This window comes from Cohnella hongkongensis, from assembly GCF_042654645.1.
Classification (GTDB): Bacteria; Bacillota; Bacilli; order Paenibacillales; family Paenibacillaceae; genus Cohnella; species Cohnella hongkongensis.
Window position 1 is genome coordinate 1 of the sequence record NZ_JBHSEP010000018.1, and the last position, 115,343, is coordinate 115,343.

The window sequence follows — 115,343 nt, forward strand, 5'->3', positions numbered from 1 at the left end:
AAGTCCAAGAAAGGCCGGTTCCAAGCATCGCTCCTCTGTCGGTTGCTAACTTTTTGAAAAAGTAAGTGGTTAGGTGTGTTTGAGTTGCTCAAATTTCAGAAAAAATTTCTTGACATAGTACGCTGAATCACCAAGCAAAAACGCCTTCGGCATCCTCTAGACGCAGAATCGATTCAGATAAGGATAGCTAATTTTATCCTTTCTGAGTCACGAAGCAAAAGGACATATGTCCCATTAAAAATTCCGAATGTTTATGATCCAGGTCTTAAAAATAAAGTATAATTTATTTAATCCTGTGAATGATTGGAGCGATCGCGATATGAGCGAGAAGAAGGAAAAAACCAAACGTCATCTCGTCAAAGAATATCCCGAAAGCCATTCTTACGAAGCCGACTCGATTTATCCTCCGGGCACTGAGCTCCATTTCATCGAAGAACGATACGAAATCATCGACGGAATCCGATACGATTGCTCGCCTTCCCCGACGCTGAAGCATCAGCTTCTCGTCACCCAGATTTGGCATGAACTGCAAAGAACCTGCCATTCAACAGGGACGGTCGTCGTCGCCCCAATGGACGTGCACTTCGACGAGAACAATATCGTTCAACCGGACCTGACTTACGTGTCAAACGAAAACGCCTCGATTCTCAAAACGAGAATCGAGGGAGTTCCCGATCTGCTGATCGAAATTTTGTCTCCAAGCACAGGAGAGCATGACAAAGTTCGGAAAAAGGCTCTCTACGAGCGCTTCGGCGTTCCCGAATATTGGATCGTCGACATCCACCACCGGATGATCGACCAATTCTCGCTTCGCGACGGAGCTTATGCGCTGGAGCGAACTTACAGCTCCGCAGGCGCGGTGCTGTCCGAAAGATTCCCTTGCATGGCCGTTCAACCGGGCAAGCTCTTCTCGGTTTTGGATAAGTACGAGTAAGGAAAGCCGAACTTATCGATCATAGATTTGCACATTCGAAGAAAGCGCCTCGGAGCCCGCATCCGACCAATCGGATACCAGCCATCCGCCGTTCTCGTACTGCAGCCGGTAAATCGTCGTATGCGCGCCAGCGACCGGCTCCGGCCTCAGATCGAACGCCCCGTAGTAATACGCCTCCTCGTATTCGACCCGGGCAAGAACGGACACCGTGTATTCCGACGCGCCCAGTTGGTCGATCCGGAGGCTGTCCCGGTCGAAGGTCGCACTCCGCAGCTCTCCGGTATAGTGCTCATCCCCGGCGACCATATCGGCGAAATGACCGGCGAGATCGGCCCGGCGATCCGGATGAACGCTTCGGAGCCGCTGCGCGTCGCGTTCCCGGAAAGCCTCGTACCAGCTGGCGACGAACGCATGCGCGGCATCGAGAATTTGCTCCTTCGCCTCGCTCGTCAGAACGGAAAGCTCGAACTCCTGCTTCGTGCCGTCTATCGGTCTCTCTTCGCTTTGCGTCGTCCCCCAGGGGTAATCGACCTCAAGGCGAATCGTGTTCGAGCCGTCGACGGCGATCGGTCCGATCCGCTGCCCGCCGTCGACCGTCAGTCCGATGTCTTCCCCGTTTATAATGATACGGGCGAAGCTGTTGTTCGCGAAGATGTCGACGTACTCCCCCTTCAACGGCACCTCCACCGGCTGGACGGAGCCCCCGAGCGGGAACAGCTTGGCTCTCACCTCATTTTCCAGGGTCGTATACTTGCCCGCATATATCGCCTTCACCGTATACTCTCCCGGAAGCAGCGGCCCCAACTCGAGCCGGGAGCCGTCGACCCCGGCGATTCCCGCGTCCTCTCCGTTCAGAAGAATTCGCGCCCCGCCGAAATTCGTGTTCACCGGAACCTTGTAACTCCGAAGCTTCAGCTCGTAGTCGTCGTAGAAGAGCCACCGCTTCTTCTCCTTCTTGTGCGCGTAGACGAACGCAGACCCTCCGTCGCTCGCGAACGATTGCGCTGCGCCGTCCTCCAACTGCGAGATTTCCGTCTTCAACCTCGAAAGCACGGCGCGAAGCGCCTCTTCGTCCGTCCGGAGGAATTCGACGATCCCTTCCGCCGAGGCGCGGTCGACTTCCCGCCCGTCTTCGGACGCGGCGAGCAGCTTCAGCAGCTTGTCCGGCTGCCTTTTCTCGACCGAGCTCTCGAAGCGCTCGATCAGTCTCTGTCCGTCCGCCAAATAGCCGCCCAGAAAATAGAGTCCGACGGCCGCCAGCACGACGAATGCCGCAGCTCCTATCGTGATTTTCTTGTTCTTGGATGTCATTCGCTCACCTAATCTCCGTCATTCTGAGCACCTTGCCGTCACCCGTGCAGAGATAGAGCTCACCCGCTGAATCCAGGCCGAACGAGGTAACGTTTTCTTCGGATTGCAGCAGCGTCCGATGCTCCGCAGTGCCGTCTGCCCGCTCCCGCAGCGCCCATATCGTGCCCATGCCGTAATCGGCGTAGACATACCAGCCCTTCAAATCCTCGAGCTCGTCCCCTCTGTATACGTAGCCTCCCGTTACCGACACCCCGTCATCGCGGCCGTATGCCAGCAGCGGTTCTATCAGCTCTTCCTTCTCGCAGCCGCTCTTGGGATTGAAGCACTCCTCTCCCTCCATCAGGCGCCAGCCGTAGTTGCCGCCGCGCTCGATGAGGTTGATCTCCTCGAAGCGGTTCTGGCCGACGTCCGCCGCCCACAGCTTGCCGGTCTCTTCGTCGAAGCTGAACCGCCAAGGATTGCGAAGTCCGTAAGCATAGATTTCCGGACGTCCACCCTCCAGAAACGGATTGTCCTCCGGGATCGCATACTTTCTTCCTTCCGCCTCTTCTCTCACGTCTATCCGCAATATTTTCCCAAGCAGACTGTCGAGATTTTGGCCGTGGTTTTGCGGATCGCCGCCGCTGCCCCCGTCGCCGGTCGCGATATACAGATAGCCGTCCGGCCCGAATGCAAGCTGTCCCCCGTTATGATTGGAGTAGGGCTGCTCGAACGTCAGCAGCACCTGTTCGCTGTCCGGATCCAGCCTCTCCGGGTCGTTCGGATACGCGGTATAGCGCGCGATGACCGTATGCGTCTCTGTCGTGTAATTGACGTAGGCGTCGTTCGGACGCTGAGGATCGAAGGCCAGCCCCAACAGTCCCTGCTCCCCGCCCTTGTCGAATACGCGGTCCCGAATGTCCAGCACGACGTCGGCCGGCCGGTCCGGGCTTTGCGGGCTTTTGCCGACGATTCTCCCCGGCTGCTCGATGATGTACACGGCTTCCGGGTAACCCTCTCGACGCTCCAGCCCTACGGGCTTGTCGAACGTCTCGTTCCCGAAGGCCGGTTCAAGCCGAATGCCTTCCGTTTCGCCCGTCTCGACAGCGGCGGGCGGCTCCTTGACAGACGGCTCTTCGCCTGCCGGCGCCCGGCAGCCGATCAACACGGACGTCGCCAGCAGCGCAGCCAGCATACTGCCTGTCCATTTCATAAGCTCCTCTCCTTCCAGCTTTTGTTCTTATTTTAGATAATAGCATAAAAAAGACGAGAGACCGACCGCCGAGGTTTTCTCGCCCTTATCCTTACAGATGATCTGCCGCCTGCGCGTCAAAAATAACAGGCCAACTGCCCGTTCTTAAGTCGGTGAATGCGTCAGAACCGTCATTTCCAGCAACATCCGCTAAGCGCTGCCCAGCTCGATCCGCCAGATCCTTAAGGGGTTGTCCCCCGAATGCTCACTCATTCGCCTTGCGAAGACCATTCCATTGGTTGTGTTCTCATGCGTGTTAATGGGTCAGTCGTAGAAGAAAAGCGAAACCTCTTCCACGCCGAAGCTTATACTTTCTATGATCTTTAATAAAAGACGACCCGTCTTCGATGACGAAGACGAGTCGTCTTTAGCTTGCCAGCTTCCGATTGCGCGCTTATCCACGCGGAGCCGGCAGCCCCCCCACGTTGTCAGGTTAAGCAAACGGTCAACAAGCGGCCTTGCAGGAATCGTCCCAGTTGTCGGCGGAGAGCCCCGACGGTCATCGCGAACAAGGCCAACTCGTGCCAATCCACGCCAACCTATGCCAGCTCGCGCCAACCACCACGCCAACCCCCGCCAGTCCGGACCAAACTACGCACTCCGCTAACCCCCGCCAGTCCAGGCCAACACACGCCAACCCGCGAGCCCCCGCCAGCCCACTAACGTAACGGTTGCCAGCGCCGCTAATTGTGCCATTTTCGCAACATGGAGATTGTAACGGTTGCAGTCGCCGCTATTTCACCTGAAAACGTGCCGATTCGCTCGATAACCCCAAAATAAGCGCGGTGGCAACCGTTAGCTTTTCCTTTTTCGGGAAAACGATCGATTAAGCGCCACTGCAACCGTTAGACGTTGCCGGCAGGTTGCGCGCCTTCGATCGCATACTATCGGTCGCATACCATCGACCGTATGCCGTCGATCGTATACGACAACGGCTTATCCTGACAACATTGGGCAGCCCCCCTTATCCGCTGTAGGCAAACACGCCGCATTCGATCAAATCTCTAGCGTTCTTGCCGACGAATACTTTGAAGTCGCCAGGCTCCGCTTCATAACGCTTATTGGCCGTGAAATACGCGAGCATTTCAGGCTTGATTTCAAATTCGACGGAAGCGGTCTCGCCAGGTGCCAGACGAATTTTTTTGAAGCCCTTCAGCTCAAGCAGCGGCCTAGATGCGCTGCCCCACAAATCGCGCACATACATCTGAACGATTTCCTCTCCGGAATAGCCGCCGGTATTCGATACGGCGACCGTCGCCTTCACCGAGCCGCCGGGCGCGAGCGTATCGCCGGCCAAACCGGCGTCCGAATACGCAAATTCGGTGTAGCTTAGCCCGTAACCGAACGGGTAGAACGGGGCGTTCGGCACGTCGAGATATTTGGAGAGGAAGCGGAAATCGTTGTCCTCCTGCCCTTTCGGCCGGCCGGTGTTCAGACAGTTGTAATACACTGGCACTTGCCCGACGGTATACGGGAAGCTCATCGTCAGCTTCGCCGAAGGATTCGCGTCCCCGAACAGCAAGTCGGCCACCGCGTTTCCTCCTTCGGTTCCGGGGAACCAGGCTTCCAGAATCGCGGGAACGCGCTCGTTGTACCATTTCAGCTCCAACGGGCGTCCATTAAACAGAACGAGAACGGTTGGCTTGCCCAGCTTCAGCACTTCCTCCGCCAGCTTCTGCTGCACGCCCGGCAAATTCAAGTACGCGCGGCTTCCCGCCTCCCCGCTCATATGGTCCTCTTCGCCCAGGGCGAGAATAACGACCTCCGCCGAGGCGGCCGCCTCCAGCGCGGCCGCAAAGCCCGATACGTCCTCCGAAGAATAGTCGCAGCCGGCCGCCGCCTTAACGTCCGCTTCTTTTCCCAGCTTATTCAGAAGTCCTTGCTTGACGGTTACCGCTTCCTCCGGTCTTCCCAGGCCGCTCCATGCTCCCAATATACGGCCGTTGTCGGCGAACGGTCCGACGACCGCAATCGACCGGACGCTCTTCTTCAGCGGCAGCACGCCGTCGTTCTTTAACAATACCATCGACTTCTGCGCGGCCTCTCTCGCGAGCCGTCGATATTCCGGCTTTAGATGCGCCTGCTTTTCGCGCTCGATATTGATGTAGCGGAATGGATCGTCGAACAGGCCGAGCTTGAACTTCAACGTCAGGATGCGGCTGACCGCTTCATCGATCAACGCCTCATCCACTGCGCCCTGCTCTACCAATCGCTCGAGGTGGCTCATATATTCCGTCGAAATCATTTCGATATCGAGACCGGCTTCGACTCCTTGTCTGGCTGCGTCTTCGCCGTCTTTCGCGCTCATATGGAAAATCGTTTCCCATAGCGAGGTATAGTCGGAAATGACCACGCCCTCGAATTCCCACTCTTCTCTCAGAACCTTCCGCAGCAGGAAGGGGTTCGTAGTGGCCGGAATTCCGTCGTAGACGTTGAAGGACGTCATGACCATCTCGGCGCCCGCGTCGATCGCCGCTTTGTAAGCGGGCAAATGATAATTCCGCAGAGCGGCTTCCGATAGATCGACCGTATTGTAATCCCGTCCGCCCTCTGCCGCGCCGTAGGCCGCAAAGTGCTTCACGCAGGCGGCCACCGTGTCGAGCGCGCGCAAGTCGTCCCCTTGGAAGCCTCTTACGGTAGCGGCAGCCATCAGCCCGTTCAAATATGGGTCTTCACCCGGACTTTCCATGACTCTTCCCCATCTCGGATCGCGGACGAGATCGGCCATCGGCGCGAACGTCACGTTAATCCCCGAGGCCGCGCCCTCCGCGGCGGCGACTCGCGAAGCCGCTTCGACGAGCTCCGGCTCCCAGCTGGACGCTAAGCCAAGCGGCATCGGAAATACGGTGCGGAAGCCGTGAATAATGTCGAACATGAACAGCAAAGGGATTTGCAGCCGGTTATGCTCAAGGAACTGCTTCTGCAGCTGGTAGGCCGTTTCCGCGTCGGTCGAGCTCAGGATGGAGCCTACGTTCGCAATCAGCTCCTTGCTGAGCGTGCGCTCGGATACCGGTCCGGTTACCGGGGTCGAAACCTCCAGCTTCGAGTTGAAGGATCTCAGAACCGTACCCGGGTCGGTTTGGAACATTTGACCGATTTTTTCGGAAAGCGTCATTCGGGACAAAAGCTCGTTCACTTTTGTCGGGATGGATGATTCTGTGCGGTACATGGTGACATTCCCTCCTAGGGTGCGAATTGTAGCGTAAAGCGATCGTTGACTTTGGCGTGCTGGCGCGACACGATCGTCATTGTGCCGCCTTTCTTCTCGGCCGTGAAGCTGTCGCTCGGAATCACTTCGCGATCCGTCTCGAGCACGATCACATCCTCGGGCTGCGTCAGCCGAAATTCGATCCGGCCGTTGTCGACTTTAGCGATTTCCGCCGTCGAATACACAATCTTCACATCGCCGATGATCACGTTAAGCGGCAGCATAACCCCGTCCTTGCTTTGTAGCAGAAGCTTGCGTCCGTCGAACAAGGCTTTGCCTCCGTCCATGACGCGTAAGTCTTTATCAAAACCGTCCAAATTCAACAGATGGATGAATCGCTCTCCTTCCTTCGTAGCCGTCGAGGTCATAAAGATGCCATGGGATTTGCAATCATGCGTGAGTCTCGCCTTCGCTCCGAGCCCTTCCAGCGCCGTTCTGAACAAATCGATATCGCACCGGTACGAGTGGCCGAATACGATCGCGCGGCCTTCCCCGACCTTCGCATCGAATGCGGTCGCCTCTCCGCTGCCGTACACGCGCATGATCGGCTTCTGTTGGCCGCAGTCGAACGTCTGGGCGGCGTGCGCGCGAACTTCCGGGCGCGGCGCTGCCCAGCCTTCGGCCACGATCGACAGGCGGTAGCGTTCGGAATCCCGAAGCCATCCGAGCGGCTTCACGCCCAACGCGTCCGTCAGAATCGTACACGGCTTTCCTTCCATGTCGAAGCCGGGCAGTTCGCCGTATACGAGCAGCCTGCCTCCCGCATGCAAGTAGTCGGCCAGCTTCTGTTGGATCGATCCGTGCATATAACGCGCGGACGGCAAGGCGAGCACCGGCGTGACTAAAGGATCGAGCGGCTTATTCTGAATATCGGCCGAGCCGAACCGATAACCGGCGAGCAGCATGGCGCGGCCCATAATCTCCCATGCGCCGTAAGCCCGGTTCCGCTCGATATTCCGATAGATCGCCTTCACCCTTTCGCTGCCCGGATATTGATATTCGGTCATATAATAATCCGGAATGAACGCGAAGCTGACGTCGTCGCGCTCCTCGTTCATACGCGCGAGCTTATCCGCCGCGGCCATAATCGTCCTGTTCACGCGCGCCATTCTCGGGAACGTATAATTGAGTTCGCCCTCCGGGCTGATCGGCGCCGCAAAGCCGTGCCGTTCGCCGGTAAACGCGATCCGGTCGTTCCCGTCCCCCACCGGCGTCTCCAGCCGATAATTATAACCGCCGGCCAGCAAATAATAATTAAGCAGCCGATTGCCTTGCGCGACGCACATCCGGGCTTTGAAATCGGCGGCCGAAGGATCGGTGCGCCCTCCGTAGGTTTCGCCGAAGTTGCCGTCGCCGCAGTTGAATTCGACGGAGGTCAACGGCTGATCCGGCGTGTGCACGGCTTCCATAAAGCCGTTGATGATATACAGATCCTGGAACGTCTCCATCGTCAAGTCTCCGAAATAAATATCGGAGCCCGACAAATATCCGGGCGCTTGCGTATACGATTCATAGAGCTGGCTGATCCCGATCGGATACGTGAAGCCGCGGCCGCCGCTCGTTCCGTGAATGTTCACGACGAAAGGCACGTCCTTCACGCCGAACTCCTCGGCATATGACCGCAGAATGGCAACGTAGCGGGCAAACCGGTTGCGCATATAATAGCCCAGATCGTTCGCGAGCTCCGGCGCGTACGCTTCTTGCGGAGAGCGAATGCCGATCTTGCGCGCCTCGGCGTCGTCCAGCGAGAACGGATAACGGGCCGACAGCCGTTCCTCGGAATATCGTTCCTTCAGCCAAGCGGCAAAATCGCCCAGCACATGGTCCGTAAGGTCCGGACAGTTGCTAACCCAAGAGAGCATGCCGATCTCGTTGTCCAATTGAACCGCGATAATGTTGCCCCCGTTAGTATAGAGCCGCGGCGCAACAACTCCCATGACGGCGCGGTACCAATTTCTGCTGGCCTCCAGAAATCCGGGCGCAAGGTAATCGACGGTTTTGGTCGGCGCCGGACTACCGTCCCAGCCTGCCGGAACGATATCCGGATATGTTGTATACACCCAGTACGGCAGACCCTCGTTCTTCATCTCCGCCATAATGAACGGGCCGGGCCTGACGAAGAAGTACAAGCCGTTATCGCGGCATAGATCGATAAAGCGAACGAGATTCAGCTCCGGGCGCGTGCGGCCGTCGAAATCGAATTCGCCTTCCTCGGGCTCATGGCAGAGCCACGGCACATAGCTGGCCGCCGCATTGCAGCCCGCCTCCTTCAGCTTATCGATTCGGTCCTGCCAATCCTCCGGCTTGAGCCGGAAATAATGAATTTCTCCGCACAGGAGAATCTGCGGCTTGCCGTCGATCAGAATCTGCTTCTCTTTGATTTCGATCATCGTTCCAACCGCTCCGTAAAAAAGGACATTCCGCGTTTGAACGCCGTCATGCCGTACAGCATGGAGCTCCAATCGATGACGGTCACCTTCCCGGGATACCAGCGGCCCTTTCCTTCCAGGTGCCACCAGGAGTAACGATGCAAGCCGTATCGATAAGCTGCGCGATATTTCGCTTCCTCCTCCGGGTCCTGCGGATTCGCGTACGCATCGTAAGGAATGTGCAATCGATACATCGCGTACAGATCGTGAATGCCCGCAGGGTATACGGGCAGAAACCCGGCCACGATATAGGCGGATGCGACGTTGCCCGGCGAATCGTTGATTTTGTCGGCATGGTAGGTGTTGTAAAGACCGTCGTTGGCGCCTGCTCCGTATCCCCATACGTAAGAAGGGACGTCGTCAAGCTCCTTCCATTTCAACCGGTCGGCCTTGCAAGCGTTCGCGTAGTACCGGTTGTAGATTTCGCTCTTGGCATACTCCGGCACCAAATAATAAGGGAACTGATGCACGAACGAGGACAGAAACGCCAGCTCCGTGCCGGACGTATTCGTATCCGTCAGAACCGGGATTTCCAAGTATTTTTTTTGCGGCAGCTGCTCGATTTTGCCTTCCGCAAACGTATTGTCCCACAGCTCGCGAATGTCCGGATGCTCCGGCCGGGCGAGCTTGGCCAGATGGGCGGCCAGCACATATTCGTTATAGGCGGGCAGCGGCGCGACGCCTTGGCCGTCCTTGACGATCATGTTAATCGCGCCTGTAATCTTGTCGGCGATGATGACGCTCCAATCCATCTGGTTCAGCAGTTCATGCGCCATCGCGTCGATCTCCGGCGCCGTTTCCTTGAAATGCCGCCCCGCGAACAAAGCTCCGGCGACCAATAAAGACGTATCGATCGTGGAAATTTCGGAGCCCAGATTCTCGCCCGTCTCCATATCGATGAAGTGCGCGAAGAACCCCGTCGCAGCGTCCCTCGCCGGGCGACAGCCCTCAACATGGCCGAGAGCGGCATTCAGCGTCAGCTTCGCCTTCTCGGCCGCTTGCTCGTCCCACCCTTCGTAATCCGCGACGCACAGCCCGATCAGACCGACACCGGTTGCCGCCACCGAGCAGCGAGACTCCGGGTTGGCCCCGAAGCTGAAATAAGCGTCGCCGTACAAGCCGGTGCGCGGATGGCGGCATGCGTCGATCAACCGGTAGGCGTCCTCGTGCTGGCGGTCTACAAATGCTTTCACCTTCTCCGCGAGCTGGTCGTATACATTCGTCGTTATAATCTTCATGCGGCTTCCCTCTCCATTCGCTATTCAATATAGTTATTTTCTTTAAATTGCAGAACCTTCAGCCCCTTCTTCACATAGGGCACATCCATAAAGAGGTTCCAGACGGACTCGTCCCGATAATTGCTTGCCATCAGCAAGGTAATGCCTTTGTCGATGCCGATATAGTCGGGACCGACCCAATCGGCGTCCAGATTAAACGCGTCCTTGAGACCATATTCGCCGCTCAGATCGGGAACGGTAACGTAATATTTCAGCGCCTCCAAAGATGGCTCCGGCGTAAACACGATCGAGCCCAGCGCCCCTGCCGGCGGGACGGTGCCGTCTATCCGATGCGCTTTGTCGTCATAGCCGGAAGGCGGCGAACCGAACAAGCCGTTGTAGCCTGTCGGCGAATCCGATGCGGTAAAGCCCCATGAGCGTTCCCCGACCCCTTTAAATACCGCGCTCTGATCGATGGCGAACTGCCGGCTCGCTTCGGAAGCGATGACCGAGTTGCGGAACCAGTCGATCCCGTCCCGGTCGATCCAATCGCGGAAGTCGATCCAGGCATGGGAGAACTGGTAGGTGAACAAGGAACCGAACCAGGAATGGATGAACGGCTCGGAATCCTTGTAGGCTGCCTGACGACGCGCGAATCCGTCGTAAACGTCGATCGGATACGTCGGAGAACCGGCCGCCAATACGTAGAGCAGCAGCTGCTCCGCATAGAAATCCCAATGCCCTTCAAACCCCTTCTCCGGGTAGTACGCCATATAAAATTGATTCCGCTCCCGATCGACGAACCATGGCCAATCGACACGCTCGAATAACTGCTCACTCTTCTCTCGGACGTCTCCGCCGAAGTATTGTCCGACCGTCAATACCCCGCCCAACAGCAAACCCGTGTCGATGCTGGAGATCTCGCTGTCCCACTCTCTTTTGCCGGTATCGATATGGACGAAATGATAGAAAAAACCGCGCTCATGATCCATGCGAAGAAGCGTATCCAGCGTTCGGTCGGCTCTCTCGTAGCCTTCTTCGCGGCTGATCCAGCCGTTCTCGACGCCGATCGGAATCGCCGTAAGGGCGAATCCGGTAGCCGCCGTACTGGCGATCGTCGGGTTGCCGGGGTATCGGTCGCGGGTAAGGCCGTATCCCGCAGAGCCCTCCATATGGTTCGATTGCTCCCACAAATAATCGAAGGAGGCTTTGGCCTCCAAATCCAACTCATCCGGACGCTTCTCCGAGCAACCCGCCGCCGTTAGCAGCAGCACCGACAACACTACGCTGACCAACCGTCTATTGCTTCTCAAAGCACGGCTCCTCCCTACTCCCCGGTGATGCCGGAGCGTTCCACGCTTTCCACGAACCAACGCTGCGTAAAGAAATAAACGATTAACAAAGGGATAATATTCAACAAGGTGCCGGCCATATTGATCGCTTCATTCAGGCTTCGCCCCGTCTGCGCGTTCGGATCGACCGGGAACAGCTTCTGGTACGTGACGGCGAAGTTTTGCAGTTCAAGCGGAAGCGTCGTCAGTCGATCTCCCAAGTAAAGGGCCGCGAGCAGCGTCTCGTTCCAGTACCACACCATCGAGAACAGGAAGGAGATGATGAAAGCAGGCACGGCCATCGGCACGCAGATGACCGCGAAAATGCGATAAGCGCCGGCCCCGTCGATCTGCGCCGCTTCCTCCAGCGCCTTCGGAATCGTCCTGAAAAACTGGAAGAAGATCAGGATGAACAGGCCGCTCTTGAGTCCTTGGCCGAATGCCGCCGGAATGAGATAAGAGAAAATGCTGCCGATCAACCCAAGGTCCTTAAACATCAAGAACTGCGGAATCATCGTAATTTGCGGCGGAATAATAAAGGTCGCCAGCACGAGCGCAAACAAGACCGGTTTCCCCGGAATGCGAAAGCGAGCGAACCCGTATCCGATGACCGCAGCAGACAAGGTCTGGACGAGCGCGGGGAGGAACGAAGCAAGAACGTTCTGCCCTAGCGTATTCAGGAAATCCATGACCTCGGCCGCTCTGGCAAAGTTGTCTCTATAAAATCCGGACGGAATGTACGTGATTAACGGGTTAATCAAATCCTCCGTATTCATAAAGCTGTAGGTGATCATGTAAAACAGCGGGTACAAGTAGACGAAACCGATCAGAGTCAGCAAGAAATACACGATGAGCTTGATGACGATGCCTTCGCCGTTAAATCCCCACAGCAGCCGTTTCGACTTATCGATCGCGGTGCGATTGACGAACCTTTTCATGCTCTCTCACTTCCTATCGATTGGTTGCCCGCTGTCTGGTTGCCAGCACGAGGATCGCCAAGAGCGCCAGCATGACCAGGAAATAAATCCACGCCAAGGCTGCGGAATAGCCCATCCCGTACTTCGGATCGTACATCGCGCTTTGAATGAGAATAATGATCGGATTCAATGAAAATATCGACTGCATAATGACGGTATAGACGATATTGACGAGAATCATCGGGTTCAGCGCCGGCAGCGTCAGCTTCCAGAACGCTTCCCACCGGGAAGCGCCGTCGATGCTCGCCGCTTCGTACATCGAAGCGTCCAGCTTCTGCAAGCCTGCCAGGAAGATCAGCATTTGCACGCCCGAAAACCATAAAATCGTAATGAACGACGACAGAAGAAACGTAATCAGGTCCGCCAGCAGCGTCGGCAGCGTTTCATGAAGCCGGCTCATCTCTATGATGTCCTGAATCCCCGGCAGCGTCGTGGCGCCTTGATCCATCAACTGTTTAATGACGGGGCCGCTCGTAATAATGACCGGCAGAAAGTAAATCGTTCGGAAGATGCCCTTGCCGCGAAACTTCATGTTCAGCAGAAGCGCTACGATTAAGGCGAATACGACGATGATCGGCACCATCGCGATCGTTTCGAGCGCGTAGCTGACGACCTGATCGCCGAACTGAACGTCCATGAACAGCGCGTTCCGGTAATTCTCCCAACCGATAAAAGTCGTCTTAATGCCATCGGCCGTAATCTTCACATCGCTAAAGCTGAACAGAAGGGTGCGAATCAAAGGATAGCAAGTGAAGATCAAGAAGCCGACGATCCAAATCCAAATGAACGATAAGCCGACAAGCGCCTCTCTAAGCCGATAGCTCAATTTCATGACCGGCCTCCTTGAACGAAGAACGCTTGCGCCGCAACCCGGTTCCCATCCACAGTAACTTCGCTCGCGTTGTAATTGATATAGATGACTGCGCCGTTCGAGTAACGGTTCCGGAATACGCCTTCCTGCACTTCCTCGCGTTTCTCGAATGCGGCGTTCGCCACCGGCCGCAGCGCATCCGCGATCGTCTGGTAATCGTTCACGATTTGATCCTTCCAGATGGCATATTGCGACGTATAAATCCAGGAAGAGCCCGTATCCTGCAGCTTGATCGGATCTTCATCGGTTACGATGTAGGAAGGGTAGCTGCCGTAATCGATCATGTTCAGCAGCGCCTCTTGCGGGTTCGAGTTGAAATTGGCCGCTTGCGCGTAATAATCGACATGTCCTTTCAGCACAAGCTGCAAGAACGGCACCTGTTCCGTCTCCAGCAAGAAGCTGGAGGAGGTCGTCGGCAAATCCAGAATTCGGTCGGCGTACTTCCATAAATATTGGTTGGGCCTGTAGAGCGCGACGCTGTCGACTTCGTCATGAGCCAGCATCGATCGATACGTATCGATCGATTGGCTGCGCGTCGATGCGGACTTCTCATAGGCGGAAAACAAGCTGCGGCCGATCGAATCGATCGCGAGATTCGCCTTTCCGTTGCTCTTGAATGCGGAAACTTCATGCTCGAACAGCTTCCGGGAAGCTGCCGGCTGCAGCACATACGAATCATCGTAGATCGAGATAAGCTGCTTGGCGATCGATTGGGCAACGTCGGCCTTCCCGTATCCGCCGGCCGCCCGATCGACCGTTACGTAGTCGGTATAGAAATAAACGGGAATGCCCAGGTCCTCGTATTTCTGCACGAATGCGCGCCAATCGCCGGCGTTGCCGACCTTCTTTTCATAAGGAAGGTGCGTCGGCGACGAACCGGTCGCGCCGCCCTCCGTGTAGCCGCGGACGACGACCGCCATGCGATCCGCTCCATTCCCCCGCAGGTCGTCCAGCATATGCTCCATCTCTTGCAGCGTGGCCATCGGAATCACTTCGCGCCCGATCATTTTCTTCTGACGATCCGCCGCCAGAAACTCGATGCGGAGCGGAAGCGATTGCGCGTCTTCCGGTTTTCGAGCCGGCAGCTCTCCCCGCTCAACCAGCTCGCTCTGCAGCCGGACGGCCATTCCCGAATAATCCGCCTGCGGCCCGGCAAGAAGCATCACTTTAAGCGAGGCGTCGAAAGAATTTCTCTCTTTTTGATTCAGGGTCATGCCTTTGCCTTTCTTGTCCAAAGGCTGGAAGTATTCTTGCCTGTAAATCCATTTGGCGGTCGTCCAGTGATAAGCTGTGGTCACGCCGCTCGGGTACGCTCGTATTTCTGCATAAGGCGCTCCGCCCGTTATCCAGGAGACAAACGCATTTTTGCCTTCTTGATGGGCGATGCCGAACGCCGGCACGTAGATTTGCTCCGGATCGTTCGCCAGCGTATCCCTGAACTGAAGGCCGCCCTTGATCCCGAGATCGTCGCCGTACACTCTTCCGATATACGGCTGAGTGGCGATCGTCCGCTCGCTCAAGCTGATCAGCGCGCCAGAGCCGTCAGGGATAAGCATATAGCCTTTCTCCTTCTGAACGCCCTTCGTCCCGCCGAAGTAAGGATACAAGTAGAGGGATTGCAGCGAATGGCCCTCGTCGGTCTCCTCGATGGAAGCGTGCGGAACGATGAATTCCACCGCATCCTCCGTCAGCTTGACGTCCAGCCGGAGCGAGATTCCGAGCTTCTCATACCGTACAGCCGCCGAGAAGCCGTCCGCTGCGTTCTCGAACGCAATTCGGGCCTGCTCTCCGGTGACGGGAGCCATTCTGACTTTGTGCTTGGCATCCCTGTATTCCACAGTCAGTCCGGATTCGAAAAACGCTTGCCACGTTTGATTCAGCTGGTCATCCTTCTCGTCCAGCGTGCCGTCCCAGACATACCCGTTCTCTTTGTTCTCGACTTTGATGCCCAGCGTTGCCCTGTTGACGTATAGCGCCAAGCGGTCATTCTCCGCCGCTTTCTCATAGGAAGAGAGGAGATTCGCGGCTGCGTTCCCGCTCGCTTCAGGGACATCCGTGTCGGGCGCTCTTTGTTCCGCCCATGCCGCTATAGCGAGCAAACCAGCCAACAACAGCAACGAGAACGACAATGCGGCGATGCGTTTCGCTTTGTTAAGCACGGTTTCTCAACTCCTGAACGATCGTTTGAACAAATTCAACTTCCTGATTAAACAGCAGCACGAGCAGAAACAGCACCAGTGCGGCCAGCACGATGGCGAAAATCGTCAAAAACAAATTTCGCACGGTTTGCCCGAACGTGTAATCGTGAAGCTCCTTCACCATGATGCACACGAGAAGAATCGACCAGCCTTGAACGAAGAGCATCGCATAATCGTAAACGAATTTCTCGTTAAACGTCAGCACGTTGCTGACCAGCGCGATCGGAAGCGCAAAAACGAGGTAAGGCGATAGCGCGTAAATCGTACCGATGTACACTTCGGACAATCGTCCTTCGCCATCGCTGATCGTGCTCACCATGTAGTTCATGACGACCCAGAACAAGAGCGGCACAGCCGCGGTCAATACAATCGGCAGCCATTCCATTTGGTCGGGATCTCCGCTCGCAAACAAATACCCCTTGGCATACACCAGGATCACTTGGAGCAGCAGCAGCCACGCATAGAGAATCGTTGCCGAGCGCACGGTCGCCCGTTTGTTGTCCTTCAGCTCCTGAACGGCGTCGATCGGGTGCTTGAGGAAATGAAACAGGAAGCCAAGCTCCCGCATCAGCGGAATTCGCGCGATCGCGCGTCCGAGGCGTACGAACGGCTGCAATAAACGGAACCGCCGATGAAGCCGCCGGAGCGCATAACCCAACGCGAAGCAGGCTAGGACGACATACACGACAACATTCATATTGCGCTGAAGCCAATCGTTGCGGATTTTCCAGAACGCGTCGGAATAGCCGCTCTTGTCCTCCGCCATCTTGAAGCTTTCCAGCGCTTCGCCGTTCCTGTTCTGCTTAAAATAAGATTGAGCCAGAGATTGATACGATAGAATAAAGAAGCTGTTCATCTTGAGGATCTCTTGCCAGATTCCCTCGCTCTGTACGTATAAGCCTTGCTTATAGTGATCGACCCCTTCGAACACCTTGGCCGCGAACGGAGTAATCCGATAGCGGTTGATCACATTGCGCTCCCGATCCGCTACGAAGATCGTCTGACCGGAATCGACCACATCGATCGCCGAGGCGTTTTTCAGAAGTCCCGCGCGTTCGTACAAGTCGTCCGATCCGCCGAACAGAAACAACAGATTGCCGAAGCTGTCGTAGACGGCGATGATCCCCTCGGCGTCCAAGGCGAAGATGTTGCCGCCCGCATCGACGTCGATATCGATCAACGTGCGGCTGGTCCACGATTGGGTAGACAAAATGTTATCGCCAACGATATTCATCTTCTTGATGTCTCTAATCCCATTCGTCACGGTGTAGAGAAGCCCTTGCTGATCCAGCACGAGGCTGGTCGGGGACGGCGGCGTCGATCGGAACAGCTGTCCCCTCTGATCTTCCGTAAAAATGAGCCGTTGGAGGAGCATCTTGAACGACAGGTTCGTTTCATTCGCGCCAACGTAGCCTAGAAATCCCCCGTCCTTGTTCAACTGCACGACGCCGTTAATCGAACCTTCGCTAATGACGTAGAGGTTGCCGCGTTTGTCTACCGCGACCTTTCTCGGCGCAAAATCGTTCTTTTTCCCGTAGATCGGCTCTTCCGGACGGCCCAATTGCTTGACGAGCGTTCCTTGCCGGTCAAATACGACAATTTGCTTGAGCCCGTAATCCGCGACGTAGATAAGCTGGTCGGGAGCGACATAAACGCCGGACGGATTCGACAATACTCCTTCTCCGATCCACTTCGGAGGATTCTGGCCGTCGTACTCCGCAATCCTCGCATTCCCCGCATCGGCAATGTACAGCAATCCGGTCGGTTCGTCATAGAAGATATCTGCCGGTTGATTCACGTCAATGCGGATCAATCCGTCCGGTTCATAGGCATTCTGCGTCCCGACCAGCATTCCGCCCGGCCCCTGCGTCAATGTCGCGTAGGGTGAGTTCGCCATCGCTTCCGCCGCGTTTTGCACGAGAAGACAGCCGCCCAATAAGACAAGCAACAGCCATTTGCCAATCGCCCTCTTTGTCATCTGCATCACCCTTATTTCAGCCCGGAATGAGCCATCGTGTTCATCACCCGGCTTTGCATAAAGATAAAGATCAGCAGGTTCGGGATAAACATAATCAGCGCGGCTGCCGCCGAAATCCCTTGACCTGCGACTTCGTTATTGTTGGCCGTAAAGGTCGACATATAATAAGCGAAGTTTTTCAGGTTTTCGTCATTGACGTACAGCGTGGCGGGCTCCGTGCTGTTCCAGCTAAGCTGGAACGACAAAATCGCGATCGTGGCGATCGCCGGCATCGTCATCGGAATGACAATTTTCCGGAAGACCGTCCAGTCGCCGGCCCCGTCCATCTGCGCGGCCTCGATCAGCTCGTTCGGGATTTGATCGATAAACTGCTTCAACAGGAAGAGGCCGACCGGCATCGCCAAGAGCGGAAGTATGTTCACCCAGAAGCTGTCGATCAATCCCAGCTCGACCACGAGAAAGTATCTCGGAATGGAGACGGCGACCGGCACGAACATGAGCGCAAGCGTATTGATCGAAAACAGCAAGTTCTTCAGCTTAAACTTTTTCTTCGAAAAGGCGTAGCCAGCAGCCGCGCTGACCAGAATCGTCGCCACCACCGTCGCAAGGGTAATGACGACTCCGTTGAAAATATAACGGCTGACCGGAATGCCGGACACCGTAAAGGTAGACAGCAGGAAACGAAAGTTGTCCAGTGTCGGTTCTTGGGCGAAAAATCTCGGTGGAAAAGCAAACAGCTCCTCCATCGGTTTGACGGCATGGGAAAATATAAAAATGATCGGCAAAATCATAAACAACGAGAGGGGCGCCAGAATCAGGTAGAACTTCAACTGGCTGATGTGAAATCGGCTCGGATTCATCTTCGTGCCTTGAAATGAAGCCATACGCGTTCCCTCCTACTCTTTCTCGGCGAACAGTTTCCATACGAATTTCGAGCAAATCCAAATCATGCCCAGAAGCACAACCGAAATCGCCGAAGCATAGCCCATCTCATAGCGGATAAAGCCGTAATCCTCGATATGGTTGACGATCAGCTGGCCGGCATAAGACGGCGTCGGGTTCGTGCCCGACAGCTCCACTCCGATGATCCCCGCTTGAAAAGTCGAAACGACGGCCATGACGGCGCCGAATAGCATCTGCGGCTTCATGGACGGAATCGTAATATGGATAATTTCCTGAAAGCGGTTCTTGATTCCGTCGATATAGCCCGCTTCGTACATTTCCGAGTTGATGTTGAGCACCCCGGCGAGCATGGCCAGAAATCCGATGCCCATGCTGCTCCAGATCGTGACGACCATCATGATCGGCAGCAAATAGTCCGGCGACTGAAGCCATTGAATCGGCTGCGTGATGAAGCCGTTGCGCAGCAGCAAGCTGTTCATATAGCCCGTCGGATCGCCGCTGAAGAGCGTCTTCCAAACGACGGTCATCGCAACCCCTGCCGTAAGGGACGGCGAATAGATCAGCAGGGCAAGAATTGTTCTCGGTCCCTTCTGAATTTGCGCCAAAATCCAGGCGAGCAGGAAAGAAAGAAGATACGCGATCGGCCCGACCAGCAACGAGAATTTCAGCGTATTGGGCAGCACGTACTGCATAAAGACGCTGTCGCTCATAAACAAGTCGGTATAATTTTTCAGTCCCGTAAACTTCGGGAGCTGAATGGCATTAAAGCTCGTAAAGGAGAGCCCGATCGCTACGGCTACGGGAACGACGATAAAAGTAAAGAAGAGCGCGAGATAAGGAGCGAGGAAGAGGTACGCAGACCCTTCCTTTCTCATCCATTCCTTTAACTTAGTTCCCATCTCTTCCTTTCACCCAGCTTTCTACATCCTCGATTGTTGTGACGCGATACGGAGCGACAACTTCGCCCTGCCTCATGTAACCGAACTCTTCCATCTTCCTTATCGTTTCCTTGTTGATCTCGTTGACGGCTTCCTCTACCGTGGAGCGGATATTTTCGCCGTCGAATACGACCTTGGTCCAAATATTGCTCAGTTCGCGTTCGATCATATAGGAGCTCGGCGTCTTCGGCACCTCTCTCAGCCACTCCCATTGCTCGAGAATGACTTGCTTGTCTTCTTCCGGCCAAAATTGCTGCTTGAAGGCTTCATGGTTGGCGGTATTCCACAAGTATTCCTTGCCGTACAGCGTCTGCAGCTGGTTCGCGAAAGTCGCTTGCGTCTCCGTCGAGAGCCACCATTTCAAAAATTGCCACGCCTCGTCGGGATGCTCGGTATCGTTGAAGATCATCGATACTTGCGCGGAGCCCGGCTCCCAGCGAACGACTTCTCCGTCGCGTTCGATCCCGGGCGCGGGAGCGATTTTCCATGCGCCTTTCAGCTCCGGGGCTGCGACCTGCATCTGGATATAAGTCGCAAAGTTGCCGATGCCCAGAGGCATTTTGCCGGTACGAAAGTGCTCGTAAAATACGGGAACCTGCATCTGTAAGCCATATAACCGGAACAAATTCGTCATCAGCTCGATGCCTTCGAGCGATTCCTTGCTGTCGAGCCCCGTCTCGAACGCATCCCGCCCGAACATATCCCCGCCCGCTTGATAGATGAAAGGCGCGGTGGCCATGAACGGCTTGGTCCCCGTTGCGCCGGCAATCGGCGTATAGAAATTCATCCCGTATCTCTGAAGCTCCGGCATGATCTCGATCACGTCGCTCCATGTATCCGGCACCGGAATATTCAGCGATTCCAGCATGTCTTCCCGATAGAACAGCACATAAAAATCTTGCGTCTCAGGCAGTCCGAATACTTGATCGTTGACGACGAGAGGCACAATCGCCCCAGGGGAGATCGGTTCGATAACTTCTCCGAAGTCTTCGAATTGCCTTAAATCCAGCGCCGCGCCGCGAAAGCCCAGATCGAAAGGGATTCCGTTGCTGATGCCCAGCGCCAAGTCCGGAGCGATGCCCGATGCGGCTGCCAGCGTAAGGCGCTGCTCGTTAGGCAGCGTCGAGAACTGAATCTCGATGCCCGTCTGCGGCGTAAATTGTTCGTCGACCATCCGCTGAAGCAGCTCCATATAGTTTCGAGGGCGATTCATCCATACGCTCAAGGTCGGCCCTTCATGGCTTGCCGGATTGCGCGGCTTCCAGAACGTATGAAAGAACTGCTTGGTTCCTTCGTATACGGAACCGAACCAGGACGCCCGGTGCTCCGGCAACGTTGCGTTCGGATTGGAAACGTACAATTGATCGATCGTTAACGGCTGCATTTCGAAATCCAGAATCGCATTCGACAGATTTTGCGTGACGGAGCCCGATCCGCCGTTCAGCTCATTCAGCCTGCGGGGGATCAAGTTCGGCTCGGCGGCCAGCTTCTCCAAGCTGCCCACGGCCATCTTCATGGCGGTCAAGCCCTTGGAGCTGCCCCGCCCCCCGTTCAGGGCCAACGCGCGCTCGTACTCCTCGCTTAGCGCCTGCGCGATTCCCAGCAAATCCTCTCGAAGCGTCGGAACGTATTCCGTGATTTCCCAATCGCGATTCTGATCGGCGTCGTTGCCCGCTAATTTGCGGATTTCCAGCGCCAAGTCATTCGCTTGACGAATCGAATTCAGCAGCGTCTGCATGACGTCGTAATACGGGCTCGCATCCGCCATGATGCCGATTCGGTGCTTTCCTTTGCTTAAATAGAACCGATAAGGACCTTGCTCGCCCTGCAGCACTTCGGTTTTCCAAGAGGCGGTATAGTCGAAGGGGTAATTTTTCGCTTCCGCAAACGGAACTTGCCCGTCTATCGTAAAAGTTCGGAATACCCGGGAATTTGGCTTGTCGTCCTGCTTGTATTTGACGCCGATTTGATAGAGACCGTCCCGCTCCGCTTCGATCTCGTAATACACCGTTTGCCCCGATTGATCCCACGTCTTGCCGCCGAGCGTATTGAGAAGCAGCAGGTTTGTTTCGTAAGGATTGACTCCCAAATCCCTGCTGGGCAGCGGATTGATCGTCGTATCGTTTTTGAAATCGGGCTTCTCCGCTTCCTTAATCATGAGGACCGCTTCAGCTTCCGCCCTGTCTGCATGCCGTGCGGAATATTGCGCATACGAAGGCCAGCGGGTTGGCGATGCCGCCGTCAGGCTGCCGCTTAACATTTCCCCGTTCACCAATGCGACTTTGATCCTGTTTATCCCTTTATTCAGCTTGATCGTCATCGGCTCCGGGTTCATCCGGGTCGAATCCGCCAGTTGAATCGTTTGCCATTCGTCCGCCCGCAATTGCGTCGGCATCACTTCGTTGCCGTAGCGGTCTTTCGGAAAGTCGTCCGTTCCGCTTATCCAAAGCGGCGGCAGGACGAATCGGCGAGCTTCCGGGCTCGGGTATTCGCCGTTCACCTGAATGCTAATCTCCGTAGCCTGCAAGCCTTCGGCCAAGACAAAATAATCGAACGAAAGGGTATACTCCCCTTCCTCTGCAACGTCGAATGCAGCTTCGAAGCTATCGCCTTTCCTTAAGTGAATCGCGCCGTCCTCGTAGCCGTAAGCCTCCTTTGCGGCAACAATCGGCAAGTCGGACAGCATATGGGAGGGGGAGACCCTGTAGGATCTCCCCCCGGCTGGATTCGCTCCTTCGCTCTCCATTTGATCCAGCGAGGCAGAGTGGCGGTTATAGACGATATTGGAAGCGGCATCGTCCTTGCCTCCGAGAGTGAACCCATAGATGCCTGAGACTGCAATGAGAACGGTCAGAACCGCGCCGATGAAGAGCTTGGCTCCCTTACGCCTTAACATGGATTCTACCTCCCCTGGCGCCGGTTAGTCGTTATTCCGCCATCGCAGAGATCGCAGCGGCCGCTGCCTTGTACTCTTCGTTAGCCAGCTTGTTGATTTGTTCCGCATAGTCTTCAATCTTGGTTTGGCCATGCACGCTATGGTGGATAAGATCTCCAAGGTTCGCGTTGTCTTTGTCGCCGGCTTTGACGCCGGTCGGCGCTTCCCATCTGGACCGCACATAGCCCGGAACGATTTTGACGCCTTCGACGATCGCTTGGTCGATGTTGTCGAACGCTTCCCTCAAGCCTTCGTAATTGTTGGTCGCAAAATATTGCTCCAGGATGCCGGGGTCCGTCGTCAGCGGCAAGGAAGTGTACGAACCGTCCGTGTTAAGCTCCATCCGCTTCAAAATGCCGTCTTGGCCAAAAGTCATAAACTTGGCGAACTGATAAGCCTCGGCAGGGTGCGCGCTGCTCTGGGCGATGCCCATGAAATCGCCGACGAGCGCGAATCTGCCGCCAGGCGTGCCGATAAACTTGGATTCGAAGCTCAGGCTGCCGAATTCTCTGGTCGCCCATGTGCCCTCCCAACGAACGGCGACTTTCCCTTGATTCCAGACCTCGCCGTGCCAGCCGGCGTTGTACTTGGCTTTTTCTTCTTCCGTCAAGCTATCGAAAGTGTATTTTCCCTGCAGCATTTGCTTCGCTTTGTTCACGCCGTCGATATAGGCCGGATCGTTCAGGTTGTACTGCTGACCGTCCCACGTATACCAGCCCAACCGCGGATTAACGGAAGCCGCGTACCAATCCGGAATTTGGATCGCTTCAGACAAGCCAAGAATGTTTTCCTGAGCGTTGTTCAGCGTCTTTACCGCATTCATAAAATCGTCCCAAGTCGGGGAGAAGTCAAGCTCGGGCAAGTTGGCCTGCTCGAACAGGTCCTGATTGATGAAATAGCCCATGAAGAACATACCGGCAGGAATCGCGTACGTTCCGTTGCCGTAATGAGCGGCTTGCTCCAGCACCTTCGGCAAGCTGGCCCATTCCGCATCATCCGCAGTATAGCTATCGATATTCAACAGCCATTCGTTGGACAAGCCGAACGGGATGTTCGGCAGCATCATGACGTCCGGCAAGTTGCCCGCGGCTGCGGCGGCCGCCAAGGAGTCGCCGTATTTCGAATAGTCGAACGATTCATCCAACTGGATGTCGATGTGCGGGTACGCTTCTTCGAAGGCGGCAATCATTTGTCTTTCGATATTATTGTCCGCCTCGGTGCCCAGGTTCCAGTTGGCATACTTGATGACGACCTTCTCGCCCGGCTCGGCTGTTTTTTCTCCCGGTGACGGCGTCTGGCTCTGAGTTCCGGTCGCCGGGCTTGCGCTGCTGCCGCCGTTGCTGTCGTCCGACGAACAAGCGCTAAACAAGGAAACGAACAACGCAAAAACCAAAGCGACGACAACCGTTCTTTTCTTCATACAGATCCCTCTCCTTTGATTATGTTCATGATCGTAATCCCGGATTTGCCTTATTCTCTAAGCAAGCACGATTTTCGCACAACCAATTCCGTCGGCAGCATATATTCATGGTCAATGCTCTTGCCGTCCAGCAGCTGTAAAATCAAGTGGGCGGCAAGAGAACCGACCTCGTACTTGGGCTGCCGAATCGTCGTTAACGGCGGGTTCATATATTCGGCAAGCAATATATCGTCAAAGCCGATAACCGAAATCTCTTCGGGAACCCGAATTCCGGATTCTTTAAAAGCTTGCATCCCCCCTACCGCCATCTCATCGTTCGCATAGAAGATCGCGTCCGGAAGATTTCGCTGGGCAATTAACAATTTCGTCGCCCGATATCCGTCATCGATTGTGAATTTTCCGTTTACGTTCAAATTCGAGGCGCTTTTGTACCCGTAATCATTCAAAGCTTGCATGTACCCTTTGTAACGAAGCTTATGATCGTAGGAACTGCTCGAATTGCTAATGTAGGCGATTCGTTTGCAGCCGTTCTTGATGAGCAGCTCCGTCGCCATATACCCGCCTTGCTCGTTATCGACGAGAACATTGTAGATATGGTCGCTCTTGAGATGCCGGTCAAGTACGACAATCGGAAAGCCTTTGCGGGCGGATTCCAGTATCGGTTCGTCCTGAAGATTGTGAGCCGAGACGATGACGCCGTCCACGCGCTTCTCCTTCAGGAACTTGATCGCGGTCGATTCGTTCCCTCCGAAAGAGCTGCAGGCGATGAGGTCGTAACCATTCTCGAAGGCAATCTCCTGCACGCCTCTAATCAGCTCCGAATAATACGGACCGGACATGTCGCTTACGATCAGCGCAATCGTCTTCGTGCTGCTTCGCTTCAGATCGGTTGCCCATCCGTTCTTCTGAAAATTTAATTGCTTGGCAGCCTCCAGAACCTTCGCTCTTGTCGCCTCGCTAATTTTGCGGTTGCCATTAATCGCGTATGATGCAGTCGACAAGGAAACGCCCGCCGCTTTAGCTACATCCTTAATCGTTGCCATTCCTGTTACTCCTTCTTTGTCAATCGTCGATAGATCAATCGAAACGTTTCACCTATAGCTATCATAATGCAGGAAATATAAGGTCGTCAAGCCTCTTTTGTAATCGTTGTCATCGTTCTCCTTTGTATGATTAATGTCAGATAATCTGCTATAGTATAAAGGATAATTCAGTGAGTCCCGAAAAGATAACCGTCTATTGAGAAAAATCAACCTAAATAGTGAAACGATTCGCTATTTCAGACAAGGATAGCGAATTTGCTCCTTTCTGAACCACCACAAAAAACCAAGAAGTTAAGCGCGAACAGACGCTTAGCTCCTTGGTTTATTCCGAATGTTCCAATGTTGGGGTTAGTCTCTTTGCCTCTTTCTATTCACTATGACTGCGATGTGCGCTCCACGCGCCGCAACCGCTCGCCCAGCTCCCAGCTGCTGAAGTGGTCTTCCCAAATCACATGATACAGATTGCCGTGAACTTCGACGATGACTCCCTTCGTGCCGTCCTGCACGTAGACGACGTGGTCGCCAACCTTCATCCCGTCTCCCACCTTGTCACCCGAGTCGAAATACGATTCCGTGCCCGCCTTTCGGATACACCCATTTGATATTCTGGTGCGGACAGCCGATGCGGCAGCTGCCGCATTCGTGACAGCCTTCGTAGCCGACGTGCATGCGCACTTCTTCCCATTTGTAGACTTCGGCGGGACAGAAGATCGTGCAGATTTTATCGGGGCAGCTCGTCAGGCAGACCTCCGCGTCCATCACATGAAGATGCGATTGCGTATCCGCGTTGAACCGGATCAGGTACTGCTTTTCCTCGAGGGTCGAGCCCTTGGCCGGAGGGGCCGGCTGCGCTTCGCTCATCACTTCATCACCCTCCACGCCCGATACAAGTCTCGGGCCATCTTGATCTTCTTCTTGGCCGGGCCGATGTCCCGCCATATCTTCCTCTGCTTCTCCCGCTTGGGCATGCCGTCGACGGTCAGCATCTGGCTCGCCGCCCGGTTCATCATCGGGATGTACTGTTCGAAGTATTGCGGAAATTTGTCGAAGTGGTGGGTCGCGTCCTTGTATTTCTTCAGGTCCTGCCCGACGAAGCTGCCCATCAGCCTCTTGCGGTAATCGTCGAGAGAAGCCTCCGAGAAGTCCTCGCGCTCCCTGGCCGCGACGATCGTCTCCGCCGCCAGCCGGCCGGACGTCATCGCCATGTTGGAGCCTTCGCGGTGAATCGCGTTGACCAACTGGGCCGCATCGCCCACGACGACGACACCCGCGCCGACGACCTTGGGCATGGAGCGGTAGCCGCCCTCGGGAATCAGATGGGCCAAGTACTCCTGGGCTTCCGTGCCTTGAAGGTAAGGACGGATCATGGGATGCGCCTTCACGTATTCCAATAGCTCGTAAGGCTTTATCTTATGCTTGATAAGACCGGAGAGCAGCGTGCCGACGCCGATGCTCAGCGTATCTTTGTTCGTGTACAGAAACCCTGTGCCGAGAATGCCCTTCGTCGCGTCTCCGAACAGCTCGATCGTGCAGCCTTGGCCTTCCTCCAGGTTAAAACGGTCCTCGATGATCTTCTTGTCGAGCTTGAGAATTTCCATCGTCGCCAGCGCCACCTCGTCCGGACGGAACTCCTTGTGGAAGCCGAGCGACTTGGCGAGCAGCGAATTGACGCCGTCGGCCAGCACGACGACGTCGGCTCGCAGCTCTCCGTCCGGCCGGTCGGTTCGGACGCCGACGACTTGACCGTTCTCGACGACGCATTCGAGCACGACCGTCTCGTTCAGCAGCAGCGCGCCCTGCTCCACCGCCTTCGCGGCGAACCACTGGTCGAACTTGGCGCGAAGCACCGTAAAATTGTTGTACGGCTCCTCCGCCCATTCCATCCCCTTGTACGAGAACGTCACCGCCGACGTCTTATCCATCATCATGAACCTCTGTTCGACAATCGGCCGTTCGATCGGCGCCTCCTTATGGAAGCCGGGGACGACCTCCTCCATCATTTTGCGATACAGCACGCCGCCCATTACGTTCTTGGAGCCGGGATACTCCCCTCGCTCGATCAAGAGCACGTTCACGCCCGCCTTGGCCAGCTCGTAGGCGCAGGCGGTTCCGGCTGGCCCCGCTCCCACGACAATCGCGTCAAATTTTTCCGGCATCGGCCTCTTCCTTTCTCCCCAATACGGATTTGAAAGCCTCGGTCAGCATCGGAACGATCGTAAGCGCGTCGCCGACGATGCCGTAGTGGCAAGCCTGGAATATGGGGGCCGCCGGGTCTTTATTGATCGCGATAATGAGTCCCGAGTTTTGCATGCCGACCACGTGCTGAATGGCGCCCGATATGCCGATGGCGAAATAAATTTTCGGCGTCACCGTCGCTCCCGTCTGCCCGACCTGATGATGATGTTCGATCCATCCGGCCTCCACGACGTCCCGACTCGCCCCTATCGCCGCGCCGAGCGTATCGGCCAGCTGCCGGACGACCTCAAACCCCGCCGGACTTCCCAGCCCCTTGCCGCCCGCGACAATAATATCGGCTTCGTCGATGCGGACGCGGCGCGTCGTCGATCGGATGATCTCGAGCACCTTCGTGCGTATCTCCTCTTCCTTCAGCGGAATGCACTCCTCGACGACAACGCCGGACGCTCCCGGTTTTCGGGGGAGCGCTTTCATGACTTTCGGCCGAACGGTCGCCATCTGCGGACGATATTTCTTGCACAGAATCGTCGCCATGATGTTCCCGCCGAATGCCGGACGGCTGGCGAGCAGCAGCCCCGTGTCTTCTTCGACGTCCAGCTGAGTCGTATCCGCGGTCAACCCCGTCGGCAGATCGGTGGCGACGGCGCTGGCCAGATCCTTTCCCGTCGACGTCGCTCCGTACAGCAAAATTTCCGGTTTATGCTTCTCCACGCAAGCCAGCATCGCCCTCATGTAGGTCTCTGTCCGGTAGAACCGGTAGATCGGCGCATCGTACACGTACACTTTATCCGCGCCGTATTCGAACGCCGTCTCGGCCAGCGCCCCGATATTCTCCCCGATCAGCACCCCGGCGAGCTCCGTCTTCCTCTTGTCCGCCAGCTGCCGGCCGGCTCCGAGCAGCTCCAGCGAGACAGGAGCGATCGCTCCGTCCTTCTCCTCGATAAACACCCACACGCCGCGATATTCCTCGAAATTCACGAAGCCTCACCTCCCGACGAGCCGGCGAACAGCTCTTGACGCGACATCAGAATCTCCAGCAATTGAGAGACTTGAGCCTCCGGCTCGCCTTCGAGCATCCGGCCTCCCTGCGGCTTCGGCGGCGCCCATACCGAGCTGACGATCGTAGGAGAGCCCTTCAGTCCAAGCTGCGTCTTATCGATGTCGGGCAGATCGGCGACCGACCAGATGTGCGGCTGATAGCGGGCCGCTCGCAGCATGTTCGGCAGCGAGGAATAGGGGACCTCGTTAATCTCCTTCTCGACGGAGAGGAGACAGGGCAGCGTGGAGCGCACGACCTCGTGTCCGTCCTCCAGCTTGCGATGGACGATGGCGTGCCGCCGCTCCGCGTCAATCTCGACGACCTGACAGACGGAGGTCAGCGGCGGCATATCGAGACGGCGCGCGATGCCGGGCCCGACTTGACCGGTGTCTCCGTCTATCGTCATCTTGCCGCAGATGATCAGATCGATCGGCCGGGTCTGCGCGATCTTCTCCAGCGCCTTCGTCAGCGCGTAGCTCGTCGCCAGCGTATCCGCGCCCGCGAACGCCCTGTCAGTAATCATGTAGCCTTCGTCGGCGCCGATCTCGATGCATTTGCGAATCGCCTTGACGGCTGGCGGCGGCCCCATCGTCAGTACGGAGACGACGCCTCCGTACCTCGCCCGCAGCCGGACCGCCTCCTCGACGGCGTGCGCGTCGTAAGGATTTAGAATCGCGGGCGCGCTGGAGCGATCCATCGTGTTCGTCTTCGGATTCATCTTGATGATCTTCGTATCCGGCACCTGCTTGATGCAGGCGACGATATGGAGCATGCGACTCACCCTTTCCGCTCTGACCGGCTCGTTGCCCGGTTCTCACCCATTCACTTATTTATATTAGGGGGAAGGCGGGATCATGACTGGGTTTGTCCTTTGGCATCTGGCGATCGACTAGCGAATCGGATAGCTCAATAAACCTTCTATTCACTGAGACGGTTTTCTTGTGTTCAAGAATTTAACATAGCCTTTCAAAAAAAGATAATGGCAGTATTATTGGAAAAATAGATTTATCATTTTAATATATTCCAATAAACAAGAAAATTCTGTATAATCTAGTCACAAACTGTTGAGAGGAGCGTAGTTGGTTGGAGTCTCTTATCTACGTGGCGATTTATACTCTTGAAGCGTTTTGCACAATATCAGCCAGCTACATGTTGTTTCGGTTTCCTTTTAAAGAGTTTTTGCTGAAAAAGCTTGTACTATGTACTCTGTTAGCGATATTTTCCTACTCATTGAGAGATATAACGGTTATTAACGAATTTTCAATTATTGTCCCAATGACTTACCTTGTTTCCTATACCCTGTTTATTCACTTTGTCAGCAAGATACGGATTCTGTGGGCGTCCGTTATGATGATCACGGGTTACGCTCTTGTCGGTGTCATTCAAATGATTGTATTGATTCTTTTTGATACCTTTGGCATTGAGATGGCAGATGTCCAAAGAAATCTACCCTACTTAGCATCAGTTCAATCTCTTACTGCTGCTATCGTATTTCTCTTTTCTTTCCTCTACTACTTCCGCGGTTCCGGATTTACGTACGAATTTCCGCGTTGGCGGTGGAAGCATATCTGGCTCGTCTTTCTGGAAATCCTACTAATCGCTTTAATATTTCGATTTATTTTATTAAACAACCTTTTCTTGACGATTGCCGTTGGAGCCACACTCATCGCACTGCTGATTCTAAGCAGAAAAATGGAGAGGGATGAAATTCGAAATGAACTGGAGCCGTAGTCTTGCAGACAATATCGCTGGTCGGATTCATTCCGCCAATCCTCATCATTCCGTCAGCCTCCCTGTACAAAGATATGCAATTGAGACAATTATAACTAACTCAATCATAATCGCTGTATCATTGGCTATTGGAAGTCTGCTCACTAATGCATCCCTTGTTCTTCTTGCCCTGATAGCTTTTCTTCTTCTACGGTTTATCACCGGGGGATATCATTTCTCATCGCCAACCGCTTGTATCGTAACGACGGTGATCGCCTTAAATCTGATTCCATTACTTGCTCAATCCGTTCAATCCGATACGATGACCCAGATCTTAACTCTTACAAGTCTGCTGCTCTGCATCTGCTTCGCTCCTCAAGGGAAGCGGTCGATCGTCAAGCAGCACCTCACCATTAAGCTGGTAGGAGGAGCAATCATCTCCGTCAATTTCGCGGTGATGTCTGCCATTCTCGCGATTGCATTTCTCCTGCAAACTGCGACTCTCATTCACTTTAAGAAAGGAGGAGTTAGGACATGAAAAAAGTTAGGCTTTCTGTATTGTTTGTTCTTTCCACAATCTTAGGACTAGTTGCTTTTGTACAGTCTTCCTTTGCATGTCAATTAGGACTGTACGACCCCGAAATGCCTGAAGAACTGCAGTAGGAGGAGCTTATGGAGTGGATCAAGGAGCTCCCTGTAAGTCGAGACCCTAAAGGTGCAACAGGCATCGTGTCGTTGCCGATGGACTCCATTCTATACATCCACTTCTATGAAGCAACGATCCAAGTCCACACCGCTACAGATATGTTTTACTTTACGTTAGGGAGCAATCTGAGCGTGCTCGTCGATAACCTGAACAACTCGGGCTACCAGTTCGAGAAGACGGACCGCGCTCAGGTCGCGGATTATCGACGAATAAGCCGCATCGAGAAAACAGAGTTTTTTCAATACAAGGGCTATTTCGAGGGAACCGACAAGTACGTCATTTTCTCGGAGAGCAACTACAAGAAAGCGCTAAAGATGCTGAAGGATCGCTCGGAATAGAGCGATCCTTCAGCATCTTTCACAGCCTCTTCCCCAACCCCCGTCAACGAAAAAGAGGCTGCTCACCCTCACCCCCCATCGTGGAAGATGGCGAGAGATGCAGCCTCTTGCTAATCGATTACCCGAAAATCGCCTGAATGACCGGCTTCGTATGTCCGCCCGGATACATCAAGTAGAGTAGTACGTATACCGTCACGCCGGTAATGACCGTAGCGAACCAGATAACGGCGGTCGTCCGCCCGATCTTGCGGTGCTTGGCGAACTTCTTGCGGAACGCCAGCGTCAACGTCGTAATGCCGAATACTGCGGCCACCGTCGCCAGTACGATATGAAACAACAGGAAGACCAAGTAGATCGTTTTCAAGCTTTCGGGGCCGTTAAACGTCGTATTGCCAATGAAAATTGTGCGGGACACGTAGATGATGAAAAACAAAGTCGCAGCGACCGCCGCCGCTATCATCACCTTCTCGTGCGCCTCGCGCTTCTTCAGGACGATCAGCCGCCAGCCGATGGCGACGAGGATTCCACTGATTAAAATAAAGCTTGTGCTGACGAGCGGAAAAATTTCATACCACGTCATACGCATCCACCTGTTCTATCGTCGGATCTGCCGAGCTACTTTCTTTATTGTACCTATACGAACGGCAGAGTTCAAACATTTGGCGCGATCGTCACACATTGTTAATAACTGCTTACTTCACCGCCGGCTCCAGCACATTATCGTTCTCTTTCGAGCGATCTCTGCGATACCATTGCATGAACACCGTATAGAGGGCCGCTATATTGATCCCTTCCTGAAGCAGCTTCATGATGATACCGCCTAGCTGCTGATCGTCTGTGGCGCTTAACATATTAAAGAATTGCGGCCCCTCGAACTGGCGAAGCAGCTCTGCCGGATCGCCCGACACGCAATATCCCATCGCATTGGCCCACACTTCCGGATCGTTGTAGACGCCGAACAGCGGTCCGCCGGCGAAGATGATCATGACGCAGGCTGGCGTCAGAAGCAGGCCGCTCATAAAAATATAGCCCAGAGTCAGCAGAGGAGACATGCGCCGCCATTCCGGAATCGGACAATAGACATGCCACCACATCGCGGTAGCGCTCAGGAAGAGCAGCGTGTAATAGATGCGGTGAAACGTAAAATGAGTCATAATCCAATCGTGGTTGTCGGGAATGTGATACAGCGAGAACAGCATGATGAAGGCCAGCATGCAGACGATCGGATTCATAAGAAAGCGAAAGAATCCGTTCCTCCAGAATCGGTGTCCGAACGCAGCGCGCCACAGCCAGTGCGGGATGCCATAGATGAGCATAGGCGGAACCAGCATATACGCGAGGGCCATGTTGGTCATATGAAACGTGAACATCAGATGGCCCAACAAGCTCAGCGGTCCGCCCTGCGTCAAGTACAGCAGCACGATCGCCAGAACGAACGTGAGCTGACGAGAGGCGGGTACGGGGGCGCTGTCTGCAAAATGATGCCTCCATGGCCCGACCACGAACGTGTACAGGACAACTATCACCATCATGAAGATCATAAACGCCGGACTCCACAAATCGCTAAAGGAGAAGTACTCCAATCCCATCATGGCTGCCGACCTCCTTTCGAATGCGTTCCACAAGCAAAAACGCCTTCGGCGTCCTCCAGACGCAGAATCGCGTTTTTGTCGGAGGGGATTCAGATCAGGATAGCGAATTTGATCCTTTCTGAATCACTGAAAAAAAGAGAGGACGGATTGCGCCCGCCTCTCTGAAATTCGATTCCGTCCGGGAGTTACCACCAAACCCAATACAGCGCCATGATCACCATCGTGAACACGACAACGACTCCGGACAGAATTCCGATAATCGGGAACAAGTGTCCGCGATCCTTCATATGCATCCAGTAAGCCATTTGAATGATGACTTGAACGACCGCCATGGCGACCAGAATGATATACGTGAAGGTTTCATTGATCTCGCCTGCGGATACTGCAGCGAAGGCAATGATCGTTAAAGCCAGGGAGAGAATGAAGCCGACGATGTGCTTCTGCGGCCCTTCTACTTTATGGCGCTTGGGAAGCTCACCGGATGCCGTCTCGTTGTGATTGCTCGACAAGTTAACCAGCCACCTTTCCCATCAAATAAACAACGGTGAAGATGAAAACCCAGACAACGTCGATGAAGTGCCAGTACATGGCGGAAATATACACCTTAGGCGCGGTAACGACCGTGAGCCCCTTCTTGAACACTTGCCCGATGACTAACGCGATCCAGACGACGCCGAACGCTACGTGCGCGCCGTGGAAGCCGACAAGCGTATAGAACGAAGAGCTGAACGCGCTGGTCGTAAAGCCGTGTCCCTCATGCACGTATTCCACGAACTCGTAGATTTCGAGCCCAAGGAACGACACGCCCAGAAGGATCGTGACGATCAGCCAGGTGACCATCGACTTGCGGTTGTGACGGTGCATCGCCTGGATGGCGAACACGCTCGTCAAACTGGAGGTCAGCAGGATCATCGTCGCGGCGAAGACCATCGGCAGCTGAAACAGCTCTGCCGCCGAAGGCCCGTCGCCGATGTTGTGACGCAAAGCCAGGAATGCCGCGAACAGCGTACCGAACAGAACGACCTCTGCTCCGAGGAACAGCCAGAACCCCAAAATATTGTTGCGGGCCTGGAGCGTCGCCTTCTCCGGTTCATGAGGCAAGTGCCCTTCTACGTGGTCATGTGCGCTCATGCGTGCACCCCCTTATCCTGATCTTCCGGCTCGATATGGAAGCCGTGATCGTCGACCAAAGAGCGGACAACCATGCAGCCGAGCGTGATCGCAAGACCGGCGCCTGCCACGAACAATTGGTCGTACATGAATCCAAACCCGGCGATAAACAATCCGACGCTCATAATGAACGGCAGGATCGAAGGAGACGGCATATGGATCGAACCGACCGGCTCGGCCGGGGTCATCTCGGTCTTACCCTCCATCTTTTCCTTCCACCAAGCATCGTATCCGCGAACGAGCGGAGTCTGCTTAAAGTTATATTCCGGCGGCGGCGAAGGAATCGTCCACTCGAGGGATCGTCCGTCTTCCCACGGGTCGTTGACGGCATTGCGCGGCTTCGCCCACGTGATGAAGATATTGCACACGAACGCGATCGTGCCGATTCCCATCAGAATCGCGCCGATGGTACTGATAAAGTTCATATCGTCGTACCCTTGTCCGCCCAGGTACGTGTAGATCCGGCGCTGCATGCCCAGCAATCCGAGGAAGTGCTGAACGAAGAACGTCATATGGAAGCCGATGAAGAACGTCCAGAACGTAATTTTGCCGAGCGTCTCGTTCAGCATGCGCCCGAACATTTTCGGCCACCAGTAGTGCAGGCCGGCAAAGATGCCGAGGACGAGACCGCCTACAATAACGTAGTGGAAGTGGGCCACGACGAAATACGTATCGTGATATTGATAGTCGGCAGGAGCGGAAGCCAGCATAACCCCGGTTACGCCGCCCATGACGAAGGTCGGAATAAATCCGATCGCGAACAGATTCGCCGCCGTGAACCGGATCGAACCGCCCCATAGCGTAAATAGCCAGTTGAAGATTTTCACCCCGGTCGGAACCGCGATCAGCATCGTCGCGATCGAGAACAGACCGTTAGCCACCGGACCGAGGCCGGTCGTGAACATATGGTGAGCCCACACCATGAAGCCGAGGAACGCGATCAGAACCGTCGCGAACACCATCGAGCTATAGCCGAACAGGCGCTTGCGCGCGAACGTGCTGACGACTTCGGAGATAATCCCGAACGCCGGAAGAATCAGAATGTACACCTCGGGGTGACCGAACACCCAGAAGATGTGCTCCCATAGCACGCCGTTGCCGCCATTGGCGACGTCGAAGAAATTAGCGTTGAACAGCCGGTCGAACATAATGGCGACCAGACCTACCGTCAAGGCAGGGAAAGCGAATACGATCAGCGCGGACGTAATGAAGACCGTCCATGTAAACATGGGCATTCTCATGAATGTCATGCCCGGAGCGCGCATGTTGATGATCGTCGCCATGAAGTTGATCCCGCCGAGCAGCGTTCCGATACCGGCGATCTGGAGCCCGAGAACGTAATAGTCGACTCCGTGCCCGGAGCTGTAGATCGGACCCGCAAGCGGCACGTAGGACGTCCAGCCCGCATCCGGAACCGCTCCCGCGAACCAGCTCAGGTTAAGGAGCAGGCCGCCGAAGAAGAACGTCCAGAAGCCCAGGGAGTTCAGAAACGGAAAAGCAACGTCGCGCGCGCCGATCTGGAGCGGAATGACCGCGTTCATTACCGCGAACAACAGCGGCATGGCCGCAAGGAAGATCATCGTAGTTCCGTGCATCGTAATCAATTCGTTAAAAGTATCCGGGGCGACAAAATCATTCATCGGCTTAAGCAGCTGAATCCGAATGATGATCGCCTCCAACCCGCCGATCAGGAAGAAGAACAATCCCGCGATCAAATACAGGATGCCGATCTTCTTGTGGTCGACGGTCGTTAGCCAATCCATCAAGCCGCTATAGCGCTTGACTTTGTGTCCATGTGCATGTGCTGCTGCCAAGGCCACGTACCTCCTTCAGTTCCGCTGTTTAATATTCAAGCGTATATTCGGCCAAATACTTGGCAATAGCTTCAATCTCTTCAGGCGTCAGACCTGCGTCGTCCGCGTTAGGCATCATCGCGCCCATCTTGATTTTCTGCGGGTCCGTAATCCAATCGCGCAGATGCTGCTCGATTCCGCCGCCTTCATCGTTGAACAGAATGCCGGCGACCGTCTCGCGGCTGCCAATGCCCGTCAGGTTCGGCGCGCTGTTGCCGCCGTTCTCGCCTACCGCGTGGCAGCTCAAGCACTGCGAAGTGAATTTCTCGGCGAGCTCGGCGTCGGCCGGCATAACCGCCGGAGCCTTCATCGCAGTCACCCAACGGTCGAACGACTCGGGGCTGACCGCCTTGGCCTTAAACTCCATCAGAGCATGGGAAGGCCCGCATAGCTCCGCGCATTTGCCGCGGAATACGCCTTCTTTGGGGAACTCCAGGAACATTCTGTTGGTCGAGCCCGGGTTAGTATCCATTTTACCGCCGATCGACGGAATCCAGAACGAGTGCTTCACGTCCGCGGCCACCAGCTCGAAGGAAATCTTCTTGCCCGTCGGCACGATCAGATCTTGAGCAGTGGTGATGCCATAGTCGGTATACTCGAACTCCCACCAGTATTGATGGGCCGTTACCTTAACCTGCACAGCGTCCTTGTCGTTGCTGTAATCCTTGGCAAAGCCGAATACGTTCTGGATGGTGGGAACGCCCAGAATAAGCAGAAGAATGATCGGAATAACGGTCCAGATCACTTCCAGCTTATGGTTGCCTTCCACTTGCTTTGGAATCGCTTTATCCCCCTTGCGGCGGCGGAAGCGAATCAGAACGTAAATACAGATGGCGAACACGACGATGACGACCAGTGTCATAATGCCAATGGACAGCTTCATCAGTTCGAATTGCTTCTCAGCTACCGGTCCTTGCGGATTCAGAGTTGAGAGGTCTTCCCTTCCACATGCCGTCAGCAACAGCACGAGCCCCGTCAGCAGCGGCAACAACCGCTTCATTACAGGCCACCGTTTCATCATATCAACCCCATTTTTACATTTTCATAGAAAACCGTTTGCCTGTCCGGCAGACGCTCCCCATATGTACACGCTGTTGGACCAAGCAACAAACGCTAGCCTCGAGTTCGAAAGCTCCGTTCTTCGGCGGATTTTCAGAACTCCCTCTACAAGCACTCTAATAAATATAAAGATTGTTCCGCCTTCTTGTCAATGTTCACAGAACAGTTCACAAATTGTTCTTAAAACTGTCAAAAAGGCCGCCGTTCTAGGCATTTCATGCTTCTAAACCGGCTCGAAAACGCGATTTTCCTCTCCCTGTCCGTTTAAGGCGTCGGCGTGGGCCGACCGTTCCTTCCTCTCCCTTCTTTTTGCCATTTTGCCCGACTTTTATGTGCGTTTCCGGACGCATACTTGGGCTGCTTTGGTTAAAGCCTATGGGATAATGAATTTTCAAGGAGGTTGGTCTCATGTCGTTCGTACGGCGTTCTTGCCTGCTGGTCGGGATCGTTCTGATCCTCGGCCTTCTTGCCGCCTGCAATTACAAATCCTATTTCCAGAAGAGCAGCCAGGACTATTCCAGCCGGTCCGCAGGCGACCCGAAGACGTCGCAGGTTCGCTCCTACGGAGCCAGAACGGCGGACCCGAAGCAGCATGAGAACCGCTACTTCGAATACAGCTCGGCGCTATCGAACCGAATCGCGGCTCTGCCCGGCATTAACACCGCCATGGTGTTCGTCACGGACAAGAACGCTTATGTCGCGATTATGACCGACTGGTCCGCGACAGGCACGGAAGCGACCGGCGGCGCTCGCTCGCATGAACAGGACAATACGGGAACGACCGAGGGCGTCTACAACGTCAGCAACGGCAGCCCGAAGTGGGACAATCGGCAGGTCGCCACCCCGTACAACTCGTACTTCACGCACAAGGATACGAGCGACCTGTCCTCCGAGCTTCTCCAGGTGATCGGCAGCGAGGTCCGCCGGCATTTCCCCCGCGCCCAGGAGGTTCACATCTCCGCCAACCGCGAATTCGTCAATCAGTCGCTCGAATTCGCGAAGCAGGCCTGGCTCAAGAAGCCGCTCGGTCCGCTGACGAAGGATTTCAACACGCTTGTCCAGTACATGTTCGGCACCGGCAACGAAATCCCGATTCCTCTCTATTTAAAGGAAAGTCCGAATTCGCGTTAGGTCTTCGCCCGAGGAACAGCCGGTCTGCGAGCGCGGTTCCCCGGGCGCGGACGTTACAGCGTCAAGATGAGCGGTCCCTCGCGCGTAATCGCCACCGTATGCTCGAACTGGGCGGCCCATCCCCCGTCCATCGTCATGACCGCCCAACCGTCCTCCGCGATATAGAGCTCGGGAACGCCTTCCGTCAGCATCGGCTCGATCGTCAAGACCATCCCCTCCCGAAGCCTGGCCCCTGTTCCGGCTTCCCCTACGTGCGGCACCTCCGGAGGCTCATGCATCGATCGGCCGATGCCGTGACCGCCGAACTGCGACACGATGCCGTAAGGATTCGCCGCATCGCGGATCGCCGCGGCGATATCGCCTATTCGCTTGCCGGACGAGGCTGCGGCAATCCCGCTCATCGTCGCCCGATATGCCGCGCGCCGGAGACGATCGGCGGAATCCGTCACCCGGCCGACGGCGAACGTCCATGCCGTATCCGCCATCCAGCCGTCCAGCTCGACGACGAAATCGAGCGTCACCAGATCGCCTTCCTTCAGCCTGCGCTCGTCGGGCATTCCGTGACAGACGCACTTGTTCACTGCCGCGCACAGCGCATACGGATACCCGTGGTAGCCTTTCTGCGCCGGGCTGGCGCCCCGCTCCCGCATGTACCGCTCCGCGAGCCGGTTCAGCTCCATCGTCGTCGCTCCCGGTCTGACGCGCTTGCCCAGCTCCCGCCGCAGCCGACCGGCCAGCCGGCCAGCCTTCGCGATTCCCGCCAGCTCCTCGGCGTCCCGAATCGCGCCCTGATTCAGCCGTTTCCCATAGCCCTTCAAGCCGTCCACCTCGCCTGTACGTATTCCATGTATCTATATTCAGATCATAGACGTCAGGCCCCGCTCTGCAAAAAAACGGCCCGGAGAGGCGTTATGTCGCCCTCCAGGCCGATCGTCGTTCACCGCCTCAGGAGGCGGGAGTATTTAATTTCGTCAGCTCGCGTTCCACGAGCACCGTCAGCTCGTCTTCGTATCCACCGGTGATTCGGTATTTGCGGATGTAATCTTTTACAAACTTGCGCGGATCCTTGGGCCGGAAAATTCTCGTCAGTTCTCGCAAACTTTCTTGAACTTCGTTGTGGCTGCGTTTGGCCATGCAATTCCCTCCCAGTGGAATGGATTCCGTTCCCGCTTACCCGGAACGGAGGCGGTATTACGCCACCCGGAGAACCCAAAGCATAAACGGCAGTCGCCACATCTACGGCGACTTGGCTTGGTTCGAGACGATTCGGAGAGCAGCCGATAGGGCGCTTCCCTGAATCTCTTGCAAGGGTTCTTCCTTCAAACTCGATGTTCCACCGCTAGTTGCCGTATAAGAAAACGTTCCTGCATTTTTCGATTATACCATTTATCTGCCGGAGGATAAAGGACTAAACGCACAAGCCCCGCACCGCCTGCGACAACCGGGCGCGAATCGGTCCTGCCCGGCTACCCCCGCTCGCCGTTCCGGACCTCGAACCAGTGGCGGTCGCCCGACAGGGAGAATCGTTCCCCGGACCGCAGCTCATACTTGCGTCCGGGCTTCAACCGCTCTCCGCCGGCGAGGAACGTGCCGTTCGAAGAACCGTTGTCTTCCAGCAAGAAGACGCCCGTCTCCTCTACATAGCTGAGCGTGCAATGGACCCGGCTGACGTCCGCGGCCTCGTAAGGAAACAAAATCGAGCATCGGGCGGGGTCCCGTCCGATGGTGAGCCTGCGGTTCAGAATGCGGTAGCTGCTGCCCGCATGCTCTCCTTCGATCCCGCAAAGCATCGGTTCCCCTTCCTCCGACGCTTCCGCCGTCGTCCCCGGAAGCGGCAGCAGCTGGGTCATCGGTATCGTGTAGTCGGTCAGAGAGGACTCGTCGTCATTCTCGATCGCGGTAGCTTCCTCTTCGCTCCAGCTCTGCAGATGGGAATCGTCGAACGATTCGGAATCGTCCGGCGCGCGGGAAGCCGATTCTTTCGTTTCTTTGCCTCTGACCGTTAATTGCAGGAAGGCGATGACCGCGAATACCGCGACGGCAATGCCGATTCCAAGCGCGGCCAGCAGCGGAAGCGTTCCCGGCTGCATCTGGACGGCCGCCTGAGCGGCCCCGGTCTCGGAAGCCCATGCCCGATGCGGCGTCAGGAACGCTCCGATTCCCGCAATCGCGGCGGACAGCGGCAGGCGGGACCGCCGCACCCCGCAAATCAACTTCATACTCCCCCTCTCTCTTTGCCATCCGCTTCGTTCCGTCAACACGCTCACCTCCGGACGCCCTTGCATATTGTAAACGCTTTCCTATTTGATCGGAAAAGGAATGATACAGGACGCATATGCCCATATTATATCGAATATCCACCTCCCCTTCAATCAATGAAACCCATTTTTTAGGTTAACTTTAAATTGTTTTCCTCTTCTTCCTCCTTCAGCTTCCGCCGCAGCACCTTGCCGATCAGCGACATCGGGAGACTGTCCCTGAATTCGTAGCTTCTCGGAACCTTGTAGGCGGCGAGACGTTCCCGGCACCACCGGTCCAACTGCTGCTCCGACACCTGCCAGCCGTCCTTTACGACGACGTAAGCCTTGACCGTCTCTCCCCGGTAAGCGTCGGGAACGCCGAGCACAGAAGCCTCCTTTACGGCAGGGTGCTCGAAGAGCGCTTCCTCGACCTCTCTCGGATAGACGTTGTACCCTCCCGCCAGAATGACGTCTTTTTTCCGATCGAGAATCGTAAAGAAGCCTTCCTCGTCCATCGTTCCGACATCTCCCGTGCGAAACCAGCCGTCCTGCAGCACCGCCGCCGTCTCCTCCGGACGGTTCCAATAGCCTTTCATGACCTGCGGTCCCCGTACGATCAGCTCCCCGATCTCTCCGGGACGAAGCGGCTCCAGACTCTCTTCTCCGACTATTCGGGCTTCGGTGTCCGGGAGAGGAAGACCGATCGTGCCGTGCTTGCGATAGCCCCAGACCGGATTGCAATGCGTCACTGGAGAGGCCTCCGTAAGGCCGTAGCCTTCAATCAGCCTTCCGGCCGAGTGCGCTTCAAACCGTTCCTGCACCTCGCGCGGCAGCGGAGCCGCGCCGCTGACGCACACCCGGATGGAAGCGAACTCTCCGTCCTTCGTCGATGGATGATTCAGGAGCGCAATATACATTGTCGGGGCGCCGGGAAACACCGTCGGCTGGCGGCGTCGAATCGTCTCGAGCACCAGCTTGGGCTCGAAGCGGGGAACGAGCAGCAGCGTCCCTGCATGGGAGATCGCCTGATTAAGCAGCACGGTCAGTCCGAAGACGTGAAACATCGGAAGCGCGGCCAGATAACGCTCCTTGCCAGCCTCCAGCCGATAGCACCAGGCGCTGACCTGCCGGGCGTTCGCCAGCAGATTGGCGTGCGTCAGCATGACCCCCTTGGGCTTGCCCGTCGTTCCCCCGGTGTATTGCAGCATCGCCAGCTCCTCGTCCGCGTCCACGTCTTCGCACAGCTCGGCGGCTTCGCCCTGCCCGACGAACGCGGACCATCGCCGTACGCCTTCCGCGTCGTAATCGACTTTCAGGCTCGGATACTCCCGGCGGCGTTTTATCGGGTACAGCAGGTTTTTGGGAAAAGGCAGTCCGTCCGCCAACGAGGTGACGATCACGTGGCGCACGCCGGTATTGACCCGGGCTTTGGCGACCCGGGGCATGAGCAGATCGAGCGCGACGAGCGCGACGGCTCCGCTGTCGGCCAACTGATGGCGAAGCTCCCGCTCGGTATAAGTCGGATTCGTCTGCACGACGACCGCTCCCGCCATCAGAGCGCCATAATAGGCGATCACGGCCTGCGGGCAGTTCGGGAGCATAATGGCGATTCGCTCCCCTTTGGAGATCGGAAGCGCCTTCAACGCGTTCGCCATTTTGCGGCACTCCCGCAGCAGCTCCTGATAAGAATAGCGTCGTCCGAGAAAATCGAGCGCCTCGTTGTTCGGATAGGCCTCCGCAGCGTCGATAAGAAGCCGAGCGATATTGTGCTTCGGATACTCGTAAGACGGTTTAACCTGAAGCGGATATTTCTGAAGCCAGAGCCTGTCGTCCGAACGGGCGCCGGTTTGTTCCTCCATGCCGCTCCCTCCTCGTTTTTCCTGAGATTTCGCATTGCGGTTCCTGGCCGCGCTTCCTCAGTTGCGAAGCCGCTTGCCGGCAGCCAGCATATGACGCATCCGGGCTTGCGTAAGAGGCTCTCCGCACAGACCGAGGAACGCTTCCCTCTCCAGGTCGAGCAGTCTCCCCTCGCCGATCTCCGTTCCCGCAGGCACATCGCCGCCGGTCAGCACGTCCGCCAGCCTCTGTGCGACGCGAACGTCGTGGCCGGCGAGACGGCCTTCCCGGCTCATGTCGGAGACGGCCGACTTCAGCGCCTCAGCCGCTTCCCGTCCTCCGACCGTCAGTTGGCGTTCGCGAACGGGAACGGCGTAGCCGCGGCGGTCGAGCTCCAGCACCGCGTTTTTCGCCTCGAAGATGCGGGTCGTCTCCCGCAGGACGACCGAGTCGCTTCCTCTCCAATAGCCGAGCCGCTTCGCGCCGTAGCCGCTCTCCGACACCCGGGACAGTGCGATCGACTCGAACAATCTCCCCAGCGGCCTCGACACGCTGTTCAGTCCGGCTTCCTCGGCCCGCTCCTTCGCCAGAACGGCCGCAGCCAAGCAGCCGCCTCCGGCAGGGATCAACCCGACCTCCGCTTCCGCGAGTCCGAAATACGTCTCCGCAGCGAACAGAATCCGATCCGCCGCCAGACAGGCCTCGGCCCCGCTATTCACCGCCTTCCCTCGCGGAGCCGCGACGACCGGACGCGGCATGCGCCGCAGCGCCGCCAAGCCTGCCTGGAGCTCGCGTACGCTCCGGTCGATCGCCTCCCAGCGGCCGTTCTCAGCCTCCCCGAGCAGCCACCTCAAGTCCGATCCGGCGCAGAAGTCGCGCCCCTCGCCCGCCAGCACGAGCCCGCGCCAGTTGCGCTCCACCTCCTCCGCAGCGCGGAGAATGGCGGCCAGCGCCCCCGGTCCGATCGTCCGGTCCGGTGCCGTCAGTTCGAGACAGGCGACATCGTCTCCAAGGTCGACCAGATCGGCCCCGTCCTCCGAGAAGATTCTGCGCCCGCGGTCGCGCTGCACGTGAAGCGACAGCTCCTCCGGCTTTTCCTCGACGTACTTGTAGTAGCCCTGCGAGTAGTAAAACAAGCTTCCCGCCTTCCTCAGATAGAACGAGGACGACTCTTTCTCCAGCATGACCGCCACCGGAGCGGGCACCGCTCTGCCCCGCGCTTCCAGGCGGGCTGCGGTTTCCGGTACGCCCAGCGCATCCCACAGCTCGAACGGGCCTTCCTCCCAGTGATGGCCCCACCGCATCGCCCGGTCGATCTCGATGGCGGTATCGGCAATCTCCCCGAGCTTATCGGCGGCATAGCATAACATGTCGTCCATCACATCCCGAACGAAAGCGCCCAGCCGATCCCGATCCGCCGCCTCCAGCAGCGCCCGGAATTTGCCCGCCGTGCCGCCGGCTGCTCGCTGCGCCGCTTCGAGCGCGGGAGAGGCCGTTCCTCTCTGCGGCACGTACTCCATCAGCGCCGGGTCCAGCACCCGAACGGCTTCCTCTCCCCGCACCGATTCGTCCCTGCGGAAGAAGCCGCCGCCGCTTTTCTCCCCCAGCCACCCTCGCTCCGCCAGCTTCTCGACCAGAGGGGGAGCCGCGAAAGCTGCCGCTTCCACCGGATCGGACACGCTGTCCCTCATCAAGCCGCATGCCTGAAGAAACGTATCGAGACCGATCCGGTCCAACTGCCGGAACGCCGATCCCCCCGAGTCGCCATGCATCGCTGCGGACGCCGCCTCTGCCTGTTCGAGGGTTAATCCGTGTCTCTCCATCGCGCGCAGCGCAGCCAATATCGCGTAAAACCCGATGCGGTCCGCGATCAGATTCGGCGTGTCCTTGGCCTCGACGATTCCTTGGCCCAGACGGTCCCTGCAGAACAGCGCCACCGCCTCTACAGCCTGCCGTTCGGTCTCGCGGCCCGGAACGAGCTCCACCAGCCTTCTATGCCGGGGCGGGTTGAAAAAATGCGTCGTCATCGCATGCTTGCGAAGCTCCTCCCCGCATACGGAGACAATCTCGTTAATCGACAGTCCCGACGTATTGCTGCTGGCGATCATGCCCGGTCTCCACGCCTTATCGAGCCGGGACCAGACGCTATGCTTGGCGTCCAATCGATCCGGCACCGATTCGATCACCCAGTCGCATGCCAACAGCTCCCCGAAATCCCGCTCAAGATTCCCCGCGCTAATTCTCGCGATAAAAGCGGGATCGTACAGCGGAGACGGCTTCGTCCGCTTCAAGCGAGCCAGTCCTTGGTCAACCGCCTCCTCCCGATCCAGCAGAAGACAGGGAATGCCCGCATTCGCCACATGCGCAGCGATGGCAACTCCCCTCTCTCCCGCTCCGATGACCGCCGCCTTTCGCACACTCCACACAGCGTCCTCCCCCTCCTCTCGCCTTTAAACCGTTGATATTGGTAAATTTATTCCGGAGGCCGCTCCGTATATGCCCCTGCGAACGAAAAAAGACGTGTCCGCGCTGGCTCGCGGCATGCCGGTCATCGATATAAAAAGCCGCCCCCGTAACCGGGAGCGGCGGTGAAGCCGATTATTGCAGCGGTTCGTTGGAAAGCACGATCGCTTCCGCTTGCAGGAGCCACTTGCCGTCCACCTTGACGGCGTCGTTCAGCACGACCGAACGGCTCTTCTGCGATTGTCCTTCGGCCTCCGTCTCCGTGATCATCTGAACGAGCAGGGACGCGGTTTCCTTCTCGCCGTCGTAATCGACGACCGTCCACTTCTCGCTCGTCACACGAAAGGTCATAGCCCCGAAGACGGAAGACAGCTGTTCCTTCAGCTGCTCCTTCTCTGGGAAGTCGGCCAATGTCGCGACATAAGCTTCGGCATCCTTCTCGTTCGTCGCCTTCACTTGATCCTCGAACGCCTGGCCGATCGCGGACTTGTCGGCTTCCGGCATCGTCGCCTGCTGATCGAACAGGCCTGGAATGTTCGTGTACTCGAGACCCAGCACTTCGACGTTGTAGATTTTCCAGCCGTCCGACTCTTTATGAAGCGTATAACGAACCTGGGCCAGATTGTCCGGATAGAACTTTCCGCTGACCTTCTTCGAGTCCTCCAGAGCCAGAACGACCGCTTCCCGAGGACTGAACGACACGATTTTCAACTCGTTAATCGTCGTCTTCGTCCTCGTATTCTCGAAGTTGGCCCGCACCTCGTCCGCGTTCATCAGACTGTCGGAAGCCATCAGCTGAACGATCCCCTCCGGGTCGCCGGCCGCTTCAACCAGAAGCATCTTGCTGAACATCTCGTTCACGGAGAGCTTATCCGCTGCGGTCGGACCTTGGAAGACAAGCGAGATCGTCTTCTCTTGGCCGTTCCATAACACCTTGTGATTCGTCAGCTGGCCCGCGAACCGAACGCCGATCATCGTCCGGCCTTCCCGTTCGATGATTTCTCCCGTGCTCGGAATCGCCCGTCCGTTGACGATGGCAATGTCCGCGTCCGCCGAAGCCTGAATCTCGTAGTCCTCCGACTCGGCATACAGAATCTGAGTGGAAGAATCCAGATCCGTGCCGTAACCGAGCGCCTGGAAGAGCGCGGCGTATTCGATGTAGCTTTTGCCTTTCTCAATCAGCAGATCGGAGCCGAGGTCGACGGCCTTGCCGTCGATCTGAACCTGGACGGCCGAAGCTTGTTTGGCCGTTGCGGCGGAAGCGGCGCCTGCCGCAGCGAAAGCCATAACGGCCGACGATATTAAAGCGATTGCCCAACGTTTCAACTGTCGCACCATCTTTCTATTATGTAGTCCAACTCTCTATGAATCTAGTTCATTATACCAGCAAGTCGGACCCGACTGGCGCACTTCCCGAAAAAATAACGGGCCGCGGCCGGCTATTGGCCGATCAGCTGCTGAAGATCGCTCAGACTCGGCTTGCGGAACGTCACCTGGACTCCGCCCTGCTCCCACTTTATGCTTTCGATCTTCAGCGGTTTAGGCAGCTCCTGAGCGATCGGGATGACCTGGCTGGACAGCATCGCTTCCGGAAGGGGGACGTCCTTCATCTTCGCCTCCAGAACGGATGCGATCAAATTCGGGTCTTCCCAGCGCAGCCGATACGTCACTTGAACGCTCGCGGAAACCCAATCCTTCCAGAGAATGTTCAAATCGGCGATCAGGCGGTCTCCCTCGAGCGCGAATTCCGCGCCCGTGACGACGACGTCCTTCTCCACCTCGGGATTGTCGGCAATCGACTTCTTGGCCAAATTGCTCAGATCTTCGGCGGTCAGAACCAGCTCCAGAGACATTCTTCTGGCCATGTCGATCGCGCGCCGCTCCAGCGGCACCTCCTCGTAAGCCAGATCCAGAGCCTGATCCGGCTTCACATAATAGAGCGCCCCCGCGCCGGCCAAGGCAGCCAGAAGGACGAGCACGAACAGACCGATCAGCAATTTTTTCATCACTATCTCCTTTGTGGTTGACTTCGGGGAAAGAGAAGCGTATAACAATAAATAAATTCAACGACGGGAACAAGTTGTCCGGGCCCTTCGATCTCCAGAGAGTCGGTGCGACGCTGAGAGCCGACGGTCGAAGTCCGGAGCGATATCCTCCCCGAGAAGCGGCGCCGAAGTCGAGTTCCGTAAGCGCCGACGGCTTTTCCCCGTTACGGAAATTCTCGTATATACACTATACGACGAGCAAGCGCCTGACGTTGCACCTAATGGCTGCAAATCAGGAACGAGGGTGGTACCGCGGAGAATGATCCGTCCCTTTTTAATCAGAGGGGCGGTTTTTTTATAGCCTTATTCGCCTGTCCCGTCGATTCCAGCAGAAAGGATGATTCCGATGAACGCCCATTCCGATCCCTTATCCGTGCCGTTGGCCGATATTCTGAACGCCCACCGCATCCTGCAAGACGTCATTCTCCCTACGCCGCTGCAATTCAATCCGGCGCTGTCCGACAAGTTCGGCTGCAACGTGTACTTGAAGCGGGAGGATCAGCAAGTCGTCCGCTCTTTCAAAATCCGCGGCGCTTATTATTTGATCGCCTCTCTTGCCCCGGAAGAGCGGGAGCGAGGCGTCGTCTGCGCCAGCGCCGGCAATCATGCGCAAGGCGTGGCATACTCCTGCCGCAGGCTCGGCATCCCCGGCATCGTCTTTATGCCGGCGACGACGCCCCGGCAAAAAATTAATCAGGTCAAGCTGTTCGGAGGAGACCAGGTCGACGTTCGCCTGATCGGAGACACGTTCGACGACGCATACGCGGAAGCTGTCCGCTTAAGCGAGCAAGAGGGGCTGCCGTTCGTCCACCCGTTCGACGATGCCCGGATCATCGCCGGCAACGCCACGATCGGCAAGGAAATTATCGAGGGCGGCGCCCCGTCGATCGATCTGCTCTTCGTCACGATCGGCGGAGGAGGCTTGGCTGCAGGCGTCGCGACCTATCTGAAGGCGATCCATCCCGCGACCCGGATCGTCGGCGTCGAGCCGGAGGGCGCGCCATCCATGCGCAAAGCCTTCGAGGAGCGGCAGGTCGTAACGTTGACCGACATCGACAAGTTCGTGGACGGAGCGGCGGTCAAACGGGTCGGCGAGCTGACGTACGCGATCTGCCGAGAACGGCTGGACGAGATCGTCACCGTGCCGGAAGGGCGGGTATGCACGACGATTCTGGAGCTGTACAACGAGCATGCGATCGTCGCGGAGCCGGCCGGTGCGCTTACGGTATCGGCCCTCTCGGCCATGGACCCGAAGGCGCTGCGCGGCAAGAACGTCGTCTGCGTCATCAGCGGCGGCAATAACGACATCGACCGGATGCAGGAGATTAAGGAGCGCTCGCTGATCTACGAGAAGCTGAAGCACTATTTTATGATCAACTTCCCTCAGCGGGCGGGCGCGCTGCGCGAATTTCTGGACGACGTGCTCGGCCCTGCCGACGACATCGTGCAGTTCGAATACACGAAGAAGCATAACAAGGAGAACGGACCGGCGCTCGTCGGCATCGAGCTCAAGAGTCCGGAGGATTACGACGGCCTTCTGAGCCGGATGCGGAACAAAGGCTTTCAGTTTATCGAGCTGAACAAGGATCCTCTGCTGTTTAATTTGCTGATATGAATTTCCGTCCGCCCCGACGGAGTACGGAACCGGCGCCCCCGCGGCGCCGTTTTTTAATATTCGCCCCTTCATCGCGCTTGCGCCGCGTCGATGCTCGAAGAATTCCAACCCCCTCTCTTTCAGGCGCTTTTTTCCTCAGCCTGCATAGGACCTCTCCCATTCGCCCAAAATAATAAGTGCGCCTTTATCCCCGATTTACATTGGGGAGTTACAGTGAAGGGAGAACAACTTTCGACCAATCCGATCCTACGAGGTGCGAGCATGATGCATAATCCGCTTAAAGTGTTCATCTTGTACGCCCGTTTCGGAGACGGGCACTGGCAAGCCGCCTCCGCGCTGCAGCAGAGCTTCGCCCAGCTCGGCCAAGTGGAGGTGAAGCTCGTCGATCTGCTGAAGGAATCTCATCCGGTGCTGAACGGAGTCAGCCGGTTCGTCTACCGCAAAAGCTACACCGTGCTGCCTCAAGCTTACGGCTGGGTGTATCAACGCACGAAAACGATGAAGCCGGACTCCTTGCTGGCCTCCTGGCTGCATTCGTTCGGCGTGCCGGCTTTGCTGAGAATGGTGGAAAAAGAACGGCCCGACGCCATCGTCCATACGTTCCCTACGCTGGCTTGTCCGCAAGTTATGCAGAAGATGCGCCGCAAAATTCCGATGTTCAACGTCATTACCGACTTCGATCTGCATCTACGCTGGGTTCATCCCGAGATCGACAAGTATTACGTCGCGACGGACGATATGCGCCGGCAGCTGTGCGAGCTCGGCGTCGTCCCGGATCGGGTGGCGGCGACGGGCATCCCGATCCGTTCCGGATTTCAGGCCTTGTCCGAATCGAGCGCCTCGTCCGCCGGGAAGCCGACCGTCCTGATCATGGCGAGCGCTGGCATGACACTCGTACATGCGACGAGGCTGTGCCGGTGCCTGGCTTCGCGCTGCCGCGCACGCGTCGTGGTCGTATGCGGACGCAACCGGGCGCTTCAGCAGGCGCTGGAGACGAATCTGAAGGGCGATCCCCACGTCACGATTCTTGGCTATGTGGATCGGATTCAGGATTGGATGGCCGCCGCCTCCTGCATCGTCACGAAGCCGGGCGGTCTGACGCTGTCGGAAGCAATCGCCGCCGGGCTGCCGATCTTTCTCTACCGCCCCGTGCCGGGGCAGGAATACAATAACGCCCGTTATCTGGAAAGCAAAGGAGCCGCCGTTGTATGCCAGACCATCGGTCAAATGACGAACGCCATAGCGGACCTGCTCGAAAATCCGAAGCTCAGAGAGCGAACGGTTCAAGCTCTCCAGGCTCTCCGCAAGCCGGACGCTGCGGATACGATCGCCTTGGATATTGCCCGGCAATTGAATATAATGGAAGTAGTATCCGGCGTCGACACCCGAAGATCCCGGCGCCGGGACGAGTTGTCCGGCGTTCCGACTCCGCAGGAACCGCAAAGGAGAGCTGTTTGTGAGCAAGTCATCCCTTAACTTCCTGCTCCGCACGGATATGCTCCTTTTCCTGTCCATTCTGTATCTGATCGAATTCGTCAGAGGAGCGGCGCTGATCAGCTTTCTGCCGATCTACGGGGACAAGGCGCTCGGTCTTAATCTCGACGTGATCGGGGCGGCGATCACCGCCCATTATTTCACGGATACGGGCCTGAAGCTGGCCATCGGTTATTTGCTGGATCGCATGTCGGTCCGCACGGTCGTCAGCATCGGCACGCTGCTCTCGCTGATCGGAGTCGCGGCCATGCAGTTCGCCGACGTCCCCTGGGCCTTCATCGCGGCTTCGGCGCTGTACGGAATCGGCATCTCTCCGATCTGGATCGTCTGCTTGACGAAGATCAAAGAAGACCAGCGCGCCACCCAGATGGGTTTTCTGTATACGGTCTGGCTGGTCGGCTTGGGGAGCGGTCCGGTCGTTATCAATCTGCTGCTGGATTACGATCTGCAGCTGAGTTACTGGGTGATGGTCGGCGTTTCGCTGGCCGCCTGGCTTTTGTCCTTGGCGATCAAAGGGGGACGAAGCGTCCATATCGACGTCGTCCCCTTTCGCCGTCAGCTGTCGATTCTCGGCAAGAGACTGCAGGAGATGAAGCTGCTGCTGCCCGGCATGGTTCTTCAGACGCTGGGGGCCGGCATGCTGCTGCCTATTCTGCCCAGCTTCGCGGTGAACGCGCTCGACATGACCGCAACCCATTATTCCCTTCTGCTGATGATCGGCGGAGGGTGTACGGTCATCGGACTGATCCCGATGGGCAAGCTGTCCGATACTTACGGCAAAAAATGGTTTCTGATCGTCGGCTTTCTGGCGTTCGGTCTGGTGCTGTTCGCCCTTACCCTGCACCCGTCGCTCGGACTAGCTCTGTTCTGGGCGTTCGTGCTCGGCGTCTCCTACGCTGCCGTGCTTCCGGCCTGGAACGCTCTGCTCGCCGCCTACGTTCCGCAGGACCAGCAAGGTCTCGGTTGGGGCGTGTTCTCCACGGTAGAGGGGATCGGAGGCATGATCGGTCCGGTGATCGGCGGTCTGATCGCAACCCGCTATGCCGAAGCTTCCGTTATCGGCATTGCCGGCTTGTTGTTTGTCGTGATCAGCGCTTTTTACGTCTTTTTCCCTTTCCGAATATTCCGGGGCGAAGTCTCGTCTTCAGTAGCGAAGGGGGCGAAATAAACGAAGTCCGCCGGACGAGTCGAATGGAGCTAATGGAATGTTGAATGGAGATTTCAATCTCGAGGAAATCGAGCTGCTGCTGCACCGATATTCGCAATTTGGACCGCTTCCCGGCATTTTACTCCCTTTTCTCGAAGCGTTTGTCCCCATACTGCCGCTAATCGTATTTATCGTCGCCAATGCGGCCGCTTACGGCATGTGGCTGGGGTTTCTGTATTCCTGGATTGGAGTCACCTTCGGAGCGCTTTTCGTGTTCTCGCTGGCCCGGCGCTTCGGCAACCGGTACGGAGACCGGATTCGCGCGAGATTTCCGAGGTCGGAGAAGTTCTTCGGCTACATCGAGCGCAAAGGCTTTACCCCGATTTTCCTGCTCGCCTGTTTTCCCTTCTCGCCTTCTGTTATTGTGAATATCGCTTCCGGCATGTCGCGAATTCCGTTTCATACGTTCTTCATTGCGATGGGACTGGGCAAGGCCGTCATGATTTTTATCCTCAGCTTCCTCGGTCACGATCTGCAGGCGATGGCGGATCAGCCTTGGCGGCTCGTCTTCGCGCTGGCCGTCATCGTTCTGATGTGGCTCGGCGGGCGCAAGCTGGAAAACCGTTACCGCTGAGCGGTTTCCGAAGCTGTACGCGACGGTCCGCTCCCTGGCCCGAGCATAACCGTCTGCCTTCCGTGGAATCCTATACGAGCGTTTCGAACGCCAAAGGAGGGAATGGTCATGTCCGGCACAGAGCCTTCCGGCAAGCAGAAGGCGGCGAGCAAAGCCCAATCGGCAGCGGATCGGACCGGAACCGGCAAGGAGGCGGCCAAGCGGCTGCAGTCCGAAGCCGACAGAGCCGCCGTTCCGAAGCACGGATTGTGAGGAGGCGCGAGCAATGAGCGAATCGAAAAGAATGAACCCGATGTCCGGAGAGAAGGTCGAGGTCGACGGCGTGTACGAGAACGAGTCCGGACAAGCCCTGGAGCTCAAGCGCGGGGACACGTTCCCTTCCGATCTGATTCTCGGAGAGACGGAATGGACGCTGACCGAGTTCGCCTTCGACAACCACCACGAAGGACGGACGGATCCTCGTCTCGTGCCCAAGGAGAATGACACCGACAAGCTCGGGAAGATCGATCACCCCCGGCGCCAGATGGCCTCGGGCAAGCAGTAGCCGCGCAGCCCGCAACAGCACCCCCCGGAAGATTTCCGGGGGGTGCGACTGTTTGCCTGAGAATTCGTTGACCTACGTCGGACTTCGCGGAGAGAATCGATCGTTCAGCAGCTTCTTCAGCGGGTCATCCTCGGCTTCGTCATCGGTCCCCGCCTGGCGCTGGAACCATTGATCCATCAGCTTGTCCATCCGCTTCAGCCGCTCTTCGTAGCTGTAGATCGCCCCGGTGATGACCATCATCCGGGAGCGTGCGGCCTCGCTCTCCTCCGTCTGCTCCTCGACGATCTGGCTCAACAGCTTCGAGGCTCCGGGAGTCGGCGCCCCCAGGGAAGCTCCCGGCTTCACCTTTCCCTCCCACTTCCATAGCAGATGCTCGTGATAATCGCACAGCGCCTCGATCTCGCGGTCGACGAGTCGGTTCCACGATTGCGGAGTAGGAACAGACCAATATTGCTCCTCCGCCGTCTCGATAAGCAAGTAGCCGCGTTCCAGGGCGGCGAGCATTCCCTTGTATACGACGAGCAGCCGAACGCGTCTCAGACGCGATGGCTTACGCCACACCCGCTCCTCCGCGAACATGTCGTAATACTCCTCCAGCTTGCGGATTTTCAGTCTCAGCTCGTTCTGTTCCTTGCGATACACGCTTTCCTTCAGCTCGTTGGAGATAAGCGTGCGCAGGAGCCGGGACATCAGCGCCTGAGCGTCCCCGACCTGCTTCACGAACCGCATCCGGTGGCGCGGCGGGGCGACGGCGACGTTCACGGCGAAGGCGGCCGCCATCCCGGTCAGAATTGCGGCGAGCCGATCCCATGCGACCATCCAGCCCTGGCCGTGGGCCTCCATAATGACGACAACGGTGACCAGCGTCAAGGCGATCGAATCCTCGGCCTTCAGGCGAATGCAGAGCAGAATGACGCCGATGCACACGAGGCCGACGAGGATCGGCGTATTGCCGATCAGCCAGACGGAGCCGATCGCGATCACAGCCCCGAGCACATTGCTCTGCACCTGGTCCAGCATCTGCATCCAGGAGCGGTAGATCGAGGGCTGAATCGTAAAAATGGAAGCGATGGCCGAGATGAGCGGAGAATCGAGTCCGATCAACTCGCCGAGCCACAGCGCAATGGCAACCGCTAGTCCGGTCTTCAGTACGCGAGCGCCGATCGTCACGCCGGGGCCCCTCCTTGCTCCGGACTCGCCGCAAGCTCGACCTCGGCTTCGGCGACTTCCCTTCCGTTCACGACGAGCGCCATCCGATGCACGCCCGGATAATGGCGGCGGGTCGACAAATCCGCGAAAGAAAAGCCTCTTCCCCCCTGCACGAGCGACTCTCCCGGAACGCTTCTCTCGCTAAGCTTAAACAGCTTGCGGTACAGCTTGCCATTCGACCGCGGGAACGATACGGCCAGCTCGAGCCTCAGCTTGACTTCCTCCCCGGCAGGAACCCGCAGCCCATATCGGAACTCGACCGCCTCCCCGATCGAGAGAGAAGCCGGATGGACTTCCCACTCCAGCACCTCGATGTCGTCCCGGGGCGCGATGCCGAACAAGGCCAGCGCTTCGGGATGGGCGGCTTTCAGCAGACCTCTGCAGGCGTGGCGGACGATCCAGTCCGTTCCTTCACCCGCTCCCCGCCAGGCCTTCGCGATATCCAGCACAAGCTGGGGATGGTCTTTGGAGATGTCGTTCAGATTGTTGGCCACGCTGCGTCTGACGTATTCCGACGGATCCGCCTTCAGACGCTCCAGAATCGGAAGGATCGGCGCGGGATCCCGCTTCAGCGCGACAAGCGCCTCTCCCCAAGGCAGCCGGGGACGGCAGCCCTCGCTCGCCAGCCTGCGCACGTGCTCGTCGGAATGCCCGCTCCATTCCAGCATCTGCGCCATCATGCGCTCCTGGTCCAGCTTGATGAACGGGCGCACGGCGAATTCCGAGCTGGATCCGGCCGTAAATATCGCCAGTGCCCGCATCGACCGTTCCCAATCGTTCAGCCCGTACCTCTCGACGAAGTCGGGGAAGAACAAATAGGGGAAGCCTTTGCACTCCCCCGCGATCGCCTCCAGCACATCCAGCGCCTGCCCATAATCGGCCGGCAGCGTCTTGTGCAGGCTCTCGGTAATTCTGCGCATCCTCCGCTTGAGCTCCAATTCCTCCCAGCCCTTGTCCAGGGCAAGACGAACGAACGTCTCGCTCTCGAACTTAGCGTAGGCTTGCTTGACTTTATCTCCGAACGCCTTCAAGAAAGAGGCGTTATAGATCGACTTGAGCGGCTCCGCCATCATGGACTCCTCCGGCTAAATAATTCCCATTATAGCATGTCCGGGGAAGAAAAAAATGGTCTCGTTCTGGCGGACCCAATTGTCGGCGGCTGCAAGCCGTCCGGCGGATGAACTCCGCTTCCGGAAGCTCGATCAGCTCGTTTTCTTGATCTCGGCTTCCGGGTAACGGAAAGGCAGCATGATCTCGAACAGCGTTCCCTTGCCGAGCTCGCTCTTGACGTCGATCCTCCCTTGATGATTGTCTACGATCTTGTAGCTGACCATCAGCCCGAGCCCCGTCCCCTTCTCCTTGGTCGTATAGAACGGCTGTCCCATCTTCGCCAATTGATCCTCCGCGATGCCCGGGCCTTCGTCGCGAATGCGGACGAATACGCCGTCGTGCTCGCGGGACAGCTTGATTCCGATCGATCCTCCGTCGCTCATCGCCTCGATGGCGTTTTTGATGACGTTGATGAACACCTGCTTCACCTGATTTTCCACCCCGTAGATCCAGAGCGGCTCGGTGCCGTATTCCGCCTCGATCGCAATGTTGTGAAGAATCGCCTGCGTTTCCAGCAGCGTCACCGTATCGCGCATCATCACCCGCAGGTCCTGGTAGTTCAGCTCGTACACCTGCGGCTTCGAGAGCATCAGCAGCTCGCTGACGATATCCTCGATGCGGTCGAGCTCGGCGTTCATAATGTCGTAGTAGCTGTTGTTGTTTCTGCGCCCGGAGACAATCAGCTGCAGGAAGCCCTTCAGGGAGGTGAGCGGATTGCGGATCTCATGAGCGATGCCCGCCGCCAGCTGTCCCGCCACGTAAAGCTTCTCCGAGTTGATCAGAAGCTCCTCGTTCTTCTTCCGTTCCGAGATATCTCGAATGATGATCTGAATCGCCGGCTCGTTGTCCAGCGTCGTCATCGTCTCCACGATCTCGGTATGCAGCACCTTTCCTTTTAACGTGAACCACTCCTGCTCGATCGGCTTGCTGCTGCCCACGAATACGAGGTTGTGGAGCCTCTCCTTGATGGCGTTATGGTCTTTAGCCGGAAGAAAGGAGTAGATCGACTTGCCGAGCAGATCGTTCTCGCTCTCCGCTTCGAACATCCGTAAGCCGGCTGCATTGACGAAGCCCCAGCGGCTTCCCTTCAGAATTGCGATCGTGTCGAGGGAGTTCTCCACGAGCAGGCGGTAGCGCTCGTCCATCTGGTTCAGCCGCTTGTCGATATACCAGGTGATCAGAGTGGATACGAGAATGAGCAGGGCGCCCAAGCCGAGAATAAGCGCTAGAAGGTTAATATCCTGCAGAAGCTTGTCGGACGTGGTGTAGATGCCGTCCGAATATTCGACGCTCAGCGCTTTCGTACCGATCAGCTGCACGGCGACGACCAGCCCGCCCAGCACGACGCTGGCCATGAACTTCCTGAATTTGAACGTCGATTCCGCCAGCAGGAACGCCAGGAGCGTGCCCGCGAACAGCATGACCAGCGACAGGAACAAGATCCCGGGCTGAACCTCAAGCCGTTCGATCCTCGGACCGAACACGCTGAAGTAGTTCATCACGGCGATCCCGAAGGCCAGAATCCCGCTTCCGAACACCAGGCGGTATTTGAAGACTCCCTGAAAGGTGAGCATCACGAATGCCATCAAGGTAAAGAAAATAATAAACATCAGCGCTACCGGCATCACCCATGTGAAAATGATCGGCTCGTCGATGCCCAGCAGAGCCACGAAATGCTTCGCCCATAAGCCCAGTCCGAATACGAAAGCCCCTCCGGCCAGCCAGAACTGCCGGAACGTTCCGTTCGAACGTTTGAGATTGCTAATGAAGTTGAACATCGTATAAGATGCAAGTATGCTAATTAGCAGTGCCAGAAGCAGAAAAAAAGGAGGCCAAGAGGCTATCGTATCGTTCATCTTCCACCCCTCGCATAATCTGACATCACTTGCTGTTGTCTTATAGCATTCGACGAATACCAGCAAATTCCTTTTGTATAAAGTCAAAAAATGGAGGTTTCGGTATGATTAAGTCATTCCTTAATGAGTTCAAAGCGTTCGCCATGCGCGGCAACGTCGTCGACCTGGCCATCGGGGTCATTATCGGAGCCGCGTTCGGCAAAATCGTCACTTCTCTCGTCAACGACATCGTCATGCCCCCGATCGGCAAGCTGATGGGCAACGTGAACTTCAAGGATCTGTTCGTTCCGCTTGCGGATACGACGGCCACGTCTCTGGAGGAAGCGCAGGCGGCCGGAGTTCCCGTCATCGCCTACGGACAATTCGTCAATATTCTGATCGATTTCCTGTTGGTCGCCTTGTGCGTTTTCCTTCTGGTGAAGGTGATCAATAAGCTTAACCGCAAGAAGGCGGAGGAGGCCGCCGCTCCGGAGGAGCCGACCACGAGAGAATGCCCGTACTGCCTGTCCGACATTCCGAAGGCAGCTTCCCGCTGCTCTCACTGCACCTCCGAGGTGAAGCCGGTCGGACAAGCTTCCCCGGTCAACGGGTGACCCGAGTTGGCGGAGCTGTTCGACATTTATGATGAACATGGCGTCTGGATCGGCACCGCCGAGCGGCAGGAGGTTCACCGCCTCGGGCTGTGGCACCGAACGGTTCATTGCTGGCTCGTAAGACGCGAGGAGAGTGAAGGCCGCACGGCGACGAGAGTGCTGTTCCAGCAGAGATCGGCGAACAAGGACACGGGCGCCAGCTGCTTCGACATTACGGCCGCCGGGCATCTGGAGGCCGGGGAGACGCACGAAGCGATCGTGCGGGAGCTGCAGGAGGAGCTCGGCGTGACGGTCCGCTTCGAGCAGCTTCGCGAATTCGGCATCGTTCGCGAGCAAGGATCCGGGATAATCGGCGGACTGTCCTATATCGACAATGAAGTCAGCCGGGTCTACGGCCTGATCACCGAGCTGGAGCTGGCTGACTTTCGCTTGCAGGAGGAAGAGGTGGCCGGTCTGTACGAAGCGGACGCCGACGAGCTCATCGAGCTGATGGAGGGACGCCGGGAGCTTGTCCGCGCACGCGGCGTAGCCCATCTTCAAGGCAAGCTGCAGGCCGTGGAGGCCGAGATCGCCTGCAGCTCGTTCGTAGAAAGGGATACGGAATACTACATCTCCGTATTTAAGTTCCTGCAGGAGCTCGTTCGGCGTTGAGAATGGACGGGCTTACACGCCCGCTTCGTCCGGCTTGCCGAACAGCTTCAGCCGGACGGGCTGCCAGCCGATCCGCCCGTTCCTCACCTTGCCCTCCATCCATTCCTCCTGAAGCGGGTGCCGGAACAGCACTTCCAGCTTGCCGTCACCGTCCGCGTCCCAGATGCGGAATCGTCGGCCGTCGTTCATCGGTCCGAACCGGCGGCTGTCTCCGATCGCTCTCCACTCCACCCTCATCTCGCGGGGCGGGGCTCCGCCTGCGCCTTCTTTGCTCAGCTTCCCCAGCCACCAATCCCCGAACAAAGAGTTATACAGAAGAATCTCATCTCCGTCGCCCTCGAACGAGCCATGCCAATAGCCGCCGTCCGGCCGGAAGCGGCCAAGCCCCTCCCAGTTCCGATACCAGCGGTCGATCATATTGTGGATATTGTAAAATTCCGTGTGCCTGGGGGCAAAATCGAAGTCGTTCAGCTCCGGCTCCCCGAACAATCTGGCCGCCTCCTGATGGATGCAGCCGTGAAGGTTCGAAGATTCGATAAACCGTCCGAGCTCATCGGCGCTGGCGAACGATTCCGGGCGGAACAGAATTCTGGCCTCGGCGGCCTGGTTGTAGCAGGGAGTTCGGCGGATCGGCTCAGGTACGGAAACCCAAGCCTCGATCAGGCGGGGGTCAAGTCCGCTCTGGCGGTACCAGGCCTGCGCACGGCCGATGAAATCGCGGTGAAACTGCAGGAAGTCCAATCCGTAACCGGGCGGCGGATTGTTAATGTTAACATTGTGCCGGGCATGATGCCAGTTCATGTGTTCCTCGAGCAGGCTCTGCGGAAAATTCGGAATCCGCGACATCGGGTCATCCCCCTCCAAGTTATGCCGCCTGCGCGGTCTGCGGGCAGTAGGATTGCCTACAGCATATGCAGATGGGACGTTGGAGGGTACTGGCGCCCAGCCGGGCGGGTAGGGCAGGTTCCCCTGCGGACCGCTCCGCGTAGGCGGAAGCGGACGGGGGAAACCGGCATGACGAGGAAACGCCTCCCGGTTGCAGAACCGGGAGGCGATTTAAGGGGTCATAATGTTCACGGTTAGATCGGCCTGGTTCCAGGCGAGCTTAGCCGTGCCGTGAATGGCGATCAGCTCCCGCACCGGCACGTACCCGACGCTTCCGTGCAGCTGAGTCGGGAGCGGCTTGCCGTTCGCGGTGACGGTTTTATTCGAGAAGCCGATTCTGAGCTGAAGCGCCTCGCCGACCGCTCTTGCGGGCACCCACGTCTGCCCGGCGATCAGACGCCCCTCCGCGAGCTGCGCCCCGTTAAGCCGGACGGACACCGGAATCGGCTGCGGCTCGGGAGTGTTCCCGGGCTCCGGCTTCTCGGCCTCCTCGTCGTACTGCGTGAGGCGGTTGCTCTGAATGAGCGCGATGATCTTCGAGCCGTATTGCGGATCGGTCGCGTACCCGCTCAGGCGCAAAGCCTCCGCCTGCGCCGCGGGCGTAGCCGCCTTCCTTACGCGTTCGTAACGGGGAAGCTGGAGCAGAAGATCCTGGTCTTTATAGAAATCATAGACGCTGTCGTAGGCGCGGAACAGAGCTGTCGTATCGACTCTTGCTCCATTCTCGACCTCCCACGTTCCCTTTCGCACGTACTGGCCTTTCCAGTAGGCGTTGGGCGTCCCGCTTCCGACCTTAATGCCGCCGAGATTGTTCCATGGATGGATAACTCCTCCGGTCTCCAGCAAGTTCTGGGCAAGTCTCACCGAAGGAAAGAGGGGGGATCCCTCTCGCCTAACCTTGATCGCTATCGGCGCCAGCCTGGCGATAAACTCTGCTCTGCTGAGCTTGACCATCCGGCTGCTCCTCCCTTTTTTTCGTAAAATGATAAACGCCCGACGCCGTCAAACCGATAACCGAGATCGTCGTGAGCGCCTGTTGGATGCCTTCTGGCACGAGTACGAAGACGGTCGCGATGAGCAGACTGACGAGGTGGTAATAGCGGCTCGGGATACGAAACTCCTTCGCGATGCCCACATATGCGGCAACGATAGGGGCCAGCAAGGCCACCTCGTCGGTCATCGAGATCAGTTTGTCCATATAAGATATTCAGCCTCCTTGCAGGTTGGTCACGGCGGCAATCACGGCCGCGACGATCGCCCCGACGAGCGTCCGCCACAGCCAACGCTGGTTGTCGGCAATCTCGTTGATGCGCAGATGCGCCGACCGCACCGACTGCAGCGCCTCAAGCGCCGATTCTCTCGCCGCCTCCGCCGTCTCCCGCACATCGGTCATCGCATCGATCTTCGTCTCCAACCTAACGACGCGCTCCCGAATTTCCGAGAGCACGCGCGCTTCTTCGCTGGACATGCGGCGACACCTCCTTGGGTTCATTTATTGGAAAGCAGTGCCGGCTTGCCGGCGACTATTGAATCTCGTCCTTCCGTTCGGCTTCCCTTTTCGCTCAGCCGGCTCCGGCTTCTCCATTCAGAATCTCTTCCACCTCTGCGCGTTTCGACTCCGGAACGTCTTCGATCGTCTTGATTCCTTTGCGAATCAGATTGGCGTAAATCTGTGCCATGTTCTCATCTCCTTGCGATGGTTGGGATGGTTGGTCTTATAGATAATTGGCGGCTTCCCTGAGTGAAGTGCCTATTCACGCTTGCCGGAAGAAAAGACGTTCATCCATCTCTGCAATCTGGGCATCGCCCCGGCGTTCGCTTCCACCAGCGTTTCATAGATCTCGGTCAGTCCCAGCATGATCTCGACGTTCTCCGCTTCAAGCTGAGCCACCCTCTGTTCGGCCGATATCGGTGTCGGCGCATTCCGAATCTCCTCGATCTGCTCCTGCGAGAGTCCCTCGATCCAACACTCAGGCCGGACAGGCTCTACGTAGACCGGACGTTCTCCTCGCTCTTCCTCGCGGGCGGCAGCCCACTCCGCCAGCGCTTGATCATAGATTTCCCGAGAGGCGGCCAGCGAGGCCTGATAGTTCTCCCATAAAGAAAAGTCCCAGCGGGGCTCGAACAGCCCATTCGGGACTTTCTCTGCGATGATATATCCGGTGACGACTTCCTCCGGCTCCCCGCCCTCTTCAGCGGGCAGCCTCTCGCGGATCTCCGTCACTCCCGTTTGCGAAAGCGGGACAATGACGGGTTCGATGTAATAGCCTTCGAGGTTTACTTTTGCGGCTTCTTTCAAGTGGTTCACTCCCCCATATGCTTCCGATAGGTAATTTGACCGACCACAACCTGTCCTACGTTAAAGTGTGGTGTCCCCGAAATGACTAGGCCGCCAAGCACTCGACTAATTGCGACTCCTGCGCCAGTTGATCCAGTGTTGTTATTGACAGTAGGTGAGGCCACCACTGATGCATACGGTAGGTAATCCTTTGGCAGCCTGCAGATCAATGTGTTCAGAGTCGTGTTCGATATAGTAACGGTAAACTGCAACGTAACAAACCCATTGTCACTTTGCGTATACCTAACCGCTCCGGCAAACTCATTGATCAATGTTCCTTCAATCCATTGCGGTTGCTGCTTTTGCGCCTTCGTATTCTGCAAGACAGACGTTTCCGTCCGGGCTTCGACCAGTTCGCGCACAAGAGATTCGACGGACTCGCGGATGTTAGGCGCATACTCCGCGCTGATCTTCTGTGGGGCAATGCCGAGCGTGTAGCTGTCGAGTGCAAGGTAGGTGACGGAATAGGCGGCGGTTGGGTCATAATTGGCACTTGGAATGCGAACTCCCTCATTACCATTCCACGCCCCTAAAGTCTTTGTTAAACCCGCCCTGTCCCAAATGCCATTTTTGTATAAGGCCAATATACTGTTTGTGCGTTTTGAGAGCAGAGAAGATATAAACGATATATTATTTATCAGGTAGTCATTAGTCGTTGAGTAGAAAATGGGATTCGCAGCTTCTCTCACCACACCCCCCGTTCCAACCTCGACCTGGTTGTCTCCCTCATGCAACATCAAGGAGCCTTCATAGGTGACTGGCTCGTCCACGCTTTGGGCGAGTTGGTACATGAGGCGGTAGGGAGTGAATGTTGGATCATTATTAATTTCTGTCGGTAAAACTGTCGTGCCCGAACCCCAAACAATCGGGATACTTCCGTCGCTGGATGTATTCGGTGTACCCGTCCCCGTGTAAATTTTTGCCCAGTATTTTGTTCCGCTCGTATACTTGGTGTAGTTTGGAACAGAATACATCCTCCACCCATTGAAATAAGCCTTAATCTCATCTGCTGTAGGTGTGTAGGATTCTCCCCAACCGCTGTCGGTGTCGGCAATAGAGATATAACTGCCGCTCCCCAGAAACGATACTTGATCCCCCATTGTTGGTGCCGATGAATTTAATTGCAAAATCTTGCCGTCATATTTAATTGAAATGGCGTTTGTAGCGTCGGAGTCTACCTGGCGCTTTATAGACGAGGCTCTCACCCTTTTATAACCTGCATGATCTGTTTCAAACGCCCAGTCCATAGAACCATCCAACACCACTTCCCGGAACCGCCGCGTCACTCTCGGTTTGCCTTGTCCATCCGTATAAAGCCGATCTGCTATACTGCCGTCTATATTTGATCGGAGGTTACAATCAGGCAGATAGAGATAGGATGGCTTCTGCGGCTCGAACAGGAGGGATTCGGGGCCGAGGTTCAGCATTGGATTGGTGAAACTGAACGTACCGACACCCAAACTTCCACTAGTGGGGTAAATACGAACCCTTTTAACTTCCTCCGGAACTACCAATGTAAAAGGAAGCGGCGAGTCCGTGGATTTGTAGGCCGGTTGTATTAGCGCGCCGTCGTCATCAAGGCCATAAATGCTTACTTGACCATTCGTCTCCAAATTAAAAGTGTAGGTTTCGCCCGGAACGACATCGACATCGCGAGGACTACTCTGGCTCGTTCCAGTGGAGTTTAGCAAAAACGAGTAGTTGTCTGTCGTAACCGCATTCGCGTTTAACGTCCACTCCGAAAACGGAGGAAGCAGATTCTTCCCCTTATTTTCGATATAAACCGCATTGACATGCTTCATTTCGTCTACATAAGGGTATTTCGCTGCGACTTGTTTGCGAGACATCGTTGGAATTGCATCATAGTCAGCTTGAGACACTTCATACAGTCGAATACCATCAAAATTGGCAAATTGTCCTGAACCTGAAACGTTAATAACGAGGAATAGATCCATGGACGTCATGTCCGACAATTCATTTGGCCCAACTCTAGCATAGCTTAGGTTAAACCTCGATGAGTCGGAGATGTTCATCGTATCGTAGTAGGTGATGTTTCCGTTTTTAAGAAATCCGATCTTCACCCATGTAGCGTTTCCGTTTTTTACGTCGCCCAGTGCAATGTAGTAATTCGATGGGTTGATCAATGATGTAATGTTTTGAGATAGCGCTGTCCATACTTGGGTCGTCCCATTCCAAGTGAATTTTATGCTATTGTTCCCGTAAACTTTGTTATTAGAATCCAGCGCTGTGGTGGCACTTGTTCCGCCTGTTTTAGCCCACTTACTCAAATCCTCACAATTCCCATCCCGCCCAAGAAGGTTAACGAGAGTCCGTCCCTTAATGGTCGGGTGCAAAATCGCCGGGACGTCGCCGCCCTGGACGATCTGGACGCCGCTGGTCAATGTTATCGGCTGAGGCGGCTTCTCCGAGAGATGGTCGTATACTTCCGAGATAGCGCCGACCGCATTCTTTGCTTGCGTAGGTAAGTCGTTCACCGAACCCAGCGACTGATCGATAACGTCCATATTTTCATTGAGAGTGTGAATACTGACAAATTCACTCTCAAGCGGCTTCTTAAGCCCAAGATTAGGAGTCGTCTCCGCCATTAGCTCCAGCTCCTTGTCATCACTTCACCCCAGGTGAAGGTTTTAAGATCGCCCCACGTTTTCTGTTTCAGCTCGCTCCACTGCGTGTAGGTGAAGGCGTATTCGACGGCGAGGTGGGCAGGCTTGATTTCTTCGATAACGGCTTTGAGGTCGTCCAGGTTCGGGGGGATGCCCCGCGTATCCACGAACTTCAAGGTGAACGTGTAGGCTTCCGGCTGAAGCGTTACATCGACCGTCCCGCCGTCGTAGGCTTCGGCGACCGATTTGATGAGGCTGATCGTCACCGTACCGATGCCGCGCAGCTTGGACAGAATGACGCTTCGTCTTTGCCCGACAGGCTTCGCGGCATCGACCGTAATGCCCAGTTCGCGTTCCCAATGCTCCAAGCCCCAAGTCGCCGTCGAGACGAAATATTGCTCAAGCGTGCCGTCCAGCGCTTCCCACAGCGCGTCCAATTCCTTGCCCTGAGCCTCCATATTGGCGCTCATGACTCTCGAAGTCGCGTAATAGTCCGGGAGATAGGAGAGCATCTCCTTCCCCCGCTCGCTTGTCATCGTATAGCTATTCAATCAGGCTCACCGTCCCGATCACAGCGACCTCGCCCAGCGATAGATCGATATTTTCGCCGCCGCCGTTCACTTTCAGATTTTCGTAATCGACGATTCGCGGAATATCCAGCAGGATCGCCGAAATTCGGTTGTAACGAACGAGCGAATCGACAAAAGCGAGCTGCTCCAAATAGTCGGCCAGGCCCGCTTCGAAATCTTCCCGAGCCTGCTCCAAAGTCGATCCGCTGGCCAACGTCAACTTGGCTTCAATGTTAAGCGGCACTTCGACCGCCGCCTCGACCGTTACCGCAGCGCCGATCGGAGCTTTGCCTTCTCCTAGGCCGGCAACGGGGGAAATATGCTGCTGCACTGCGTCCACGATCGTCTGGCCGGGGGCTCTCTTATTATCGTCCAGCACATAGATCCTGACTGTTCCCGGACCGTTCCATAATGTCTCGACCTGAACCCGGCTTACTCCCGGAGTTTCCAGAGCCCATTGCTGATAGTCGGCCCGGTTGCCGCTTGTACCCGGCTGACGCACCTTCAACAGATACCGAGCGAGCAGCGATTCGTCGGACTCCTCGTCCGCTCCTCCGGTAACCGCCGCCGTATTCGTAATTCCCGTTATGCCCGCGATAGGCTGGACGAGCAAGCTGACCGCGCCGATCGGAACGTTGCCGCGACTGCCTGGCTCGACCGCCCGGATCGGAATGACCGCTTTGCCTTGGCTGTCCAAAACGGCCGCCTCCGTCGTTTCGTACTCGATCGACGAAGTCTCCGTCATCTCATCAGCCGGAGTCGCCACCCTGGACCCGAGCGGAACGGCCGCTCCCGCGCTCCCCGTCATGACAACGGCCCCGGCGGCCGCAACGGCTGGCCGCGGAAGAACGCCGTGCTCCTCGCACCGCATTCTCAAATACGGGCCGAACGTCGTCCTTGCAAAGCCCCGACCCAGCACCTCTCGCGCCCATTCGGATGCTCTATACAACTGGTAAGCCGCAGGAGACAAAGAGTCCCAAATATACGAGCCTTCCGACTTGTCGAGATCGGCCGGCACGCGTTCCAGCATTCTCGACATAATGGCCTCTTCCGTCTGATCCTGCAAAAATTCCGGCATCGCCGCCATTACACATTCACCGCCATTCCTTGAATTTCCGCCGTTTCTTCGTGAACGTTGGAGACAATGCAGCTGAAGTGACAGCTATCCCCCGACCATTCATACACAAAATCGTCAACGCTCGCGGTACGGGGATCGCTCATCAGCGTTTCGGTCGCGATTCTCTGGATCTCCATCTCGATCGCAGAACGAGGCAGCCCGGAACGAATCAAATCTTCGAATTCTTGGCCGTAGTCGCGAGAGTAGACGAGATGCCGATATCGCTCGGTCAGCAGTGCTTTCTTGCACCATTCGACCCACGCATCCTTGCCTTCGCTAACGGCGACCTTGCCGGTCGGCGTCGTGACGAATTCTCCCGCTTCGAAATCGAAGCGCCAGCTCCGTCCGAAGAACACGCCGGGTTCCGCCAATTCCTCCGGCTCCTCCGCCGGCAATTCCGTCGGAAATAAATTAGCCATTCGAGCTCACCACCTTGCAGACGATGACGGCATCCTTGCCGCCGTTCACCGGAACGGCCAGCACGCGGTCTCCGGGCTTGATCCCGGCAGACCAATTCAGCCGCACTTCGCCTATTTTCGTCTCGTCAAAATCAAAACGCGTCCGCTGAGAGGGAGCGCCGCCCCCTAACGGGTTGCCTGCCTCATCCACCGGAGCGATCATTGTGCCAACCAGGGAAAAGGCCGGCAGCTCCAGCTCCGCCACCCAGTCGGCAACGTAGTAATCCGGAATTTCATATTTGAAGGAATCCAACTTCACGCCCGTTCCCGTAATCGTGCCAAGCTCTGAAGGCACTCCCGATAACGACTTGGCCGCAATGCCGGAAAACCGGCTATCGAGAGTCGCGACCAAGCTTTTGAACGGATCAGCCACCGAAATCCCTCCTGACTTTGCCTTCCGCGGCCAACTCAAGCTCCATACGTCCCGGATAACCAAGCTGATGGCGCACCTGCGTAACGATCAGTTCCCATTCGTCCAGACGAACCCGGTCCCCCGCGCGAATCGTATTGATGTCCAGGGCCGTGAGCGACACGGTTTCCTGCAGGCCGAGCAGCGTTTTGGCCGCAACCTTTTTCGCCTGCTCCACCGTTTCCACCCTGTTGTCCATAATCAGCTTTTGCAGCGTGCCGTATTTCTCCGTATCCTTTTTCTCCAGAGCGAGCGTCTTGGACACCCAGTTCTCGCTTTCCTGCGGACCGATTACCTTGACCTGTGTAATTGCTCCTTCGAGCGTCCGGTTTTGGGTCATCTCTTCGATCGCGGTCAGCTCCCAGACGATCGGATTGCTGCCGATTTCGACCAGTTCCAGCCCCCGCTCAGTCATCCTTGTCCGGTACATCGCTCCGCCCTTATCGGCAGTCTCCTTCAAGTCTTCCATAATCATCGAAAGAATCGTTTGCGTACGCTTGATGTTTTTGGCAAGCTTGATACGGGTGTCTGCTATGTTGCCTACGGGAATTCCCCATTCCTTGGCGTATTGCTTAATCCGTTCGGTTGCGGTCTGCCCCGCTGGCATAAGACGTTCATCGTCGGACTTGGCCAGATAGATTGTCTTCTCGTAAGCGGTGACGCTGAGATGCTTGAGGCCCGAGTTTGAGCTGTGACATTCCCATACGACGCCAGGATTCAGCAGTACTTCCTTCTTCGCGCTTCCGAAAGGGATACCGGAGACACGAATTTCTTGACCCGGAGAAATCATAGGCATGTCCGGAGTCACGACCAGCTTCATATTGGCGCAGTACGCGATCTCGTCGAGCGATTCCTCCAGGGAAAGTTCCTCGATCAACTGGGTCAGATCGTACCGATTGGCGTATACAACCTCGTAGCTCATGGCATCACCAGCTTCTGCCCGGGTCTGATCAGGTTTGGGTCGCGCCCGATCACTTTCGTGTTGACGTTGTAGATATCGGGCCACTTCGAGCTGCTTCCCAGCTCCCTCTTGGCTATCGCCGTTAGCGTGTCGCCCGGCTTGACCATGTAGATTTTGGGTACAGGTTTCATGTCAATCCTCGAAGCCGCCTTACTTTTTCCTGAAGTCTGTACTTTAATATCCCGCCAAGTTCGAAAAGTCACCTCAAAGTATATATCTCCAGGCTCCCCTCCTCTTAGAGTTGAATGATGAGAAGAAACATAGACTGGAGTGTTTATAATTGTGTCTGATATGATTAGGCGAACGGGACGTTTCTTTATTAAAAGAGCAGTCAAACGATTCATGGCTACTTGAGATGGTAGTAAACTATCTGATTTTCCCCTACAGAACCTCTCATCGAACTCCCTTGGAAAAAAAGAAGAAAATGAAATTTCTTTGATCCGTTCCGCCTGTGCGAGATCGACTTCTCCAAGACCAATGAGACTTACAGTCTCATATTGCCGGTTTCTTCTAATAGAGACTTCTTCAGGATTGACAGGAAAAACAAAATCTCCATCTACGACATCTCTGATTCGAAATTCCACTTAAATGCCCCCTTTAATACAACTAGAAAGCGGGTCTACCTGATCCACCAGTTCTATTAGCTAAGGCTTGTTGAATAGCTTTAGTAATTCTGATTCCAATATTGTTAGATAGATCATCATAATCAAGCTCATTTGAAGATAAAGAAAGCTGTACAGCTCCAGGAGATAAAGAAATATTTATTGGTGGTTGGCCTTGCATTTTCGGGACTGATGATTCCGGCTGTCCCCCTATAGGGTAAAATGGGCTCCTATGGGGCATAGTTATTGCTAGAATCTCTTGAAACGTTAATCTTTCATTATTAAGGGGAATTCTTCCCATATCTGGTGTTGAAGGCGAATTTGACACCCTCTCATTACCGCTATATCCCATCCACTTAATAATGTTCCAGTTAGATGCATTAGTTGCATTATTCCAAATATCTTTCGCTCCATCCGAAATAGCGTTACCCACGTCATTCCATGAAATTCGTCTAATGTTATTCCATGCTGAATTTAGACCATCACCTGCCATTCGGTATCCATTCGCAACAGCGTCTCTAATACTGTTCGCTAGCGCGATATTACCCTCGGCAGCCATTAGGTTTCCTTCACCTGCCATTCGGTATCCATTCACAACACCGTCTCTAATACTGTTCACTAGCGCGATATTACCTTCGGCAGCCATTAGGTTTCCTTCACCATACATTCGGAATGCATCCGAAACAGCGTCGCTTATGCTATTGAAGTTTTTGCCAACATTTTCTCCTGCAAGGCTTCCAACAAAACTACCCACAGCGTACCCGACCCCTGGAATTGGAATTAAAGTTTGACCTACCCATCCTAACAAGGTGCTTCCAATTATACTGCTTATGACCGCTCTCTTTTGATCGTCATTTTGGGCTGTCGCGAAGCTCACCCCAGCGACCATTGGATTAATAACACTAAAAGCCTTAGTGACCGCACCGCTATATTTAAAAAACGGTAGGGCTTTCTGGTTATAAATCCAACCAAGTGATGGTGGTACCCCTCCCAAAGAACGATCAGCGTTCTTCCAATCAACGGCAGACTTTAGACTATTAGCAGCAATGGCGAGTCCTTCTACATAATTTTTGTTACTCCCTATAATTCCAGTAATATCAAATATTTTACTCGTTAAGGATTTATTCTCTTGACTTCCTCCTCCCTCTCCATCAATCTCAGGCGAGGGGGGGCGTGAGGTTCCTCCATAAAAACCATAAGTAGAGAAAGGAGATGATAATGGAGATGGTACCGACATTAGTTTCGAATTCAGAGTCCACAACTTTCTATACTTTTCCATTTGTAAAGCAGAATTGTGTAAATATTGATCTTTTATGGAAGAACCTGCATTACTACCCGAGCCCTGTTCATTATCCTTCTTTAGCAACATCCCATCACCCTCCTTCCTTCGCCGACATCGCTCTCTCCGCTTCCCACTCGAGCTCCATGCTGGCCATCAGGAACAGCTGCTCGCCTCGGGGGAGATTCCAGAACTGTCCGGGGCGCAGGTGGTGGCGAACCCACAACGCGTGAATCAGGCCGGCGAGCGCCCCGGATCGAATTAGTTTTTTACGTCTTCCAGCTCCGTATTGAAGCCGGACAGGTCAAGCACGACATCGCCGAGCGCGGACATCTCCCCCGCCAGCAGAATGCGCTTGATCACTTCCTCCGCGCCGCTGGCCGAGAATTTCGACAGCAGCTGCGGATTTCCCCAGTTGGGAGAAACGGTCGAAGCGGCGATCAGCGACACGTTGAACAGCTCCTCGTCCAAGCGCTCGATCGTCTGGCCGCGCTTCTCCTTCCGCTCGGTGCAGCGTTCGCGAATGCTGAACACCTGCTTGCCGGTCAGCCCGCGCAGCTTCACCGGAATGTCCAGCCTCTCCAAGCGGACCGTTCTCTCGGGCAGCGTGTCGGCGTCCAGAAGCCGCTGCAAAATCTGTTCGTCTGTCAATTGTTCGAATGACATGTGGACGTTCCTCCTCTTCTTAACCCGCTACGATCGGATCGAGCAGACGATACCCTTCGAAGGTGAACGCCGTCTCCTCCGCGACTTCCTCGCCGGCCGTCCAGTTCGCCAACTGAATCTTGTCTGGAACGCAGTTGAGCAGCTCGATGCGCTCGAAACCGTAGGATTCCGGATCGGACAGCTTGTTGATGATGTTGAATTTCGCAAAGCCGCGGCTGATCATATCGCTGGTCACCTTGTAGCCGCTCATCGTGCCCGTGCCTTTCTTCGTGCCGAGCTTGTGGACGGTCCATTCCATCCCCGCCAGCTTCAGCTCCCGTTTCTCCACCTCGACAGAGGCTTCCAGCTTGTTGATGTTCGTCTGCCACACCCCGTCGATAAACACTTGCCCGTACGTCCCGAGAATCGCTCTTGTCGGATCCATCATGCTCCTCGTTCCTCCTTATCGCACGATAAACGTGCTGAAAATTTGTTCCATTACGTCCGTCAGACGAGCTTCCCATTTCAGGAAAACCTGGTCCGGTTCCGGCGTGAATTCCGGATCGACGTATACGTCGTAGCCTTCGGCTTCGATGACGCCCGCTTGGGCGAGCGACTGCATGTATTGCTTGCAGGCGCTGATCAAGGCCAGTCGGCCTTCCTCGGAGTTGTTCACCTTGCCGATGTAGGAATCCTCGGCCGTCCGCTGCAAGTCGGAGTTGATGCTGTCCATCACGCGGATCGTGCGGATTTTTTTCCATGGATTGTTCTGGCCCTCGCGCAGCGTGACGAGGCTGTTGATTCCCCGAAGCGCTTTAACGAGACGGCCGTCGTGAACGAGCAGAAAAACGCCGCCGCGAACCGCCTGCTCCTGCTCCGCCCTTGTCCAGCGGCGAGTCACGTCCTCGAACGGAGACGGCGCGTAAGTGACCGACTGGCTGAGGCCCTGACCTGCGATCAAGCCGGCAACGTAAGCGGCAATCTGAGCGGAGCTGTAGACTGCGTCCCCAAGCTTGGCCCCCGTCGCGACGTTAACGATGCCTTCATGATTAAGGGAAGCGCTGCGAGCGATGGCCTTCGCAACGGCATCCGCAGCCGTATCGTCCGCAGCCGAGCCGCCGAGCACGGCAATAATGCCTTTGCCTTCGTTGCGAAGACGGTTGACCCAAGCCGCAACGCTTGCGTGAAGAGACGAGTCGGATACGCCATCCAAGGCGATCACGTTAAAGTCCTGCGTCTCGAAAGCGGCCAGCGCATCGAGATAGTCCGCATTCGCCAGACCGGAAATTCCGGAATCGCCGCCGCTCAGCGAAACGCCGGATACGTTGGCGAGCGCGCCGCTGCCTTCGGCCAATTTCTCGGCCGAGATCCACAGGTTGCTCGAATCTCCGTTGACGGCGTCCGCCGCCGCTTGAATGGAGCCGCCGTCGAACGTAAACGTACGGAGAAGCGTCGTTCCTTCGAACAGTTTCAGATCCTTTTTCGCCGCGTCGATGGCGTTGACCTGAACCGTTACCTTGAAGTCGTTGCCCCTTGCGCCTGGGTGCTTCGCCGTCAGCTTCAGCACATTCGCAGGCGTTCCTGCCGTATCCGCCAAAGTCAGCTCGGAAGCGGCCGCGCCGCTTGCCGCCAGACGGTAGGCGATGACCTTCTTCGCTCCGCCGAGCAGAGCCAATCTGATCGCGCGGTATGCGGTTGCTCCGTCCGCTTCCGATCTCGTGAACGCGTTCGCCGCTTCGGCTTCGCTCGCAATTTCCACGAAGCCGTTGACCGGACCCCAATGCGCCCTTACCGGAACGATCGCCGTTCCCCTTGCTCCCGGCTGGATCGCGGCCGTCGCCGCTGCCCGGAATGTCATATAAAATCCCGGCAATACCGGTTGATCTGTCGTACTCCAAGTTCCTCCCGCCATCTTACAGCACCTTCCCTTTCAGAAATTGGCCGACCAGGCGTTTCGCCTCGTCGACGGTAAATTCGTTTTTGCCTGCGGAGTGCAGCGCGCCGGCTACAGCCTCAGGCCTGACCTGGAACAGCTGAGACGCGTGATGAATGAGCTCGTCCCTGGGGTATGCCGCCTCGGCCGTTTTCTTGTTTGCCATCCGTAACACCTCGTTCATGAATTTGGATTCGGTTGAAAGTTTACTTCCCGCATTAGCGGACCTTGCTCGGCATAACGCTCGATTTTACGCGTTAAGGTGACAAGGATTTGTCCCTCGGTCATGGCATCCCGCGCTAGATCGACGTTCGGAGCAAGCACGGTCAAATACCGGCGGTCGGACAGGTCAAGCGGGATTTTCACGGCCTCGCTCAAGCTTTGCGCAAGCGCGGCAGCCGTTATCGCCTGCTCGTTTACCGTTCGTCCAAGCACGTGTCCGATTGCCTTTTTGCGGACCTCGATCGTAGAAGCCCTGGCGCCCGCGAACGTCTCGATGCCTTCCCATCTCCAGAGGACGGAAGGACGACCGTAGTTCGTCGGCCACCTGCCGCCGTAGGCCTGCCAATGGGAATCTCCCAACTTGTCGAGCGTCCAGCCGCATAGAGCGTCCAGCCAATCGTCCTGCACCGTCTCCTGAGCGTTTCGAGCTCCCGTCACCGAAAATCGAAGACCTCTTGTAATGACGTCTCGATCGGCATCGGCCTTATCGGAGCCGACGGTGCCTTCGTACCGGCAGGCGAACTCGGACAGCGAACCGGGGTCGAGAAGAACTTGTCCGTCCAGCGCCTCTACGATCAGGTCGGACAGCTCGTCCACTTCGGAGTAATCCGACTGCTGCGATACGCTGGGCCAGCATTCGAACAAAGTGTTGATCCCCGTCCAATCGGTATCCGTCGACTCGGTTCCTTGGATGAGAAGAATGTAAGGCTTGTCCAAGGTCGGCGCCGATTCGTGAGCCTCGAAGATGCGCCCGCCGATTAGCGGAATCCGCTGACTCAGCCTCTCTCGGATGCCGGCCCTCATGGAAGCACCTCACGGCTGCAGGCAGATGAGATCATGGCCATGTTTTCAACCTCCTGGTCATTCAAAATGTTCCTCTCACCCCTAAGTGGCAACCGTACGACAACCCGTCTAGCCGACGAGAATATGGATGCTGCCGACGTTGCCGTCGACCTTGCGCTGGGCGCGGACGATGTAGGTGCCGACGCTGGATTTGCTGATGTTCAGCATGGCGGCGATCTCCGAGTAAGAGAAGGATTCGCCATGGGCCAGCGTGTAGCAGCTTCGCTCGCGTTCGGTCAGTCCGCGGAGGGCGACCTCGAGGCGAAATCGGCCGGCCTCGTCATTCCGGCTTTCCGGCTCCGCTCTCTCCCATATCGAAACGGAGGGCATTCTTTCCGGATCGGTCGGCACCTCTCGCTGATAGCCGGCTCTCCGCTCGATGCCTCGCCGGCTGCCCGGCCTCCTCCCGGTCTCCAGCCATTCGATGACATAAGAGCAGCTGGCGACCATCTCCATGACGAGACGGCGATCCCTGTCCACCGCGAGCAGCGCATCCATCTCCTCCAGCGTACGAACGGGCTCCATCTGCGAGATTCGCACGGTCAGCTCGTCCGCTTTGCGAAGAAGCTCCCGCCTTGTCTCGATATAACTCTCCAGCGTTGCGGCTCCCAGGTTCGTCATGCGATTGATCTTCATGGAATCACTCCCCTTTTATTTTTTTTGCCAAATTGGCAAACTAAGAAAACAAAAAAATCCTAACCAGGCGTTCCCGACTCCATTTGCGTTTCTCCTCTTCAATAAACAAGAACTTGTGTTCCCATTCAGAGGAGTTAGGCCTATCATAATTTGCCATTCGGGCAATGTCAACCCCTTATTTACCATAACGGCAAATTTAAAGGTTTACCATTCTGGAAAATATGATATACTGGATATAACTTAACTGCAGAAGGAAGATCGGAATGACACTTGGCAGCCGCCTTCGAGAACGCCGGGAAAAACGGGGCAAGACCCAGCTGGAAGCCGCTCGCGGACTCGGTATCAGCAACGTCCAGCTCTCCCGCTACGAGTCGGACGACCGTAAGCCGGATCCGGAGATGCTCGCGCGCTTCGCGGAATATTACCGCACGACGACGGACTATTTGCTCGGCCGTACCGACAACGCGGCGCTGGACGCGGTCGGCAGTCCCGGCATCCGCGAATATCCGGCTTTCGAGGAGTTTATCAGCAATCCGGAGCACGGCGTGTTTTTCAAGGATTATTTGAACGCGCCGGAGGAACGCAAGGAAGAGATGAGGCGGTTCTGGGAATTCATCATGGAGAAGGAGAAGGGACGCAAGCCCGGAGACCGGCAGAACTAGCAAGCGCACCGGCGAGCCCGAACGGGCTTTTCTTTTCGCGGTAAAAGCGAACATATATTCGTAAAATCGAGGACGAATCCATGTACAACTATTATCGGACAACTCCGCTGGAGCAATGGGTCGAGCACTTATGGATCAAATCGGGAATCGTGGCGCCTTGCCAGCTGAACGTGGAAGAGGTCGCCTCGCGGCTCGACGTATGGGTGCATTTCATGAACGACACAAGCCGGGCGCTCGATTATATGGGAATGCGATCGATTCTGGTCGACCGGAGGCTGGACAGAGAAGCCCAGTGGGAGGATTTTCTGCATGAGCTCTGCCACGTGCTCAGACATGCCGGCAATCAGACGGTTATGCCGAAGCTATTCTGCGAGGGCCAGGAGGCGGAAGCGAATCGATTCGTCCTGTACGCCGCCATCCCTTTTTTCATGCTCAGACACTTGAAGCTCCCCGCCAGAATGGACGAAGCGGTCGAGACGATCGCGCTGCACTTCGGCGTTACGTTCGAACTGGCCCGCAAAAGGCTGGAGCAGCTCCAGCGGCGAACGCTGGCGGCGATTCTATGGGAGGAAACGATCCGGCAGGAAGCGCTATCGGGGCTTCCCGAGAACGCGAACAACGCGGCCCGCTAGGGGCCGCGCTTGACGGGAAGCTCGTTTAGTAAAGCGTCCAGGAATCGGCGATCTCCGCCGCTTGATCGATATATTGATCGAAGCTGTCGCGAGTTGCGGTGAAGGTCACGACATAGGCTTTGCCTTCCACCACTTCCACGGACTGCATCCAGGTCAGTTCATTGTCTCCTTGAACGCCCTTGTACATCAGGTAGGCCGCGTCCGATCCGTCTTCGGTGTCGACGCCTTCGTCCACAAGCTCGTAATCGCTGATCAGCTGTCCGGAGCCGAGCTGCTCCTTCGTAATCTCGACATAGTCGGCTGCCGTAATGGCCTGGCCGCCCAAGTCCTCAACGATGAAGCTGATGTTCTCTCTGAACGTATCGTTGGCATCCTCCAGCGGAGCGAGGAATACGGCGATTCCGATCAAGCCCTCCTGCAAGGTCCAGTCTTCCGGATACTGAATCGTCGTGCCATGAATCTTGTCCTCAAAAAGCTTGTACCCTTCCGGAACGTCTCCGGCAGTTCCAGCCGGCTCGTTCGATGACGATGCGGACGGGCTTTCGGAGGCAGAAGGCGATTCCGACGGAGATTCGGATGGCGATTCCGACGGAGATTCCGACGGAGATTCCGACGGCTCGGAAGATGCGGACGAAGACGGCGATGCGGACGACGCCCCCTCCTTGTCGTTCTTCCCTCCGCAAGCGCTCAGCGCCAACGCCAACAGAACCAGAAACAAGGACATTCTTAACCATTTTGCAGATGATTTCATTCTCCTATCCCCTCTCTCTATTTAAATGCTCAGGAAGAAATTCCCTTATTCGAGCACCTCCGACCAGCCTACCGCATTTTCCCCCTGGCGTACACCCTTTTAAGCATTTCTTTAGGCTGTGTTCCCTTCGCTTCCAGAAATGAAAATAGCGCGCCCCCGAAAGAGGAGCGCGCTGTTGGCGTGCGAATCCGAGACTACGAGCGTTCGTCCGCGCCGATGTCGACGCTCGCGCCGATGACTCTCGGATCCCCGTCAATATCGTCTGCTCCGATAATGGACAGATCGACGATCCCTGCGTTAATGGCCGGCGAGGACGCCGTCAGATGCAAATCTCCTGCCGCCGCATTCACGAAGGCGGGATTGGCGAACAAGGAATTGGCGTCGTTGCCGCTAGCTGCCTTATAAGCAGAAAAGCCGGTATACGTAACTCCTTTCCATCTCCACTTCGCTCCGGACGAACCGCCTGGCGCATCGTACAGATTGTAGTCGATGATATTGCCGCTGTTGAGCGTGTAATCGTTATAGAACAGATAATTGCTGGAGCTGGCCACCATAATGTTATTTTTCACGATATTGTTTTTCGTATCGTATTGAATGAGTAGCTGGCCGCCGTTTAAGCCCTTCGTGTCGTTCTTGTACAGCGTATTGCCTACGATTACGCAATTCTCCGTTGAGCCGCGCTCGGTGTCGTACCCGCCCATCGCAATGCCCGTGTAATTGTTGTTGTAGACAAAATTGTTGCGGACCGTAATCCCGCTGGTCGATCGGCCGGCATGCTCGCTGGCGATCTCGATTCCAATATCGTTGTTGTAGCTGAAGTTGCCTTCAATAAGGCTGTCCTTGCCCCCATCGACGTAGATGCCGTCCGCCCCATACGAATCGTTCGGAAGCGTCCGTCCGTAGGAGGGATTGTTCACCGACGTAATATTGTAAACCGTATTTCCACGAACGATGCCATTGCGCGCTTGATCGTAGGCCGGAGAAGGAGCCGTGCCCTCGAAGCCGATCAGATCGATGCCGATATTGTCGTTGTCGTGAACCAGATTGTTCGTAATGTAGAAGGTGTCTACATTGCCGTTCACAACCAGGGATTCGCTGGAGCCCAGCACCAGATTGTACAGCTCGTTCCCGTCTATGATCAGCTGATTTATGGACGCGGGAGCTTTCGTCCCGTATACGGCGATTCCGTGCGCGTCCCGCCCGGACAGGCTGGAGGTTAACGCTGCCGTATTTTTAATATCATGGATTTTGTTGTTGCGGATCTCGATGTGGCTTCCCGCCCCGTGGACGAAAATTCCCATCGGCACTCTGTTTCTCGTGCTCGTCTGAAGATTGCGGATCTCGAAGCCGTCGATGACGATGTAGCTGGCATCCCTAATCTCAATCAGACTGTCTTCCGAGGCTACGCTTAGCCCCGTTCCGTCGAGAATCGGCGTCTGCGAATCGTAATTCCGGAAAGTGATTGGGCCTGCCGCAGCGGAGCCGGATCGCGTAATTCTCAGCTTCTGATTGTATACGCCTCCCATGATGTGTACCGTGCTGCCTGCAGGAACCGTATTTGCCGCATGCTGCAGCGTTCTCCAGGCCGTCGACGTGCTCGTCCCCGCATTGCTGTCGCTGCCGGTCGTCGATACGTAGTAATCGGTGCCGGCCGCGTAAGAGCGCCCTTCCAACGATGCGGCGGAAGAGACGCCCAATACCGCGATAACGGCCGCAAGCCAAACCATCCACTTCTTCATCCTCATTCATCTCCCATTCTCTCATTTTTTTAGTGCTGGCTTTCCAGTTGCAAGAAATCATTCAAGCAGCTTTCGAAACCAACCTTCCTCCGGTGGCCTCACCTCCCTTCCGCATCTTCACTGCGTTCAAACGCCAATCTGCCTGTCCGTCATCGCTGCAGAGCCATGAATTCCCGCACTTCGTCCGCCGTAGGCGCTCCTTGAACTCCCCCGATCCGAAGGGTCGCCAATGCGCCGCATGCCGATGCGAAGCGAAGGCATTGTTCAGCAGCCTCGCCATGCAAAGCCGCATACAGAAATCCGGCGTTAAAGGAATCTCCGGCTCCCGTCGTATCGATCGGCGCTACGCGGAACGCCCCCGCATCGAGCCATGCCCCCGAGGGCCCCAGCAAGGAGGCTCCCTTGCTTCCCCTCTTCAAGGCCACAGTCCCTCGCTTCGCTGGAAGGCGGTTTGCCAGCTCTGCGGGATCGGAGGTGCCGAAAATATGCTCGGCCTCCGTCTCGCTCGGCATAAAATAATCGGTGTGAGCGAGCAGCGGCTCGATCATCTCGCGATCCCAGCGCTCGCGAGGATCGTATCCGGTATCGAAGCTGGTCGTGACGCCCTTCTCCCGAGCCTGCCGAAACAGCTCGAGCCAATGCGGCTTCATCCCTTCCTGGAGGAAAAACGAGCCGAAATGAAGGTGATCGGCCTCGCGGGCTATGTCGCCCAGAGGAATCAGACTCGGCTCCACTAAAGGAATCGTCCCCATATAAGTGAGCAGCGAACGATCGGCGGGCGTGGACAGCGAGAAGGTGACGCCCGTCTTCTCCCGGTCCGTCATCCGCACGCAATCCGTGTTAACGCCGTACCCGTTAAGCTGTTCCACGCAAAAACGGCCGTACTCGTCATTGCCCACGAGGGAAACAAACTTCACCACCATCCCCAATCTGGCCAGGACGCAGGCGGTAATCGCCGAGGAAGATCCGAGCGTCAGCTCGAAGCGCTCCACCAGCTTCTCCTTGTTAGGCTCCGGCTTCACGTCCGGTCCGGACAAGATCACGTCGGGGTTTAACTCCCCGACAATGTACACGATTTTGCTCATTACCTTCCCTCCCTATTCATACGCCTCCCGTTTCTCCTTGCGAAAAGCCAGCCACACCGCCGCTCCTTGAACAGTCCCCGCGCAAGCGAAAGCGATCCATAGCGCGTCCGCGCGAAGCGAATCGGCCAGCGGCAGAAGCACGACCAGCGGAACGACTCTGCCGAAGTTCAGCAGGGTTTCGTATAGAACCACCGATTCGACCCGAAAGGAGCCCTTCAACGGAAGCTTGTCCGTCTCGGAAAAAAAACGGGAAACAAACATATTGTGATAGATCGGATTCAAACAAGCAACAACGAACAAAAACGCAAGCGTCCGCGCCGCCCCCGCCCCCCCGGACAGAACCAAGGCGCTCAGCGCGATGCCGAAGGAGCATACGCGCATATAGACGGAAGCGCGCTCCATCTTGCCCCGGCGGGACATGTACAGGCTTGACCCGACCGAGACAAGCGAGGTCGCCGCCAGCGCAACGCTGACGATATTTTCACGATCGAACACCTCATAGAGCAGCAGCGCCGGAACGAACAGCGTAAGCCCCTCCAGAAAGCCCGTGCAAAACCAAAGCGCAAGCAGCCTCGCCCACAGCGGATTCCGCCGCGCCATCAGCCGCGTCAACCCCAGCAAATAACGTCTACGCCGCGAAGGCTGTTTGCCGATAAAGAGTGAGAGGACGAATACGGCCGCGAAAACCGTCAACGTCAAACCGAATGCGTACAGGTAGCCGGTTAAGCTCATGCTCCCGCCGATCAGCCACCCGCCCGCAAGCGGTCCGATCAGACCGGCCACCGTCAAGGTCACCGTGCTGATTCCGACATATCGGACCCGATTCATCTTGGCCGACACATCGTACAGCAGCACCAGAATGCCGGCCCAGTAGAATCCGACTGCCAGCCCTTGGCACAGCGCGATCACGCCGTAGACTCCGACGATTCCTTCCCCGAGAGTCAGAATCAGGGCGAAGAACGTCATGTGAAGAATGAGACTGATCCGCAGCGTATGGAGCCGGTCATATTTTTTGGCGATGCCTCCCCCGATCCAGAAGCCGAGCGGCGTCAGCGCGTAGAACAGCGCGTTATAGACAAGATTAAGCGCGAACGATTCGCTCAGCCGCAAAAAATAAATGTTGAAGAACGTAAGGGATACGGAGCTGCCGAATATGAACAGGCCGTGCATCCCCAAAGTTAAGGCCGCATCCCGCGGCAGGCGGCCCTTGCGAATAGCCATGCCTCAAGCTCCCTCGGTACACGGATGACGGACGCTTCATTTAAAGCCGGTCATCGTCAACCCTTTGATGAATTGCTTCTGGAAGATCAGGAAGATGATCACTACCGGAATCATAATCAGCACCGCAGCCGACATGACGACGTTGTAGTTCACCACGTTCTGCCCGTTGAAAAACACGAGCGCGAGCGGAACGGTCATTTTCGACTCTTCGTTCAAAATAATCAGCGGCCACAAATAGTTGTTCCAAGCGGCCATGAACGAGAAGATCGCGAGCGCCGACAGCGCCGGCTTGATCTGCGGAATGACGAGCGACCAGAACGTGCGGAACTCGGAGGCCCCGTCCATCCGCGCCGCCTCGATCAATTCGCTCGGGATCGCCTCTATAAACTGCTTAGCCAAAAAAACCCCGAACGCGCTGACCAGATAAGGAATGACGATCGCCGACAGATCGTTAACCAGGTTAAGCTTGGAGATGATGACGTAAGTCGGAACCATCACGATTTGAAAAGGCACCATCATCGTCGCCAAAATGACGACGAACAGCAGACGCTTGCCGCGGAACCGAAACTTGGCGAAAATATACCCGGCCAACGCGCTCGTGAACATCGCGCCGACCGTGACGATGGCCGACGTCGACAGACTGTTGAGGAACCAGCGAAAGAAGGGCACCTCTCCCAGCACCTTCTTATAGCCCGACAGCGTCGGCTGCTGCGGGAGCAGATGATGGGAGGCAGTCAAAATTTCCGAATTGCTCTTGAACGAGGTCAGAATCATCCACAAGTAGGGCACGAACATCAGCAGCGACCCGAACAACAACGCCGTAAACATCAGCATATATGACAACCTTCGTTTTTTCGTCCGCATGTCGCCCTCCTTAATGCTCCCATTGGGATCGCCCGATCCGCATCTGGATCAGAGTCAGAACGAGAATAATCAACAGCATGGCGAAAGCCATGGCGGACGCATAGCTCATGTTCATATACGTAAAGGCTTGATCGTAGATGTTCAGCGCCAGAACGTAGGTTTCATACAGCGGACCGCCCTTGGTCATGATCTGGAACTGGGGAAACATCTGGAAATACGAGATGCTTGTCATGATGAAGACGAACAGCATCGTGCGGCTGAGCATCGGCAGCGTAACGCTCCAGAAGACATACCATGGGGAGGCGCCGTCCAGCTCCGCCGCTTCATAGAGAGAATCGGGGATGGAATCGAGCCCGGCCATGAACAGCACGATGTTGTAGCCGACATCGGCCCACAGCGTCATGATGATAATCGACAGAAGCGCCGTGGACGGATCCGTCAGCCAATCGACGGGGGGCAGCCCCAGCAGGCCAAGCGCCATGTTCACAACTCCGCTGTCCGCGTTGAACATCGTCGTCCAGATAACCGCCGAACCGGCCAGCGGCGCGATCGCGGGGAGAAAGAACAGCGTGCGAAAGCTGTTTTTCCAGAAACGGCTGCGAATCTTGTTGATGCCTATAGCAATCATCAGCGTGATCGCAATATTCGCCGGAATCGCAATCAGGACAAACACGAAAGTGACGCGAAGCGATTGGTAGAACAGCTCGTCGGCCAACAGTTCCCGAATATGCTTCAAGCCCGCGAACGGAACGTCAGAGGATAAAGGAGAATAGTCAAAAAACATGAGCACGCTGCCGATTCCGATCGGGAGTACGGAAAATACCGCAAACAAAAGAACGATCGGCGCCAGCGACAAGAAAATAAACCTTCGCTCGGACACGAGCTGCTTCGACATCTGTGAACCTCCTCCAATCGAGGACCGGAAGGTCCGAACCCCTCCCGATCCCGCATCATCGCTTACTGCTTGGCCTTCAACATTTTGTTGATGTCCGCCTCCGCCTTCTTCAGACCGTCCTGAACGCCCGTCTTGTTATGGGCAATCGCGGCATACGTATCGATGATGACCTTGAAGAAATAGTCCCGGTCGGCCAGCGGTCCGATCCAGCGTCCGTTCGGAAGAGCTTCCACGGCCGCCTTAACGTGCGGCGCGTTCTCCAGATACTTCGGATCTTCGGCAACCCGCTTGTTAGCCGGAATGGAAGAGGTGCGCAGATTCCAGGCGAGCGCGTTCTCCTCCTCCATCATGAATTGAACGAACTCCCAGGCGGCCTGGCTGTTCGGACTTTGCTTCGATACCACCTCTCCCCATCCCGATTCGGAGCTGAATACTGCCGGTTGGTCCGTAAAGGACGGAATCGGCATATAATCGAAGTCCTGCACGTTAAACGTGTTGATTCCTTCGGCGATCGTCCAGGGTCCCGCCGGCGTCATCGCCGATTGGCCTTTAAAGAAAATCATGTAAGGCTCGTCAGGCGTTCCCAGCTTGGACAGGTCGGTGACCTTGTGCACATTAACGAGATCGACCAGCTCCTGCATCGCCTTCTCGGCCTCCGGAGTGGAGAAGCTGACCTGGGTCTGATCCTCGTTCCAGAAATCGGCGCCCTGCTGCTGGATCAGCGCCAGGAAGTAAAATACGATGCTGTCGTTGGAGGTAATATCCAACCCCCGAACGGTAATTTTATCGCCGTTGCGCTTGGTTAATTTTTTGGCGTCCTCGATCAATTCCTCCCAAGTTGCCGGATCCTTGTCGATGCCCGCTTCCTGGAACATTTTCGGATACCGCAGCGCAGCGCCGTTCTCGATGTTGAACTCGTGGGGAACGCCGTACACTTGTCCGTCGTATTGAAAGCCGCCGATGGCTGCAGGAAACACTTCGGCTTCCAGCTCGGCTCCGTTCGGCGCCGGCTCCAACAGCCCGTTCTTCGTATATTCCCGCACCCAAGTGCCGAACATTTGCACGATATCCGGAGGCGATTTCGTATTCATCGCCACGCGTATTTTTTGCACGAACGCATCGTACGGAAACACCTGAAGGTCGATCGTCACATGGGGTTTCACTTTCTTGTAATCCTCGATCAGTTTTTTGTTCGCTTCGACGAAAGAAGGGTTTTCGTGAACCCACCAGACGAGCTTGACCGGCTGCTCTCCGCTCTCTCCTCCCGTATTCGCGCCGCTATCGCCGCTGTTGGAGCATCCTGCAAGCGCAATGCTCGCCGTTAGCAATAGAACCGTAATCCATGCCAGTGTCTTTTTCATGAGACGTTACCCCCCGATTAAAATAGATGATCCATTCTTGAAGCGCCTTATCGCCGACGTTTAACGCAGCTCCGCGATGTAAGGCTTCTCCGCTTCGTACAATTCGTTGAACATCGATTGGATTTCTTCGAGCGAGCAGACCGCGGACGTCAGCGGGTCGATCATCAGCGCATGCAGCGCGGCTTCCTTGTCGCGATTCAGCACGGCCGACACCGCCAGATCGAAGAAGGCCATATTGCTGCGGCACAACGCGGCCAGATGCTCCGGCAGCTTTCCGAAATGCGTCGGATGAACCCCGTTGCGGTCGACCAGACAGGCCACCTCGACGACCCCGTCGTTCGGCAGATTGTCGATTAATCCGCGGTTGGCGACATTGCCGTAGATGACCTTCGGCGTATGATTGATTATGGCGTCCATAATGACGGCCGCGTACTCGTTGGAGGACTCGAAGCTGATTTCTTCCTCGCCGGAAATGCGGCGCAAAATCTGCTCGTCGTTCTCCTTTCTCCAGATCGGCCAATTGTTGGCGTAAAATCCGGTTCCCCCGTTGTAGCCGACTCCGCAATGCCGTTCGAGCAAATCCTCGCGCTTGCGATAGTAAGGAATATACTCCGAGAAATGACCGCTCGATTCGGAGACGAAGGCGCCCAAATACTTCATGGCATCCAGTCTTACCGGGTCCTTCCTTAGAAGCTCGGGATCGTTCATCCTCTCTTTAAGCTCGGGATACAGATCCTGTCCGTTCCGGGACAATTCCAAGAACCAGGACATATGGTTAATGCCCCCGGCCCTCCACTTCAGCTCCTCGTACGGAACGTCCAGATACTTCGCAAGCTGCGCGGACGTATTCTGGATGGAATGACATAAGCCGACCACGGGGATCTGCGTCGTTCTGACCGTCGCCAGCGTCACTGCAGACATCGGATTCGTGTAGTTCAGGATCACGCAGTCCGGACAGTAGACTTCGATATCGCGAACGATTTCCAGCCAGGCCGGAAGCGTTCTCAGCGTTTTGAACAGTCCGCCCGGTCCCAGCGTATCTCCGATGCACTGCTTCACGCCGTACTTCAACGGAATCTCGTATTCGTACTTGACGGTTTGCAGCCCGTGCACCTCGATCTGGTTAATGACGAAGCTCGAGTCGGGCAGCACTTCCTTGCGATCCGTAGAAGCGACGACGTTCCAGCTTCTTCCCGCGAAGGACACAACCTTCTCTACCAGCTGCCTGGCCAGATCCAACCGCACCGGATCCAGGTCGATCAGGCCGACCGTCACCTCGTCCCCCAGATTCGGAATGTTGATCATATCCACGACGATATCCTTGGTGAAGCTGCTGCCTGCGCCTATAATCGTCACTTTGTTCATGTCCCTGCTCCTTTACGCCTCATTTTATTGGGCCCAAAATAAGATCAAAATTTCAGAAATTTTAGCCCAAAGTTTTCTAAGTTCATCTTACTTCTTTTGGGGCAAAAATGTCAACGAGAAATCCGTTCCCCGGAATAACGCAAAGAAAACCGCCTTCCCCGCGCAGGGAAAACGGTTTTCTTTGCTCGCTCTACGTCGGAGCCCGATGGTTTGGGCCTATGATTTGGGCAACGTCGAAGAGCCTCTGATTTTCAATTCGTAAGGGAGCAGCGCCTTAATCGGAAAGCTGAGCCGTCCGGCCAAATAATCGGATAACAAATAGGCTGCCGTCAGGCCGATCTCGTACTTGGGAACATGAATCGTTGACAACGGAGGGGACGTATATTGCGAGATGTCGATATTGTCCACTCCAAAAAATGCGATATCCTCCGGCACTCGCAGCCCGGCTTCCGTCACGGCGCGCATCGCCGCCATAGCCATAACGTCGCTGGCCACGAAGAACGCCGTCGGCAGTTCGGCCAGCGGCTCCCGCACCAGCCGGCTCATCAGCTCGAAGCTGGTCTCGATCTGCCATTCGGCGTTCAGAATCCACTTCTCCACCGGCTCGATGCCGGCTTCGAGCAAGGCGTAGCGATACCCCCGGAACCGCTTCTCGCGGGACATGTCACCGGACAGCCCCAGACCGCCGATAAAGCCGATCTTCCGGTGGCCTTGCCCGATCAGATGCCTGACCGCCGCTTGGGAAGCCGAAACCCGGTCATAGGATACGGTCGGAATGGTCGGGTCATTCACGTCGATGCCGACGACAATCGGGATATGCTTCTTTAGCGCCTCGTAGATCGGCGGATCGATGCCTTCAATAATGACCGCTCCGTCTACCTGGCTGTCCTGAATGATCTGCTGCTGCACGGAAGGATCCCGGAGCTCGTCTCTCGTATGAATGAAAGCCAGGCCGTACCCTCTGTCGGACAGGCCTTTCTCTATGCCTTTTAACACATGCGAAAAGTAAGGATACGAGTAGTTTTCCTGAGGGAGCGAAATAATGCAGCCGGCGCGCTTGGTCGGGGCCGGCTTGGCGCCCCCGTCTCCAACCGAACGCCTGGACCACCCGCTCGTTCGATAGCCAAGCTCCTTGGCCGCAGCTAAGATCTTTTCCTTCGTCGTGGCGTTCACGATCTTGCTGTCATCGTTGTTCAGCACCCGCGATACGGTCGATATCGAGACGCCCACCTTTTCGGCAATATCTTTTAACGTAGCCACCGTTTCACCGCCTCGTTTTTTGGGCCCAAATCAAGCTTCTTCATCATAACGAAAATAGACCTCACCTGTCAAACGGTAAACCAAACAAGCCTAAACGGCTTACGCCGTCCTTAGGATCGGCGGGATAACGTTTATGTCGGAGGTGATAATCCCTTATATACTCGCGCCGCTCGTTGTCTTCGCTCGGCGGCTGTTCGTTAAGAAACTAAAAAACGCGCACCCGCTATAATCCGGGAACGCGCCGTTAAAGGATTTATTTAGTGGTGCTGATGAAGGGATTCGAACCCCCGACCTACGCATTACGAATGCGTTGCTCTACCAGCTGAGCTACATCAGCAAATCCTTTATTATCTTAGTCATTCCGGGGACAAAAGTCAAGCGATTTTCGACTGGATTTTTATGGATGCCCCGAATTAGACGACGTGAAACACTTTGTTGGATCGTTCCTCCCGCTGTTCCATCCCTGCGTCCTCGCTGCCGACGGCGCTGATCATCAGATGCAGCTGGCGCTTCAGATCGACCTCGTACGGCTTGGTCAGCAGCTCTCCCTGAGAGGAGCGGATAACGCGAATGATCGGGCGCTGCTTGCTGTCGGCGTGAAGAGCGGATACGACGCCAATCTCTCCCGTGCTGAGACGAACCGTCATCCCCCTCGGGAACAGCGCCATATTGTCGCGAAGCTTGCACACCTTGTCCATGTCGTACAAGGACCCTGCCCCGCCGTAGAGCACCTCCAGCGCTTCGTGCGGCAGCATCGGCGAGCCGCTGCCTCGGCCGTTCACCAGCGTATCGAACATATCGAAGATGCTGATCCACTGATGATACGGGTGGATTTTTCTCCCTTCCAGCCCGAACGGATAGCCGCTGCCGTCCAATCTCTCGTGATGGAATAAGGCGCAGTGGGCGGCCATGATCGGGAAGCCGCTGTCCCGAAGCAGCTTGTAGCCCAACTCGGCATGCTTCATATAGGCTTGATCGTTCTGCGTGACGCGAGCGCTGAGGCCGCCCGGAAGCAGCAGTCTGCCCACGTCGTGCAGCATCGCGCCGATCGCCAGCGCATGCAGCTCCTCGCCCGCCAGCCCTTCCTCCAGGCCGAGGCGCGTCGCGCATACGCCGACATTGATTGCATGCTCGAGAAAGTGCTGCTTGTCCCCGTCCGTTAACGTCGTCGACAGATGCACGGGCAGGCTGGGATCGTTCCGTCGCGCTTTCAGATCCTCCACCAGCAGCTTCGCCGAATCGTAGACGAAACGAACGACGCTCTGGGACAGCTTTTCCTTGCCGCTGCCGAGCAATTCTTCCATGACGTGAGTAAGCGCTCCGTGAAGGACGATCACCGTTTCGTCGCGAATCGCTTGATCGGGAGCGATATCCTCGGTCCCCTGCTCCTCGATGTGAAGATAGGGCATTCCTAACTGCTGAAGCCTTCTAATCGCATGCTCCGTTAGCACGAACCCTCTCCCCGCCAGCACGTGGCCTTGCTCCGTATAGATCGAACGCCCCAGCTTCATCCCTGGACGACATTGGCTAGTATGCATAATGATCATGCTGTACACTCCTTTTTCGACTTGCGGGGCGTTCTGAGCGTGCCCCATGGCCTAATCGTATAGGAACATCGCGTCATATGACCAGTGACCCCTGTCACGGGTTCCGTCATGTCTTTGAAAATAGAGACGCCAACGTTCGGGTCTCTATCTGTTCAAATGAGAATGTTGCACTATAATGGAAATGAAGGGGTGAACGCTCGCATGCTTAAAGTATTGATAGCCGACGATCAGTCGCTGATGAGAGACGGCTTGCAAACGATTCTCCAACTGGAGGACGATATCGAGGTGATCGCCACGGCCGAGAACGGCGAAGAAGCCTGCAGCCTGGTCGCGATTCACCATCCGGACCTGGTGCTGATGGATATCCGCATGCCCGTCATGAACGGAATCGAGGCGGTCAAGAAGCTGCGCGCCGAGTCCCCGAACACGAAAGTTCTCGTGCTGACGACATTCGACGAAGACGAATATATTATCGAGGCTCTTGCCAGCGGCGCGGTCGGATTTCTATTGAAGGACATTCCGACCGAGAAGCTGCTTCAGGCGATCCGGGACGCGGCGCAGGGAGAGCTCATGCTTCCCTCGGCCATCGCCGCCAAGCTGGCGGCGAAGCTGTCCGAGCCCGCGCCTATGCCCGGCAAGCCGCCCTCCCTCCGTTCGCGGGGCCGTACCGCCGATCTGAAGTTCACCAATCGGGAGATGAGCATCATCGCCCTGATGGTGGAGGGCCGCAACAACCGGGAGATCGCCCAGCTCCTCTTCATGAGCGAAGGCACGGTCAAAAATTATATCAGCGCCATCTATGACAAAATCGGCACCAACGACCGAACGCAAGCCGTCATCTGGCTGAAAGACATGACGGTCATATGACCGGCGTCACTGGGCCCGTTCGCCCGCCGAAGTTACAATAGAGAAGACACCTTACGATAGAACAATCGGTTGGGGGAATGAGGGTTGGTCGGGAGCGGCATTCGCAATCATCTGCCGTTATTGCGCATAATGGCAGTATTGATCGGCCTTCATGGTTTGCTGGCATGGGGTCTGGTCTCCATGGGCCGCGGCTTCGACGCCGACGGCATGGATCCGGCGGGCTGGAGCTGGACTCCCGCTCGCTCCCCGGAGGACGCCCAGCCTCCTGCGGACGGCTGGCTCCCCTATCCGGAGAAGGCGGGGCATCCGGACAACTCCCCGCTTTATTGGATACGCGTACCGCTCGAGCCGGACGACGCGCGCGATCCGCGTTTGTTTATTCTGAACGCGGTCGATCTTTCCGTATATGACGGCAATCGGCTGCTATTTGCATACGATCCGCAAGACCGGGGACACCGACTGAATCTGCTGTATCATTGGAATCTCGTTCCTCTTCCCGCTCCGGTCCCTTCCGAGATCGAGCTTCTTCTGGACGACAGAATCACCAGCCGTCCGCCCTTACTCATCAGTCAGGTCTCCTATAGCGAATTCGTGTCCTCCTTAATCCGGAAGGAATCCTACGCCTTCGTTCTATCCGCTCTTTTCCTGTTCAGCGCGTTTCTGGCGGCTGGACTTTATTTCATTAGCCGCGAGAGGCTGCACCTCTACTTTGCGTTAATGGCGCTGTGCGGCTGCTATGCGGCTATCGTCCGCACTTATCTGCTCCAGCTGTTCTGGGATCAGCCTTGGCTAGGCTATCTGGAGCTCGGAGTGTTTCCGATCGGCCTCTACGGCTTTATCGGCATCCTTATCGAAGTGTTCGACAGAAAGCATACCGGGGCGCTGCGCATCATTCAGCCGGTTCTGCTCGGATTCTCTCTTTTCGCTCTGGCCAGCGCGGTTGTTCTCGATATCCGATGGTTTACCTGGCTGCTCAGCTATCCGATTCTGGCGCTGTTCCTGATCACCGCGATAGGTCTGTTCCGGACCTTAGGGAGAGCCTATCAGCACAGGCAGGGCCCGGAATCGATCTGGATGATGGCCGGCTTTATTATCATGACGGCTACGGCGCTCCTCTACATCGTCCGCACTTATTTATCGGCGTTCTACCTGGAGCTCGCCGAAGCTCTGCCCTTCTTGAAGGTGCTGAACTACGACTATCTGTCCGTCGCCCAGCTCCTGTTCTTAATCTGTCTCGTTCGCGTCATCCTATACCGATTCGGATTAATGAACGAGCAGCTGCAGCAATTCAATCTGGCTTTGGAGACGAGCGTCCAAGCCCGTACGGAAGAGCTGATAGAGAGGGAAGCGCAGCTTCGCGACGCCAACGTCCGGCTCGCCGGCACGATGAGGAGCACGGCGGAATCGATCGCCTCCTCCATCGTGCTGGAGGAGCGGCATTCCTTAACCGGGGCGATCCACGACACGATCGGCCATTCCCTGACGGCGACGCTGGTTCAGTTGGAGGCGGCCAAGCGGCTCCTTCCCCGCAATCCGGAGCTTTCTCTTGAGAAGCTGGACGCCTCTCAGAATCTGGTCAGAAGAGGGCTCGAGGAGATCCGCAATTCCGTCCGCTTGCTGCGGGACAACTCCTCGCATTACGATCTGGACGCCGCCATTCGGGAGCTGGTCGAGGAGACCGGGAGGGCGACGGGGGCTACGATCGAATGCCGGGTCTCTCCCCTTCCGGATACGCTCTCGACCTTGCAGAAGAGAGTGATCTTCCAGGCGCTGCAGGAAGGATTGACGAACGGACTGAGACACGGAGACAGCCGCCGTTTCGATTTCTCGCTGGAAGCCGGGGCCTCGAGCCTGCACTTCCGGCTGACCAGCGACGGAAGAACGTACACCCCTTCCGAATTCGGCTTCGGTCTGAAGGCCATGTCCGAGAGAATCGCCGAGCTCGGCGGGATCATGGAGATCGCTCCCGGCAGCCCGGGCTGCGTCTTGACCTTATCTCTGCCGTTCTCCCGTTCGACAGAGCTCGGGAAAGGAGCGGGACAAGCTGAGCTATCTTAAAATCCATCTCCCTCTCCTTCGGACGCTGCTGCTCCTGATCGGCCTGCTTATCGGACTGGGGCTAAGTCTGTCCGCATTTCAGCGGGATCACGAGCTGGTATTCACACTGCGGGGTGAGAGCTGGTCCATGGCGCCCGCCTCTTCCTTCGGGGAGACAAGCCCCCCGGAATCGGGCTGGCAGCCTTTCCAACCGAAGATGATCCAGGACGAGCAGGCGTACTGGATTCGAATTCCGCTTCCGGATGTCCAGTTGGACAACCCCAATCTGCAAATTCGCAATTTCGCAAATATGAAGGTGTACGATCAAGGGAAAGTTCGGGACGAATACGTGCAATCGGAAGCCGACAAACGGACGAAGAACGGGTTTAGCTGGAGATTCGTTCCGCTTCCTGCTCCCCTGTCCGACGAAGTGTTCACGCTCGTCGTCTACTCCAAGCATTTTCCGGTAGAGAGCCGGATTTTATTGGGCGACAGAGCGGATCTCGTCGACAGAATTTTTCGCCAGGATATCGACAATCTGATTCTCGGCTCTCTCCTGCTGTTCAGCAGCCTGATCGGCGTAGGGTTATATGCGAGCCAGAGAGACTCTCTGTACCTCTACTTCGCACTGCTTGCGTTCTCCGGCGGTTACGGAACGCTCGTCTGCAACCATCTGTTCATGCTCCTCTGGGGCAGTCCGCTGCCCGGCCACTTTCAGGACGGGTTCCTGCCTTTCGGGGCATACGCATTTGCGGGCGCGCTATCACGGCTGTATCCGGAGCTTGCCGTTCGAACGCTTCGCGTCTTTAAGGGACTGCTTCTAGCCTATGCGTCGTTGACGTTCCTGTGCGGGCTGCTGCGCTTCGATCTCTACGTGCAGGCGATCGTCGGATTCGCCCCGCTGTTTCTGGCGATCCTGGGAGTCGCATATTGGGTAATGAGAGCCGCCTACCGAGCGAGGCGGGATGCGGAATCGGTCTGGATTCTCGCCGGCTTCCTGTCTCTGATGACGATCGCTGCGATTCATATGTACCGGTTCTCATTCTTCGCGTACTTGCCGGAAGAAGTAAAATCCCTTCTTCGGTGGATGAACCGGCTGCCCGTCGATTTGCTGTTCTGGGGGCTGTTCGCCTTCGTCGTCTGCCTGATTCGCGTGATCGTGCATCGATATACGGCCATGCACCGCCAATTAACCGAATTCAACCGGTCGCTGGAGCATGCCGTTCAGACCCGAACGGCGCAGCTGAGGGAGCGCAAGGAGCAGCTGGAATCGGCGCATGAAAGTCTGGGGGCGTCGCTGCGGGAGCAGGCGGAGGCGCTGGCGGAGGCGATGAGACTGGAGGAACGGCATCGGATCACGGGCAGCATACACGATACGGTCGGACATACGCTCAGCGCTACGATTATCCAGCTCGAAGCGGCCAAGCGGCTGATCAGCCATGATCATTCGCTCGCGGAGGAGAAGCTCGGAGCGGCGCAAGGCCTGGTTCGCACCGGTCTGGAGGATATCCGCCGCGCCGTCCGCATGCTGAGGGAGGACGACTCCTTCTACGATCTGGCCGGCTCGCTCGGCGCGCTGTTCAGAGACGCGGAACAGAGCGGCGGCTGCGTCTTCCGGTACGAGCCTCTCTCCCTTCCGACCGACCTGGGAACCGTGCAGAAGCGGGTCGTATTCCAGATGCTTCAGCAGGGCATTCATCTCGGAACGAAAAGGAGCGCAGACCGTCCTTGCGAATTCCGTCTCGACATGCAATCGGACGACGAATCGATCCGCATCCGCTTTGTCCACCTGAACGCTCCGAAGCCTCCCGGCGCCGAACTGGAATTCGGCTTGAACACGGTTGCGGAAAGGGCGGCCACGATCGGCGGGCAACTGTCGGGAGAGAACGATTCGGACGGCTTTGCGCTGAAGCTGACGCTGCCTCTCCGTTCACACGATTCCTTCGCCATGCATACACTGGGATGACAATTGCCCATCCAGGCAAGGGGGAATGCGAATGAACGGGCAAACTTTAATGCTCCCGATCCGCACGAGAACGTTTACCGCGAACAACGTCAAGGTCCATGTGCCGTATGTAAACGGCGGCACGACGGCGGCGGCTCAGGAGAAAATGAACGGCGAGATCGCGGCGGCGACGCAGCGTCTCATGAAGGATCAAGGCTTTCCCGGCGAAGACATCCGGCAGATGGACGGCACGTACGAGATCAAGACGAACGAGAGAGGCGTGCTCAGCCTCTCCCTTCTCAACTATACGTTCACGGGGGGCGCGCACGGGAACACTCTGCAGCGTTCGCTGACGTTCGACGCCGACACCGGCCGAAGCTACAAGCTGGGGGAGCTGTTCAAGCCCAACGTCGACTATAAGGCGCGGATCAATCGAATCATCGAAGCGCAGATCCAATCGAGGCGGCTCCCCTTGCTCGATTCCTACCCGGGAATCGGCGACGATCAGGAATACTATATCGCCGACAAGGCGCTGGTCGTCTACTTCCCCTTATACGAACTTGTCCCTTACGCCTGGGGCTTCCCCTATTTCCCGATCTCCGTCTACGAGATCCAGGACATCATCGACGAAGACGGCCCCTTGGGCGCCATGATGTATTGAGGGCAGTCATGACTTGCTCGCATTGAACAATGGCGACAAGGAGGGCAGCTGCCCCCTTATCGCCATTGCCTCTTTCGTGTCTGCTTCCGCTACCATTTTCCCGCATCGATCTCCGAAGGCTTCAGACCCGCCCATATATTCGGCACTTCCACCGTCTCCGGATGCTCGAACACGAGAAAGGCGGTCGGCAGGTATCGCTCTCCCGAAGAGGAGGACGGCTTGTTGACGATCTCGCCGCCCTCTTGGACCAGCACCGTAGACGAGCCTCCGTCCAGGTTAGCCGCGATCACCGCGCCGTGCTCCAGCAAAATCTCCTGGGCGTCGTACAGCGTGGCGCCGATGCTGTATCCCGGCTGCCGGCCGTCAATAATCAGGAACAGCAGCGCGCCGTCTTCGCGCTGGCCCATCACCGTGCGCGGCGCGACTCCCCATCCTTGGGAGCGATTGGGGATTAGCCCCTTGCCGTTCACGATAATTCGGGGCGAGAAGCTGACCGCCTCCGAGATTCCCAGCTCCATCAGCTCGTCGATCGTATATTTGCCGGCTAGCATTTTACCGTTCTTGTCGATGCCGACGATCTGAACGCTCTTCGCGCTGCCCAAGCCGTTGTAATAGATTTGCCCCTGGCTAATGACGAGTCCGATCGGCTTAAACCCGTTGCCTCTCCAGTTCGGATCGGCGAAGCCCCCCGCATTCACGCCGGCGACCGCTCCCGTCCGCTTGACCATGCTGGACACCTTCTCGCCCCGGCCCGTCTTGTGAGGCACGACCAGTCGGACTTTTTTCGGATCCCGCACCGTCAGCAGATAGCCGCGATACCCTTCGCCGTCGACCTCCTCCACGGCAATCAGCTCCTCGGGCGCCTGTTCCTCCGCCGCGGAATCGTCCTCCGCCTCGGTCGGAATCGTGTGCGTGTCGCGCTCCTCGCCCATTTCCTCGAACTGCTTCATATAGCTTGCGACCCGATCTCGAAGCGCGTTCTCTCCGATAATATACTTCGCCCATTCTCTGTGCTGGGTCGTGATGAGCGAATCGGCCAGCATATACCGGTAGACGTTGCCCGACGGCGTGAGATAAAACCAGCCCGCGAATAAAATAACGGATAGACACCCCGTAACGAATACGAATTTGTATAAGCTCCATAAGAACGACCGCTTTCTTCTGACCGTCTTACCGCTTCGGTTCGGCGCCGACTTCTGCACGTTCCGGCCGTTCGCGGATAACGAAGACGCCTTGGAGGCTCTCGGCGGCAATGGCTGCACAGGCGTCCACGCTCCTTGTTCTCTAATGTCGTACTCCTTTTATACGAGATTAAGAGCCCGGTTGTTGCTGATCCTGAGAGGATTCGTACAACGTCTCCTCGATTTGTAGGGTATAATGAAGGGGAAAAATGTTACAACTCAGGAGGAACGAACCTTGACCGCCAACGCATCCTATTCCCTTCGCACCTATAACGACGGCTTTCCGCTCTACGAGCTGAGGGAGCCGGGCACCGATTCGTCGTTCGTCGTCTGCCCCGAGCGGGGCGGCATTGTCACAAGCTGCCGCCTTCATGGCCAGGAGCTGTTCTATTTGGACCGGGAGACGTTCCTGAATCCGCAGGCGAACATCCGGGGAGGCAATCCCGTGCTGTTCCCGATCGCGGGCCAGCTCGTGAACGGAGAATACGAGTGGAACGGCAGAACCTATCGGATGAAAAATCACGGCGTAGCGCGCACGTCTGCCTGGGAGGTCGCGAAGACCGAGACGGATAACGAAGCATCCATTACGTTGTCGCTGCGCAGCAACGAGGACACCCGGGCCGAGTATCCGTTCGAGTTTGAGCTGCTCTTTACTTATCGTCTGCAAAACGGCGTCCTGACGATCGATCAGACCTACCGCAACCTGTCGGAGGAGCCGATGCCGATGGTGGCCGGCTTTCACCCTTACTTCGCAACGGAAAGCAAAAATCTGACCTACCGCACGGACGCGACGCGCATGTACGACTATAACGACAAGCAGGAGAAGCCGTTCGACGGCTATCTGAAGCTGGAGGGCATGGTCGAATCGGCCGCGCTGCTGAACGCGGACAAACCGGAAATCTCCTTCCCGCTGTCCGGGGGCCGGAGCGTCCGCCTGAGCTACAGCGAGCCGTTCCGCTACATCGTCCTATGGTCGGTGGAAGGCAAGCCGTTCGTCTGCGTGGAGCCTTGGACTGCGCTCAACGAAGCTTTGAACAACAAGAAAGAGCTGCTCATGGTCGACCCGGGACAGTCGCTGGCTCTGAGTCTGAGCTTCGAGCTAAGAGACTGACCGCAGGGCAAGCGGCGGACAGCGTCAAGAAGAGGCTGGCTCGAAGGTGGTTCTTACTACGGCAGATCCCCGCTTGAGCAGGTTAGGGCAAGACGAAGCCACCCGACTTGTTCTATGTGAATGCACAAAATAAGCCCTCCGGCGAATGTGTGCAAAAAATCGTACTGCTCAAGAAGGCGGCAATCGATCAAAAGCCAGAAATGGCGGTGCAGGCCCCCCTGCACCGCCATTTCTCTATTCTTGCCGCATTCCTTCAAGCGAGCTGTCTCCTCAAGCGAGCAGGCCTGCTCTGGGTACAGCCTCATCTTCCTATACTAAGCTTACGCCATAGACTCGTTGAGCAGACTGTCCAACTGCCGGATCGATTCCGACAGATCGTCAGGGGCGTGCTCTTTCAACAGGGCCAGCATTCCCCTCACGAGCAAGCGATGGCCGGCCGCCGGCTTCTCGACGAACTCCTTCAGCAGCGTCAGCGCATCGATCAAGTCTCGCTGCACGTCCTCCGGACGGCCGGCGGCGGATTCGGCGATTCGACTCTCCACCGCCTGCAGAAGACGCAGTTCCTCGGTAACGACTCCCTCCGTCATTCCCGCCAGGCTGCGCAGCCTGGGCAGATCCGGAGGGGGGAGAATCGGCGCTTCTCCCGAGCGAAACAGCCCGTTCATGATATCGTCAAGGCGGCGAATGAGAAAACGGCTGAGCTTTCTCTCGTCGAATACCCGCCCCTCGAACAACAGCATCTCGAAATATTGCGCCCCGATTCCCGACAGAATCGCCGCTCCGTCCGCGAGATAGTCGCCGGCCTGATCGCCGTAGATCGCTCTCAGGTGGGACACGTTCCAGAGCTGTAATCTGGCCCGAAGGTACCCCATCATTTTCTGGATTTGCGGCTTCAGCCCGGTTAACGGCTCCTGAATCAGCATTTTCATGAAGTCCAGATGCTCGTGAATAAACCGATACTGCCGTTCGGTCTGCAGCACCAGCTTCTCCCGGGGAGGAAGCACCGCTTCCTCCGGCAGCTCCCCCATCTCCGCGAACAGCATTTCACCGTAATACTCGAGGACGGACACGAGAAGATCGTCCTTGGACTTGAAGTAGAAGTAGATTGACCCTTTGGCCATGCCTAATTCGTCGACGATTTCCTGAATCGATGTCGCGTTGAAGCCTTTGCGCGCGAAACAACGAATGGCGGCTTCGAGAATCAGCTTTTTTTTATCCTGCATGGCTGTTCAACCCTTCTTTCCAGACGACTGCCCTCATGACACGCTTGCGTTTTTCGGTTTTCTTCTCATCTTCATCAGCAGCTCGTAAATAATCGGGACGATGAGAAGCGTCAGCAGCGTGGAGCTGATCAGACCGCCGATTACGGTCACGCCAAGCCCTTTGGAAATAATGCCTGCGCTCTCGAAGCCGAATGCGAGCGGCAGCAGGGCGCCGATCGTTGCCAGCGCGGTCATCAGAATCGGACGCAGACGGGTGCCGCCCGCCTCTATCAAGGCTTCCCGAGTGGACAGCCCCTCCTGCTCCTTGTGAATGACGCGGTCGATGAGCACGATCGCGTTCGTGACGACGATGCCGATCAGCATCAGAGCCCCCATCAGAGCCGATACGCTCAGCGTTTCGCCCGTCAAGAACAGGGCCACCAAGCCGCCGATAATCGCGAACGGCAGGGAGAACATAATCGCGAACGGCGCCAGACCGCCGCCGAACGTAAGCACGAGCGCCAGATAGACAATCGCGATCGCGGCCAGCATAGCCAGCCCCAGCTGCGTAAACGTTTCGTTGATCTGCTCGGTCACGCCTCCGAACTGCACCTCGACGCCGGAAGGCAGCTCCAGCTCGTCGACCTTCGCCTGAAGGTCGCTCGACACCTTGGCCACGTCGGACTTGGTGATGTTCCCGGTGACGTTAACGACCATTTTGCCGTTCTGTCTCGTGATCGAGTTCGGCGAAGTGCCTTCCTCGACTTGAGCCACCTCGCGGATCGGCACTTCGAACCCGAGCGGCGAGCGCAGCTTCTTGTCCAGAATATCCTCCGCGCTCTTGTATTCGGCCTGTTCGACCGCTACGTACACGTTGTACCGCTTGCCGTCCTCCTCGATCTGGGTGAGAACGGGACGGGCGCGCTGCGGGCTAAGCTCCATGGCGATCTGTCCGGCCACCAGGCCGTACTGGCTGAGCTTCTCCTGATCGGCGACGAACGTGTACTGCTCGTACGTCTTGGACAGGCTGGTTTTCACTTTCTCGAAGGAATCGTCCGCCTCCATCAAGGCGGCGATCTGGTAGGCGACCGGAGCGATCTGGTCCAGCGAATCGCCGAAGACGCTCAGGCTGAACTGGCTTCCGCCAAATCCGCCCGTCTGATCCATCTCCGCCCATTCCCCGGTCGGAACGGCCTGGCGGAGCTCCTCCAGAAGCGCATCCTTCTTGTCGGCGAAGTCCTTCGTCTTGCTGTCGTACTGCAGGAAGAACAGGCCCGACTTGGACGGCCCCGGCTGCAGCGGATTTTCTCCGCCGACCGAATATTGCACGCTAGTAATATCGGCTTGATCCATAATGATCTTCTCGGCGACGAGCGCCTTCGCCTCGACGTCTTCCATGCGATCCCCGGGATCGGGACTATACGTCACCATGGCGAACTTCTCCTCCTGCTCCGGCAGGAAGCTGGCGCCGATCAGAGGGATGAGGAACAAGCTTCCGACGAGCAGCCCGAACGAAATGACAAGCGTTAGAACCTTATGATTCAAGGCGGCGTTCAAGAGGCGGCGATAGCCTCCGGCCAGCTTTCCGGCGTTCTCCTCGTGATCGTGGCCTTTGCCTTCTTTCACGCCGTTCTTGAACATCTGATGAGCCAGCATCGGCACGACCGTAATCGCCACAAGCAGCGACGCCGCCAGCGCGAATACGATCGTCAGGGCGAACGGAAGGAAGATCTGTCCGACCATGCCGCTGACGAGTCCAAGCGGCAGGAATACGGCGATCGTAACGATCGTCGACGACAGAATCGGCATGAACATCTCCCGGGTCGCGTCCTTGATCAGTTCGCTGCCTTTCAGCTTCTCGCCCTTAAGCGACATCCGCCGGTAAATATTCTCGATAACGACGATCGAGTCGTCGACGACCCGGCCGATGGCGACGGTCATCGCCCCGAGCGTCATAATGTTCAGGGTGATATCGAACTGCTTCAGGAATAGCAACGCGATAATCAGCGACAACGGTATCGATACGATGGAAATCAGCGTCGTACGGATGTTTCTCAGGAACAGCAGAATGACAACGACGGCGAACAGGGCGCCGAACAGAGCCTTGCTGAGCATCGTCTCGACGGACTCTTCGATCGGCTTGCCCTGGTCGAGCATCACGTCGAGCTTGAGGTCGCCGAAACGCTCCTTCAGCTTGTCGGCTTCGGCCTTGACTCCGTTCACCACCTCGACCGTGTTCGCGTCGTTGGCCTTCACGATCTGGATGCCGATGGACTCCGCGCCGTTCGTGCGCGATATGGATTCGGCTTGACCCGTAATCTCAATGTCGGCCACCTCATCGAGCAGCACCGTAGGCAGCCCGAAGCTCGGCATCGGCGCTTCGTCCAGCGCCGCTCCGTCCTCCGGAGCCGCAGGAGCCTCGGGAGTCTCCCCTCCGGGAACGGCTTGTCCGCCCCCGCCTGGCGCCCCGGCGCCCGCCGCGCCTGCACCTGGCGCGCCCGCGCCCGGCGCTGCCGGAACGACCGGAATCGCGACCTTCTTCAGATCGTCGATCGTCGTAATCCGGCCGTCGACGACTACGGTCTTCTGCGTCTGATCGAACTGGAACAGCCCTAACGGCGCCTTCAGCGCCGAGCCTTGCACGATGCCCTTGATCGTGTCTTCCGTCAGGCCCAGCTCGGCGAGCTTCGCCTGGTCGAACTTCAGCGTCACTTCCTGCACGTATTGGCCGGCAATCTGCACGGAGGCGACTCCAGGGACGCCTTCCAGCGCAGGCTGCACTTCCTCCGCCACGATGCGGGTCAGCTCTTCGAGGCTGCCGTGTCCCGACGCGCTTAAGGAGATGACCGGGAAGGAATTGATCGAGAACTTGGAGATGCTCGGCGCCTGTACGCCTTCCGGCAGCCGCACGTCGCCGGCGGCTTCTCTAAGCTGAGCGACCGCCTGGTCCATGTCCTGTCCGAAGTCGAACTCGACGAAGATCGAAGAGACGTTCTCCATCGAAGTCGAGGTTACGTTTTTGACGCCTTCCGAATTTATGAGTCTTTTTTCGAGCGGTTCCGTAATATCTTGTACGACCGTATCCGGAGCTGCCCCCGGAGCTACCGTCGTCACGCTAAGGAAGGGCAGACTCAAGTTCGGCAGACTTTCTTGCTTCATCGTCATGCCGGAATACAAACCCGCTGCTACGACGATAATCGTTATTAGCCATAATGCGAATTTGTTCTTTAACGAAAATCCGATGATACTTTTCATAGGTCTCTTCCTCCTCCAATCTCTCTGCCCCAAATCTTATCGAACGATCGGTCAAAAGTCAAATGACAAACCCAATATTACCCTGTCATATCAATGAAATCAAAACCGAACAATCGGTCAGTTTTCAGCGACGACAGGGCTTATTAAACACGCGTTCGAAAGACAATCAACCAAGCAAAAACGCCTTCGGCGTCCTCTAGACGCAGAATCGCGTTTTTGTCGGAGGGGATTCAGAGAAGGATAGCGAATTTGATACTTCTGAATACGAAGAAAGGGGCCTCGGCCCGCAAGCCCGACGGCGGGCTTAACGGCCAAGACCCCTCTTTCCTTTCGCCTGCTCTGCGGCGCTTTGGCGATATTCCAGCGGCGAGACGCCGACCGTCTCCCGGAACACCCGATTGAAATGCTTCGTATTGTCGAAGCCGGCCCGCTCGCCGATCTCCATCACCTTCAACTCCGTTTGCTCGAGCAGCTCTTTGGCTTTCGCGATTCTCAGGTTTTTCAGATACTGAACGAAGCTGACGCCGACGAACTCCTTGAACGCTTGGCTGAAGTAGGAATAATTCAAGGAGACGTGGTTGGATACCATCGCCATGTTGAGATTTTTGGCGTAGTTGGCATGTATGTAATCCAGAGCGCGGTCCATATCCCTCCGGTCGACGTGGACCGATCGAAGGTGGCGCACATAGTCGTTCAGCCCGAGAAGCAAATTTTGCACGCAGTGGATGTAATCCTGGATATCGGTAAAATTGTACAAGCTTCCGGCCAACTTATACATCTTAATAATCTCTACCGAAGCTTCCCCGTAAGTATGGAACACCTGGTCGAAGATCGATTCGTTCAGCAGCCTCCCCACTTCCTCGAAGTAGCGGATGTCCGCGCGGGCGATCGCGTCCGCCGCGAACAGCTCTTGAAGCAGCGCCTTCATCTCCGGGACCCTGTCGGTTCCCATCATGTTCGCCAGTCGCGCGACCGTGCCCGCCGGCACGGGATAGTCCCGCTCCCGACCGTCCAGCCGGTCGTGCCGGATCAGCGCGCCGTCCGATCGGCCGAGCAGCAGCCGATACTTGAGCGCATGCCGCGCTTCCTCGTACTTGAGCTTGAGCTCGCCCAGTCCTGCTCCTCTGCCGCTCAGTCCGGCCGAGAACGTTCCGGGTCCGCCCGAACCCGAGAGCAGCTCCCGAACCATGCCGGTCAGCAGCTCTTCGCGACTGACGAGCGCCACCAGCCTCCCTTCCTTGTCCTCCAGCGCGAGGTTGGCCGCCTCTCTGCCGAAGGCGGCCAAATATTCCATGCCCTTGAGGACATGACGCTGATGGCCCGGCGCGTCCAGAATTCCGACGGAATACCCCGACTCGAACTCCTCCAGTCCGGCCTCCCGGGCCAGCGCCTCGACCTCCTGCGGAGCGAGCGCGGGCGCCGACCAGATGTGCCGAAGCGTATTGATTCGCATCCCGTAGCGGTATTTGTCCGTCTCCCCGAGGCGGTCGCGCAGCGCGTCCCGCTCCTCAAGCTCGGCGTCGGCTTTGCCGAGCACCGCAAACAGATCCTCGCGGACGATCGGCTTCAGCAAATATTCCTTGACCTTATGCTTGATCGCTTCCTTGGCGTATTGAAAGTCGTCGTAGCCGCTCAGAATCAGCAGCACCGGCGGCTGGCCCAGCTCCGCAAGCCGTCTGATCAGTTCAATCCCGTCCATGTGCGGCATGCGAATATCGGTCAGCAGAATATCCGCCGGCTCCCGGCCGTGCTCCTCCAGCGCTTGCCGCCCGTCGGCCGCGAGGCGGATCGAATACACGCCGGGACGCTCGCTTTCGATCATCTTCTTCAGCCCAAGCCGAATATTTCTCTCGTCATCGACGATCAGAAGCTTCCTCATGAGCCGTCAATCCTCCGTTCAGAATCAAGCATGGGACGCGAAGCGTCACCCGGGTGCAGACCCCGGGCTCGCTTTCGACCCTCAATCCGTATTCCCTGCCGAAATGCATCTGAATCCGACTGTGCACGTTGGGAAGTCCGATCCCGCTGCCCTTGCCCGCAGGATCGCCCGGCTCCTTAAGGGCGCCCCCCCGTTCGATGCGCTCGTTCAGCGCCGCGACCCGGTCCGGAGTCATCCCCGCTCCGTCGTCGGTCACGGTTATCAGCACGGCGTCGTCCTCCTGGTGCGCCCGAATCTCCACCGTCATCTCGTCGTCCCCCAAGGCGTGCTTGACCGCATTCTCGACGATCGGCTGCAGCGACATCTTCAACAGCTCGAGGTTCAGGAAGCTCTCCGGAACGTCCAGCGCCAGCCGGACCCGGTCGTCGAAGCGAATATTCGCGATGCTGACATAGTTGCCGATGTGGGCCAGCTCGTCGCCGAGACGAACGTATTCGCTCGTCCAGCGCATGTTATAGCGCATCATGCCGCCCAAGGAGGTGAGCGCGTTCGAGATTTCCCGCTGATCGTTGATTTCCGCCATCATCTTGATGTTCTCCAGCGTGTTGTACAGAAAGTGAGAGTCGATCTGGTTTTTCAGCGTCGCCAGCTCCGCCTCCTTGGCGGACGCCTGCTTGTTGACCGCATCCGCGATCAGCTCGTTGATCTTGCGCAGCATTTTGCGAAAGTGGTGGGCCAGATCGCCGACCTCGCCCCCGCCGCGTATATCGAGATCGAAGCCGAAGTCGCCCTGGCGAACTCTTTTCATCGAATCGGTGAGCACGTGAAGCTTATTGAGAATAATAGCGTTAAGATAGTAAGTCGCGAGCGCCAGGATGGCGAGCAGGACGACGTTGGCGAGAATAATCCGGTTGCGGGCGTCGTTAATTCCGTCATAGACGGGCTTGAGCGACGCAACCTTCAGCATGTAAGCCTCCAGCGGCCCGACATACGAATAGACCCCGAGGTAAGGCACGCCGCGCACGCTGAACTTGAAGCTTCCCTTCCCTTCGCGATTCGGCTCCAGCAGGGCGAACTCCTTTTTCAACGTCCCGTCGTCCACTCCGCCCAGCTCCAGAAACCGGTTGGCCGGGTTGCGAATCAGCTCTCCGTTCCGGTCGATGATCACCATCTGGGCTTGCTCGTCCTGCAGCAGGCTGAACGTATTCGGGAACGCGTTCGTGAGCAGCATGTCGATCTGCAGAATGCCGACGTGGGTGCCTTGCGGATACTGCAGCTCCCGGAACAGCGACAGCTTCGGCTGGAAATCCTCCTCCAGGCCGGGGCGGCTCTGAATCAGCTCCCGGGTGGATCGGCTGAAGATCCAGACGTCCTCTCTGTCCGATTCCATCACGGTGTCGTACCACGGATCCTGGCGAACGCGACCCTCATGATAGAGAATGGGCAGCATTTCGTTCGTCTCGGGATTGCTCGCGTAGATGCGGATCAGCTCGATGCTGGGGTTATTGTATTGAATGCGCACAATATTTTGCAGGCTGACGCGGTCCAGATCGATCAGATCCAGCGTGCTGAGCAGGTCGGGCTGCATCAGATACTGAACAACCTGCGTATCGACGAGCGCTCTCTCCGCCGCCCGCTTCATCGTCTCCATATTGTTCTTCAGGTTGAGCTGCTCGATCTCGAGCGAATATTCGTGGTTTTTCCCGAGCTCCTCCTCCGCATTGCCTGTCTGCCCTCTGAAAATGTACATCGAGATCAGCAGGCTCGGCAGAAGCATGATCAGAATGTAGGCGATCACCAATCTCTTCTGCAGAGTGAGCTGTTCCAGCCGAAACCGGACTCTCTCCAGCTTCCGCTTCCCGTAGCGCAGCATCATCGTCACATCACTTTCGCGGCATCGTGCGTCTATTCTACCACGAGCTGTCGCTTCCCCGTCCGGAAAATGTCCGAAAAACCCAGCGGCACTGGGTTTTTCGGACGTGCCTGCCGAGCTACTTCATGAACTCGGCGAGCTTCTTCACGTTCTCCTCGTATTTCGTCTGACGATAGGCCATCAGTTCGGCGAAGCCCGTCTTGTCGCGCTTGGCGATAAAGTCGTTGAACGTCTGGTCGAAGTCCGCTTCCGACTTGGCAAGCAGCAGCTTGGGCAGCACCTTGCCCCACTCCGTGGCGATTTTCTTGGCATTGATGCCTTCCTTGGACGTCGCCGGCGGATTGATCAGATCGTACTGCGAATAGCTCTCCGTTTTGCCCTTCGTCCAGTCCTCCAGCTGCTTAAACGGTTCGACCGAAGGCGGCTGCCACTGGAGCTGCATGTTCGTGTCCATCAGCATCCAGAACGTATGCGAGGCGCCGTATTCCTTGTCGAACGCCGAGCGGTCCGTATTAACCAGATGGAGCGCTTCCGGCTTGAATTGGTCCTTGCCGTCGATCGTATCGTACGTGACGCCCTTCTCGCCCAGATACATATCCTTCTGGCCTTCCTCGCTGATCAGGTAGCTGAGGAACTTGATGGCGCGCTCCTTATCCTTGACGTTCTTGGAGATGAGCGTTACCGTCCAGCCCGAGATGGCCGGACCGGGCAGCGTCGGCGCGTCCAGATTCGTGTTCGCCGGACCGTCTACCGCGATGTAGACGGAGTTCGGATCGTTGGCGTACAGCACGTTCTGCTGCGCCGCGAAGTCCGTGCGCTGATACAGCATCGAGAAATAGCGGCCCTGCGCGATCTTCTCCTCCATCTGCGCGCGCTTGTCGACGAAAACGTCCTTGGAGATCAGGCCTTCCTCATTCGCTTGGCGGAACGTCTTCAGCCAGCGGACGAACTCCGGATCGGTCAGACGGTCGTACAGCTTGCCGTCCTTCTCCCGGGGCAGCGCCAGGAAGCTGGACAGATAGGACGAATCCTGCCCGACGTCGAAGAACGAATAGTTGCCGTCTTCGTTAAATTCGTGGAAGCCGATCGGAATGAGCGGCTGGCCGTTCACTTCCGGGAATTTCTCCTTGGCCGCCTTCAGCGCGTTAATGAAGCCCTCCGGCGTCCGCATGTCCGGACTTCCGATCGCTTCGTACATGTCCTTGCGGACGACGAACGTCTGATTGGACGTGAACTCCGTGCCGAACTTCTGGAAATCGGCCGGAGAAGAGGAAGCGTTCGGATAGACGTACGTTTTGCCGTCCGGCTGAGCGTACCAGCTCAGCTTGGCTCCGTCGGCGACTTTGAAGAAGTACGGATCGTACTGTTCCGCCAGATCGGTCAGCGACTCTACGAGACCGCCTTCGACCATTTTCTTGACGCCTTCCTCCCACCAGCCGAGCGTAATGAAGTCGGGCAGCTGGTTCGCCGCGATCATCGCGTTCAGCTTCTCGTTCTCGTTGCCGGCGGGCACGATCAGGTTCAGATTGACGCCGGTCTTCTTCGTAATGTACTGCGACGTCGGGTCTACGCCCCACTTGTTCGGGAACCAGGCGAAGTTCAAATACCAGTCGAACGTAATCGGAGACGTGTCCGACTTCCAGCCCGGCTCGTCGTCCGCCGACGGCTCTTCGCTGCCCGTCGGGCTGGCGCTCGGCTCGGAAGGCGCGACGGAAGCGGGCGGACTGCTGCTCGCTCCTTCTTCTTGGTTGCCGCCGGCGCAAGCGACGAGCGTGATCATCAGCGCGGCGACGATCGATAAGACTAGCCACTTTTTCATGCTCATACCCCTTTAATAGAGTCATATAAAATTTCCCTTGCGGGAGAGTAAAACCGCTGCGAACGATCAGCCCTTGATCGAGCCGATCATCATCCCTTTGACGAAATACCGCTGCAGGAACGGGTAAGCGACCACGATCGGGAACGTCGTGATGACCATCGTCGCGAGCTTGATCGACTGGGAGGTCACGGTCCGGTTGATCGCCCCTCCGGTCGCGCCGACGATCTGATTCGAGCTCGATTGGGCGATGACCCGGTACAGGAACGTCTGGATCGGCTGCAGATCGGCTTTGTTCGTATAGAGCAGTCCGGTAAAATAGTCGTTCCATTGCCAGACGCCGTGAAACAGCGAGATCGTGGCGACGACGGGAAGCGATACCGGCAGCACGACGCGAACGAAGATCGAGAAGTCGTTGGCCCCGTCGATCTTGGCCGCCTCCTCCAGCCCCTCGGGAATCTCGCGGAAAAACGCCAGGAAGATGATCAGATCGAAAAAGCTGAACATGGCCGGATAGATGTACACGCCGAACGTGTCGAGCAAGCCCAGATCCCGCAGCCAGAGGTAGTTCGGAATGAGCGGCGCGCTGAAGAACAGCGTGATCGTGCCCATGATCATATACACGTTGCGGAAGATCAGTTCCTTGCGGGACAGCGCGTACGCCACCATCGCGGTGAAAAAAACGTGAATGACCGTGCCGATGAGCGTCTTGGCGACCGTAATGCCCATCGCCGTCATGATGCCGGCGTTCTCGAACACGGTGACGTAGTTTTCCAGGCTGAATTGTCGCGGAATCCAGTAAATCTGTCCGCCTGTCATCGCGTCCGTGCCGTCGTTGAACGAATTGACGAGCACGTACCATACCGGATACAAGGTCGCGAAGCAGATGATCAGCATCGCGATCACGTTCGCGTAGTCGAAGGCGATGTCCCCTCCGGTTCTTCGGTCTCTCGTCTTCATGCGCAAATCACCGCCTTGGCTAGAATAGGGACGATTGGTTCATCCGCTTCGTGAAGGAATTGGCGATCAGCAGCAGGATGAGCGCGATGACGCCCTTGACGAGCCCTACCGCGGCCGAGTAGGAGAACCGCCCTTGCTTGATGCCGATTTCGTAGACGTAAATGTCGATGACGCTGCTCATGCTCTCGTTCAGCTGGTTTTTCAAAACGAGAATCTGATCGAAGTTGGAGTTCAGAATGCCGCCGACCGCGAGGATGAACAGAATCGAGATCGTTCCCCTGATGCTCGGCAGCGTCACGAAGCGCATCCGCTGGAATCTCCCTGCGCCGTCGATCGTGGCCGCTTCGTACAGCTCGGGCGAGATGCCGGCGATCGCGGCGATGTAGATAATCGCCGACCAGCCGAATTCCTTCCAGATATCGGACGAGACGACGATCGCCCAGAAATATTTCGGCTCGCTCAGGTAGAAGATCGGCTCCTCCACGATGCCGAGCCTCATCAGCACGTCGTTCACGACGCCGACGTCCGACAGCCACGTGATCAGGATGCCGCCGAGAATGACCCAAGACAGAAAGTGGGGAAGATACGTGATCGTCTGCACGGTTCGGTTGAATCTAAGCGAGCGCAGCTCGTTCAGGAACAGCGCGAAAATAATCGGAATCGGGAAACCGATCGCCAGCTTCAGCAAGCTGATGCCGAGCGTGTTGCGTATGACCTGGAGCATCAATTCGTCCTCGAAGATCGCGCGGAAATGGTCGAATCCGACCCAGGGCGCGTTGGCGATCTCGCCGATGCCGATATATTCCTTGAACGCGATGACGATGCCGTACATCGGCCCGTAGTGGAACAGCAGCATCCAGGCGACGCCGAGCAGCGCCATGAGCTGCAGATAACGCTGGGCGTACAGCTTCGTCAGCAGATTCGTCCTTTTTCTGTTAGCTGGCTTCCTTAGCGGGACTCGCGATTCCGCGTTCGCCTCCATGACGGCCACATCTCCTCGCTTGCTTGTAAGCACTTTCAACAACGAGTATAATCGTTTCCCTTCCGGGGCATAAGGCTTCAAATTTCGTTCGAGGTTGCATTTTTTCGGGCGGCGGCGCGTCTTCTGGCCGGAATGCGCAGCTGGACGGTCGTGCCGACGCCTCGTCCGCTGAAGATCGAGACGCCGTAGGCCGCGCCGTACTGGAGCTTGATCCGCTGATCGATATTCCGGATGCCGAAGCCGGTCTCGCTCTCGCTTTCGCTTGCCGGATGGAGAATGTCGCGGATTTTCCATCGCGGCATTCCCAGCCCGTCGTCGATGATGCTGTAGCGGATCTCCTCTCCCTCCTTGCGGACGGAGACGCGAATATGGATGCGATCGCCCGACCACGCATGCTTGAGCGCGTTCTCGATGAACGGCTGGACAATGATTTTGATCGTTTCATAAGGCCACACGGACACGTCGACATCGAACAGCACCTGCAGACGGTCGCCGTACTTGACCTTCTGGATATCCAAATACGCATTCGACTGCTCGATCTCGGAGACGATCGGGATGAGCGTGCGGCCGGAGTTCAGCGTCAGCCGGTAGAACCTCCCGAGCTGAACGACCATCCGCTGCAGCTTCTCGTTCTCGCCGAACTTGGCCAGCCGGTTGATCGACGACAGCGTGTTGTACAGAAAATGGGGGTTGATCTGCGTCTGCAGCATCTCCAGCTCCGCTTCCTTTCTCTGCAGCTGGGTCAAATACACTTTATGGATCAGCGAGCCGACGTCCTCGCCCATCCCGTTCAAGGCCGTCGCGATCTGGGAAAACTCGTCCTTCCCCTTATAGGAGATGCGCTTGTGCAGATCCCCTTCGCGGAACGCGTTCAGCACCGAGACGAACTTCGTAATCCTCTTGGAAAAGTAACGGGAAATGAACGCGCCAGCGAACGTAAACAGAAAGAAGCACAGCACGCAGATGCCGACGATAAACGCCGTCGCCTTCTTCGCCTCCTGCGCGATAATCGTCATCGGCACGCGCGCCACGATCGTCCAGCCCTGGCCCGGCATCTCCTCCTCGATCGTGACGTACCGGCCGCCCCCCTCGTCGGCCCAGTCCCAAGACGCCTCGGAGTCGCCCGAAGCATGCAGCGTCTTGCCGGCGGCATCCTTCACCAGCAGGCCGCTTCCTTCCCCGAGCTTCTCGTCGTTTACGCTCTCGAACAGCTCCTGCAAGGCGACGCTGAACCGCATCATTCCCAGCTCCTCCGGCTTCAGCGGGTCGGCGGTGTCGACGAGGCGCCGAATGAGCGAGATTCTCCCCTCCTCGGCGTCCTCCTCCACCTGCATCCAGGCCGTCGTGACGCCGTACTGCTCTTCCGGGAATTCCGCATACCAGCTCTTGTCCCGAATCCGTTTCATATGATAGATGTTGTACGTCTGCTCCGGATACACCTCGTTCACCGTCTCGTTGTGCACGTACAGGCTCAGACGCTGATTGAACCCGACCGATCTGGACGCGCTCTCCAGCTTCGGGATAATCATCTGCCGCATCCGATAATCGTTCGCCCGGCCGGACTCCCGCGCGCGCAGGTTCTGCACGAGATTGTAGTCGTCGTAGAGCATGGAAGAAATCCGGGTCAGATCGTCGGCCTTGTAGGCGACGTTCTCCCGGATTTGCAGCACCGTGCTCTGGATATGGGTTCGAGTCTGCTGGCGCATCGAAGAATCGTACATCGAATGGGACACATACCCGTTCATCGACACCAGAATGACGGTGAAGATCATATAAGACAGCATAAGCTTGTATCCGATCGGGATATAGCCAAGCCTCTTTCTCGTCCCCGGAACGCTCACGGCCGCTTCCTCCTTTACTGCACTCTCTTCCGGTATTCGAGCGGCGTCATTCCGAACTTGTCCTTGAACTGCCTGCTGAAGTACGGCAAATAGCGGTAGCCCACCTGGTCGGCCACCTCGTAGATTTTCATGCCCGGCTCCTTCAGCAGCTCGCAGGCCCGCTCCATCCTCAGCTGGACGAGCAGCTCGTTAAACGTATGTCCGGACTTCTCCTTGACCAAGAAGCCGAAATAGCTCGGCGAGAAAGGAAAATGCTTCGCGAAGTCCTTCAGCGTAATGTTCTCGCTCATCCGCTCCTTGATCCTCTCAATGACGCTGCGGATAAACTTGCCGTTGGCCGAGTTGTTCTTCTTGTGCAGCTTCTCCGATATTTCATAGATGCGATGAACGAACCAGGAGCGGATGTCGCCGGCGGTCTCGAACTGCAGCAGCACGTCCAGATTGTGCAGCTCGATGTCGAGCAGCTCGAACAGATTCTCGTTGACGAGGCTTAGCCGCTGCTCGAGATTCCAGATCATATAGTTGGACAGATTTTGCACCGTGAACTTGGAGCGCAGACCGGCAAGCGATTGGAACAGATTCTCGAACTCGTCGTAGATCCGCACCAGATCGTAATCCAGCATCGCCTGGAACAGCGCGGCCATACGCGAATCGAGCGTCCTCGCGTCCAGCATCTCCGGCTCGCGCCGCGCCTCCTCGTATTTGATAACCGTTCCTTTGCCGAGGAACATTTTCCCCTCCACCGCTTCGATCGCCTGCTGGTAGGACGAATGAAGCCGGGCCAACGCGTAGACGGGCTCGCCCGCGCCGGTCGTCACCGTGATCGGCAGCCGCCTTCCGATCGCTTCGTACAGCGAACGGACGACTCTGTCGAAGCTTCTGGCCTCCAGCACGAGCGCAATTCGGGTCGTGCTCAGCTTGCAGTACGGCACGCTGCCCTCCCCTTCAAGCCCGGCGCTGACCTGCTCCAGCAGCAGGCGGGACATCTCCAGCTGAGCGTTCGGCGACTCCGCGTATTCCCATGCCAGCTTATCCATCTCCATGACGGCTACGCGAGTGGGCCAAGCCAGCTTGTTCAGCCCGTAGGCGGCCAGCTGCTGGGGCCAATCGGCGGCGCCTCCTCCGGTATCCCCTTCGAACAGGCGAACGAGCAGGTTGCTCTTGGCGATCGGAATCATCCGCCGGTAGGACTCCTCGACCTCCCGCTGCTTGGCCGCCTCCTCCAGATCCTGCCTGACCTTCTTCAGAGTCGAGACCAGCTCGGCGTCCTCCATCGGCTTCAGCACATAGTTGTAGGCCTTCATCGATAAGGCTTGCTGCACATAGCTGAATTCCTGGTAGCCGCTCACGAAGATGACCCGCAGCCCCGGCCGCCGCTCCAGCGCCGCCCTGGCCAATTCCAGCCCCGACATATACGGCATGTTGACATCGCTCACGAGAATGTCGATCGGGCGGCTCTCGATCATCTCCTTGGCGGACAGGGCGTTGTTGGCCGCTCCGGCCACCTCCATCCCCAGCTCCTCCCAAGGGATGAACCTCCGCATTCCTTCGAGATCCAGCTCCTCGTCGTCTACCAGCAGAACCTGATACATTCGGGCCGCCCCCTTTTTTTTACATTCCCTTCCCTTTGACGCTCCTTCCCTTCTCCCCCGCCCTACTCCTTCTCGAGCTTCTGCACGTTCGAATGCCATTTTTCCGTGATGTAGTCCAAGTAAATCTGAAATCCGACCGCCATCGACTCCTCGTGGGCGTCGTCGAGAATTTTCTCCACCTCTCCGTCCGACAGGCCGAACACGGCGTCCGCGCGAGCCTTAAGCCAGATTTCCTTGATTCTCCGCTGAATTGCTCCCTCGTCCGTATCGGGCATCGGATGGAGATTGATGAAGGGCGTCGCGTCCCCTTGGGACTTCCACGTTATCTTATCCTGCCAGTAGGTCGCCCAGTTGCGCTTCTCCTCCGGCAGAGACTGCTCGAACTCGATCTTCGTCCTGTCGAGGTAAGTCGTATTGCCCGCCCAGATCATATCGCCGGAGACGGACTGGATGAGGGCGAGCCCTTCCGGATCCTCGCTGTATTTGGCGGTAAAATTGGGGGTTATGCCGTCCTCCCGGAAGCCGTCCCAATAGCCGTCCGGCCCCGGCGGCCCCCACATCTGAACGGACGACCCTTCGGGTCCCGTCATCCAATCGAGCATCGCGAAGATCGCCTCCGGATCGCTCGCGCTCGTCGTAATGGCGGATACGTTCCATCCGAGCAGGTTGTAAGTTCCCGGATAGATTCTGCTTCTGTCCAGACCGCTGCGGTAAATCGGTTCAACGAAGAAATAGCCGTCGCCTGGATTGCGGCGGGAAAGCTCCGCATGAGCCGGCATCGCCAGCTTCACCGGATCGGCGCCGGCGAACACGGCCACGCGCCCGCTCATCAGCTTCTCGGCAATCTGCTCCTCCGTCTGGGTGAACGCGTCCTGCGTCATCAACCCTTCCCTCATCAGCCTCGCGACGTATTTGGCCGATTCTCGAAAGCCCTCGTCCTTATAAATCGACGTCATCCTGTCTCCGGTTACGACGGCATAATACCGGGTAAAGCTGAAGTTGTCCTCCTTGAAGGCGGAGAACAGCTGATCGATGCCCTGCCCCTCCTTGGCCAGCCCCGTCTCGAAGGGCACGACGCTCGGATACCGCTCCTTTACTTGCCGCAAATACAGGTACAAATCGTCCGTCGTCTCCAGCCTCGGCGAACCCAGCTCCCTGTAGATTTTCTTGTTGACCACATAGCCGGCGTTCCCGTAAGGACGGTCCGTATAATAGTTCGGAAAATAATAAATGCTGCCGTCCGGAGAACGCAGCAGGTTCAGAATTTTCGGGCCCGCCCACGTCCGCAAATTCGGATATTTCTCGATATATTCGTCCAGCGGCACAAGCAGTCCGGCCTGCCGGAGCCGCTCCAGGTCGGCGTCTCTCTGCCCCCAGATCAGATCGGGCAGCTTCCGGCTCGCGATCATCTTCTGCAGCTTCTGGGTGCCGTTCCCTTCCGCTCCGATCGCCGTAACCTGAATCTTCTTATTCTCCTGAATCCATCTCGAGGACGGATCGTCCCCCCACTTCGGCATGTTGTAATAGCTGTAATGCGCGTAGAAAGTAACGTGCAGAGGCTCCGCTCCAAGCGGATACAAGGCGTCCCGGGACCGCTCGACCGCCGGCGGGTCGGCGTGCGGGGACGCGTCGAAGTCTGGCGGCGGTACGGGCATAAGCCGCATCTCGCATGCCGCCAGCAGCAGAGCGAGCGCCGCCGCCGAACTCCGAACGAATCGCCTTCCGGCCTTCATTCCGTCAACCCCTCCCTGTCCGCATCTGCCCCGGGGAAGCCGTCGCTCCTCCCGAATGCTTCCGGTACGTTAAGAATAACAGAAGCAGAGATAGCCCCGAGGGATGAAAATCTCTCCTCGGGGGAACCTCTTCTCTACTGCCGGGCCGTTACACCGGCCGCCGGTTTACTGGACGCCAAGAATTCTCTTGTTCTCCAGCCATCTTTCCGTTCTCCAGTCGAGCAGCTTCTGATAGCCGAACTTCTGCGCTTTCTCTTCGGCCGCGTCGAGAATGCGGTCGACGTCCGCGTCGCTCTTGGCCGTGGCCGTCTCGGAGAGCACCTGCAGGAACAGGTCCACCGAGCTTTGCCGGATATCCCCAAGCTCTCCGTCGGCCGGCGGCTCCAGATTGTTCCGGAATTCCGTGATGTCGTTGGAGGACGGCCAGGTCACCTCCCGCTGCCAGCGCGCGGCCCAGTTTTGCTGCTCGGGCGGCTGCGTATCCTCGTACTTCGCCTTCGCTTTGTCGATGTAGGAGCTGTTGCCCGCGATCATGACCGGATCGTTCTTCGCTTGCAGGTCCGCCACTTCCGCCGCATTGTAGTTCGCCGTGAAGTTCGGATAGCCTTCGTCGTCGAAGCCCTCCCAGTTGCCGCCTTCCGGGCCGAAGAACTGAATCGTCATCCCTTCGGGACCGGTGATCCAGTCAAGGAACGCGAAGATTTTCTCCGGATCCTTGGCCGACTTCGTAATGACGCTGACGTTCCAGCCGAGCGCGTCGTAGCCGCCGGCATAGACTTTCTTCGGATCGAGCCCGGGCTTGGCGACCGGCCAGATCATGAAGTAGCCCGCGTTCGGATCGGACTTCTTCAGCTCGATGTCGCCTTGCATTCCCCAGGTCGTCACTCCGGAGCCCGCGTAGACGGCGACGCGTCCGGTCAGAATCTTCTCCTGCACCTTGCCTCTGTCCTGCGTGAACATGTCCTGGGAGATCAGCTTCTCGCGATACAGCTTCGATACGAATTTTTGCGATTCGCGGAAGGCCGGATCCGTAAAGATGGAGGTCAGTCGTTCTCCCTCCGGAACGGCCAGCAGCGACGCGCTCAGAGACTGGTACAGCGCGCCCTCCTTGAAGGCCGTATACAGCACGCCGATGCCCTGCGCGTCCTGCGTGCGATCCGGCTCGAACGGCACGATCTCTTCGCCGTATCTTTGTTTGACCTGCACGAGATAGTTGTACAGATCGTCGGTCGTCACGAGCGGCGGAGACCCGAGCTCCTCGTAGATCTTCTTGTTGACGACGTACCCCGCCGTGCTCGTCGGATGGTCGGTGTACCAGTTCGGGAACTTGTACAGCTTGCCGTCCGGGGCGCGCAGGATGTCCAAATATTTTTTGTCGAAATAATTTTTCAGGTTCGGATATTTGTCCATATAGTCGTCGAACGGCACCAGCTGTCCCGCTTCGTACAGCCGGTCGAAATCCGGATGATACCGGTCGCCGTAGATGAGATTCGGAAGCTCGCCGGAAGCCATCATCGTCGTCATCAGCTGGGCGTGGTTGCCCTTGGCCTGGATGGCCGTAATGTCGACCTGCTTGTTCTCCTTCAGGTATTTCCAGAAAGGAACGCTCGTAATGTCTGCGGGAAAATCCAGCCAGCCGTAGTGCGCGTAAGCGGTGAACGACAGCGGCTCGGAGCCGAACACCCATCCCGGCGGCGCCTCTTCGCTCGCGCTTGCGCTCGGGCTGGCGTCCGGGGACGCGACGGCGCTGCCGGAGGGCGACGGGCTTCCTCCGCCCGCGCTCTCGTTCTTGCTGCAGCCGGCAGCGATCACCGAAAGAAGCAGTACCGACGACAGCAGCCATAGCGCCGGCTTTGTTAACTTCCTCATACCGATTTACCCCTCTCATTGAATCATTTATGTTCAAAGCGCCGGAGACGCTTCGACACCGACGGAAAGCGAAGAGGCTATTCCTTCAGGGAACCGACCATAACGCCTTTCACGAAATACTTTTGCACGAACGGGTACACCGCGACGATCGGCAGCGTGACGACCATAATCGTCGCGTTGATCAGCGCCTTGGAGGTGAGGCTTCTTTTGGCCATCATCTCGGCCGTCCTGCTGTCGAACCCCGCCATCTGCTCCGAGATGAGGTTGGCGTTCAGAATCCGCCTGAGTACGGTTTGCACCGGCATCAGCTCTTCCTTGAAAATATAGATGGTCGGCATGAACCAGTCGTTCCAGTGGGCGACAGCCGTGAACAGCCCCAAGGTCGCCACGATCGGCCCCGAGAGCGGGAGCACGATTCGGAAGAACGTCCCCCAGTTGCCGCAGCCGTCGATCTGCGCGGATTCCTCCAGACCGGCGGGCAAGCTTCTGAAGAAGGTGCGGAAAACGATCATGTTCCACACGCTGATCAGCGACGGGATGATGAACACGAGGAAGTTGTTCATCAGCCCCAGAGACTTCACCAAGAGAAAGCTCGGCACCAGTCCGCCGCCGAAATACATGGTGAAGATAAAGAACAGCATGTAGAACTTGCGTCCCATCAAATAAGGCTTCGTTAGCCCGTAAGCGACCATCGCCGTCGCGAACACGGCGGATACCGTGCCGACGATCGTCCGGCTGACGGAGATGAAGAACGCGTTGGCCAGGTTTTTGTCGCTGAAGACAACTTCGTAGTTGGCCGTCGTGAACGCTCTCGGCCAGAACGTCACCCCGCCCTTGGCCGTATCCAGCCCCTCGTTGAACGAGACGACAAGCCCGTTCCAGAACGGATATAGACAAGTAAAGGACAGCAGAATCAGGAAGGTGTATATGCCGATCAGCATGAAGCGATCGCTATATCCGAGCCTTTTCAATCTCAACGCCGTTCGCCTCCTTGCCGATGTGTCGGATTACCATAGGCTGTTCCCGGACCTGCGGGCCAAATAGTTCGCCGCCGTCAGTAGTCCGATGCTGACAAGCGCCTTGAACAAGCCTACCGCGACCGCATACGAGTATTTCTGATTTTGCAGGCCGACCCTGTACACGTACGTATCGATCACGTCGGAGACGGGTCTCAGCCCGGGATCCTGCGCCAGAATCAGAATGTCCTCGAAGCCGGCGTTCAGGAAATTGCCCATGGCGAGAATCATGAATATGATGATGACCGGCATAATCGTCGGGATCGTAATCCAATACATCTGCTTGAATTTGCTCGCGCCGTCGATGTCCGCCGCCTCGTACAGATGCGGGTCGATCGCCGCGATAGCCGCCAGGTAGACGATCGAATTAAAGCCGATCTCCTTCCACACGTTCGTCGTGATCAGAATGCTCCAGAAATACTCCTGCATAGACAGGAAGTTGATCGGCTCTTCGATAAGCCGCAGCTTCTGGAACAGGATGTTCACGCTCCCGTTCTCCGTCGAGAGCAGCGACATGACCAGTCCGCCCACGATGACCCAGGACATAAAGTGCGGCAGATAGGTCACGGTCTGAACGACCCGCTTGAATGCCATATGGCGCACTTCGTTCAACATAAGCGCCAGAATGATCGGCGCGGGAAATCCGATGACGAATTTCAGAACGCTGATGATCAGCGTATTGCGCAGAAGGGTATCGATGTCCGGAGCGTTGAAGAACGCCTGGAAATGCTTGAATCCGACCCAAGGATTATCGAAGATTCTCGCTCCCGTGAAGACGTTGTAGTCCATGAATGCGGTCAGCACGCCGTACATCGGAATGTACGAGAACACGAAGATAAGCAGCAGTCCGGGCCAGACCATCAACTGAACGTCCAACTGCTTGAAGAACCGGAGCCATCCGCTCTTCCTCCCGACCGAGGCCCGGCCCGGCGGCGATGCCGGACCCGACGGTTTCGTCGCGGCTTGCGTCATGCGTATCCCCCTAGCTCGATCGATTAGTCGTCTGCAATCGGCCTTGCGCCAAGCCTGTCGCTGCCGGGCGATGGCCGGTTGCCAGTTCCCTTCTCATTCTACCGGCGAGCCCGGAGCAAAACGATATAACAAAAACCCGATTGTTTACACATCGCCACGATCCTTTTCTGAATCACTCCGACAATAACGCGATTCTGCGTCATGAGGACGCCAAGGGCGCTTTGGCTTGGGAGGTAAGCCAAAAAAGCGCGAGTTAGGGGTTGCATGGCCCCTATTTCGCGCTTTTTGGTATATTATTGCCCGCTTGAGCAGGTTAGAGCAAGCGAAGCCGCCCGACTTGTTCTATTGAATGTACAAAAGAAGCCCTCCTTCGAATGCCAGGAACGGCGGTGCGGGGATCCCCTCCCTAGCACCGCCATTTCTTTATTTTTGCCGCATCGTTTTTCTATGAATTAAGTCGCGTTTCTCCGGACGGAAGCGATCGCGCGCTTCC

General features: G+C 56.8%; 102 protein-coding genes, 1 tRNA gene and 1 other annotated feature (1 of these 104 running past the window's edge). Of the genes, 21 read left to right on the forward strand and 82 right to left on the reverse strand.

Going from position 1 to position 115,343, the window contains the following annotated elements; all coding sequences use genetic code 11:
- Window positions 1-319: 319 nt before the first annotated feature.
- Window positions 320-934 carry a Uma2 family endonuclease gene (locus ACFO3S_RS20410; protein WP_378099863.1) on the forward strand — a complete coding sequence of 205 codons (615 nt, stop codon included), beginning with the start codon at window positions 320-322 and terminating at the stop codon, window positions 932-934.
- 12 nt (window positions 935-946) lie between these two features.
- Here ACFO3S_RS20410 and ACFO3S_RS20415 read toward each other — a convergent pair whose 3' ends face one another.
- The 20 genes from ACFO3S_RS20415 to ACFO3S_RS20510 form a co-directional block, all read right to left on the reverse strand.
- Complete coding sequence (locus ACFO3S_RS20415; protein WP_378099865.1) at window positions 947-2,245, reverse strand: TcaA 3rd/4th domain-containing protein; 1,299 nt, start codon at window positions 2,243-2,245, stop codon at window positions 947-949.
- Window positions 2,246-2,249: 4 nt separating this feature from the next.
- Entirely contained in the window at window positions 2,250-3,437 is a 1,188-nt protein-coding gene (locus ACFO3S_RS20420) for a PQQ-dependent sugar dehydrogenase (protein ID WP_378099867.1), read from the reverse strand.
- Between the two features lie 1,003 nt (window positions 3,438-4,440).
- Window positions 4,441-6,645, reverse strand: coding sequence for a beta-glucosidase BglX (gene bglX / locus ACFO3S_RS20425; RefSeq protein ID WP_378099868.1), 2,205 nt, complete (start codon window positions 6,643-6,645; stop codon window positions 4,441-4,443).
- A gap of 14 nt (window positions 6,646-6,659) precedes the next feature.
- Window positions 6,660-9,074 (reverse strand): beta-galactosidase, encoded by a 2,415-nt coding sequence (locus ACFO3S_RS20430; RefSeq protein ID WP_378099870.1) that lies wholly within the window; start codon window positions 9,072-9,074, stop codon window positions 6,660-6,662.
- Window positions 9,071-10,351, reverse strand: a complete 1,281-nt coding sequence (locus tag ACFO3S_RS20435) for a hypothetical protein (RefSeq protein WP_378099872.1) — start codon at window positions 10,349-10,351, stop codon at window positions 9,071-9,073. The genes ACFO3S_RS20430 and ACFO3S_RS20435 overlap by 4 nt, the downstream gene beginning before the upstream one ends.
- Window positions 10,352-10,371: 20 nt before the next feature.
- Window positions 10,372-11,643, reverse strand: a complete 1,272-nt coding sequence (locus ACFO3S_RS20440; protein ID WP_378099874.1) for a glucoamylase family protein — start codon at window positions 11,641-11,643, stop codon at window positions 10,372-10,374.
- Window positions 11,644-11,657: 14 nt separating this feature from the next.
- Window positions 11,658-12,599 carry a carbohydrate ABC transporter permease gene (locus ACFO3S_RS20445; protein ID WP_378099875.1) on the reverse strand — a complete coding sequence of 314 codons (942 nt, stop codon included), beginning with the start codon at window positions 12,597-12,599 and terminating at the stop codon, window positions 11,658-11,660.
- Window positions 12,600-12,612: 13 nt separating this feature from the next.
- The gene (locus tag ACFO3S_RS20450; RefSeq protein WP_378099877.1) at window positions 12,613-13,470 is read right to left on the reverse strand and encodes a carbohydrate ABC transporter permease; all 858 of its coding nucleotides are present in this window, start codon (window positions 13,468-13,470) and stop codon (window positions 12,613-12,615) included.
- Entirely contained in the window at window positions 13,467-15,668 is a 2,202-nt protein-coding gene (locus ACFO3S_RS20455; RefSeq protein ID WP_378099879.1) for a DUF5696 domain-containing protein, read from the reverse strand. The genes ACFO3S_RS20450 and ACFO3S_RS20455 overlap by 4 nt, the downstream gene beginning before the upstream one ends.
- A complete protein-coding gene (locus tag ACFO3S_RS20460; protein WP_378099881.1) occupies window positions 15,661-17,685 on the reverse strand; it encodes a YIP1 family protein in 2,025 nt (674 codons plus the stop codon). Before ACFO3S_RS20460 ends, ACFO3S_RS20455 begins: the two co-directional genes overlap by 8 nt.
- Window positions 17,686-17,696: 11 nt before the next feature.
- A complete protein-coding gene (locus ACFO3S_RS20465; RefSeq protein WP_378099883.1) occupies window positions 17,697-18,569 on the reverse strand; it encodes a carbohydrate ABC transporter permease in 873 nt (290 codons plus the stop codon).
- A 12-nt stretch (window positions 18,570-18,581) separates the two neighbouring features.
- Entirely contained in the window at window positions 18,582-19,487 is a 906-nt protein-coding gene (locus ACFO3S_RS20470; protein WP_378099885.1) for a carbohydrate ABC transporter permease, read from the reverse strand.
- The gene (locus ACFO3S_RS20475) at window positions 19,477-22,422 is read right to left on the reverse strand and encodes an extracellular solute-binding protein (RefSeq protein ID WP_378099887.1); all 2,946 of its coding nucleotides are present in this window, start codon (window positions 22,420-22,422) and stop codon (window positions 19,477-19,479) included. The genes ACFO3S_RS20470 and ACFO3S_RS20475 overlap by 11 nt, the downstream gene beginning before the upstream one ends.
- Window positions 22,423-22,453: 31 nt before the next feature.
- Window positions 22,454-23,881: an ABC transporter substrate-binding protein gene (locus ACFO3S_RS20480; RefSeq protein ID WP_378099889.1), complete on the reverse strand. Its 1,428-nt coding sequence runs from the start codon at window positions 23,879-23,881 to the stop codon at window positions 22,454-22,456.
- Between the two features lie 50 nt (window positions 23,882-23,931).
- Window positions 23,932-24,924 carry a LacI family DNA-binding transcriptional regulator gene (locus ACFO3S_RS20485; protein ID WP_378099891.1) on the reverse strand — a complete coding sequence of 331 codons (993 nt, stop codon included), beginning with the start codon at window positions 24,922-24,924 and terminating at the stop codon, window positions 23,932-23,934.
- Window positions 24,925-25,298: 374 nt separating this feature from the next.
- Window positions 25,299-25,457 (reverse strand): hypothetical protein, encoded by a 159-nt coding sequence (locus ACFO3S_RS20490; protein WP_378099893.1) that lies wholly within the window; start codon window positions 25,455-25,457, stop codon window positions 25,299-25,301.
- A 16-nt stretch (window positions 25,458-25,473) separates the two neighbouring features.
- Window positions 25,474-25,785: a ferredoxin family protein gene (locus ACFO3S_RS20495; RefSeq protein ID WP_378099895.1), complete on the reverse strand. Its 312-nt coding sequence runs from the start codon at window positions 25,783-25,785 to the stop codon at window positions 25,474-25,476.
- Window positions 25,785-27,080 (reverse strand): FAD-dependent oxidoreductase, encoded by a 1,296-nt coding sequence (locus ACFO3S_RS20500; RefSeq protein WP_378099897.1) that lies wholly within the window; start codon window positions 27,078-27,080, stop codon window positions 25,785-25,787. The genes ACFO3S_RS20495 and ACFO3S_RS20500 overlap by 1 nt, the downstream gene beginning before the upstream one ends.
- Entirely contained in the window at window positions 27,064-28,098 is a 1,035-nt protein-coding gene (locus tag ACFO3S_RS20505) for an electron transfer flavoprotein subunit alpha/FixB family protein (RefSeq protein ID WP_378099899.1), read from the reverse strand. Before ACFO3S_RS20505 ends, ACFO3S_RS20500 begins: the two co-directional genes overlap by 17 nt.
- Window positions 28,095-28,931 (reverse strand): electron transfer flavoprotein subunit beta/FixA family protein, encoded by an 837-nt coding sequence (locus ACFO3S_RS20510; RefSeq protein ID WP_378100076.1) that lies wholly within the window; start codon window positions 28,929-28,931, stop codon window positions 28,095-28,097. Before ACFO3S_RS20510 ends, ACFO3S_RS20505 begins: the two co-directional genes overlap by 4 nt.
- A gap of 329 nt (window positions 28,932-29,260) precedes the next feature.
- Between ACFO3S_RS20510 and ACFO3S_RS20515 the strand changes: the two genes are divergently transcribed.
- From ACFO3S_RS20515 to ACFO3S_RS20530, 4 genes are read left to right on the forward strand one after another with little or no spacing between them, the layout of a single operon-like run.
- Window positions 29,261-29,890, forward strand: coding sequence for a hypothetical protein (locus tag ACFO3S_RS20515; RefSeq protein WP_378099901.1), 630 nt, complete (start codon window positions 29,261-29,263; stop codon window positions 29,888-29,890).
- Window positions 29,874-30,407, forward strand: a complete 534-nt coding sequence (locus ACFO3S_RS20520; RefSeq protein WP_378099903.1) for an accessory gene regulator B family protein — start codon at window positions 29,874-29,876, stop codon at window positions 30,405-30,407. Before ACFO3S_RS20515 ends, ACFO3S_RS20520 begins: the two co-directional genes overlap by 17 nt.
- Window positions 30,404-30,532, forward strand: a complete 129-nt coding sequence (locus tag ACFO3S_RS20525) for a cyclic lactone autoinducer peptide (RefSeq protein WP_378099905.1) — start codon at window positions 30,404-30,406, stop codon at window positions 30,530-30,532. Before ACFO3S_RS20520 ends, ACFO3S_RS20525 begins: the two co-directional genes overlap by 4 nt.
- A gap of 9 nt (window positions 30,533-30,541) precedes the next feature.
- A complete protein-coding gene (locus tag ACFO3S_RS20530; RefSeq protein WP_378099907.1) occupies window positions 30,542-30,913 on the forward strand; it encodes a LytTR family transcriptional regulator DNA-binding domain-containing protein in 372 nt (123 codons plus the stop codon).
- Between the two features lie 118 nt (window positions 30,914-31,031).
- Here the strand turns inward: ACFO3S_RS20530 and ACFO3S_RS20535 are convergent, their stop codons facing one another.
- From ACFO3S_RS20535 to coxB, 6 genes are all read right to left on the reverse strand, one after another.
- Complete coding sequence (locus tag ACFO3S_RS20535) at window positions 31,032-31,493, reverse strand: DUF420 domain-containing protein (protein ID WP_378099909.1); 462 nt, start codon at window positions 31,491-31,493, stop codon at window positions 31,032-31,034.
- 112 nt (window positions 31,494-31,605) lie between these two features.
- Complete coding sequence (ctaG, locus tag ACFO3S_RS20540; protein WP_378099911.1) at window positions 31,606-32,505, reverse strand: cytochrome c oxidase assembly factor CtaG; 900 nt, start codon at window positions 32,503-32,505, stop codon at window positions 31,606-31,608.
- Between the two features lie 185 nt (window positions 32,506-32,690).
- Window positions 32,691-33,014: a cytochrome C oxidase subunit IV family protein gene (locus ACFO3S_RS20545; protein WP_378099913.1), complete on the reverse strand. Its 324-nt coding sequence runs from the start codon at window positions 33,012-33,014 to the stop codon at window positions 32,691-32,693.
- 1 nt (window position 33,015) lies between these two features.
- The gene (locus ACFO3S_RS20550) at window positions 33,016-33,636 is read right to left on the reverse strand and encodes a cytochrome (ubi)quinol oxidase subunit III (RefSeq protein ID WP_378099915.1); all 621 of its coding nucleotides are present in this window, start codon (window positions 33,634-33,636) and stop codon (window positions 33,016-33,018) included.
- Window positions 33,633-35,438, reverse strand: coding sequence for a cytochrome c oxidase subunit I (gene ctaD / locus ACFO3S_RS20555; RefSeq protein ID WP_378100078.1), 1,806 nt, complete (start codon window positions 35,436-35,438; stop codon window positions 33,633-33,635). The genes ACFO3S_RS20550 and ctaD overlap by 4 nt, the downstream gene beginning before the upstream one ends.
- Before the next feature lie 79 nt (window positions 35,439-35,517).
- A complete protein-coding gene (coxB, locus tag ACFO3S_RS20560) occupies window positions 35,518-36,549 on the reverse strand; it encodes a cytochrome c oxidase subunit II (RefSeq protein ID WP_378099917.1) in 1,032 nt (343 codons plus the stop codon).
- 446 nt (window positions 36,550-36,995) lie between these two features.
- Here coxB and ACFO3S_RS20565 point away from each other — a divergent pair, with 446 nt between their 5' ends.
- The gene (locus ACFO3S_RS20565; protein ID WP_378099919.1) at window positions 36,996-37,718 is read left to right on the forward strand and encodes a YhcN/YlaJ family sporulation lipoprotein; all 723 of its coding nucleotides are present in this window, start codon (window positions 36,996-36,998) and stop codon (window positions 37,716-37,718) included.
- Window positions 37,719-37,771: 53 nt separating this feature from the next.
- Here the strand turns inward: ACFO3S_RS20565 and map are convergent, their stop codons facing one another.
- From map to ACFO3S_RS20600, 7 genes are all read right to left on the reverse strand, one after another.
- On the reverse strand, window positions 37,772-38,536 hold the full coding sequence (gene map, locus ACFO3S_RS20570; RefSeq protein ID WP_378099921.1) for a type I methionyl aminopeptidase: 765 nt from the start codon (window positions 38,534-38,536) through the stop codon (window positions 37,772-37,774).
- Between the two features lie 127 nt (window positions 38,537-38,663).
- Window positions 38,664-38,852, reverse strand: a complete 189-nt coding sequence (locus ACFO3S_RS20575) for a hypothetical protein (RefSeq protein WP_094050045.1) — start codon at window positions 38,850-38,852, stop codon at window positions 38,664-38,666.
- A 332-nt stretch (window positions 38,853-39,184) separates the two neighbouring features.
- Entirely contained in the window at window positions 39,185-39,937 is a 753-nt protein-coding gene (locus ACFO3S_RS20580) for an FHA domain-containing protein (protein ID WP_378099923.1), read from the reverse strand.
- A gap of 170 nt (window positions 39,938-40,107) precedes the next feature.
- Window positions 40,108-41,817: a long-chain-fatty-acid--CoA ligase gene (locus tag ACFO3S_RS20585; protein ID WP_378099925.1), complete on the reverse strand. Its 1,710-nt coding sequence runs from the start codon at window positions 41,815-41,817 to the stop codon at window positions 40,108-40,110.
- Between the two features lie 57 nt (window positions 41,818-41,874).
- Complete coding sequence (locus ACFO3S_RS20590; RefSeq protein WP_378099926.1) at window positions 41,875-44,220, reverse strand: 3-hydroxyacyl-CoA dehydrogenase/enoyl-CoA hydratase family protein; 2,346 nt, start codon at window positions 44,218-44,220, stop codon at window positions 41,875-41,877.
- Between the two features lie 172 nt (window positions 44,221-44,392).
- Complete coding sequence (locus ACFO3S_RS20595) at window positions 44,393-45,583, reverse strand: stalk domain-containing protein (protein WP_378099928.1); 1,191 nt, start codon at window positions 45,581-45,583, stop codon at window positions 44,393-44,395.
- Window positions 45,584-45,696: 113 nt separating this feature from the next.
- The gene (locus ACFO3S_RS20600; RefSeq protein ID WP_378099930.1) at window positions 45,697-46,263 is read right to left on the reverse strand and encodes a hypothetical protein; all 567 of its coding nucleotides are present in this window, start codon (window positions 46,261-46,263) and stop codon (window positions 45,697-45,699) included.
- A 51-nt stretch (window positions 46,264-46,314) separates the two neighbouring features.
- Window positions 46,315-46,577: a binding site (T-box leader), on the forward strand.
- A 71-nt stretch (window positions 46,578-46,648) separates the two neighbouring features.
- Here ACFO3S_RS20600 and ilvA point away from each other — a divergent pair.
- The 6 genes from ilvA to ACFO3S_RS20630 all read left to right on the forward strand — a co-directional run bounded on the left by ilvA (window position 46,649) and on the right by ACFO3S_RS20630 (window position 51,736).
- Window positions 46,649-47,917, forward strand: a complete 1,269-nt coding sequence (ilvA, locus tag ACFO3S_RS20605; RefSeq protein WP_378099932.1) for a threonine ammonia-lyase IlvA — start codon at window positions 46,649-46,651, stop codon at window positions 47,915-47,917.
- A 261-nt stretch (window positions 47,918-48,178) separates the two neighbouring features.
- Window positions 48,179-49,393 (forward strand): MGDG synthase family glycosyltransferase, encoded by a 1,215-nt coding sequence (locus tag ACFO3S_RS20610; protein WP_378099934.1) that lies wholly within the window; start codon window positions 48,179-48,181, stop codon window positions 49,391-49,393.
- Entirely contained in the window at window positions 49,374-50,579 is a 1,206-nt protein-coding gene (locus tag ACFO3S_RS20615) for an MFS transporter (RefSeq protein ID WP_378099936.1), read from the forward strand. Before ACFO3S_RS20610 ends, ACFO3S_RS20615 begins: the two co-directional genes overlap by 20 nt.
- Window positions 50,580-50,616: 37 nt before the next feature.
- On the forward strand, window positions 50,617-51,192 hold the full coding sequence (locus ACFO3S_RS20620; protein WP_378099938.1) for a TVP38/TMEM64 family protein: 576 nt from the start codon (window positions 50,617-50,619) through the stop codon (window positions 51,190-51,192).
- 108 nt (window positions 51,193-51,300) lie between these two features.
- The gene (locus ACFO3S_RS20625; RefSeq protein ID WP_378099939.1) at window positions 51,301-51,444 is read left to right on the forward strand and encodes a hypothetical protein; all 144 of its coding nucleotides are present in this window, start codon (window positions 51,301-51,303) and stop codon (window positions 51,442-51,444) included.
- Window positions 51,445-51,457: 13 nt separating this feature from the next.
- Window positions 51,458-51,736: a transposase gene (locus ACFO3S_RS20630; protein WP_378099941.1), complete on the forward strand. Its 279-nt coding sequence runs from the start codon at window positions 51,458-51,460 to the stop codon at window positions 51,734-51,736.
- Between the two features lie 72 nt (window positions 51,737-51,808).
- Here the strand turns inward: ACFO3S_RS20630 and ACFO3S_RS20635 are convergent, their stop codons facing one another.
- From ACFO3S_RS20635 to ACFO3S_RS20645, 3 genes are all read right to left on the reverse strand, one after another.
- Window positions 51,809-52,906 carry an aromatic acid exporter family protein gene (locus ACFO3S_RS20635; protein WP_378099943.1) on the reverse strand — a complete coding sequence of 366 codons (1,098 nt, stop codon included), beginning with the start codon at window positions 52,904-52,906 and terminating at the stop codon, window positions 51,809-51,811.
- Window positions 52,903-54,015: a DNA alkylation repair protein gene (locus tag ACFO3S_RS20640; protein WP_378099945.1), complete on the reverse strand. Its 1,113-nt coding sequence runs from the start codon at window positions 54,013-54,015 to the stop codon at window positions 52,903-52,905. Before ACFO3S_RS20640 ends, ACFO3S_RS20635 begins: the two co-directional genes overlap by 4 nt.
- Window positions 54,016-54,147: 132 nt before the next feature.
- The gene (locus ACFO3S_RS20645) at window positions 54,148-55,911 is read right to left on the reverse strand and encodes an ATP-binding protein (protein ID WP_378099947.1); all 1,764 of its coding nucleotides are present in this window, start codon (window positions 55,909-55,911) and stop codon (window positions 54,148-54,150) included.
- Window positions 55,912-56,015: 104 nt separating this feature from the next.
- On the opposite strand from ACFO3S_RS20645, the gene mscL reads away from it, so the two are divergent.
- Together mscL and ACFO3S_RS20655 are read left to right on the forward strand one after the other, a co-directional pair.
- Entirely contained in the window at window positions 56,016-56,504 is a 489-nt protein-coding gene (gene mscL / locus ACFO3S_RS20650; RefSeq protein ID WP_378099949.1) for a large conductance mechanosensitive channel protein MscL, read from the forward strand.
- Between the two features lie 6 nt (window positions 56,505-56,510).
- Window positions 56,511-57,155 carry an NUDIX hydrolase gene (locus ACFO3S_RS20655; protein WP_378099951.1) on the forward strand — a complete coding sequence of 215 codons (645 nt, stop codon included), beginning with the start codon at window positions 56,511-56,513 and terminating at the stop codon, window positions 57,153-57,155.
- Between the two features lie 12 nt (window positions 57,156-57,167).
- Here the strand turns inward: ACFO3S_RS20655 and ACFO3S_RS20660 are convergent, their stop codons facing one another.
- From ACFO3S_RS20660 to ACFO3S_RS20755, 20 genes are all read right to left on the reverse strand, one after another.
- Window positions 57,168-58,001 carry a hypothetical protein gene (locus ACFO3S_RS20660; RefSeq protein WP_378099953.1) on the reverse strand — a complete coding sequence of 278 codons (834 nt, stop codon included), beginning with the start codon at window positions 57,999-58,001 and terminating at the stop codon, window positions 57,168-57,170.
- A 210-nt stretch (window positions 58,002-58,211) separates the two neighbouring features.
- Entirely contained in the window at window positions 58,212-58,994 is a 783-nt protein-coding gene (locus ACFO3S_RS20665) for a glucosaminidase domain-containing protein (RefSeq protein ID WP_378099955.1), read from the reverse strand.
- Window positions 58,933-59,238 carry a hypothetical protein gene (locus ACFO3S_RS20670; RefSeq protein ID WP_378099957.1) on the reverse strand — a complete coding sequence of 102 codons (306 nt, stop codon included), beginning with the start codon at window positions 59,236-59,238 and terminating at the stop codon, window positions 58,933-58,935. Before ACFO3S_RS20670 ends, ACFO3S_RS20665 begins: the two co-directional genes overlap by 62 nt.
- Before the next feature lie 9 nt (window positions 59,239-59,247).
- Complete coding sequence (locus ACFO3S_RS20675; protein ID WP_378099959.1) at window positions 59,248-59,508, reverse strand: hemolysin XhlA family protein; 261 nt, start codon at window positions 59,506-59,508, stop codon at window positions 59,248-59,250.
- 94 nt (window positions 59,509-59,602) lie between these two features.
- Window positions 59,603-59,719 carry a CD1375 family protein gene (locus ACFO3S_RS20680; RefSeq protein WP_378099961.1) on the reverse strand — a complete coding sequence of 39 codons (117 nt, stop codon included), beginning with the start codon at window positions 59,717-59,719 and terminating at the stop codon, window positions 59,603-59,605.
- Between the two features lie 71 nt (window positions 59,720-59,790).
- On the reverse strand, window positions 59,791-60,339 hold the full coding sequence (locus ACFO3S_RS20685; RefSeq protein ID WP_378099963.1) for a hypothetical protein: 549 nt from the start codon (window positions 60,337-60,339) through the stop codon (window positions 59,791-59,793).
- 5 nt (window positions 60,340-60,344) lie between these two features.
- The gene (locus ACFO3S_RS20690) at window positions 60,345-62,984 is read right to left on the reverse strand and encodes a hypothetical protein (protein WP_378099965.1); all 2,640 of its coding nucleotides are present in this window, start codon (window positions 62,982-62,984) and stop codon (window positions 60,345-60,347) included.
- Window positions 62,984-63,538 carry a YmfQ family protein gene (locus tag ACFO3S_RS20695; protein ID WP_378100080.1) on the reverse strand — a complete coding sequence of 185 codons (555 nt, stop codon included), beginning with the start codon at window positions 63,536-63,538 and terminating at the stop codon, window positions 62,984-62,986. Before ACFO3S_RS20695 ends, ACFO3S_RS20690 begins: the two co-directional genes overlap by 1 nt.
- Window positions 63,539-63,545: 7 nt before the next feature.
- On the reverse strand, window positions 63,546-64,658 hold the full coding sequence (locus ACFO3S_RS20700) for a baseplate J/gp47 family protein (RefSeq protein WP_378099967.1): 1,113 nt from the start codon (window positions 64,656-64,658) through the stop codon (window positions 63,546-63,548).
- On the reverse strand, window positions 64,658-65,107 hold the full coding sequence (locus ACFO3S_RS20705; RefSeq protein ID WP_378099969.1) for a DUF2634 domain-containing protein: 450 nt from the start codon (window positions 65,105-65,107) through the stop codon (window positions 64,658-64,660). The genes ACFO3S_RS20700 and ACFO3S_RS20705 overlap by 1 nt, the downstream gene beginning before the upstream one ends.
- The gene (locus ACFO3S_RS20710; protein ID WP_378099971.1) at window positions 65,100-65,519 is read right to left on the reverse strand and encodes a hypothetical protein; all 420 of its coding nucleotides are present in this window, start codon (window positions 65,517-65,519) and stop codon (window positions 65,100-65,102) included. The genes ACFO3S_RS20705 and ACFO3S_RS20710 overlap by 8 nt, the downstream gene beginning before the upstream one ends.
- Window positions 65,512-66,477 carry an XkdQ/YqbQ family protein gene (locus ACFO3S_RS20715; RefSeq protein WP_378099973.1) on the reverse strand — a complete coding sequence of 322 codons (966 nt, stop codon included), beginning with the start codon at window positions 66,475-66,477 and terminating at the stop codon, window positions 65,512-65,514. The genes ACFO3S_RS20710 and ACFO3S_RS20715 overlap by 8 nt, the downstream gene beginning before the upstream one ends.
- Complete coding sequence (locus tag ACFO3S_RS20720; RefSeq protein WP_378099975.1) at window positions 66,474-67,100, reverse strand: LysM peptidoglycan-binding domain-containing protein; 627 nt, start codon at window positions 67,098-67,100, stop codon at window positions 66,474-66,476. The genes ACFO3S_RS20715 and ACFO3S_RS20720 overlap by 4 nt, the downstream gene beginning before the upstream one ends.
- Window positions 67,101-67,122: 22 nt before the next feature.
- Window positions 67,123-68,487, reverse strand: a complete 1,365-nt coding sequence (locus tag ACFO3S_RS20725; RefSeq protein ID WP_378099977.1) for a hypothetical protein — start codon at window positions 68,485-68,487, stop codon at window positions 67,123-67,125.
- Between the two features lie 171 nt (window positions 68,488-68,658).
- On the reverse strand, window positions 68,659-69,063 hold the full coding sequence (locus ACFO3S_RS20730; protein WP_378099979.1) for a phage tail assembly chaperone: 405 nt from the start codon (window positions 69,061-69,063) through the stop codon (window positions 68,659-68,661).
- 19 nt (window positions 69,064-69,082) lie between these two features.
- Complete coding sequence (locus ACFO3S_RS20735; protein ID WP_378099981.1) at window positions 69,083-69,490, reverse strand: phage tail tube protein; 408 nt, start codon at window positions 69,488-69,490, stop codon at window positions 69,083-69,085.
- A 15-nt stretch (window positions 69,491-69,505) separates the two neighbouring features.
- Entirely contained in the window at window positions 69,506-70,954 is a 1,449-nt protein-coding gene (locus ACFO3S_RS20740; RefSeq protein ID WP_378099983.1) for a phage tail sheath family protein, read from the reverse strand.
- A 1-nt stretch (window position 70,955) separates the two neighbouring features.
- Window positions 70,956-71,141, reverse strand: a complete 186-nt coding sequence (locus ACFO3S_RS20745) for a hypothetical protein (RefSeq protein ID WP_378099985.1) — start codon at window positions 71,139-71,141, stop codon at window positions 70,956-70,958.
- Between the two features lie 14 nt (window positions 71,142-71,155).
- Window positions 71,156-72,001: a gp17 family tail completion protein gene (locus tag ACFO3S_RS20750; protein ID WP_378099987.1), complete on the reverse strand. Its 846-nt coding sequence runs from the start codon at window positions 71,999-72,001 to the stop codon at window positions 71,156-71,158.
- Window positions 72,002-72,109: 108 nt separating this feature from the next.
- Window positions 72,110-72,676, reverse strand: a complete 567-nt coding sequence (locus tag ACFO3S_RS20755; protein ID WP_378099989.1) for a sigma factor-like helix-turn-helix DNA-binding protein — start codon at window positions 72,674-72,676, stop codon at window positions 72,110-72,112.
- A gap of 263 nt (window positions 72,677-72,939) precedes the next feature.
- On the opposite strand from ACFO3S_RS20755, the gene ACFO3S_RS20760 reads away from it, so the two are divergent.
- Both ACFO3S_RS20760 and ACFO3S_RS20765 read left to right on the forward strand, forming a co-directional pair.
- Complete coding sequence (locus ACFO3S_RS20760; protein WP_378099991.1) at window positions 72,940-73,338, forward strand: helix-turn-helix domain-containing protein; 399 nt, start codon at window positions 72,940-72,942, stop codon at window positions 73,336-73,338.
- Window positions 73,339-73,418: 80 nt separating this feature from the next.
- Complete coding sequence (locus ACFO3S_RS20765; RefSeq protein ID WP_378099993.1) at window positions 73,419-73,970, forward strand: ImmA/IrrE family metallo-endopeptidase; 552 nt, start codon at window positions 73,419-73,421, stop codon at window positions 73,968-73,970.
- Window positions 73,971-73,995: 25 nt separating this feature from the next.
- Here ACFO3S_RS20765 and ACFO3S_RS20770 read toward each other — a convergent pair whose 3' ends face one another.
- The 11 genes from ACFO3S_RS20770 to ACFO3S_RS20820 form a co-directional block, all read right to left on the reverse strand.
- The gene (locus ACFO3S_RS20770; protein ID WP_378099995.1) at window positions 73,996-74,721 is read right to left on the reverse strand and encodes a PsbP-related protein; all 726 of its coding nucleotides are present in this window, start codon (window positions 74,719-74,721) and stop codon (window positions 73,996-73,998) included.
- Between the two features lie 194 nt (window positions 74,722-74,915).
- Window positions 74,916-76,460 (reverse strand): DUF5123 domain-containing protein, encoded by a 1,545-nt coding sequence (locus ACFO3S_RS20775; RefSeq protein ID WP_378099997.1) that lies wholly within the window; start codon window positions 76,458-76,460, stop codon window positions 74,916-74,918.
- A gap of 149 nt (window positions 76,461-76,609) precedes the next feature.
- The gene (locus ACFO3S_RS20780) at window positions 76,610-77,545 is read right to left on the reverse strand and encodes a carbohydrate kinase family protein (protein ID WP_378099999.1); all 936 of its coding nucleotides are present in this window, start codon (window positions 77,543-77,545) and stop codon (window positions 76,610-76,612) included.
- Between the two features lie 12 nt (window positions 77,546-77,557).
- Window positions 77,558-78,766, reverse strand: coding sequence for an MFS transporter (locus ACFO3S_RS20785; protein WP_378100001.1), 1,209 nt, complete (start codon window positions 78,764-78,766; stop codon window positions 77,558-77,560).
- A gap of 36 nt (window positions 78,767-78,802) precedes the next feature.
- Window positions 78,803-79,630, reverse strand: coding sequence for a carbohydrate ABC transporter permease (locus ACFO3S_RS20790; protein ID WP_378100003.1), 828 nt, complete (start codon window positions 79,628-79,630; stop codon window positions 78,803-78,805).
- A 10-nt stretch (window positions 79,631-79,640) separates the two neighbouring features.
- Complete coding sequence (locus ACFO3S_RS20795) at window positions 79,641-80,525, reverse strand: carbohydrate ABC transporter permease (RefSeq protein WP_378100005.1); 885 nt, start codon at window positions 80,523-80,525, stop codon at window positions 79,641-79,643.
- A gap of 62 nt (window positions 80,526-80,587) precedes the next feature.
- Entirely contained in the window at window positions 80,588-81,886 is a 1,299-nt protein-coding gene (locus tag ACFO3S_RS20800) for an ABC transporter substrate-binding protein (RefSeq protein WP_378100007.1), read from the reverse strand.
- Window positions 81,887-81,946: 60 nt separating this feature from the next.
- Window positions 81,947-83,251, reverse strand: coding sequence for an alpha-galactosidase (gene melA, locus ACFO3S_RS20805; protein ID WP_378100009.1), 1,305 nt, complete (start codon window positions 83,249-83,251; stop codon window positions 81,947-81,949).
- A 216-nt stretch (window positions 83,252-83,467) separates the two neighbouring features.
- Window positions 83,468-84,511 (reverse strand): LacI family DNA-binding transcriptional regulator, encoded by a 1,044-nt coding sequence (locus tag ACFO3S_RS20810; RefSeq protein ID WP_378100011.1) that lies wholly within the window; start codon window positions 84,509-84,511, stop codon window positions 83,468-83,470.
- Between the two features lie 261 nt (window positions 84,512-84,772).
- Window positions 84,773-84,848 (reverse strand) — tRNA-Thr (locus ACFO3S_RS20815).
- A gap of 76 nt (window positions 84,849-84,924) precedes the next feature.
- Window positions 84,925-86,058 (reverse strand): HD-GYP domain-containing protein, encoded by a 1,134-nt coding sequence (locus ACFO3S_RS20820; protein ID WP_378100013.1) that lies wholly within the window; start codon window positions 86,056-86,058, stop codon window positions 84,925-84,927.
- Between the two features lie 201 nt (window positions 86,059-86,259).
- Between ACFO3S_RS20820 and ACFO3S_RS20825 the strand changes: the two genes are divergently transcribed.
- The 4 genes from ACFO3S_RS20825 to ACFO3S_RS20840 all read left to right on the forward strand — a co-directional run bounded on the left by ACFO3S_RS20825 (window position 86,260) and on the right by ACFO3S_RS20840 (window position 91,568).
- Window positions 86,260-86,925, forward strand: a complete 666-nt coding sequence (locus ACFO3S_RS20825; RefSeq protein ID WP_378100015.1) for a response regulator — start codon at window positions 86,260-86,262, stop codon at window positions 86,923-86,925.
- Window positions 86,926-87,009: 84 nt separating this feature from the next.
- Entirely contained in the window at window positions 87,010-88,983 is a 1,974-nt protein-coding gene (locus ACFO3S_RS20830) for a sensor histidine kinase (protein ID WP_378100017.1), read from the forward strand.
- A gap of 127 nt (window positions 88,984-89,110) precedes the next feature.
- A complete protein-coding gene (locus ACFO3S_RS20835; RefSeq protein ID WP_378100019.1) occupies window positions 89,111-90,928 on the forward strand; it encodes a sensor histidine kinase in 1,818 nt (605 codons plus the stop codon).
- A 31-nt stretch (window positions 90,929-90,959) separates the two neighbouring features.
- Window positions 90,960-91,568, forward strand: coding sequence for a DUF3298 and DUF4163 domain-containing protein (locus ACFO3S_RS20840; RefSeq protein WP_378100021.1), 609 nt, complete (start codon window positions 90,960-90,962; stop codon window positions 91,566-91,568).
- An 89-nt stretch (window positions 91,569-91,657) separates the two neighbouring features.
- Here ACFO3S_RS20840 and ACFO3S_RS20845 read toward each other — a convergent pair whose 3' ends face one another.
- Window positions 91,658-92,821 (reverse strand): phosphodiester glycosidase family protein, encoded by a 1,164-nt coding sequence (locus tag ACFO3S_RS20845; protein WP_378100082.1) that lies wholly within the window; start codon window positions 92,819-92,821, stop codon window positions 91,658-91,660.
- Window positions 92,822-92,984: 163 nt separating this feature from the next.
- Between ACFO3S_RS20845 and ACFO3S_RS20850 the strand changes: the two genes are divergently transcribed.
- Entirely contained in the window at window positions 92,985-93,860 is an 876-nt protein-coding gene (locus ACFO3S_RS20850; RefSeq protein WP_378100023.1) for an aldose epimerase family protein, read from the forward strand.
- Between the two features lie 320 nt (window positions 93,861-94,180).
- On the opposite strand, the gene ACFO3S_RS20855 is transcribed toward ACFO3S_RS20850, so the two are convergent.
- The 14 genes from ACFO3S_RS20855 to glpK all read right to left on the reverse strand — a co-directional run.
- On the reverse strand, window positions 94,181-95,083 hold the full coding sequence (locus ACFO3S_RS20855; RefSeq protein ID WP_378100025.1) for a TetR/AcrR family transcriptional regulator: 903 nt from the start codon (window positions 95,081-95,083) through the stop codon (window positions 94,181-94,183).
- Window positions 95,084-95,116: 33 nt separating this feature from the next.
- A complete protein-coding gene (locus tag ACFO3S_RS20860) occupies window positions 95,117-98,317 on the reverse strand; it encodes an efflux RND transporter permease subunit (RefSeq protein WP_378100027.1) in 3,201 nt (1,066 codons plus the stop codon).
- 304 nt (window positions 98,318-98,621) lie between these two features.
- Window positions 98,622-100,196 (reverse strand): response regulator, encoded by a 1,575-nt coding sequence (locus ACFO3S_RS20865; protein ID WP_378100029.1) that lies wholly within the window; start codon window positions 100,194-100,196, stop codon window positions 98,622-98,624.
- A complete protein-coding gene (locus ACFO3S_RS20870) occupies window positions 100,171-102,072 on the reverse strand; it encodes a cache domain-containing sensor histidine kinase (RefSeq protein ID WP_378100031.1) in 1,902 nt (633 codons plus the stop codon). Before ACFO3S_RS20870 ends, ACFO3S_RS20865 begins: the two co-directional genes overlap by 26 nt.
- Window positions 102,073-102,187: 115 nt before the next feature.
- Window positions 102,188-103,888 carry an extracellular solute-binding protein gene (locus ACFO3S_RS20875; RefSeq protein WP_378100033.1) on the reverse strand — a complete coding sequence of 567 codons (1,701 nt, stop codon included), beginning with the start codon at window positions 103,886-103,888 and terminating at the stop codon, window positions 102,188-102,190.
- A gap of 66 nt (window positions 103,889-103,954) precedes the next feature.
- Window positions 103,955-104,845 carry a carbohydrate ABC transporter permease gene (locus ACFO3S_RS20880; RefSeq protein WP_378100035.1) on the reverse strand — a complete coding sequence of 297 codons (891 nt, stop codon included), beginning with the start codon at window positions 104,843-104,845 and terminating at the stop codon, window positions 103,955-103,957.
- 19 nt (window positions 104,846-104,864) lie between these two features.
- On the reverse strand, window positions 104,865-105,827 hold the full coding sequence (locus tag ACFO3S_RS20885) for an ABC transporter permease (RefSeq protein WP_378100037.1): 963 nt from the start codon (window positions 105,825-105,827) through the stop codon (window positions 104,865-104,867).
- Between the two features lie 77 nt (window positions 105,828-105,904).
- Window positions 105,905-107,668 (reverse strand): cache domain-containing sensor histidine kinase, encoded by a 1,764-nt coding sequence (locus tag ACFO3S_RS20890; protein ID WP_378100039.1) that lies wholly within the window; start codon window positions 107,666-107,668, stop codon window positions 105,905-105,907.
- A 14-nt stretch (window positions 107,669-107,682) separates the two neighbouring features.
- Window positions 107,683-109,260, reverse strand: coding sequence for a response regulator (locus ACFO3S_RS20895; RefSeq protein WP_378100041.1), 1,578 nt, complete (start codon window positions 109,258-109,260; stop codon window positions 107,683-107,685).
- 62 nt (window positions 109,261-109,322) lie between these two features.
- On the reverse strand, window positions 109,323-110,993 hold the full coding sequence (locus tag ACFO3S_RS20900; RefSeq protein ID WP_378100043.1) for an extracellular solute-binding protein: 1,671 nt from the start codon (window positions 110,991-110,993) through the stop codon (window positions 109,323-109,325).
- Window positions 110,994-111,158: 165 nt separating this feature from the next.
- Complete coding sequence (locus ACFO3S_RS20905; protein WP_378100045.1) at window positions 111,159-112,862, reverse strand: extracellular solute-binding protein; 1,704 nt, start codon at window positions 112,860-112,862, stop codon at window positions 111,159-111,161.
- 77 nt (window positions 112,863-112,939) lie between these two features.
- A complete protein-coding gene (locus ACFO3S_RS20910; protein WP_378100084.1) occupies window positions 112,940-113,833 on the reverse strand; it encodes a carbohydrate ABC transporter permease in 894 nt (297 codons plus the stop codon).
- 36 nt (window positions 113,834-113,869) lie between these two features.
- Entirely contained in the window at window positions 113,870-114,850 is a 981-nt protein-coding gene (locus ACFO3S_RS20915) for an ABC transporter permease (RefSeq protein ID WP_378100047.1), read from the reverse strand.
- 452 nt (window positions 114,851-115,302) lie between these two features.
- Window positions 115,303-115,343, reverse strand: the end of a protein-coding gene (gene glpK, locus ACFO3S_RS20920; protein ID WP_378100049.1) for a glycerol kinase GlpK. It continues 1,453 nt past the right edge of the window; 41 of the gene's 1,494 nt are visible here — the last part of the coding sequence; the start codon falls outside the window, past its right edge; the stop codon is at window positions 115,303-115,305.

What these genes read in the sequence shown, in the direction of transcription:
- ACFO3S_RS20410 (WP_378099863.1), top strand. Translation starts at nt 320, where the DNA reads ATGAGCGAGAAGAAGGAAAAAACCAAACGTCATCTCGTCAAAGAATAT.
- ACFO3S_RS20415 (WP_378099865.1), bottom strand. Translation starts at nt 2,245, where the DNA reads ATGACATCCAAGAACAAGAAAATCACGATAGGAGCTGCGGCATTCGTC.
- ACFO3S_RS20420 (WP_378099867.1), bottom strand. Translation starts at nt 3,437, where the DNA reads ATGAAATGGACAGGCAGTATGCTGGCTGCGCTGCTGGCGACGTCCGTG.
- bglX (WP_378099868.1), bottom strand. Translation starts at nt 6,645, where the DNA reads ATGTACCGCACAGAATCATCCATCCCGACAAAAGTGAACGAGCTTTTG.
- ACFO3S_RS20430 (WP_378099870.1), bottom strand. Translation starts at nt 9,074, where the DNA reads ATGATCGAAATCAAAGAGAAGCAGATTCTGATCGACGGCAAGCCGCAG.
- ACFO3S_RS20435 (WP_378099872.1), bottom strand. Translation starts at nt 10,351, where the DNA reads ATGAAGATTATAACGACGAATGTATACGACCAGCTCGCGGAGAAGGTG.
- ACFO3S_RS20445 (WP_378099875.1), bottom strand. Translation starts at nt 12,599, where the DNA reads ATGAAAAGGTTCGTCAATCGCACCGCGATCGATAAGTCGAAACGGCTG.
- ACFO3S_RS20450 (WP_378099877.1), bottom strand. Translation starts at nt 13,470, where the DNA reads ATGAAATTGAGCTATCGGCTTAGAGAGGCGCTTGTCGGCTTATCGTTC.
- ACFO3S_RS20460 (WP_378099881.1), bottom strand. Translation starts at nt 17,685, where the DNA reads ATGACAAAGAGGGCGATTGGCAAATGGCTGTTGCTTGTCTTATTGGGC.
- ACFO3S_RS20465 (WP_378099883.1), bottom strand. Translation starts at nt 18,569, where the DNA reads ATGGCTTCATTTCAAGGCACGAAGATGAATCCGAGCCGATTTCACATC.
- ACFO3S_RS20470 (WP_378099885.1), bottom strand. Translation starts at nt 19,487, where the DNA reads ATGGGAACTAAGTTAAAGGAATGGATGAGAAAGGAAGGGTCTGCGTAC.
- ACFO3S_RS20475 (WP_378099887.1), bottom strand. Translation starts at nt 22,422, where the DNA reads ATGTTAAGGCGTAAGGGAGCCAAGCTCTTCATCGGCGCGGTTCTGACC.
- ACFO3S_RS20480 (WP_378099889.1), bottom strand. Translation starts at nt 23,881, where the DNA reads ATGAAGAAAAGAACGGTTGTCGTCGCTTTGGTTTTTGCGTTGTTCGTT.
- ACFO3S_RS20485 (WP_378099891.1), bottom strand. Translation starts at nt 24,924, where the DNA reads ATGGCAACGATTAAGGATGTAGCTAAAGCGGCGGGCGTTTCCTTGTCG.
- ACFO3S_RS20490 (WP_378099893.1), bottom strand. Translation starts at nt 25,457, where the DNA reads ATGAAGGTTGGCGACCACGTCGTCTACGTGCAGGACGGCACGAAGGGA.
- ACFO3S_RS20495 (WP_378099895.1), bottom strand. Translation starts at nt 25,785, where the DNA reads ATGAGCGAAGCGCAGCCGGCCCCTCCGGCCAAGGGCTCGACCCTCGAG.
- ACFO3S_RS20500 (WP_378099897.1), bottom strand. Translation starts at nt 27,080, where the DNA reads ATGCCGGAAAAATTTGACGCGATTGTCGTGGGAGCGGGGCCAGCCGGA.
- ACFO3S_RS20510 (WP_378100076.1), bottom strand. Translation starts at nt 28,931, where the DNA reads ATGCTCCATATCGTCGCCTGCATCAAGCAGGTGCCGGATACGAAGATC.
- ACFO3S_RS20520 (WP_378099903.1), top strand. Translation starts at nt 29,874, where the DNA reads ATGAACTGGAGCCGTAGTCTTGCAGACAATATCGCTGGTCGGATTCAT.
- ACFO3S_RS20525 (WP_378099905.1), top strand. Translation starts at nt 30,404, where the DNA reads ATGAAAAAAGTTAGGCTTTCTGTATTGTTTGTTCTTTCCACAATCTTA.
- ACFO3S_RS20530 (WP_378099907.1), top strand. Translation starts at nt 30,542, where the DNA reads ATGGAGTGGATCAAGGAGCTCCCTGTAAGTCGAGACCCTAAAGGTGCA.
- ACFO3S_RS20535 (WP_378099909.1), bottom strand. Translation starts at nt 31,493, where the DNA reads ATGACGTGGTATGAAATTTTTCCGCTCGTCAGCACAAGCTTTATTTTA.
- ctaG (WP_378099911.1), bottom strand. Translation starts at nt 32,505, where the DNA reads ATGATGGGATTGGAGTACTTCTCCTTTAGCGATTTGTGGAGTCCGGCG.
- ACFO3S_RS20550 (WP_378099915.1), bottom strand. Translation starts at nt 33,636, where the DNA reads ATGAGCGCACATGACCACGTAGAAGGGCACTTGCCTCATGAACCGGAG.
- ctaD (WP_378100078.1), bottom strand. Translation starts at nt 35,438, where the DNA reads ATGGATTGGCTAACGACCGTCGACCACAAGAAGATCGGCATCCTGTAT.
- coxB (WP_378099917.1), bottom strand. Translation starts at nt 36,549, where the DNA reads ATGATGAAACGGTGGCCTGTAATGAAGCGGTTGTTGCCGCTGCTGACG.
- ACFO3S_RS20565 (WP_378099919.1), top strand. Translation starts at nt 36,996, where the DNA reads ATGTCGTTCGTACGGCGTTCTTGCCTGCTGGTCGGGATCGTTCTGATC.
- ACFO3S_RS20575 (WP_094050045.1), bottom strand. Translation starts at nt 38,852, where the DNA reads ATGGCCAAACGCAGCCACAACGAAGTTCAAGAAAGTTTGCGAGAACTG.
- ACFO3S_RS20580 (WP_378099923.1), bottom strand. Translation starts at nt 39,937, where the DNA reads ATGAAGTTGATTTGCGGGGTGCGGCGGTCCCGCCTGCCGCTGTCCGCC.
- ACFO3S_RS20585 (WP_378099925.1), bottom strand. Translation starts at nt 41,817, where the DNA reads ATGGAGGAACAAACCGGCGCCCGTTCGGACGACAGGCTCTGGCTTCAG.
- ACFO3S_RS20600 (WP_378099930.1), bottom strand. Translation starts at nt 46,263, where the DNA reads ATGAAAAAATTGCTGATCGGTCTGTTCGTGCTCGTCCTTCTGGCTGCC.
- ilvA (WP_378099932.1), top strand. Translation starts at nt 46,649, where the DNA reads ATGAACGCCCATTCCGATCCCTTATCCGTGCCGTTGGCCGATATTCTG.
- ACFO3S_RS20610 (WP_378099934.1), top strand. Translation starts at nt 48,179, where the DNA reads ATGATGCATAATCCGCTTAAAGTGTTCATCTTGTACGCCCGTTTCGGA.
- ACFO3S_RS20620 (WP_378099938.1), top strand. Translation starts at nt 50,617, where the DNA reads ATGTTGAATGGAGATTTCAATCTCGAGGAAATCGAGCTGCTGCTGCAC.
- ACFO3S_RS20625 (WP_378099939.1), top strand. Translation starts at nt 51,301, where the DNA reads ATGTCCGGCACAGAGCCTTCCGGCAAGCAGAAGGCGGCGAGCAAAGCC.
- ACFO3S_RS20630 (WP_378099941.1), top strand. Translation starts at nt 51,458, where the DNA reads ATGAGCGAATCGAAAAGAATGAACCCGATGTCCGGAGAGAAGGTCGAG.
- ACFO3S_RS20640 (WP_378099945.1), bottom strand. Translation starts at nt 54,015, where the DNA reads ATGGCGGAGCCGCTCAAGTCGATCTATAACGCCTCTTTCTTGAAGGCG.
- ACFO3S_RS20645 (WP_378099947.1), bottom strand. Translation starts at nt 55,911, where the DNA reads ATGAACGATACGATAGCCTCTTGGCCTCCTTTTTTTCTGCTTCTGGCA.
- mscL (WP_378099949.1), top strand. Translation starts at nt 56,016, where the DNA reads ATGATTAAGTCATTCCTTAATGAGTTCAAAGCGTTCGCCATGCGCGGC.
- ACFO3S_RS20660 (WP_378099953.1), bottom strand. Translation starts at nt 58,001, where the DNA reads ATGTCGCGGATTCCGAATTTTCCGCAGAGCCTGCTCGAGGAACACATG.
- ACFO3S_RS20665 (WP_378099955.1), bottom strand. Translation starts at nt 58,994, where the DNA reads ATGGTCAAGCTCAGCAGAGCAGAGTTTATCGCCAGGCTGGCGCCGATA.
- ACFO3S_RS20670 (WP_378099957.1), bottom strand. Translation starts at nt 59,238, where the DNA reads ATGGACAAACTGATCTCGATGACCGACGAGGTGGCCTTGCTGGCCCCT.
- ACFO3S_RS20675 (WP_378099959.1), bottom strand. Translation starts at nt 59,508, where the DNA reads ATGTCCAGCGAAGAAGCGCGCGTGCTCTCGGAAATTCGGGAGCGCGTC.
- ACFO3S_RS20680 (WP_378099961.1), bottom strand. Translation starts at nt 59,719, where the DNA reads ATGGCACAGATTTACGCCAATCTGATTCGCAAAGGAATCAAGACGATC.
- ACFO3S_RS20690 (WP_378099965.1), bottom strand. Translation starts at nt 62,984, where the DNA reads ATGGCGGAGACGACTCCTAATCTTGGGCTTAAGAAGCCGCTTGAGAGT.
- ACFO3S_RS20695 (WP_378100080.1), bottom strand. Translation starts at nt 63,538, where the DNA reads ATGACAAGCGAGCGGGGGAAGGAGATGCTCTCCTATCTCCCGGACTAT.
- ACFO3S_RS20700 (WP_378099967.1), bottom strand. Translation starts at nt 64,658, where the DNA reads ATGGCGGCGATGCCGGAATTTTTGCAGGATCAGACGGAAGAGGCCATT.
- ACFO3S_RS20705 (WP_378099969.1), bottom strand. Translation starts at nt 65,107, where the DNA reads ATGGCTAATTTATTTCCGACGGAATTGCCGGCGGAGGAGCCGGAGGAA.
- ACFO3S_RS20715 (WP_378099973.1), bottom strand. Translation starts at nt 66,477, where the DNA reads ATGAGCTACGAGGTTGTATACGCCAATCGGTACGATCTGACCCAGTTG.
- ACFO3S_RS20725 (WP_378099977.1), bottom strand. Translation starts at nt 68,487, where the DNA reads ATGTTGCTAAAGAAGGATAATGAACAGGGCTCGGGTAGTAATGCAGGT.
- ACFO3S_RS20730 (WP_378099979.1), bottom strand. Translation starts at nt 69,063, where the DNA reads ATGTCATTCGAACAATTGACAGACGAACAGATTTTGCAGCGGCTTCTG.
- ACFO3S_RS20735 (WP_378099981.1), bottom strand. Translation starts at nt 69,490, where the DNA reads ATGATGGATCCGACAAGAGCGATTCTCGGGACGTACGGGCAAGTGTTT.
- ACFO3S_RS20740 (WP_378099983.1), bottom strand. Translation starts at nt 70,954, where the DNA reads ATGGCGGGAGGAACTTGGAGTACGACAGATCAACCGGTATTGCCGGGA.
- ACFO3S_RS20745 (WP_378099985.1), bottom strand. Translation starts at nt 71,141, where the DNA reads ATGGCAAACAAGAAAACGGCCGAGGCGGCATACCCCAGGGACGAGCTC.
- ACFO3S_RS20750 (WP_378099987.1), bottom strand. Translation starts at nt 72,001, where the DNA reads ATGAGGGCCGGCATCCGAGAGAGGCTGAGTCAGCGGATTCCGCTAATC.
- ACFO3S_RS20755 (WP_378099989.1), bottom strand. Translation starts at nt 72,676, where the DNA reads ATGAAGATCAATCGCATGACGAACCTGGGAGCCGCAACGCTGGAGAGT.
- ACFO3S_RS20760 (WP_378099991.1), top strand. Translation starts at nt 72,940, where the DNA reads ATGACACTTGGCAGCCGCCTTCGAGAACGCCGGGAAAAACGGGGCAAG.
- ACFO3S_RS20765 (WP_378099993.1), top strand. Translation starts at nt 73,419, where the DNA reads ATGTACAACTATTATCGGACAACTCCGCTGGAGCAATGGGTCGAGCAC.
- ACFO3S_RS20770 (WP_378099995.1), bottom strand. Translation starts at nt 74,721, where the DNA reads ATGAAATCATCTGCAAAATGGTTAAGAATGTCCTTGTTTCTGGTTCTG.
- ACFO3S_RS20775 (WP_378099997.1), bottom strand. Translation starts at nt 76,460, where the DNA reads ATGAAGAAGTGGATGGTTTGGCTTGCGGCCGTTATCGCGGTATTGGGC.
- ACFO3S_RS20780 (WP_378099999.1), bottom strand. Translation starts at nt 77,545, where the DNA reads ATGAGCAAAATCGTGTACATTGTCGGGGAGTTAAACCCCGACGTGATC.
- ACFO3S_RS20785 (WP_378100001.1), bottom strand. Translation starts at nt 78,766, where the DNA reads ATGGCTATTCGCAAGGGCCGCCTGCCGCGGGATGCGGCCTTAACTTTG.
- ACFO3S_RS20790 (WP_378100003.1), bottom strand. Translation starts at nt 79,630, where the DNA reads ATGCGGACGAAAAAACGAAGGTTGTCATATATGCTGATGTTTACGGCG.
- ACFO3S_RS20795 (WP_378100005.1), bottom strand. Translation starts at nt 80,525, where the DNA reads ATGTCGAAGCAGCTCGTGTCCGAGCGAAGGTTTATTTTCTTGTCGCTG.
- ACFO3S_RS20800 (WP_378100007.1), bottom strand. Translation starts at nt 81,886, where the DNA reads ATGAAAAAGACACTGGCATGGATTACGGTTCTATTGCTAACGGCGAGC.
- melA (WP_378100009.1), bottom strand. Translation starts at nt 83,251, where the DNA reads ATGAACAAAGTGACGATTATAGGCGCAGGCAGCAGCTTCACCAAGGAT.
- ACFO3S_RS20820 (WP_378100013.1), bottom strand. Translation starts at nt 86,058, where the DNA reads ATGATCATTATGCATACTAGCCAATGTCGTCCAGGGATGAAGCTGGGG.
- ACFO3S_RS20825 (WP_378100015.1), top strand. Translation starts at nt 86,260, where the DNA reads ATGCTTAAAGTATTGATAGCCGACGATCAGTCGCTGATGAGAGACGGC.
- ACFO3S_RS20835 (WP_378100019.1), top strand. Translation starts at nt 89,111, where the DNA reads ATGGCGCCCGCCTCTTCCTTCGGGGAGACAAGCCCCCCGGAATCGGGC.
- ACFO3S_RS20840 (WP_378100021.1), top strand. Translation starts at nt 90,960, where the DNA reads ATGAACGGGCAAACTTTAATGCTCCCGATCCGCACGAGAACGTTTACC.
- ACFO3S_RS20855 (WP_378100025.1), bottom strand. Translation starts at nt 95,083, where the DNA reads ATGCAGGATAAAAAAAAGCTGATTCTCGAAGCCGCCATTCGTTGTTTC.
- ACFO3S_RS20860 (WP_378100027.1), bottom strand. Translation starts at nt 98,317, where the DNA reads ATGAAAAGTATCATCGGATTTTCGTTAAAGAACAAATTCGCATTATGG.
- ACFO3S_RS20865 (WP_378100029.1), bottom strand. Translation starts at nt 100,196, where the DNA reads ATGAGGAAGCTTCTGATCGTCGATGACGAGAGAAATATTCGGCTTGGG.
- ACFO3S_RS20870 (WP_378100031.1), bottom strand. Translation starts at nt 102,072, where the DNA reads ATGATGCTGCGCTACGGGAAGCGGAAGCTGGAGAGAGTCCGGTTTCGG.
- ACFO3S_RS20875 (WP_378100033.1), bottom strand. Translation starts at nt 103,888, where the DNA reads ATGAAAAAGTGGCTAGTCTTATCGATCGTCGCCGCGCTGATGATCACG.
- ACFO3S_RS20880 (WP_378100035.1), bottom strand. Translation starts at nt 104,845, where the DNA reads ATGAAGACGAGAGACCGAAGAACCGGAGGGGACATCGCCTTCGACTAC.
- ACFO3S_RS20885 (WP_378100037.1), bottom strand. Translation starts at nt 105,827, where the DNA reads ATGGAGGCGAACGCGGAATCGCGAGTCCCGCTAAGGAAGCCAGCTAAC.
- ACFO3S_RS20895 (WP_378100041.1), bottom strand. Translation starts at nt 109,260, where the DNA reads ATGTATCAGGTTCTGCTGGTAGACGACGAGGAGCTGGATCTCGAAGGA.
- ACFO3S_RS20900 (WP_378100043.1), bottom strand. Translation starts at nt 110,993, where the DNA reads ATGAAGGCCGGAAGGCGATTCGTTCGGAGTTCGGCGGCGGCGCTCGCT.
- ACFO3S_RS20905 (WP_378100045.1), bottom strand. Translation starts at nt 112,862, where the DNA reads ATGAGGAAGTTAACAAAGCCGGCGCTATGGCTGCTGTCGTCGGTACTG.
- ACFO3S_RS20915 (WP_378100047.1), bottom strand. Translation starts at nt 114,850, where the DNA reads ATGACGCAAGCCGCGACGAAACCGTCGGGTCCGGCATCGCCGCCGGGC.